General features: G+C 49.0%; 101 protein-coding genes, 4 tRNA genes and 7 pseudogenes (2 of these 112 only partly in view). 61 read left to right on the top strand and 51 right to left on the bottom strand.

Going from position 1 to position 115,343, the window contains the following annotated elements; translation table 11 throughout:
• The 15 genes and pseudogenes from FAH67_RS06435 to FAH67_RS06365 form a co-directional block, all read left to right on the top strand.
• On the top strand, positions 1-73 hold the 3' portion of the coding sequence (locus tag FAH67_RS06435) for an HINT domain-containing protein (RefSeq protein ID WP_003680259.1). 557 nt of this gene lie to the left of the window's left edge; the window shows 73 of its 630 coding nt (coding positions 558-630); its start codon lies off the left edge, out of view; it ends in the stop codon at positions 71-73.
• Positions 54-509 (top strand): hypothetical protein, encoded by a 456-nt coding sequence (locus FAH67_RS06430; protein ID WP_003680258.1) that lies wholly within the window; start codon positions 54-56, stop codon positions 507-509. The genes FAH67_RS06435 and FAH67_RS06430 overlap by 20 nt, the downstream gene beginning before the upstream one ends.
• Before the next feature lie 193 nt (positions 510-702).
• Complete coding sequence (locus tag FAH67_RS06425) at positions 703-1,092, top strand: hypothetical protein (protein ID WP_003680257.1); 390 nt, start codon at positions 703-705, stop codon at positions 1,090-1,092.
• A gap of 101 nt (positions 1,093-1,193) precedes the next feature.
• Positions 1,194-1,583, top strand: coding sequence for a hypothetical protein (locus FAH67_RS06420; protein WP_112890831.1), 390 nt, complete (start codon positions 1,194-1,196; stop codon positions 1,581-1,583).
• A gap of 102 nt (positions 1,584-1,685) precedes the next feature.
• A complete protein-coding gene (locus FAH67_RS06415; protein WP_112890830.1) occupies positions 1,686-2,072 on the top strand; it encodes a hypothetical protein in 387 nt (128 codons plus the stop codon).
• 101 nt (positions 2,073-2,173) lie between these two features.
• Positions 2,174-2,563 carry a hypothetical protein gene (locus FAH67_RS06410; RefSeq protein ID WP_003680255.1) on the top strand — a complete coding sequence of 130 codons (390 nt, stop codon included), beginning with the start codon at positions 2,174-2,176 and terminating at the stop codon, positions 2,561-2,563.
• Positions 2,564-2,589: 26 nt separating this feature from the next.
• A pseudogene (locus tag FAH67_RS12320) lies at positions 2,590-2,649 on the top strand (polymorphic toxin-type HINT domain-containing protein); the annotation flags it as partial.
• 72 nt (positions 2,650-2,721) lie between these two features.
• Positions 2,722-3,354, top strand: a pseudogene (locus FAH67_RS06400) (MafB family polymorphic toxin); the annotation flags it as partial.
• Positions 3,351-3,767, top strand: coding sequence for a DUF6911 family protein (locus tag FAH67_RS06395; protein WP_002218360.1), 417 nt, complete (start codon positions 3,351-3,353; stop codon positions 3,765-3,767). The pseudogene FAH67_RS06400 and the gene FAH67_RS06395, both read left to right, overlap by 4 nt.
• A gap of 133 nt (positions 3,768-3,900) precedes the next feature.
• Entirely contained in the window at positions 3,901-4,569 is a 669-nt protein-coding gene (locus FAH67_RS06390; RefSeq protein WP_003680253.1) for an HINT domain-containing protein, read from the top strand.
• Between the two features lie 3 nt (positions 4,570-4,572).
• On the top strand, positions 4,573-4,845 hold the full coding sequence (locus FAH67_RS06385) for a hypothetical protein (protein WP_002221302.1): 273 nt from the start codon (positions 4,573-4,575) through the stop codon (positions 4,843-4,845).
• Between the two features lie 119 nt (positions 4,846-4,964).
• Positions 4,965-5,510 (top strand): suppressor of fused domain protein, encoded by a 546-nt coding sequence (locus FAH67_RS06380; RefSeq protein ID WP_039863801.1) that lies wholly within the window; start codon positions 4,965-4,967, stop codon positions 5,508-5,510.
• A 40-nt stretch (positions 5,511-5,550) separates the two neighbouring features.
• Positions 5,551-6,087, top strand: coding sequence for a suppressor of fused domain protein (locus FAH67_RS06375; protein WP_039863800.1), 537 nt, complete (start codon positions 5,551-5,553; stop codon positions 6,085-6,087).
• A 309-nt stretch (positions 6,088-6,396) separates the two neighbouring features.
• Positions 6,397-6,750: an immunity protein Imm33 domain-containing protein gene (locus FAH67_RS06370; protein WP_003680246.1), complete on the top strand. Its 354-nt coding sequence runs from the start codon at positions 6,397-6,399 to the stop codon at positions 6,748-6,750.
• Positions 6,740-7,063: a ribonuclease E inhibitor RraB gene (locus FAH67_RS06365; protein ID WP_003680244.1), complete on the top strand. Its 324-nt coding sequence runs from the start codon at positions 6,740-6,742 to the stop codon at positions 7,061-7,063. The genes FAH67_RS06370 and FAH67_RS06365 overlap by 11 nt, the downstream gene beginning before the upstream one ends.
• 83 nt (positions 7,064-7,146) lie before the next feature.
• On the opposite strand, the gene FAH67_RS06360 is transcribed toward FAH67_RS06365, so the two are convergent.
• Positions 7,147-9,360 (bottom strand): RelA/SpoT family protein, encoded by a 2,214-nt coding sequence (locus FAH67_RS06360; protein ID WP_112890829.1) that lies wholly within the window; start codon positions 9,358-9,360, stop codon positions 7,147-7,149.
• 87 nt (positions 9,361-9,447) lie between these two features.
• Here FAH67_RS06360 and FAH67_RS06355 point away from each other — a divergent pair, with 87 nt between their 5' ends.
• Positions 9,448-10,158 carry a GrxB family glutaredoxin gene (locus tag FAH67_RS06355; RefSeq protein ID WP_003680240.1) on the top strand — a complete coding sequence of 237 codons (711 nt, stop codon included), beginning with the start codon at positions 9,448-9,450 and terminating at the stop codon, positions 10,156-10,158.
• A 56-nt stretch (positions 10,159-10,214) separates the two neighbouring features.
• Here the strand turns inward: FAH67_RS06355 and FAH67_RS06350 are convergent, their stop codons facing one another.
• Genes FAH67_RS06350 through FAH67_RS06340 form a run of 3 tightly spaced genes read right to left on the bottom strand, consistent with a single transcriptional unit; the run spans position 10,215 to position 13,701 of the window.
• A complete protein-coding gene (locus FAH67_RS06350) occupies positions 10,215-10,733 on the bottom strand; it encodes a PqiC family protein (RefSeq protein ID WP_003680238.1) in 519 nt (172 codons plus the stop codon).
• Positions 10,733-12,394: an intermembrane transport protein PqiB gene (gene pqiB, locus FAH67_RS06345; protein ID WP_003680236.1), complete on the bottom strand. Its 1,662-nt coding sequence runs from the start codon at positions 12,392-12,394 to the stop codon at positions 10,733-10,735. The genes FAH67_RS06350 and pqiB overlap by 1 nt, the downstream gene beginning before the upstream one ends.
• A complete protein-coding gene (locus FAH67_RS06340) occupies positions 12,391-13,701 on the bottom strand; it encodes a paraquat-inducible protein A (RefSeq protein WP_081451154.1) in 1,311 nt (436 codons plus the stop codon). Before FAH67_RS06340 ends, pqiB begins: the two co-directional genes overlap by 4 nt.
• A 357-nt stretch (positions 13,702-14,058) precedes the next feature.
• Between FAH67_RS06340 and FAH67_RS06335 the strand changes: the two genes are divergently transcribed.
• The gene (locus FAH67_RS06335; protein ID WP_003680234.1) at positions 14,059-14,682 is read left to right on the top strand and encodes a biliverdin-producing heme oxygenase; all 624 of its coding nucleotides are present in this window, start codon (positions 14,059-14,061) and stop codon (positions 14,680-14,682) included.
• A gap of 252 nt (positions 14,683-14,934) precedes the next feature.
• Here FAH67_RS06335 and FAH67_RS11545 read toward each other — a convergent pair whose 3' ends face one another.
• Positions 14,935-15,111: a hypothetical protein gene (locus FAH67_RS11545; RefSeq protein ID WP_157749797.1), complete on the bottom strand. Its 177-nt coding sequence runs from the start codon at positions 15,109-15,111 to the stop codon at positions 14,935-14,937.
• Between FAH67_RS11545 and FAH67_RS11540 the strand changes: the two genes are divergently transcribed.
• Complete coding sequence (locus FAH67_RS11540) at positions 15,112-16,710, top strand: transferrin-binding protein-like solute binding protein (RefSeq protein ID WP_341869328.1); 1,599 nt, start codon at positions 15,112-15,114, stop codon at positions 16,708-16,710.
• A gap of 207 nt (positions 16,711-16,917) precedes the next feature.
• On the opposite strand, the gene FAH67_RS06325 is transcribed toward FAH67_RS11540, so the two are convergent.
• A complete protein-coding gene (locus FAH67_RS06325) occupies positions 16,918-18,459 on the bottom strand; it encodes a surface lipoprotein assembly modifier (RefSeq protein WP_115287613.1) in 1,542 nt (513 codons plus the stop codon).
• Positions 18,460-18,829: 370 nt separating this feature from the next.
• On the opposite strand from FAH67_RS06325, the gene FAH67_RS06320 reads away from it, so the two are divergent.
• Both FAH67_RS06320 and FAH67_RS06315 read left to right on the top strand, forming a co-directional pair.
• On the top strand, positions 18,830-19,825 hold the full coding sequence (locus tag FAH67_RS06320) for a Slam-dependent surface lipoprotein (RefSeq protein ID WP_004464510.1): 996 nt from the start codon (positions 18,830-18,832) through the stop codon (positions 19,823-19,825).
• 53 nt (positions 19,826-19,878) lie between these two features.
• Positions 19,879-22,300 (top strand): annotated as a pseudogene (locus FAH67_RS06315) (TonB-dependent hemoglobin/transferrin/lactoferrin family receptor).
• 209 nt (positions 22,301-22,509) lie between these two features.
• On the opposite strand, the gene mnmC1 reads toward FAH67_RS06315, so the two are convergent.
• Positions 22,510-24,120 (bottom strand): FAD-dependent 5-carboxymethylaminomethyl-2-thiouridine(34) oxidoreductase MnmC1, encoded by a 1,611-nt coding sequence (gene mnmC1 / locus FAH67_RS06310; protein ID WP_039863813.1) that lies wholly within the window; start codon positions 24,118-24,120, stop codon positions 22,510-22,512.
• Positions 24,121-24,245: 125 nt separating this feature from the next.
• On the opposite strand from mnmC1, the gene FAH67_RS06305 reads away from it, so the two are divergent.
• The gene (locus tag FAH67_RS06305; RefSeq protein ID WP_039863815.1) at positions 24,246-24,836 is read left to right on the top strand and encodes a tyrosine-protein phosphatase; all 591 of its coding nucleotides are present in this window, start codon (positions 24,246-24,248) and stop codon (positions 24,834-24,836) included.
• Between the two features lie 73 nt (positions 24,837-24,909).
• Here FAH67_RS06305 and cysE read toward each other — a convergent pair whose 3' ends face one another.
• Positions 24,910-25,728 carry a serine O-acetyltransferase gene (gene cysE / locus FAH67_RS06300; protein ID WP_115287615.1) on the bottom strand — a complete coding sequence of 273 codons (819 nt, stop codon included), beginning with the start codon at positions 25,726-25,728 and terminating at the stop codon, positions 24,910-24,912.
• A gap of 150 nt (positions 25,729-25,878) precedes the next feature.
• Here cysE and grpE point away from each other — a divergent pair, with 150 nt between their 5' ends.
• From grpE to FAH67_RS06285, 3 genes are all read left to right on the top strand, one after another.
• Positions 25,879-26,451: a nucleotide exchange factor GrpE gene (gene grpE / locus FAH67_RS06295; RefSeq protein ID WP_004464518.1), complete on the top strand. Its 573-nt coding sequence runs from the start codon at positions 25,879-25,881 to the stop codon at positions 26,449-26,451.
• A gap of 301 nt (positions 26,452-26,752) precedes the next feature.
• Complete coding sequence (gene dnaK / locus FAH67_RS06290) at positions 26,753-28,681, top strand: molecular chaperone DnaK (RefSeq protein ID WP_004464519.1); 1,929 nt, start codon at positions 26,753-26,755, stop codon at positions 28,679-28,681.
• Positions 28,682-28,895: 214 nt separating this feature from the next.
• Positions 28,896-29,051 carry a hypothetical protein gene (locus FAH67_RS06285; RefSeq protein ID WP_004464520.1) on the top strand — a complete coding sequence of 52 codons (156 nt, stop codon included), beginning with the start codon at positions 28,896-28,898 and terminating at the stop codon, positions 29,049-29,051.
• A gap of 107 nt (positions 29,052-29,158) precedes the next feature.
• Here FAH67_RS06285 and FAH67_RS06280 read toward each other — a convergent pair whose 3' ends face one another.
• The 5 genes from FAH67_RS06280 to FAH67_RS11810 all read right to left on the bottom strand — a co-directional run bounded on the left by FAH67_RS06280 (position 29,159) and on the right by FAH67_RS11810 (position 32,048).
• A complete protein-coding gene (locus tag FAH67_RS06280) occupies positions 29,159-30,499 on the bottom strand; it encodes a DUF2868 domain-containing protein (RefSeq protein ID WP_004464521.1) in 1,341 nt (446 codons plus the stop codon).
• 281 nt (positions 30,500-30,780) lie between these two features.
• Positions 30,781-31,098 (bottom strand): helix-turn-helix domain-containing protein, encoded by a 318-nt coding sequence (locus FAH67_RS06275; RefSeq protein WP_004464523.1) that lies wholly within the window; start codon positions 31,096-31,098, stop codon positions 30,781-30,783.
• Positions 31,095-31,223, bottom strand: coding sequence for a type II toxin-antitoxin system RelE/ParE family toxin (locus tag FAH67_RS06270; protein WP_232500814.1), 129 nt, complete (start codon positions 31,221-31,223; stop codon positions 31,095-31,097). The genes FAH67_RS06275 and FAH67_RS06270 overlap by 4 nt, the downstream gene beginning before the upstream one ends.
• 10 nt (positions 31,224-31,233) lie before the next feature.
• On the bottom strand, positions 31,234-31,767 hold the full coding sequence (locus FAH67_RS11815; RefSeq protein ID WP_115287616.1) for an IS5 family transposase: 534 nt from the start codon (positions 31,765-31,767) through the stop codon (positions 31,234-31,236).
• Positions 31,768-31,784: 17 nt separating this feature from the next.
• Positions 31,785-32,048 carry a transposase gene (locus tag FAH67_RS11810; protein ID WP_112890679.1) on the bottom strand — a complete coding sequence of 88 codons (264 nt, stop codon included), beginning with the start codon at positions 32,046-32,048 and terminating at the stop codon, positions 31,785-31,787.
• A gap of 189 nt (positions 32,049-32,237) precedes the next feature.
• Between FAH67_RS11810 and recG the strand changes: the two genes are divergently transcribed.
• On the top strand, positions 32,238-34,277 hold the full coding sequence (recG, locus tag FAH67_RS06255) for an ATP-dependent DNA helicase RecG (RefSeq protein WP_039864050.1): 2,040 nt from the start codon (positions 32,238-32,240) through the stop codon (positions 34,275-34,277).
• Positions 34,278-34,346: 69 nt separating this feature from the next.
• Here recG and gdhA read toward each other — a convergent pair whose 3' ends face one another.
• Positions 34,347-35,681: an NADP-specific glutamate dehydrogenase gene (gene gdhA, locus FAH67_RS06250; RefSeq protein ID WP_019272649.1), complete on the bottom strand. Its 1,335-nt coding sequence runs from the start codon at positions 35,679-35,681 to the stop codon at positions 34,347-34,349.
• A gap of 383 nt (positions 35,682-36,064) precedes the next feature.
• Between gdhA and FAH67_RS06245 the strand changes: the two genes are divergently transcribed.
• Entirely contained in the window at positions 36,065-36,859 is a 795-nt protein-coding gene (locus tag FAH67_RS06245) for a thymidylate synthase (protein WP_039864049.1), read from the top strand.
• Between the two features lie 59 nt (positions 36,860-36,918).
• Here the strand turns inward: FAH67_RS06245 and FAH67_RS06240 are convergent, their stop codons facing one another.
• From FAH67_RS06240 to FAH67_RS06225, 4 genes are all read right to left on the bottom strand, one after another.
• Positions 36,919-37,443 (bottom strand): transferrin-binding protein-like solute binding protein, encoded by a 525-nt coding sequence (locus tag FAH67_RS06240; protein ID WP_341869324.1) that lies wholly within the window; start codon positions 37,441-37,443, stop codon positions 36,919-36,921.
• 184 nt (positions 37,444-37,627) lie between these two features.
• Positions 37,628-38,110 carry an IS5 family transposase gene (locus tag FAH67_RS11805; RefSeq protein ID WP_112890727.1) on the bottom strand — a complete coding sequence of 161 codons (483 nt, stop codon included), beginning with the start codon at positions 38,108-38,110 and terminating at the stop codon, positions 37,628-37,630.
• Between the two features lie 17 nt (positions 38,111-38,127).
• The gene (locus FAH67_RS11800) at positions 38,128-38,391 is read right to left on the bottom strand and encodes a transposase (protein ID WP_112890770.1); all 264 of its coding nucleotides are present in this window, start codon (positions 38,389-38,391) and stop codon (positions 38,128-38,130) included.
• The gene (locus tag FAH67_RS06225; RefSeq protein WP_244284766.1) at positions 38,388-38,930 is read right to left on the bottom strand and encodes a hypothetical protein; all 543 of its coding nucleotides are present in this window, start codon (positions 38,928-38,930) and stop codon (positions 38,388-38,390) included. Before FAH67_RS06225 ends, FAH67_RS11800 begins: the two co-directional genes overlap by 4 nt.
• Before the next feature lie 340 nt (positions 38,931-39,270).
• Between FAH67_RS06225 and smc the strand changes: the two genes are divergently transcribed.
• Positions 39,271-42,756 carry a chromosome segregation protein SMC gene (smc, locus tag FAH67_RS06220; protein WP_003681300.1) on the top strand — a complete coding sequence of 1,162 codons (3,486 nt, stop codon included), beginning with the start codon at positions 39,271-39,273 and terminating at the stop codon, positions 42,754-42,756.
• 93 nt (positions 42,757-42,849) lie between these two features.
• On the opposite strand, the gene FAH67_RS12085 is transcribed toward smc, so the two are convergent.
• The 4 genes from FAH67_RS12085 to pmbA form a co-directional block, all read right to left on the bottom strand.
• Positions 42,850-43,023: a hypothetical protein gene (locus FAH67_RS12085; RefSeq protein WP_232500827.1), complete on the bottom strand. Its 174-nt coding sequence runs from the start codon at positions 43,021-43,023 to the stop codon at positions 42,850-42,852.
• Entirely contained in the window at positions 43,010-43,336 is a 327-nt protein-coding gene (locus tag FAH67_RS06215) for a cold-shock protein (protein ID WP_003681295.1), read from the bottom strand. The genes FAH67_RS12085 and FAH67_RS06215 overlap by 14 nt, the downstream gene beginning before the upstream one ends.
• 154 nt (positions 43,337-43,490) lie before the next feature.
• Positions 43,491-44,660, bottom strand: a complete 1,170-nt coding sequence (locus FAH67_RS06210) for a glycosyltransferase (RefSeq protein ID WP_003681294.1) — start codon at positions 44,658-44,660, stop codon at positions 43,491-43,493.
• Positions 44,661-44,747: 87 nt separating this feature from the next.
• The gene (gene pmbA, locus FAH67_RS06205) at positions 44,748-46,079 is read right to left on the bottom strand and encodes a metalloprotease PmbA (RefSeq protein ID WP_003681291.1); all 1,332 of its coding nucleotides are present in this window, start codon (positions 46,077-46,079) and stop codon (positions 44,748-44,750) included.
• 124 nt (positions 46,080-46,203) lie between these two features.
• Here pmbA and yjgA point away from each other — a divergent pair, with 124 nt between their 5' ends.
• The 4 genes from yjgA (at position 46,204) to FAH67_RS06185 (ending at position 50,196) form a co-directional block, all read left to right on the top strand.
• Positions 46,204-46,710 (top strand): ribosome biogenesis factor YjgA, encoded by a 507-nt coding sequence (gene yjgA, locus FAH67_RS06200; protein ID WP_003681290.1) that lies wholly within the window; start codon positions 46,204-46,206, stop codon positions 46,708-46,710.
• A gap of 46 nt (positions 46,711-46,756) precedes the next feature.
• Positions 46,757-47,473: a hypothetical protein gene (locus tag FAH67_RS06195; RefSeq protein WP_025457201.1), complete on the top strand. Its 717-nt coding sequence runs from the start codon at positions 46,757-46,759 to the stop codon at positions 47,471-47,473.
• Positions 47,474-47,541: 68 nt separating this feature from the next.
• Positions 47,542-49,242: a single-stranded-DNA-specific exonuclease RecJ gene (gene recJ, locus FAH67_RS06190; protein ID WP_003681286.1), complete on the top strand. Its 1,701-nt coding sequence runs from the start codon at positions 47,542-47,544 to the stop codon at positions 49,240-49,242.
• Positions 49,243-49,260: 18 nt separating this feature from the next.
• Entirely contained in the window at positions 49,261-50,196 is a 936-nt protein-coding gene (locus FAH67_RS06185; protein WP_003681284.1) for a DMT family transporter, read from the top strand.
• 95 nt (positions 50,197-50,291) lie between these two features.
• Here FAH67_RS06185 and FAH67_RS06180 read toward each other — a convergent pair whose 3' ends face one another.
• On the bottom strand, positions 50,292-51,773 hold the full coding sequence (locus tag FAH67_RS06180) for an aldehyde dehydrogenase family protein (protein WP_003681281.1): 1,482 nt from the start codon (positions 51,771-51,773) through the stop codon (positions 50,292-50,294).
• 340 nt (positions 51,774-52,113) lie between these two features.
• Here FAH67_RS06180 and adhP point away from each other — a divergent pair, with 340 nt between their 5' ends.
• The gene (adhP, locus tag FAH67_RS06175; RefSeq protein WP_003681279.1) at positions 52,114-53,157 is read left to right on the top strand and encodes an alcohol dehydrogenase AdhP; all 1,044 of its coding nucleotides are present in this window, start codon (positions 52,114-52,116) and stop codon (positions 53,155-53,157) included.
• 68 nt (positions 53,158-53,225) lie between these two features.
• Here adhP and FAH67_RS06170 read toward each other — a convergent pair whose 3' ends face one another.
• Positions 53,226-54,149, bottom strand: a complete 924-nt coding sequence (locus FAH67_RS06170) for an RluA family pseudouridine synthase (protein WP_003681277.1) — start codon at positions 54,147-54,149, stop codon at positions 53,226-53,228.
• 241 nt (positions 54,150-54,390) lie between these two features.
• On the opposite strand from FAH67_RS06170, the gene FAH67_RS06165 reads away from it, so the two are divergent.
• From FAH67_RS06165 to FAH67_RS12080, 3 genes and pseudogenes are all read left to right on the top strand, one after another.
• Positions 54,391-54,666, top strand: coding sequence for a hypothetical protein (locus FAH67_RS06165; RefSeq protein ID WP_003681274.1), 276 nt, complete (start codon positions 54,391-54,393; stop codon positions 54,664-54,666).
• Between the two features lie 355 nt (positions 54,667-55,021).
• Positions 55,022-60,370: pseudogene (locus tag FAH67_RS06155) on the top strand (ESPR-type extended signal peptide-containing protein); the annotation flags it as partial.
• Between the two features lie 753 nt (positions 60,371-61,123).
• Positions 61,124-61,774, top strand: a pseudogene (locus FAH67_RS12080) (YadA family autotransporter adhesin); the annotation flags it as partial.
• A 113-nt stretch (positions 61,775-61,887) separates the two neighbouring features.
• Here the strand turns inward: FAH67_RS12080 and FAH67_RS11795 are convergent.
• Both FAH67_RS11795 and FAH67_RS11790 read right to left on the bottom strand, forming a co-directional pair.
• On the bottom strand, positions 61,888-62,370 hold the full coding sequence (locus FAH67_RS11795) for a transposase (RefSeq protein ID WP_115287617.1): 483 nt from the start codon (positions 62,368-62,370) through the stop codon (positions 61,888-61,890).
• Between the two features lie 17 nt (positions 62,371-62,387).
• Entirely contained in the window at positions 62,388-62,651 is a 264-nt protein-coding gene (locus FAH67_RS11790; protein ID WP_115287618.1) for a transposase, read from the bottom strand.
• Between the two features lie 20 nt (positions 62,652-62,671).
• Here FAH67_RS11790 and FAH67_RS06140 point away from each other — a divergent pair, with 20 nt between their 5' ends.
• The 5 genes from FAH67_RS06140 (at position 62,672) to FAH67_RS06120 (ending at position 67,567) form a co-directional block, all read left to right on the top strand.
• On the top strand, positions 62,672-62,911 hold the full coding sequence (locus FAH67_RS06140; RefSeq protein ID WP_112890821.1) for a hypothetical protein: 240 nt from the start codon (positions 62,672-62,674) through the stop codon (positions 62,909-62,911).
• A 262-nt stretch (positions 62,912-63,173) separates the two neighbouring features.
• Positions 63,174-63,479 carry a hypothetical protein gene (locus FAH67_RS06135; protein WP_003680597.1) on the top strand — a complete coding sequence of 102 codons (306 nt, stop codon included), beginning with the start codon at positions 63,174-63,176 and terminating at the stop codon, positions 63,477-63,479.
• Between the two features lie 56 nt (positions 63,480-63,535).
• The gene (locus tag FAH67_RS06130; RefSeq protein ID WP_050772629.1) at positions 63,536-66,772 is read left to right on the top strand and encodes a tape measure protein; all 3,237 of its coding nucleotides are present in this window, start codon (positions 63,536-63,538) and stop codon (positions 66,770-66,772) included.
• A gap of 298 nt (positions 66,773-67,070) precedes the next feature.
• Positions 67,071-67,202: a hypothetical protein gene (locus FAH67_RS12260; protein WP_003680594.1), complete on the top strand. Its 132-nt coding sequence runs from the start codon at positions 67,071-67,073 to the stop codon at positions 67,200-67,202.
• On the top strand, positions 67,199-67,567 hold the full coding sequence (locus tag FAH67_RS06120; RefSeq protein ID WP_003680591.1) for a type II toxin-antitoxin system death-on-curing family toxin: 369 nt from the start codon (positions 67,199-67,201) through the stop codon (positions 67,565-67,567). Before FAH67_RS12260 ends, FAH67_RS06120 begins: the two co-directional genes overlap by 4 nt.
• 111 nt (positions 67,568-67,678) lie before the next feature.
• Here the strand turns inward: FAH67_RS06120 and FAH67_RS06115 are convergent, their stop codons facing one another.
• The 5 genes from FAH67_RS06115 to FAH67_RS06100 all read right to left on the bottom strand — a co-directional run bounded on the left by FAH67_RS06115 (position 67,679) and on the right by FAH67_RS06100 (position 70,336).
• Positions 67,679-68,611 carry a KilA-N domain-containing protein gene (locus FAH67_RS06115; RefSeq protein ID WP_003680589.1) on the bottom strand — a complete coding sequence of 311 codons (933 nt, stop codon included), beginning with the start codon at positions 68,609-68,611 and terminating at the stop codon, positions 67,679-67,681.
• Between the two features lie 290 nt (positions 68,612-68,901).
• Complete coding sequence (locus FAH67_RS06110) at positions 68,902-69,084, bottom strand: hypothetical protein (RefSeq protein ID WP_003680587.1); 183 nt, start codon at positions 69,082-69,084, stop codon at positions 68,902-68,904.
• 356 nt (positions 69,085-69,440) lie between these two features.
• Positions 69,441-69,608 (bottom strand): hypothetical protein, encoded by a 168-nt coding sequence (locus FAH67_RS11520; RefSeq protein WP_003680586.1) that lies wholly within the window; start codon positions 69,606-69,608, stop codon positions 69,441-69,443.
• A gap of 413 nt (positions 69,609-70,021) precedes the next feature.
• Positions 70,022-70,171 carry a hypothetical protein gene (locus tag FAH67_RS06105; RefSeq protein ID WP_003680585.1) on the bottom strand — a complete coding sequence of 50 codons (150 nt, stop codon included), beginning with the start codon at positions 70,169-70,171 and terminating at the stop codon, positions 70,022-70,024.
• Between the two features lie 80 nt (positions 70,172-70,251).
• Positions 70,252-70,336 (bottom strand) — tRNA-Leu (locus FAH67_RS06100).
• 162 nt (positions 70,337-70,498) lie between these two features.
• Between FAH67_RS06100 and FAH67_RS06095 the strand changes: the two genes are divergently transcribed.
• The 4 genes from FAH67_RS06095 (at position 70,499) to FAH67_RS06080 (ending at position 72,060) form a co-directional block, all read left to right on the top strand.
• Entirely contained in the window at positions 70,499-71,164 is a 666-nt protein-coding gene (locus FAH67_RS06095) for a hypothetical protein (protein WP_039863927.1), read from the top strand.
• Positions 71,157-71,750: a GTP cyclohydrolase II gene (ribA, locus tag FAH67_RS06090; protein ID WP_003680583.1), complete on the top strand. Its 594-nt coding sequence runs from the start codon at positions 71,157-71,159 to the stop codon at positions 71,748-71,750. The genes FAH67_RS06095 and ribA overlap by 8 nt, the downstream gene beginning before the upstream one ends.
• 125 nt (positions 71,751-71,875) lie before the next feature.
• A tRNA-Val gene (locus FAH67_RS06085) sits at positions 71,876-71,951 on the top strand.
• Between the two features lie 32 nt (positions 71,952-71,983).
• Positions 71,984-72,060: transfer RNA gene (locus tag FAH67_RS06080), tRNA-Asp, on the top strand.
• A gap of 194 nt (positions 72,061-72,254) precedes the next feature.
• On the opposite strand, the gene FAH67_RS06075 is transcribed toward FAH67_RS06080, so the two are convergent.
• From FAH67_RS06075 to FAH67_RS06055, 5 genes are all read right to left on the bottom strand, one after another.
• Positions 72,255-74,240, bottom strand: a complete 1,986-nt coding sequence (locus tag FAH67_RS06075) for a DNA topoisomerase IV subunit B (protein WP_003680582.1) — start codon at positions 74,238-74,240, stop codon at positions 72,255-72,257.
• A gap of 6 nt (positions 74,241-74,246) precedes the next feature.
• Positions 74,247-75,380, bottom strand: a complete 1,134-nt coding sequence (locus tag FAH67_RS06070) for an HpaII family restriction endonuclease (protein ID WP_003680581.1) — start codon at positions 75,378-75,380, stop codon at positions 74,247-74,249.
• Positions 75,377-76,456 carry a DNA cytosine methyltransferase gene (locus FAH67_RS06065; RefSeq protein ID WP_003680580.1) on the bottom strand — a complete coding sequence of 360 codons (1,080 nt, stop codon included), beginning with the start codon at positions 76,454-76,456 and terminating at the stop codon, positions 75,377-75,379. The genes FAH67_RS06070 and FAH67_RS06065 overlap by 4 nt, the downstream gene beginning before the upstream one ends.
• A complete protein-coding gene (locus FAH67_RS06060) occupies positions 76,428-76,859 on the bottom strand; it encodes a very short patch repair endonuclease (protein ID WP_003680579.1) in 432 nt (143 codons plus the stop codon). The genes FAH67_RS06065 and FAH67_RS06060 overlap by 29 nt, the downstream gene beginning before the upstream one ends.
• A 64-nt stretch (positions 76,860-76,923) precedes the next feature.
• Positions 76,924-77,445, bottom strand: coding sequence for an RNA pyrophosphohydrolase (locus FAH67_RS06055; RefSeq protein WP_172459142.1), 522 nt, complete (start codon positions 77,443-77,445; stop codon positions 76,924-76,926).
• Positions 77,446-77,785: 340 nt separating this feature from the next.
• On the opposite strand from FAH67_RS06055, the gene FAH67_RS06045 reads away from it, so the two are divergent.
• From FAH67_RS06045 to FAH67_RS06035, 3 genes are all read left to right on the top strand, one after another.
• Positions 77,786-78,925, top strand: a complete 1,140-nt coding sequence (locus FAH67_RS06045; protein ID WP_039863934.1) for a polyamine ABC transporter substrate-binding protein — start codon at positions 77,786-77,788, stop codon at positions 78,923-78,925.
• Positions 78,926-79,032: 107 nt separating this feature from the next.
• The gene (locus FAH67_RS06040) at positions 79,033-79,305 is read left to right on the top strand and encodes an ACT domain-containing protein (RefSeq protein ID WP_003680574.1); all 273 of its coding nucleotides are present in this window, start codon (positions 79,033-79,035) and stop codon (positions 79,303-79,305) included.
• A 15-nt stretch (positions 79,306-79,320) separates the two neighbouring features.
• Positions 79,321-80,676 carry a PFL family protein gene (locus tag FAH67_RS06035; RefSeq protein ID WP_003680573.1) on the top strand — a complete coding sequence of 452 codons (1,356 nt, stop codon included), beginning with the start codon at positions 79,321-79,323 and terminating at the stop codon, positions 80,674-80,676.
• A gap of 71 nt (positions 80,677-80,747) precedes the next feature.
• Here FAH67_RS06035 and FAH67_RS06030 read toward each other — a convergent pair whose 3' ends face one another.
• Positions 80,748-82,277, bottom strand: coding sequence for a helicase HerA-like domain-containing protein (locus FAH67_RS06030; RefSeq protein ID WP_003680572.1), 1,530 nt, complete (start codon positions 82,275-82,277; stop codon positions 80,748-80,750).
• A 241-nt stretch (positions 82,278-82,518) separates the two neighbouring features.
• Here FAH67_RS06030 and FAH67_RS06025 point away from each other — a divergent pair, with 241 nt between their 5' ends.
• Entirely contained in the window at positions 82,519-83,748 is a 1,230-nt protein-coding gene (locus FAH67_RS06025) for a multidrug effflux MFS transporter (RefSeq protein WP_003680571.1), read from the top strand.
• A 61-nt stretch (positions 83,749-83,809) separates the two neighbouring features.
• Positions 83,810-84,619, top strand: coding sequence for a glutamate racemase (murI, locus tag FAH67_RS06020; protein ID WP_003680569.1), 810 nt, complete (start codon positions 83,810-83,812; stop codon positions 84,617-84,619).
• Positions 84,620-84,689: 70 nt separating this feature from the next.
• Here murI and pgmB read toward each other — a convergent pair whose 3' ends face one another.
• From pgmB to FAH67_RS06005, 3 genes and pseudogenes are all read right to left on the bottom strand, one after another.
• Positions 84,690-85,355: a beta-phosphoglucomutase gene (gene pgmB / locus FAH67_RS06015; RefSeq protein WP_003680568.1), complete on the bottom strand. Its 666-nt coding sequence runs from the start codon at positions 85,353-85,355 to the stop codon at positions 84,690-84,692.
• Positions 85,356-85,367: 12 nt separating this feature from the next.
• A pseudogene (locus tag FAH67_RS06010) lies at positions 85,368-87,633 on the bottom strand (glycoside hydrolase family 65 protein).
• 74 nt (positions 87,634-87,707) lie between these two features.
• Positions 87,708-89,060, bottom strand: coding sequence for an SLC45 family MFS transporter (locus FAH67_RS06005; protein ID WP_003680566.1), 1,353 nt, complete (start codon positions 89,058-89,060; stop codon positions 87,708-87,710).
• A gap of 15 nt (positions 89,061-89,075) precedes the next feature.
• Here FAH67_RS06005 and FAH67_RS11515 point away from each other — a divergent pair, with 15 nt between their 5' ends.
• Both FAH67_RS11515 and ettA read left to right on the top strand, forming a co-directional pair.
• The gene (locus tag FAH67_RS11515) at positions 89,076-89,216 is read left to right on the top strand and encodes a hypothetical protein (protein ID WP_157749798.1); all 141 of its coding nucleotides are present in this window, start codon (positions 89,076-89,078) and stop codon (positions 89,214-89,216) included.
• A 183-nt stretch (positions 89,217-89,399) separates the two neighbouring features.
• Positions 89,400-91,076 (top strand): energy-dependent translational throttle protein EttA, encoded by a 1,677-nt coding sequence (gene ettA, locus FAH67_RS06000; RefSeq protein ID WP_039863922.1) that lies wholly within the window; start codon positions 89,400-89,402, stop codon positions 91,074-91,076.
• Positions 91,077-91,141: 65 nt separating this feature from the next.
• Here ettA and mtrR read toward each other — a convergent pair whose 3' ends face one another.
• A complete protein-coding gene (mtrR, locus tag FAH67_RS05995) occupies positions 91,142-91,777 on the bottom strand; it encodes a multidrug efflux system transcriptional repressor MtrR (protein WP_003680562.1) in 636 nt (211 codons plus the stop codon).
• A gap of 226 nt (positions 91,778-92,003) precedes the next feature.
• Between mtrR and FAH67_RS05990 the strand changes: the two genes are divergently transcribed.
• From FAH67_RS05990 to FAH67_RS05980, 3 genes are read left to right on the top strand one after another with little or no spacing between them, the layout of a single operon-like run.
• Positions 92,004-93,272, top strand: coding sequence for an efflux RND transporter periplasmic adaptor subunit (locus tag FAH67_RS05990; RefSeq protein WP_003680561.1), 1,269 nt, complete (start codon positions 92,004-92,006; stop codon positions 93,270-93,272).
• 11 nt (positions 93,273-93,283) lie between these two features.
• On the top strand, positions 93,284-96,496 hold the full coding sequence (locus FAH67_RS05985; RefSeq protein ID WP_003680560.1) for an efflux RND transporter permease subunit: 3,213 nt from the start codon (positions 93,284-93,286) through the stop codon (positions 96,494-96,496).
• A gap of 56 nt (positions 96,497-96,552) precedes the next feature.
• Positions 96,553-97,959 (top strand): efflux transporter outer membrane subunit, encoded by a 1,407-nt coding sequence (locus FAH67_RS05980; protein ID WP_112890818.1) that lies wholly within the window; start codon positions 96,553-96,555, stop codon positions 97,957-97,959.
• A gap of 74 nt (positions 97,960-98,033) precedes the next feature.
• Here the strand turns inward: FAH67_RS05980 and FAH67_RS05975 are convergent, their stop codons facing one another.
• Both FAH67_RS05975 and FAH67_RS05970 read right to left on the bottom strand, forming a co-directional pair.
• Positions 98,034-99,371 carry a GTPase/DUF3482 domain-containing protein gene (locus tag FAH67_RS05975; RefSeq protein WP_003680558.1) on the bottom strand — a complete coding sequence of 446 codons (1,338 nt, stop codon included), beginning with the start codon at positions 99,369-99,371 and terminating at the stop codon, positions 98,034-98,036.
• Positions 99,372-99,943: 572 nt separating this feature from the next.
• Complete coding sequence (locus tag FAH67_RS05970) at positions 99,944-100,405, bottom strand: winged helix-turn-helix transcriptional regulator (protein ID WP_079453694.1); 462 nt, start codon at positions 100,403-100,405, stop codon at positions 99,944-99,946.
• Between the two features lie 206 nt (positions 100,406-100,611).
• Here FAH67_RS05970 and alr point away from each other — a divergent pair, with 206 nt between their 5' ends.
• Entirely contained in the window at positions 100,612-101,670 is a 1,059-nt protein-coding gene (gene alr, locus FAH67_RS05965) for an alanine racemase (RefSeq protein WP_003680556.1), read from the top strand.
• 59 nt (positions 101,671-101,729) lie between these two features.
• Here the strand turns inward: alr and FAH67_RS05960 are convergent, their stop codons facing one another.
• Positions 101,730-102,473, bottom strand: a complete 744-nt coding sequence (locus FAH67_RS05960; protein ID WP_003680554.1) for a pseudouridine synthase — start codon at positions 102,471-102,473, stop codon at positions 101,730-101,732.
• A gap of 329 nt (positions 102,474-102,802) precedes the next feature.
• On the opposite strand from FAH67_RS05960, the gene FAH67_RS05955 reads away from it, so the two are divergent.
• Together FAH67_RS05955 and FAH67_RS05950 are read left to right on the top strand one after the other, a co-directional pair.
• Positions 102,803-104,884, top strand: coding sequence for a carbon starvation CstA family protein (locus FAH67_RS05955; RefSeq protein ID WP_003680553.1), 2,082 nt, complete (start codon positions 102,803-102,805; stop codon positions 104,882-104,884).
• Complete coding sequence (locus FAH67_RS05950; protein ID WP_039863921.1) at positions 104,874-105,068, top strand: YbdD/YjiX family protein; 195 nt, start codon at positions 104,874-104,876, stop codon at positions 105,066-105,068. Before FAH67_RS05955 ends, FAH67_RS05950 begins: the two co-directional genes overlap by 11 nt.
• A gap of 61 nt (positions 105,069-105,129) precedes the next feature.
• On the opposite strand, the gene FAH67_RS05945 is transcribed toward FAH67_RS05950, so the two are convergent.
• Positions 105,130-105,612, bottom strand: a complete 483-nt coding sequence (locus FAH67_RS05945; RefSeq protein ID WP_003680551.1) for a hypothetical protein — start codon at positions 105,610-105,612, stop codon at positions 105,130-105,132.
• A 172-nt stretch (positions 105,613-105,784) separates the two neighbouring features.
• On the bottom strand, positions 105,785-106,489 hold the full coding sequence (locus tag FAH67_RS05940) for a peptidoglycan DD-metalloendopeptidase family protein (protein ID WP_003680550.1): 705 nt from the start codon (positions 106,487-106,489) through the stop codon (positions 105,785-105,787).
• A gap of 294 nt (positions 106,490-106,783) precedes the next feature.
• Here FAH67_RS05940 and FAH67_RS05935 point away from each other — a divergent pair, with 294 nt between their 5' ends.
• The gene (locus FAH67_RS05935) at positions 106,784-107,245 is read left to right on the top strand and encodes a hypothetical protein (RefSeq protein WP_003680546.1); all 462 of its coding nucleotides are present in this window, start codon (positions 106,784-106,786) and stop codon (positions 107,243-107,245) included.
• A gap of 209 nt (positions 107,246-107,454) precedes the next feature.
• Here the strand turns inward: FAH67_RS05935 and ppsA are convergent, their stop codons facing one another.
• Complete coding sequence (gene ppsA, locus FAH67_RS05930) at positions 107,455-109,839, bottom strand: phosphoenolpyruvate synthase (RefSeq protein ID WP_112890816.1); 2,385 nt, start codon at positions 109,837-109,839, stop codon at positions 107,455-107,457.
• A gap of 427 nt (positions 109,840-110,266) precedes the next feature.
• Between ppsA and ppsR the strand changes: the two genes are divergently transcribed.
• Entirely contained in the window at positions 110,267-111,088 is an 822-nt protein-coding gene (gene ppsR / locus FAH67_RS05925) for a posphoenolpyruvate synthetase regulatory kinase/phosphorylase PpsR (protein WP_112890815.1), read from the top strand.
• Positions 111,089-111,143: 55 nt separating this feature from the next.
• Here the strand turns inward: ppsR and dcd are convergent, their stop codons facing one another.
• From dcd to FAH67_RS05905, 4 genes and pseudogenes are all read right to left on the bottom strand, one after another.
• Positions 111,144-111,710, bottom strand: coding sequence for a dCTP deaminase (gene dcd / locus FAH67_RS05920; RefSeq protein WP_003680541.1), 567 nt, complete (start codon positions 111,708-111,710; stop codon positions 111,144-111,146).
• A gap of 125 nt (positions 111,711-111,835) precedes the next feature.
• On the bottom strand, positions 111,836-112,267 hold the full coding sequence (locus FAH67_RS05915) for an MORN repeat-containing protein (protein WP_003680540.1): 432 nt from the start codon (positions 112,265-112,267) through the stop codon (positions 111,836-111,838).
• Positions 112,268-112,289: 22 nt separating this feature from the next.
• A pseudogene (locus FAH67_RS12315) lies at positions 112,290-113,071 on the bottom strand (ADP-ribosylglycohydrolase family protein).
• A 78-nt stretch (positions 113,072-113,149) separates the two neighbouring features.
• Positions 113,150-114,049: a recombination-associated protein RdgC gene (locus tag FAH67_RS05905; RefSeq protein WP_003680532.1), complete on the bottom strand. Its 900-nt coding sequence runs from the start codon at positions 114,047-114,049 to the stop codon at positions 113,150-113,152.
• Between the two features lie 133 nt (positions 114,050-114,182).
• Between FAH67_RS05905 and FAH67_RS05900 the strand changes: the two genes are divergently transcribed.
• Positions 114,183-114,258 (top strand) — tRNA-Glu (locus FAH67_RS05900).
• Positions 114,259-114,382: 124 nt separating this feature from the next.
• Positions 114,383-115,343: the 5' portion of a serine--tRNA ligase gene (serS, locus tag FAH67_RS05895; protein ID WP_003680530.1), read on the top strand. 335 nt of this gene lie beyond the right edge of the window; 961 of the gene's 1,296 nt are visible here — the first part of the coding sequence; its start codon is at positions 114,383-114,385; its stop codon lies beyond the right edge, outside the window.

Below are 115,343 nucleotides of genomic sequence, written 5' to 3'. Positions count from 1 at the left end.
AAAAATCAGAAATATTACAAAAAATGCCAATCGAAAAGCAAAAGGAGAAGAGCATGGTCGACGCGGTCGTTAAAACTCCCGAATTTGTACCTTTTACTTCTGTAGGAATATTCCGTTTTGGTGCGGATATAACACAGTACAAAAACATACTGGAAACTTTTATGTATGAACCTCCTGATAAGTTTAGAACAGAATATTATGAATCTCCCGACTCAAATTTACTCATTGCCGTCAAAAAAAACAAAATTATTTCGATATTTTGTTATCAGGAGCTATATTTTATGGGCGTTAATTTAATAGGTCTAAATTTTGAAGATTTTAAACAACTTTTCCATCACCCTAAATCATACGGTATTGATGAATATTATTTATCAAATGAATCTTATCCGACATATGTCTATGAGTTTGATGAAATAGGAGTACAAGCATGGGAAGCAAAAGGGAAAGTTGTTACTATCATTGCTGGAGGCAAAGACAATTATTCAACAGAACCTTACTACGATGAATAACATTAATGGCAAGCATAGGTTGGGTTGAAAACTCAACAACAAAAGGTCGTCTGAAACTGTAATCGATTTTTCAGACGACCTTTCTGTCAATCCAAACGTATTGTTGGGTCTTGACCCAATTTACGCTTGCTGAAAAATTGCACCATGATACTGGTCATATTGGTTGGGAAGCAATGAATAAAGGAAGATAATTATGTGGAAAATCATAAAAGAGGATAGTGGTGATTTAGGATTTGCAATTAAATGCTTATTCTCTCAATCTATTGATTTAAATGAATTCAAATTATGGATTGAACAAGTAATACGAGATATGCCCATCGAGGACATCCCTTTTTATATTTTTGACTTGGCGGATTTCGATGGGGGAATTGGAGACATTGACAATATTGTAGGTTTTGTTTCGAGTTCCAGCCTGCCGAAATCGAAGAAAAATGCCTTGACGGGCATTGCCTTCTTAAGGGGTATAGATGTCTATGACCCTCCCGTTTCAAAAGAAAAAGCATTAAAAGCCTTAGAGAAATATCCTGAAATTTATCAGAAATTTCAGCATTTCTTTCCATTTGTAGAACTACCCCCGCTTTAAACAGTCAAAATGCCGTCTGAAACGATATTCGGCTTTCAGACGGCATTTTTTGATACAAAGCAGGTAACCAAAAGAGTGTTTGACGGCAAAGGAAGATAATTATGTGGAAAATCATAAAAGAGGATAGTAATGATTTAGGATTTGCAATTAAATGCTTATTCTCTCAATCTATTGATTTAAATGAATTCAAATTATGGATTGAACAAGTAATACGAGATATGCCCATCGAGGACATCCCTTTTTATATTTTTGACTTGGCGGATTTCGATGGGGGAATTGGAGACATTGACAATATTGTAGGTTTTGTTTCGAGTTCCAGCCTGCCGAAATCGAAGAAAAATGCCTTGACGGGCATTGCCTTCTTAAGGGGTATAGATGTCTATGACCCTCCCGTTTCAAAAGAAAAAGCATTAAAAGCCTTAGAGAAATATCCTGAAATTTATCAGAAGTTTCAGCATTTTTTCCCGTTTGTAGAACTGCCCCCGCTTTAGAGCGGTAATAAGGTCGTCTGAAACGATATTCGGCTTTCAGACGGTATTTTTTGATACAAAGCAGGTAACTAAAAGAAGGTTTGACGGCAAAGGAAGATAATTATGTGGAAAATTACGAAAGAGCAAGGTCAAGATTTAAGTTTTGCAACATATTGCTTATTATCGGCAGCAATTAATTTGCAAGAATTTAAATTATGGTTGGATAAGGTTGTCTTAGATATGCCTATTGATAATATACCTTTTTATATTTTTGATTTAATTGATCTTGAAGGAGTAGGAGATATTTATAATATTTTGGATTTTGTTCCGAATTCAGACTTATCTAAAGATCAAGATGACGCATTAACCGGCATTGCCTTCTTAAGGGGGGTAGATGTCTATGACCCTCCCATTTCAAAAAAAAAAGCATTAAAAACCTTAGAAAAACATCCTGAAATTTATCAGAGGTTTCAGCATTTCTTCCCATTTGTAGAACTGCCTCCGCTTTAAACAGTCAAAATGCCGTCTGAAACGATATTCGGCTTTCAGACGGCATTTTTTGATACAAAGCAGGTAACTAAAAGAAGGTTTGACGGCAAAGGAAGATAATTATGTGGAAAATTAGTAAAGAAAATTGTGAAGATTTAGGATTTGCAATAGTCTGTATATTCTATGATGCTATTAATCTTTCTGAATTTAAATTATGGTTGGATATAGTTATTAGAGACACTCCTATTGATAAAATTCCATTGTATGTTTTTGATTTGATTAATTTTGAGAAGAGTATAGGGAAAATTTATGATGTGATTGGAGTAGTTAATTATGGTTACATTTCAAATGATCAAAAAAATGCCTTGACGGGCATTGCCTTCTTAAGGGGTATAGATGTCTATGATCCTCCCGTTTCAAAAGAAAAAGCATTAAAAGCCTTAGAGAAATATCCTGAAATTTATCAGAAGTTTCAGCATTTCTTTCCATTTGTAAAACTGCCCCCGCTTTAAACAGTCAAAATGCCGTCTGAAGCGGTATTCGGCTTTCAGACGGCATCGGCAACAGCCAAACCCTGATTTCCAACCGCATCCATCCGTTTTATTCGGACGGAAAATGGATTAGCGGAAGATTTGAAAGCGGGAAGCAGGTTGTTTGCCGAAAGCGATGCAGACTGACCGCCATCGGCGGCTTGGGCGGTGTGGCGGGCTTTGAAAAAAATACGCGCGAAGCCGTTGACCGGTGGATACAGGAAAACCCCAATGCCGCCGAAACCGTCGAAGCCGTCTTCAACGTTGCCGCCGCAGCCAAAGTCGCGAAGCTGGCAAAGGCGGAAAAAGCAGGGAAGGCTGCGGTTAGTGGAGATTTTTCGATTGGTTATAAAAACTTTTCTACTGTCAAACCAAAAGTAATTGCCAAAGGAACGATTAATGGAAAGACTTTTAGAGATGTTAATCAAAGTGCAAAAATTGGATCGCCTGATTCACCTACATTAATAGCCCAACGAGTTAATGCAAAAATCCAAGCCGACGGTAAACCTCGTCCGAATGCAACCGTTGCTAATTCACATGCTGAAATTGATGTTATCCAGCAGGCCTATAATGCAGGTAAAACGAAAGGGGGATCTATGACAATGACAGTTTCAGGAAAAGATGTTTGTGGTTATTGTAAAGGAGATATTGCAGCTGCTGCTCAAGCTTCTGGACTGAAATCACTGACCGTTAATGCGACAGATGATGTAACAGGAAAAAATAAAACTTACTATTGGACGCCTGGTATGAAATCAATTAAGGAGAGAAAATGAAAACATCAACAATTGTTTTTGGTGGATTTTTTATTACAGATAATGGAGAACGAATCCAAATCCCTATTTTAGAAAATCCTAACATTAAAGAAATAAATAACTTTTTTTCTGTATCAAATTTTGAAAAAAAAGCCGGAGTCCTTGTTTTCAGAATTATTCCTGAGCCTGAATTTGGCAATACTGAATTAACTATCTATTTTGAAAAAGGATATTATTTACCAATAATTCAAACAATTTTAGAAGATGGAGATATTGAAGTAAAAAATCTTAAAACAGAAAATTATAGTGGAAATACAATGGAAATTTTGGGAGAAGTCTACCCTATTGAGCATATCTCTAAAAATATTTCTATAATTCAAGATATAATTTCTAAATTTATTATAAAAAACAAACCAATCACAATAATGATTTAATTGAAAAGTTCAACAATTAAAAAGTCGTCTGAAACTGCTTTTAATTTTCAGATGGCTTTTCCTTCATTTAAAACAGGATATTGAGATCTAAGTTCTTTAAAAATCCTACACCTGCTCCTTCCACGGCAGCACCTTGGTTAAAACGGCAGACGGTTACAAAGCCATTGCCCATATCCGAGTCGGCGACCGCGTCTTTGCCAAGGACGAGGCAAGCGGGGCGATGGGATACAAACACGTTACCGCCCGATACGGCAATCCGTATCAGGAAACCGTTTACATTAAAGTTTCAGACGGCATCGGCAACAGCCAAACCCTGATTTCCAATAAAATCCACCCGTTTTATTCAGACGGAAAATGGATTAAAGCGGAAGATTTGAAAGCGGGAAGCAGGCTGCATTCCGAAAGCGGCAGAACCCAAACCGTCCGCAACACCGTTGTCAAACCAAAACCGCTCAAAGCCTACAATTTGACCGTTGCCGACTGGCATACCTACTTCGTCAAGGGTAATCAGGCGGAAACGGAAGGGGTTTGGGTTCATAATTCTTGTCCTCCCAAAAGAGCTCCCGAATACCATGCAGGAACTGTATCTGAATCTGCTTTTTTAAATTCGGCTGAGAAATGGCTAGGGAAAAACTATCAGTCATATCCAAATAGTCGATATGTATCACAAGATGGAATGCGGCAGGTACGATATGGTTATCATGAAACAAATTCATCTACGCATCACGGTCATTTTGAATCATATGACAAACCTAATGGGCGTGTAATAGAAAATAGTGCGGTAACAATTATTCGGGATTGAAGAATGATGAGTGTAAAAGAATTATTCAAAGTCATCTTAGATGAAAATAAAGATTTTCCTATTAGAACGATTCATCGTACCCCGATGGGGATACTTCCCAAACCTGTTGCTTTAAGTATTGTTCAATATGAAAATGACCCGGGATTTTATTTGTTTTATTTGGATGAAACCGGTCAAGAACAAACGGATACTTATCATGACACATTAGATTCGGCATTTGAGCAGGCGGAGTTTGAATTTGGAATCAGCAAAGAGGAATGGATGCAAAGTCCTTAGACGGCAAAATCAAGATGCCGCTTTATTTTTCAGACGGCATTTCCGTCAATAAAAAAGTCGGTATTGGAGCCCAAAACAGCCTATGCCTTGCCGGAATAGGGATGAAAGGTTTAAGAAAAGTGATTGTAGTTGAACATTTAGAGCATTATTTGGGTGAAATCGAAAGCGGTATAAAATGCTTGGATCGACGTTATCATCTCAGCGTTTCCGTCTTCCCATCACAACCATATAAAGGGGTAACTACTTTTTCTACTTTAGGCTTGAATCGATATGACTTGAACTATAAGAGTAGGTTTGAATTAATTTTTACCTGTTCTGAAGAATGGAATAAAGAAAATATTGCAGCTTTTCTATCAGGAGTGGCTGAATATTTGATTGACAATAGACAACCTATTTTAAGAGGTGAAATTATTCAATTACCCAGGGTAATTATCGAAGGTAGCAAAATGGATGCACTGTATGTTTCCGCCCCATTTTATTTCGACGATGATTTTCAGGTCTGTTATGGCGAACACTACAATATCGTTTTCCCTTTGCTTGTCCCGTTGTATAAACAGGAAGCCGAATTGGTAGAAAAGAAAGGTTGGAATGCTTTTGAGCAGTTCTTGTTGGATAATGAAGTTGGCAACCTTTCGGATATGAATAGGAAACCGTTTGTTTGGTAAATACCTTCTTCAGGCGACCTTTGAAAACAGGCTAAAAAGCATGGACTATAACCAAACTGTTTTATCTCACTTGCAAAAATTTTGGAAACATCATGATATTAAAGGATTTACTTGGACTTTAGGAAGGGTTGTTGAAGAACTTCCCGATTTCCAAGTTTTCCAAGTGATTCCTAATCATGAAGATGAGCCCTGGGTTTATGTCAGCTCTGGAATAGGTCCATTTTTAGGGCAGGAGTTTTTTATCGTCAGCCCGTTTGAAACGCCCGAACATATTGAGACCTTGGCAATGCTGGCATCGGCAAGTATGCATTATCCCGATCGATTTCAATTAGGGAAAATTGTCAATATCGGCAGACCGCGGGTTGGACAATCATCCTTCTGGCATTTTCTGATTTCTCTGCCTTATCCTTATGGGCAAGAGTTGGAATATATGGATAATGTCCGATTTTTCTGGTTATTGCCGATTACTCATCAAGAGAGGCTTTTTCTAGATACTCATTTGATAGAAGAATTGGAAACGAAATTCGATGAAGCGGGTATTGATTATTTAGATATAAATCGTGCGAGTACTGTCTGACAGGCCGGATGAAAATTCGGCAATCCGATGCCGTCTGAAACAAGTTTGGGCTTTTCAGACGGCATTCTGATGAATGGAACAGGATACTGGGAGCTGAGTTCTTCAAAAATCCTATCTCCGTCCCTTATACGTCGGTGCTTTAGTCAAAACGGCAGACGGATGAAAAATTATTGCCCGTATCCTTGCCAAAGACGAAGCAAGATGAAACCGTGGCAATTGAATCGGTACAAGCGTAATGTCCGACTTGTTCTGTAAAACAAGGAGGGAGATTAAGCCAATATTCAAAAGAACAGAAAAGGAAACTGAGTAATGGGAATAAAAAATGAACAAATAATAATTTGTAAAAAATATAATACAGAAATATATCCTGTTTCCGATGTTTCAAAAATCGGTGTTGCTGAAAATGTCAAACAGGCAAACCTGTATCCGATTAACGGGTTAAGGCACCGTCCCAAAGGTGATACTAACGGTTGGTATATCTGGACCGGTGAAAACTTCTCCCATGATAAAAATTTTTTCCTGCCCCTGCATACGTTCCATTTGCAAATATGGCGACCCGAAATCATCCCCTTTTTGACACTTCCGCCCGGTTACCGTTTTTTAATTGGGGAAAACGGTTATGAAGATGTATGGTTTGATGAGTTGCTATTAAATGATAATTGACGAAAAATCTACTTCAGATGTACTGAAACAATATCAAGAACTAGGATTTGATTTGGCAAAACCTATGATAATAGAGTTTTTTATAGAGGGTTCTCAAAAGAATCTGCAATCAATAGAAAGTCAAATCATTTCTTATCGGCAGGATGTTCAAATCAGTATTGAGCAAAATGAATTCGGAGGGATGTGGACTTGCTATTGTTCCGTCAATATCGTCCCTTCTCTTGAAAACATTTTAGCTATTGAAACTACGTTATTTGATATTGCACAAAAAAATGATTGTAGTTACGAAGGTTTTGGTTCGTATGGGAACTGATGGAAAATGTTGGTCAGGATAAAAAACCGGCAATCAAAATGCCGTCTGAAGCGTTATCCGACCTTCAGACGGCATTTTTGTATTTAAAGCCGGGTAACGCTCAATACGCCTTTGACGTCGCCGAGGCTGGCGAGGACGCGCGGGAGGTCGTTGACTTGTTTGACTTCGAGCGTGAACCTCATACTGGCTTCCAAGTCGCGGGACTGGGTTTGTACGGCGGTAACGTTGAGTTTGTGGCGGGCAAGCGCGTCGGATACGTCGCGTAAAAGTCCTGAGCGGTCTTGGGCGCGGATTTCGACATCGACGGCGAATACTTGTCCTTCCTGCAATGCCGCCCAGCTTGCGTCCAGCACTTTTTCAGGCGCTTGTTCGGCGAGATGGCGGAAAGAGGGGCAGGTTTTGCGGTGGACGGAAATGCCGCGTTCGCGGGTAACGAAGCCAACAATGTCGTCGGGCGGCGCGGGTTTGCAGCATTTGGCAAGCGTAGTCATCAAGCCGTCTTCGCCATCGATGAGCACACCTGTTTTGCCGCCTTTTTTGATTTTGGACTGTTTGACGATGGTGGTTTCGCTGACAGGTACGGGCGGCGGTTCGTTCAGCGTGCCGCAGGCTTTCTGGATGGCACGGTTGGAAATTTCGCCTTGTCCGACGGCGGTGTAGAGGTCGTCGAGTTTTTTGTAGCCGAGGTTTTCGGCAAGCTCTTGCAGGTTGGGTTTGGGCGTGAGTTTGACAAGCTGTTTGTCGAGCTGGACGCGGCCTTCTTCGCGCACGGTGTCGGCGTTTTGCTGACGGATGTAGGCGCGGATTTTGCCGATGGCCTTGCTGGATTTGACCCAGCCTTCGTAGAGCCAGTTGACGGAAGGATGCCCTTCTTTGGCGGTAATGATTTCGATGCGCTGTCCGTTTTCGAGCGGGGTGGACAGCGGCACGATTTGCCCTTCGACTTTCGCACCGCGGCAACGGTCGCCGATGCTGCTGTGCAGGGCGTAGGCGAAGTCGATGGGGGTGGCACCCGTGGGCAGGGAGAGGACTTTGCCGTGCGGGGTCAGGACGTAAATCGTGTCGTTGAACAGCTCGGTTTTGAAGGCGGCGGCGAGGTCTTCCTTGCCGCTTTCCGCCATATTTTCGCGCCAGTCCAAAAGTTGGCGCAACCAGGCGATTTTTTGCTCGTAGGCGGAATCGCCTTTGCCGCCTTCTTTGTAACGCCAGTGGGCGGCGACACCGAATTCGTTGAATTGGTGCATATCGAAGGTGCGGATTTGCACTTCCACGCCTTTGTCTTCCGGACCGACGATGACGGTGTGCAAACTTTTATAGCCGTTGCCTTTGGGGTTGGCGATATAGTCGTCGAACTCGCCGGGGATGGGCTGCCAGAGGCTGTGGACGATGCCCAGCGTGGTGTAACACTCGGGAACGGTATCGACCAGAATCCGCACGGCGCGGATGTCGAACAAGCCGTCGAAGCTGAGTTTTTTCTTCACCATTTTTTTGTAAATGGAGTAGATGTGTTTCGGTCTTCCGGCAACTTCAAAATGAATATTGTATTTTTTCAGTTCCGTACGCAGGATATTGAGGAAGTTTTCGATGTATTCGAGGCGTTCGGTGCGTTTTTCGTCCAAAAGCAGGGCGATTTCGCGGTATTTTTCCGGCTCTTGATGACGGAAGCCCAAATCTTCGAGCTGCCATTTGAGTTGCCACACGCCCAAACGGTTGGCGAGCGGGGCGAAGATGTCGAGGGTTTCCTTGGCGACGGCGCGTTTTTCGGGATTGTCGGGAACGTTGCTTAAGAATTGGAGGGTGCGCGTACGCATCGCCAGTTTGATCAGGACGACGCGGATGTCGGTAACCATCGCCAGCAGCATTTTCCGCATAATTTCGGCTTGCCTGGCGCGTTCTTCCGGCGTGGCAAGGCTGTCCACGCGTGCGAATTGGGTCAGTTTCTGCACTTCGTCCACACCTTTGACCAGCTCGGCGACGGTGCTGTTGCAGCGTTCGGAAACCAATTCGTGCCAAGTGGGAACGTATTTGCCGATGTCGGACAAAATCGTAGCGGCAACGGCATCGGGCAAGAGGTCGAGTTCGCTGACGATTTGCATCGAGCCGAGGAAATGTTCCAGCAATGGCTCGCTGTAAGTCGTTAGGGCATCGGCAGGATAATGTTCTTTAGCTAAGTCAAAGGCCGTCTGAATCAGGTTTTTATCGGAATCGGGCAGCGCGGCAACATAGCCGTCGAACCAAGCGAGGAGGCCTTCCAGCGTTTCACTCGATGTTTGGGGCGTTTGGCGAATAGTGGTCATGGCGTGCGTTTTTTCTTTTTGATAAAAACGTTGCCATTGTAACAGTTTATTGCCGACAGCCCTAGATTTGTATGCGAATGTGGCACTATGTTTCAGGAAACCTTGTTTCAGACGGCCTTGGGTGTTATGGTTAACTGTTTTGAAATTTTAAGGAGCATTTCGATGAAACTGTATATTTACGACCATTGTCCATTTTGCGTCCGTGCACGGATGATTTTCGGCTTGCGCGATGTGGCGGTGGAAGAAGTTGTCTTGGCAAACGATGACGAAGCTACGCCAATTGGCATGATTGGCTCAAAACAAGTGCCGATTTTGCAAAAAGAAGACGGTTCGTTTATGGGCGAGAGTTTGGATATTGTCCGTTACATCGATCAAGGCCGTCTGAAAGAAGAGGTTCGTCCCGAGGTTCAGGCTTGGTTGGACAAAGTGGGCGAATACAATAACAAATTGGTACAGCCGCGCATGGTCAAAATCGACCTGCCCGAATTTGAGACCGATGAAGCGAAAAAATACTTTATCGACAAAAAAGAGAAAAGTATCGGCAATTTCGAGACTAATCTGAACAAAACAGCGCAATATCTGGAGCGGCTGCATCAAGATTTGGCTGAACTGGAAGCACTGGTGTGCGAAGGCGAGGGCTTGGGCGGTGAAATCAGTTTGGAAGATATCCTGACGTTCCCTATTTTGCGCAACCTGACCGTTGTGCGCGGTATTCAATGGCCGCAAAAGTTGATGGATTATTTGTTGGCGATGAGCGAGCGTTCCGGCGTGGCTTTGTATTTTGACCGCGCATTGTAATGAATGTTTGAAACATGAAAAAGGCCGTCTGAAAGTTTTTCAGACGGCCTTTTGGTTTAATAGACAATCGTATCGGCAACTTGTGACAAACCGTTTTCCAACGATTCGAGCATGGCGGTATAGCCGTCGCTTTGTTGCGGTGTGACGGCATTAAACGGTTTGCTGCGTCCGTCCGGCCATTGTGCATAACCGCTGATGGTGGTCTGCCCCTGATAGCTGCCTTGGAAGGCTTCGATATAGACTTTCAGGGTTTGGCTGCTTTGGCTGCGTGAAGCAGGCACAAAGGTGCGATGCGGATTGAGGCGGTTGAGCTTGTTGCTGAGGTTGGCCGCCAATGCGCCATCGAGCGGTGCCGCCCAAAGGTGGTTTTTCGCCAGATTCACATGATAGGCATCGGTTTGGTAAACAAGGCCGCCGTTGGCAAGCGGTTCGGCAAGGTTGACTTTGACCGCGATTTCGTTGCTATGCGCCGCAGGTCGGATGTACTGGCTGTCGGGCAGGACGAAATATTGTGTGCTTTGCGCAGTACCGCAGGCGGCAAGCGTCAGGGCGGCGGCAATCGGGAAGAGGCGCATTATCGGCTTCCTTTCGGGATAGGGTCTTTGCTGCTGCTGTTGAAAATCAGCGCGTTGGGTTTTTCTTTTAAAGTATTAATCACGGGTTGGACGTCTTTTAAGGTTTTGTCCAAACTTTGCAGCGTATTTTGTACGTCGCCGTAGATAGGCGATTGAGGCGATACGCCTTGCAGGGTTTGACGCAATTCTTTCAGGGTTTGGTTCAACTCGTTAGGGATGTTTTGTGTCTGCGGTTTGCCGACCAGTTTGTCGATGGAGCTTAGGGCGGCATTGGCAGATTTAAGTGTGGACTTGAGCTCGGCAAGCGAACCGTTTAAGCCGGCAACGGTTTTATCCAATGGCAGATTGTTGAATTTGTCTAGCAAATCAGCCACTTTGGCTTGCAAATCATCCAAACCGCCGCCTTGGGTCGCGATAACGGTATCGCCTGCATAAACGGTGTGCGGTCGCAGCTTAGGCGAGGCGGAAGGCTGATCGTTCAACTCAATCATTTTGCTGCCGGTCAGCAGATTGTTGCTGGAGATGGTGGCAGTCAGGCCTTTGTTTAAGGCCGTCTGAAATTGTTGTTTCCAATGCTCTTTACTTTGCTCGTCGGCATTGATTTCCAAACGGGAAGGTTCGATGCGGATGCGTACGGGAATCCAACCGTTTTCAAACAAATGCAGGCTGTCGTTGCGGTCGAAATAAGGGACATCGGAAACCACACCGATATTCAGGCCTTTGTATTCGACAGGCGAACCGGCAGACAGGCCGCGTACGGATTGTTTGAAAAACGCGGTGTAGTATAGCGAACGGTCGTCAGGCAGATTTGCCACTTCGCTGCGGCTGTCGTAAAGCGTGAAGCTGTCTTCGCTTTTAACATTTTTGCTGTCACTTGTTTTAGGCGAGTCAAAGGAAATCGCGCCGGATAGTAGGGCAGCTAGAGGGGCGGAATCGAGTTTGACACCGCTGCCTGTGGTTTCGATATTGATGCCGCTTTCCAGCCAGAAACGGCTGGCGGAATGAATCAGTTTGTCGTTGGGGCTTTGGATGAAGATGGTGTAATGCACGCTTTGGTCGGACGGGTCAAAATGCGCGCTTTCTACTTGGCCGACCATAAAGTTTTCATACAAAACCGGGCTGCTGACGTTGAGGATACGGTCGTTTTTGCCGATCAAATTCAGGCGCAGGCCGCTTTGACCGATGGCGGCAATCGGTGGAATGTCTTGGACGACAAATACATCTTTGGTTTCTTGGCTTTTACCCGGTGTGAATGCAATATATGAGCCGGAAAGCAAGGTTCCCAAGCCGGTAACGCCGCTTTGGTCGATACGCGGTTTGACCACCCAAAATTGGGTGTCGCTGCGGATAAGGTCTTTGGCATCGGCGCTGAGCTGTGCAGTGACTTCCACGCCTTTTTGGTCGTCGCGTAATTTGATGCGGGTAACGCGTCCGACATCGACGTTCAACACTTTGATGATGGTGTTGTTGACTTCGATGCCTTCGGCACTGTCCATCAACAGCGTAACGACAGGGCCGCGGTTGCGGATGTCTTTAACCAAAAGCCAGCCGCCGGCAATCAGCGCAATCAGCGGAATCAGCCACACGATAGACGTGAAGACATTGGTTTTCTTGACACGCGCCGGGGCGTGATAATTGGGTGAAGAATCGTGTTTTTTCATTGTGTTAAGGTCTGGTCAGAATCAAGGCCGTCTGAAAGCTGCTGTTGCTTGTCCCAAATCAGACGGGGATCGAAATAATAGGCCGAAAGCATGGTCAAAATAACGACCAGGCAGAAGTAAATCGCCGCACCACCCGGCACGACGCGCGCCATATTGGTGTGGAACGAACTCATTAAAATAATAATCACAAAAATATCAATCATCGACCAGCGGCCGATGGATTCGGTAATCCGATACAAAACCGACATCTTGTCCGCGCTCATCACGGGTTTGAAGTATGCGGAATAAATCAAAACCGCCATCGCAATAATCTTCAAAACCGGCACCATAATACTGGCACTAAAGATAATCACAGCAATCAATCGGTCGCCGTCGTCCCACATATAAACAATGCCGTTGAAAATCGTATTGATCTCCAAAGCCGTCGGGTTGGACGAAATCATAATCGGCAGGATGTTGGCAGGGAAATACAGGATAAACGCCGCAACTAAAAACGCCAGCGAAATGCTCAGGCTTTTCGGGCGGCGACGGTATAAGTCCGCACCGCATACGCCGCAAGGTTGCTCGTCTTTATCGCGGAAATACAGGCAGCGGCTGCAACAGATTTTGTCTTCGGTGGCCGTCTGAACCGCATGGCCGCCGGTTAAACGGTGAATCTTATAATAAACCCAATGCTGCGGAATCGATACCGAAGTCCGAATCAGCATGACCGACAGCGGAAACATCAGATAAAACGCCGATCCGAATTCCACTGTAGCAACGGATGAGAGCTTGATATACGCCACCAAAGTGGAAATAAAAAACACATCCACCATAATCCAATGGCGCAGCCGCACCAATACACGCGTTGCAAAGCGCAGCGCAGGGTAGGCCTTTTCGCGTATCAAAGCCGTATAAACATAAAGACAGAGCAGCAAAAACAGTAAAGGCGCGCCGAAGGTGAGGATAAACATCACTTCCGCCAGAAAACCGTAATCCAGCGAAATTAGAAGGCGCATCATTTGCGGCAGCGACAAAATCGATGTCACGCCGAACAAATCGACGCGGATATATACCATATTGTACGCGAACGCCATCAGAATCAAGGTTGTCAGCGCATAGGCAATCGGCGCGATATACGGATTGTTTTCCACCTCCACGATTTCGTGGTTGCACACCGGACAATGCGCTTCCTGCCCCTGACGCAAGTGCGGAATATCCATACGGCAGCCGCAATCGGGGCATTCCACCGTATGTGCAGGCAGCGTCGCATCAGGAAGATAAGACTTGTAGCGCCACCAGCGATGGTAGGCAGGAATCCGTTTCATGGTTCGGCAGGGGGTAAAGAAGGAGCAAAGAGTGTCGCATTATAAGGGAAAACAGCAGGATAGCCCAAATTTAGGTCGATATTGGATTGCATGGCGGCTGCTTAATAGGGTTTGGGCCGTCTGAAAAGTTTGAAAAGGGTTCAGAAGATTATTGCTATTAGGATAAAAATAAGATATATTCTCATTTTTTGAAAACACGATGAGCCTTGTAGATTTGTGGAAGGTGCGCGGTCAATAAACCTGAAGCAGGTTAAAAGTTATCTTCTTTGTTTTTAAAACGATTCTTTTCAAATCAGACGGTATTTTTAACCATAAAGGCCGTCTGAAACCATTTGTCCCTTATTCGAAGGAAATATCATGAGTGAGACCCAAGAGCTGACTTTCGCCAAACGCTTGAAAGAGCAAACCACGACAACACACGACAGTGTTGATAACTTGGTTATGTCCGTTCAACCTTTTTCCAGCAAAGAAAACTACATCAAATTCTTGAAACTTCAATCTGTTTTCCACAAGGCTGTCGACCACATCTATAAAGATGCCGAATTAAACAAAGCCATCCCAGAGCTTGAATACATGGCGCGTTACGATGCCGTGACTCAAGACTTGAAAGATTTGGGCGAAGAACCTTACAAATTTGACAAAGAATTGCCATACGAAACCGGCAATAAAGCCATCGGCTGGCTGTATTGTGCCGAAGGTTCTAATTTGGGCGCGGCATTTTTGTTCAAACACGCTCAAAAACTCGAATACACCGGTGAATTCGGCGCACGCCACCTGGCTCCGCATCCGGACGGTCGCGGCAAACACTGGCGTGCCTTTGTCGAGCATCTAAACGCATTGGGCTTAAGCCCCGAAGCCGAAGCGGAAGCCATCCAAGGTGCACGCGAAGCATTTGCCTTCTACAAAGTCGTGTTGCGCGAAACTTTCGGCTTGGCAGCAGATGCCGAAGCGCCGGAAGGAATGATGCCGCACAGGCACTAATGTATTTTACGACCCTGCCCCGGTTTGTGAAGCAGAGCCGTATTTCCTGCCGCGTATGGCGGCATTTTTCAAACCATCAAATGTAAATAATTATCATATTTTTCATTAAAAATATGCCATAGGAGATAATTATGACGATTCCTTTCAAACCGAGCCTGCTTGCAATGGCATCCATCCTCGCCCTTTCCGCCTGTATTTCAGGGGGAGGGGGTACACCTGTAGTCAAATCCTCAGAAACGCCGTCAAATAAAGTTACCCCCCCCCGCTGATACGGTAAGCCCTGCCACGGGTGCTGATACGGCAGGCACTGCTTCGGGCGGGGATGGAAGAGAATCCAAAACAGAAATACCGCCTAAAGATACGCAGGGAGAAGGGGAAACCGCGCAGGCAGGCGCTGATGGCGGAGTGCAAAATGATGCGCCCCAACATGTGGAAACTTCAACAGAATCAACACCACCTTCTTCAACTTCAGAAGGGACTTCAAGTTTTAGAAGAGCAGGAGAATATCGAGCAACAGCTAGAAGAGTAGCACGTTCTGTAAATGAACCTGAAGGAACAATAAACATAAGTTATAATTATGATGGAATGCCAGATATTCATGGATTTTTCGCTGATCCCGGAGAGAATAATACAGTAACTGTCACAAATTCAACAACTGAAGATAAAGTAAAAGAATTAGTTAAAGCAAAAATTCAAGCTAAAGCAAATGAATTAGCTAAACATGGATATAAGGTAAAAGAAGAAATAGTATTTGAGCAAGATACTGATGTGAAAAACTTTAACTACGTAGTAACTTTCACTAAGGAAACTACAGGTTTCAGAAATGATAATGCTCCGGCAACCGGCACATCCGGCAAGCAGCCTGAAAAAGAACGTATGCCCGACAGTGATGCCGGAGGGACGGATGGCAGCAATCAAGATACCGATGCGCCGAAAAATGCGGAATCTCAAGATGGTACGGAAGAAAACGCTGTAAGCGAAGATGCGGAGATGAAGGCAGCTCCTTCTTCTGAAGAAACCGGACATGAACATAATGATAATGCGCCGGCAACCGGCACACCCGAGACGCAGCCTGAACACAACCGTATGCCCGGCAGTGATGCCGTAGGGGCGGATGGCGGCAATCAAGATACCGATGCGCCGAAAGATGCGAAATCTCAAGATGGTACGGAAGAAAACGCTGTAAGCGAAAATCCGGAGATGAAGGCAGCTCCTTCTTCTGAAGAAACCGGACATGAACATAATGATAATGCGCCGGCAGCCGGCACACCCGAGACGCAGCCTGAAAACAACCGTATGCCCGGCAGTGATGCCAGACGGGCGGATGGCGACAACCCGGCCACCCATCCTCCCCAAGACCAACCAGCCCAAAGTGCTGCCGATACTCAACCTAAAACAGGCGTGTTTGGCGAGAAATATTTTGACAGTACGGGAGAAATCACGGCGTTGGTGATTGGTGGGGAAACTATTGATTTGACAAAAGCTGATGAGCCAGTATCACGTAAAAATCACCCCGGTTTGATGAGTGATAGTGATTTTGAGAAGGTAATGGTTTCTCAAGGGCAATATCAGCATCTGATTTATGGGGCGGCTAAATTACAAGACGGTACATACACCCTTTTTGTACAAGGTAAGCCGACAGAAAATTTGCCGACAGGAATGATGGCTAAATATCAAGGTAAGGTGCTGCATTTTGTTGGAAAATATAAGGATAATTGGTTTAATAATAGTGCGTATAGAGCCGCAGGAACATTTACGGCAGATGTTGATTTCTCACGGAAAACCTTAACAGGAAAAATTGATACCAAAGATCCTTCAGGTATGGGGATGCAAGAATTTACTGCAAGTATCGATGGAAGTGGATTTCAAGGTAAGTGGAAATCGGATAATGATCAAGGCGATATTTCCGGGAAATTTTATGGTCAAGATGGCGCGGAAATGGCAGGCAGATACGACTATAAAAATCAAGATAATAGAAAAGACGGCTTCGGCGTATTTGCAGGCAAAAAAGAAGCAGATGCCCGTTGATATTTATCCTATGTTTCACAGTCGGGAACAGTTCGGGTTTCCTTCGGACAGGGTATCGGTCAACACTTTGATGTGTTGACCTGCCTGCAGAAGCAATCCTAATTGAACCATCATCTGTATTACTGATTTGATTTATGGACTATGCCGTCTGAAAAATGTTTCAGACGGCATTTTTTGGTTGCCGATATGTCAACGTTTGATTCTCCTTTAAAAATTCCATTCACCACCTAATGACCATTGATGAGTATTACGCATTGCATAGGGTGCATTGCTACGGATGTGACTATAACTATAATTCAAAGTAGGGGTAATGCCTTTATAAGATAATTTGTTGTGACTAAGGCTGATAGAGAGGGAGCGCTCCCGGTTGCGTTGCGACTCCGTACCGAATGCCATAATGCCTTTATAGCGACGGTTGGCAAATGAAGCGGTAAGTCTGCTGTTAAGCCCGCCTAAAACCTGCCATTGCTGTATCCAACCTATATTGAAACCGTTGCGGTGGTAGGCCGCATTGTTGACGGCATTGCGTATGTTTTTGTTTTCAGGAACAAAGCGGTTGTATTGCCAACCGCCGAACAGGGTCGTACTGCCGAAACGGCGCGCTAGGGAAAGATAAGCACTGTCGTGCCACCCATCGTTGCGCAGTGCACGATCAGTTTCCCGATAGTTTTGGCGATATCGTTCCAGCGAGTAATAAAGTTGTGTCGCGTTGCCGAGATGGACCATATGCGAAAGCTGTACGCCAACCCCGTGTGCCAGCATATACGGCGCGGCGCGACGGTTATTTTCTTTTTTGCTGTCAAACTCGCTGCTGCCTGCCAACTGTGCCTGATAAAACGGTAAAACGCTGATGGTTTGTTTGCCATCCTTGCGCTGCCATCCCAAATAAGCCCTGCCGAACGCATCGTCGTAAGCCGATTGACGGTCGAAAAAATAGCTCGTTCCGCTAAGGTTGGCGCGGAATTTGACGGCGTGATGCCCGTACAGTGGGGTGAGTTTTTCGGTGTTCAATTCGTAATTCAAGCCGTTGGCACTGACGGGCAAAGTAACGCTGCATGCGGTTTGCCCCCTTGTTTCGATGCAATAACGCGGAGCAGCGTTGTTGGCATTATTGTTATGCACGGGGCTGATTCCGCCAGACCATTTCCATTCTGTCTGCCGTTTGACGGCTTCTTGAAAACGTTTGACATTCTCCAAAACGGGGGCAGGTATATCGCGTTGCGCGGCATGGCGGAAATGCGCCGCCGCCTCGCCCAAACGATAATCCTGAAACTCTGTTGCCGCCAAATCCAACAATATGCGGTCGTCTGAAACGTCGGATTCATAAAGGGTACGATAACGTTCGACCGCTTCGGAAGTCCGTCCTTTCAACTTTGCCAGCAAAGCATCGGCACGCGCAATCAGTTTGGGATTGTGGTTGGGCTGTTTGCGGTAAAGGGCGACAAGCGAGGAAACCAGATCTGCGCTATTGCCGTTGAGTGCTTGAATCAGCGCGTCCTCAAGAATACGCGGGTTTGCCGCTAAAAAATCATCGCCGACCACAGTCGGTTCGCCGACATTCTCATTCTTTTCAGACGACCTTTCTTCTTCGGACAAAATATCCAGCCATTGTTTTTGCTGCACTTGTACGGCAGCATCCTGAGAAGGCGCATCCAGCCGGACAACACCTTCGGGAAATTCAGCAAAGGCTGCTGACGGCAATAGGCAGCATAAAGAAGCCGAGACAAGTTTTTGTTTTATTTTTAGCATTTAAAGTCATCCGAAATATATGTATATATTGCAGGGCAAACAGTTCCTAATAAGGGATTTGCGTTTGCCATAAAACTGCCTGAAGTATCTTAAGGTAATCTTATTGTTGTATAAAAAATACAGATTCTTATTTAGATTTATCATTATAACGGCAAATTTACGAAATGAATATAACTTATTTATTTTTATAGGATTATAAATTACGTAAATATATTTAACAGAGTGAGGTTTGCATAAATACTCACTTTAACTACTGATAGAAAAAATATTGGTATTGCTAAAATAAAATATTTGTTACACAATATTTCATATTATTGGTAATACTTATCATTATTGCATCTGAGAAGCTTGTATTTTAGAGAGATTGGTTATGAAAATTAATGTATTTATAGTGCCTATTGCAACTGCCTTTATTTTGACTGCATGTGCAGGTGGAGGTGCATCTGAACCCAAAGTCCCCGTTGCTATTCCGACAGCTCAACCTATCGCCAATGTTAAGCTGAGCGATGAAAACAGTGCGGTACAGACCATCAATACCCTTTCCGGAAAAGGCGGCAGCCTGCGTGAAGCGGAAGTCGAAGTGACAACATCATGGGGCTACAGCTATCCCGAGAAGCAATATGTCTATCAAACCCCTTCAGGCAACTATTACAACATCAGCTCATATTCCGATCCGATTGTCCCCGACTCTTTCAGCCCGTCTTATGCCCTGCGTACCCGCCACGAAGGCCAGCCTTTATCTGAAGGCGGCAAGCTGTTTGTCTGTTGCAGTAGTTCTGGGCAGTTCACCTATGCCCCGGCAACCAAACAGGACCACCTCAAATTCGGCGCATGGATAAATGCAGACGGCACAGCATACCTGTTTGTCGGCGGCAAACCCGTCGGAACGGCGAAACCGTCTTATTACACTCCGTCAGACAGTAAAGAGGCAAAAGGCAAGACCACATACGAAGTTTGGGCGGTTCGCGTCCGCAACGGCAATATCGTTACCTCTACCTACGAGCCCAAAAAATCCTCTGTGTTGTCTGAAAAAACTGCTCCCAAGCTTTCACTGCTGACAGCCAATTTCAACACCCACAAACTCGGCGGCACGATCTTGGGTAATGCGGATTACGGTCCGGATGTTGTGATGAAAGATGTTGGCATCAGCGGCGTTAATTTCTCGGGCACTGCCACCTCCAATGGCAAAACCGGCACAGTTGAAGGAAAATTCTTCGGTCAGTTTAACGCTGATCAATCTGAAGTCAGCATAGGCGGCAAAGTAACCTTCGATGCCGATAAATCGTTGGATACCGTATTCGGCGGCGTGAAAAATTCATCAAACCGCGATACGCAAGATACAAGCTTGGAACCTGTCAGCCAGTAACTGCACATCAAGCATTCCAATAATAGATAATCAATATATTCAAGAGGCAAAACATGTCCTTCCATTTTAAACCCGTACTGCTGGCAGCCATTGTCAGCCAAACTTTCCCTGCCTTCGCTGCCGACCCCGTACCACAAGCCTATCAGGACTTGAATGAAGTCAAAGTCATCGGCGGCCGCAAAGTCCAAAAACTCGGCGAAGAAAAAATCCGCCGCAAAACCTTAGACAAGCTCTTGGTCAACGACGAACACGACCTGGTGCGCTACGACCCCGGCATTTCCGTCGTCGAAGGCGGACGTTCCGGTTCCAATGGTTTTGCCATACGCGGCGTCGATAAAGACCGCGTCGCCATCAATGTGGACGGACTGGCACAAGCAGAAAGCCGCTCTTCCGAAGCCTTCCAAGAATTGTTCGGCGCATACGGCAACTTCAATGCCAACCGCAATACTTCCGAACCCGAAAACTTCTCGGAAGTAACCATCAACAAAGGCGCAGACTCGCTCAAATCCGGTAGCGGCGCATTGGGCGGTGCCGTCAACTACAAAACCAAATCCGCAAGCGACTATGTTTCCGAAGACAAGCCCTACCATTTGGGGATAAAGGGCGGCAGCGTCGGCAAAAACAGCCAAAAATTCAGCAGCATTACCGCCGCAGGAACTTGGTTGGGTCTGGACGCATTGATGGTCTACACCCGCCGCTTCGGTAAAGAAACCAAAAACAACAGCGACGCTGCCGATACCAAAATTACCGACAGAGATAAACAAAGCTGGAGCCCGAATGCCGGCAGTACCAACTACGGCAGCCTCGGCATAGCGCGCAGCAAACCTGACCCTCAAAATTGGGAAAACATAAGCACCCTGTTCAAGCTAGGCTATAACTTCAATGATCAAAACCGTATAGGCTGGATTTACGAAGACTCGCGCACCGACCGCACGACGACCGAATTATCCAATATGTGGGCAGCAAACTGGAAAGGCGAGCCATTGGGCGATACCCGTTCCCGTCAAGATATTTCCTACCGCAAACGCATCGGTTTTGAATATAAAAACCAACTTGAAAAAGGACCATGGGACAGCCTCAACCTGCGTTACGACCGTCAAACCATTGACATGAGCACTTGGACCTGGGACTTGCCGACGGATTACGCCAAAAATGGTATCAATAGCGACGTATATCATATGTTCCGCAATATCCGTCAAAAAAATATCCAATATTGGTGCCGATGCCGAAAAACAAATCGACTTCTCCAAATCGGTATGGGCAATGCAATACGGATTGGGTGGTTCCAAAAACGACAACGACAATAGCGATCATAGCTATTGGGTACGCCTATACGACCCGAAATATCAAACGTCCAACAACCAAGAATTGACTATGCTGGTCGAAAGCTCCTCCAAAAACCGTTTTGCCTACTGGAACAACACCTTCCAATTTGGCGGCAACAGTCAATACCGCTTCAATGCAGGGGTTCGTTACGATAAGAGCAGCAGCAAAGCCAAGGACAACCCCAACTATACCCCTGCCATTCGCGGTCAAATCCCCTATCTTGGCAGCGAGCGTAAACACAGCGGTTTCAGCTACGGCTTAGGACTAGACTGGAAATTCACTCCACATTTGAATCTTCTGGCGAAATACAGTACAGGCTTCCGCGCGCCGACCTCGGATGAAACCTGGCTCTTGTTCCCGCATCCTGACTTCTACCTTAAAGCCAACCCCAACCTGAAGGCAGAAACCGCCAAAAACTTCGAGCTGGGACTTGCCGGCAGCGGCAAAGCAGGAAACTTTAAATTCTCCGGCTTCCAAACCCGCTACCGCAACTTTATCGAGCTGACCTACATGGGCGTATCCTCAGACAAGCCCAACAGCCCTAATTATGCGCCGATTTCCGACGGTACTGCATTGGTCAGCTCGCCCGTTTGGCAAAACCAAAACCGCTCCTCCGCATGGGTGAAAGGTTTGGAATTTAACGGCACATGGAACCTTGACAGCATCGGTTTGCCGCAAGGCACGCACGCCGGTGTCAATGTCAGCTATATCAAAGGCAAAGCCAAACAGACCAACGGACAAGAAACCCCGATTAACGCCCTTTCCCCGTGGTCTGCCGTTTACAATTTGGGCTACGACGCTCCTTCCAAACGCTGGGGCATCAATGCGTACCTGACACACACTGCAGCTAAAAAACCGTCCGACACCGTTCACAGCAGTGATGATTTGAACAACCCGTGGCCGTTTGCCAAACACAGCAAAGCCTATACGCTTTTCGATCTGACTGGTTACGTCAACTTGGGCAAATACTTCACCCTGCGCGCCGGTGCCTATAACATCGGTAACAAAAAATATTACACTTGGGAATCTCTACGTAGTATCCGTGAATTTGGTACAGTTAATCGTGTTGATAATAAGACACATGCAGGTATAGAGCGATTCTCTTCACCAGGAAGAAGTTACAACTTTACACTTGAAGCCAAGTTCTAAGGTAATGAGAACAGAAAGGAAGGTCTGTACAGCTACAGCACCACCAACGGCGTTGACCGCAATGGTAAAGGTTTAGACCGCTACCGCGCCCCAAGCCGCAATTACGCTGTATCGCTGGAATGGAAATTCTAAGCAGTTAACGGATAGCTAAAGGCCGTCTGAAAGTTTTGATGACTTTCAGACGGCCTTTTTTATTTAAAACGAAATTTTTAAACGGATAACAACGGCTGCTGTCGAACAATTGCGCGGATGATGGCGCGGTTGGGGTGTAGCGCGGTTCTCAGCCTTTGTGATAGCGGATGCGGCAAGCCGAGTATTTCGGCCGCAACGGCGGCGGCGCAGATGGGGGCTGTCGCCAGTCCGCGCGTGCCGTGTGCCGTATTGATGTAGGCATTGGGCAGGTAAGGGCAGGGGATATTGTCGAGGCGGTAGTTCTTGTCCAATGCCAGCTTGGCGTAGGCGGACTGCATGGTGGCGATGTCGCCGAGTGCGCCGACAACGGGCAAGTGGTCGAGGCTGTCGCAACGTAGGGCGGCATGGCCTTGTGTGTCTTGAAGGCCGTCTGAAAACGAATCTTGCTCAAACAGGGATTGTGCCAATGGCGGATTGAGCTGTTGCAGGGCGGCGCGGTTTTCGGTTTCTTCGTGCGGATACCAAGTTTCATCGTTGCTGTTGAGGATAAATGTCGCGCCGTAGCAGTGGCGGCCTTGCCAGCTCGGGCTGATGTAGCTTTCGCCGGAAATGGCGCAACGCAGTTTTTGTGAAAACGGGCTGGTGGATACAACGCCGGTTTGTCCGCGGATTTGGCGGAAAGGCAGGGCGGAGACGTTGGTGTCGGCGGCAGTCGGGCTGTGTGCACCCATACAGTAAACAATATGGCTGGCGTTGAAATGCGCGTCCGGCGTGTGTGCCGTCCATTGTGTGCCGTCATGCGATACGGCGGTCAGCGGCGAGTGTTCGTGCAACTCAATCAGCGGATGGTTCAATAAGGTATGCACGACGGCGGGCGGATTCAGCCATACGCCTTGCGGCCAGTAAAGGCCGTCTGAAAATACGTCTATGCCTGCTATGGACGCAGCCTCTTCGGCAGATACGCTGCGGTAAAGGTGTTTATGCTGGTGTTGCAAACCCAAGGCCTGATTGCGTTTGCGTTCGCTGTCGTCAAAATTCAAATGCAATACGCCGTCGCCGCCCCATGCGTCGGAGTCGGGCAGCAAGTCTTCCAACAATCGACGCGTGTAGCCGTAGCCTGTCAACAGCAGCTCGGTTTGTTCGGTATCGTGTGGCGAGATTTTGGCGTAGAGCAAGCCTTGGCGGTTGCCGCTGCCTGCCTGCGCCGCTTTGCCTGCTTCCAAAACCGTAACGCGTACGCCGTGTTCAGCCAGTTTACGCGCGGTTGCCGCGCCGGCAATGCCTGCGCCGATAATCAGGACGTGTTCGGGCGCGGCTTGATGTTCAGGCCGTCTGAACCAAGGTTTCAGAGGAACAGGGGAGGATTGGGGTATGGCTTCGGTTTGCCATTCGATATGATGGAAATGTTCGTGTAAGCGGTCGGCGCGGTGTGGCGGAACCAGCCAGAGATGCACATCAGGCAATAGGTTTTCTAAAACATTGACGCTGTTGAACTGAAGACATTTCATGGCTTGAGCAAGACGGTTGTTCAGACGGCCTTCAAGCTCGGAGGGATGATTGGACAGCGGAAAATCGGGAATACGGTTTTCAGGCAGGCAGACAATCAAATAAAGCGGCGCGGTATGTTGTTCGATTGCGCGGCAAAGGGTAGCAAGGGAAGGCGTGGTGTTCCAAGCAAGGCAGGTCATGATGAAAGGCCGTCTGAAAAAAGAGGCTTTATTGTAACGCGGTTTGCGCGGATAGAATATCCGAACGGGTTTTGATAGAATCGCATGATATTTTGATTTCCAATTGATTTTTATACAGGAATTTTATGCGCCGTCTTTTGTTGTGTCTTCTCGCTTCCGGCTTGCCCATCGCTTGCTCGTCCGCGCCGCAGGATAACGGCAACAAAGCCGTTCGGTCCGAACGCTGGGCACCCCCCGTCAAACACGATGCCAACCTTTATCGCATCGACGACAAGCTTTATCGCAGCGAGCAGCCTGTTGCCGAAGATGGTGAAGCCATCGTCAAGCTGGGCATTCAAAGCGTGATCAACTTGCGCTTTTTCGACCGCAACGATGACGACCATTTGAAAGCATATGGTTTGACCTTGCTAAACCGTCCGTTGCTGTCATGGAGCATTAAGCCGAAAGAGATTACGGAAATCCTATACCTGATTGAAAAACAACAGCAAAACGGCGCAGTGCTTATCCATTGTTATCACGGCGCAGACCGTACCGGTTTGATTGCCGGAATGTACCGCATTATTTATCAAGGCTGGCCGGTGGAAGAAGCAAAAGCCGAAATGCAACATGGGCCTTATGGTTATCACAGCATTTGGAAAAACATTGCCAACCTGTTTACCGAAGAGAAAGTCAAGCAGGTTAAAACGCACTTGGAAGCCTTGCGCAAACGCGGTTAACACTAAGATTTAAATCATAAAAGGCCGTCTGAAAGAACAAATCTTTCAGACGGCCTTTTGAATGGCAGATTGCTTAAATCACAAAATCCGTAGTCGATAATTGAATGTTTTGATCCATATCGGCAGACGGGGTTTTGGACGAGCGGCCAACCGGTTTGGCCGGTACGCCGACAACGGTAATCGAAGACGGTACATCGGCAACCACCACGCTGCCTGCGCCGATTTTAGCATTTTCGCCGATGCGGATATTGCCCAAAATTGAGGCATTCGCACCAATCATCACGCCATCGCCGATTTTCGGGTGGCGGTCGCCGCTTTCTTTGCCCGAACCGCCCAGCGTTACGCCGTGGAGGATGGAAATATTGTTGCCCAAGACGGCCGTTTCGCCGGCCACAAAACCGGTGGCATGGTCGAGCATCAGGCCGTGACCGAAACGGGCGGCCGGGTGGATATCGACACCGAAGACTTCCGACATGCGGTTTTGCAGGAAATACGCCAGCGTTTTACGGCCGTTTTGATAGAGCCAGTGGTTGATGCGGTGTGCCTGTACGGCGTGGAAGCCTTTGAAATACAACAGCGGCAGCGAATATTCATCACAAGCCGGGTCGCGCTCGTAAATGGCTTTCAAGTCGGCCTCGACGCATTTGCTGATACGGGTGTCCACGCTCAAAGCCTGCTGATAAATTTCAAACAGCGCGCGCACGTTCATAATCGGACTGCCAAGCTTGCTGGAAAGATGGTAGGCAAGTACCGAATCGAGCGAATCGTGGTGTAACACAGTTTGATGCAGGAAGCTCGCCAGCATAGGTTCGGCCGCGACTGCTGCTTCGGTTTCTTCGCGGATGGTGTGCCACAGATTAAAATCGCTTGAATTCAAATGGTCTTTTTTCATATTCGAGGCCGTCTGAAGAATAAAATCAGATGGCTATCTTACCGTTTTCCAACGTCTTTTAACAAGGCATTTGATAATCGACGTTCAAATGCTTGAAGTTTTTTCAGACGGCCTTATATATGGGTCATTGAATGCCAACACTCTAAAAGGATGTCAGAAATGACGGATCGTAACGAACAACACCAAAACGAAGCCGAAGAAGCGGCAGCCGTAGAAACTGCTGAAGCAGTTGAAACCGAACAAGCCGAAGTACAAGCCGAGCCGACTTACGAAGATCTGCAGGCGCGTATTGTCGAGTTGGAAGGCCAGCTCAAAGACAGCGAGCTGCGCGGGCTGGCAAACGAGCAAAACCTGCGCCGCCGCCATCAGCAAGAAATTGCCGATACCCATAAATTCGCCGGACAAAAATTTGCGGCAGAAATGCTGCCTGTTAAAGACTACCTTGAAATGGCGCTGCTCGACCAAAGCGGTAATTTCGATGCCCTGAAAATGGGTGTGCAAATGACTTTGAACGAGTTGCAAAAAGCGTTTGATGCCACCCATATTAAAGAAGTCAATCCTCAGGCAGGCGAGAAACTTGATCCGCATTACCACCAAGCCATGCAGACGGTAGTCAGCGAGCAAGAGCCAAACACCATCGTCAGCGTGATGAAAAAAGGCTACACATTATCCGACCGCGTGCTGCGTCCTGCGATGGTTGTCGTGGCGAAAAAAGAAGATTGAAAGCACCGCTTGATAAAGTTTATCAAGCATAAAATCTTCAGACGGCCTTATCCGGTTTCAAAGCCCGATGTTCCGCTATTGGAAAATCATTCCGATAAACCGGAATCGGAAAATTAAAACCGGCCGTCTGAAAAAAAGAATAAACGGCTTGTGGATAAATAAATCAAGTACTTGAATTTAATTTGAAAAAAAATTCAAATTAAGCCTTGAAAAAAAATGAAGCAACCTTATTTACAAGCCATCGGAACGAAATGTTCCACAGGATTATTAATTTAGAAAAGTTTATTAGGAGCAACATAATATGGCAAAAGTAATCGGTATTGACTTAGGTACAACCAACTCTTGTTTGGCCATTTCTGAAAACGGTCAAACCAAAGTGATCGAAAATGCAGAAGGTGCACGCACCACTCCTTCCGTTATCGCTTATTTGGACGGCGGCGAAATCCTTGTCGGCGCGCCTGCAAAACGCCAAGCGGTAACCAACGCTAAAAACACTATTTACGCCGCCAAACGTTTGATTGGCCATAAATTTGAAGACAAAGAAGTTCAACGCGACATCGAATCTATGCCTTTCGAAATCATTAAAGCCAACAACGGCGACGCATGGGTGAAAGCGCAAGGCAAAGAGCTGTCTCCTCCTCAAATTTCCGCAGAAGTCCTGCGCAAAATGAAAGAAGCCGCTGAAGCTTACTTGGGCGAGAAAGTAACCGAAGCCGTGATTACCGTTCCTGCCTACTTCAACGACAGCCAACGTCAAGCGACTAAAGATGCAGGCCGCATCGCAGGTTTGGAAGTAAAACGTATCATCAACGAACCGACCGCAGCCGCTTTGGCATTCGGTATGGACAAAGGCGACAACAAAGACCGCAAAGTAGCCGTATATGACTTGGGCGGCGGTACCTTCGATATTTCCATCATCGAAATCGCCAACCTCGACGGCGACAAACAATTCGAAGTATTGGCAACCAACGGAGATACCTTCTTGGGCGGCGAAGACTTCGACCAACGCTTGATCGACTACATCATTGACGAGTTCAAAAAAGAACAAGGCATTGATTTGAAACAAGACGTAATGGCTTTGCAACGTCTGAAAGAAGCCGCTGAAAAAGCCAAAATCGAATTGTCCAGCGGTCAGCAAACCGAAATCAACCTGCCGTACATCACTATGGATGCAACCGGCCCGAAACACCTGGCAATGAAAATTACCCGTGCCAAATTCGAAAGCTTGGTTGAAGATTTGATCCAACGTTCTATCGAGCCTTGCCGCACCGCATTGAAAGATGCCGGCTTGAGCACCGGCGACATCGACGACGTGATTTTGGTCGGCGGTCAGTCCCGTATGCCGAAAGTACAAGAAGCCGTTAGAGACTTCTTCGGCAAAGAACCGCGCAAAGACGTGAACCCTGATGAAGCCGTTGCCGTAGGTGCAGCGATTCAAGGCGAAGTATTGGGCGGCGGCCGCAGCGACGTATTGCTGCTGGACGTAACCCCTCTGTCTTTGGGTATCGAAACCATGGGCGGCGTGATGACCAAGCTGATTCAAAAGAACACTACTATTCCGACTAAAGCGTCTCAAGTGTTCTCAACTGCCGAAGACAACCAAAGCGCAGTGACCATCCACGTACTGCAAGGCGAACGCGAACGCGCTTCTGCCAACAAATCTTTGGGTCAGTTCAACTTGGGCGACATCGCACCCGCACCGCGCGGTATGCCGCAAATCGAAGTTACTTTCGACATCGACGCCAACGGTATCCTGCACGTTTCCGCCAAAGACAAAGGCACAGGCAAAGCCGCCAACATCACCATCCAAGGTTCTTCAGGTTTGAGCGAAGAAGAAATCGAACGCATGGTGAAAGATGCCGAAGCCAATGCCGAGGAAGATAAAAAACTGACTGAATTGGTCGCTTCCCGCAACCAAGCCGAAGCCCTGATCCACTCCGTGAAAAAATCTTTGGCAGACTACGGCGACAAACTCGACGCAGCCGAGAAAGAAAAAATCGAAGCCGCGCTGAAAGAAGCCGAAGAAGCGGTTAAAGGCGACGACAAAGCAGCTATCGATGCCAAAGCCGAAGCTTTGGGTGCAGCCAGCCAAAAATTGGGCGAAATGGTTTACGCTCAAGCGCAAGCCGAAGCACAAGCAGGCGAGGGCGCACAAACCGAGTCTTCTGCTAAGAAAGACGACGACATCGTAGATGCCGACTTTGAAGAAGTAAAAGACGACAAAAAATAATTGATGCCGTCTGAAAAAAGCGCGAATCGAAAGGTTCGCGCTTTTTGTCGTTTGGAAAATGTCTAAAGACGCTTTGTCAAAATTGATGGTAAACTTTCAAAACCTTGCTACATTATCGTGTTGCCATACTTCTATTGCCGAATTTTGAACAGATTTCGCCGAATGCTGACAGTAGCTGACAGTCAAAGCCATTAATATTTGTCCATCGCTTTTGATGGTTGCAGCTGCCGGTTTGGTATTGGCTCCAGTTGCTTCTGCACACGGCAAACACGAAAAGTATCCGAAACAAGAGCTTATGCACAAAAAAGCCAAACCGCAAAAAATGAAAAAAACTGCACCTAAAGCCAAACACCACGCAAGCCAAGCCTAAACATCATCAAGAGCATCGCCACGACCATCATTAAGATGAATCCTCAACAATAAATAAGGCCGTCTGAAACTCAAACATTAGGTTTCAGACGGCCTTTGGTTTATCTGTCAAATAGAGCTTTGCCGTTTTTCTTGTGCCAAACGGGTCGGCTCCAGCCAGGCAATGTTTCTTTCTGCCAGTGCATCGCGCCAATAATCCAGTTTGGTATCCAAATCTTCAGAGAAACTGTCTTGATTCAAAAGTTGAATGATAACGCCGCCGTCCGTAGCTTCGGCCAAACGGCTGATTTGACGCAAAATGCCGCGGTCGGGAACAGTTTGCGTGCGTACGCCGATGAGAAGTTGTGCCGGAGTTTGTTTCAATTCGGCTTCTAATTGTTCCAAATCTTTTCTGCCGGCGGCAACGCCTTTGTCTATCCATTCTTGCGCCAAAACGCCGGAAAACCAAAGCGGCTCAGGCCATTCCGTTTCCAGTGTAACGGCCCATTTGGGCGCATTATTCAGCGTAATTTTAGATGAAACGGGAACGATGTTTTCCTGAAAATCATCGGCATCAACAATTTTCGTTTGCCATGCGCGGAGGATGTTTTGATAGTAGGGCTGATTCAAATCCAAACGTTTGCGAAGGGTTTTTAAAGTAATCTTGCAAGCAAGCCAAGCAAGCAAGCGCGGCAGAATGCCATAGCAGATGATGCTGCCGATGAGTAAGCCTGCCCAAGCGCGTGCATCTTCGATATGATTGTTCAGACGGCCTGCAATTACGGCCTGACTGTCGGGAACAGGAAAGCCCAAACGTTCCGGCAGCCATGACAAAGCCTCAACCGTTTTCACCAATGCCGTATTGCTTAAAAGCGTACTTTCCCAGTTGAACGTATATTGACGCACCAAGAGCAACAGCAAGACAGAAACCAACATTCCCGACAGCGTGCAAAGCCATAGGCTGTGCGAAGTTGCACCAATCAGCCAACGCGTTTGCGGTTTGCGCCATTCATCCACATAAAGCCGCAAAATTGCCTGATTTACAGGATCTTTTCCTCGGAACCAAGTTGCCGGACTGCTGATAAAGTGCACATTTTTCAAACGCAAGAATAAAGTCGCCAGCCACACCAGCAGCATGACCGTATTCATGCCCAAAATCCCGGCCAAGACCAGAAAAAAGTTCAGCCCCTGATTGTCCATCAAAAGATAAGTGCTGGAAAAACCGAATGTAAACAACAACGTCGCCGCAACAATCCAAAGCCAAAACGAGCCTGTCTCCACCTGTTGCAACACATATTTCAAATGCTGGTCGCGGTCAATAATTTGGGCGCGGCGTATCAGTTTTTCCTCGTTGCCACCATCAATATGCCGCAACGCTTCCGTCGCCTGCACAGGATCTCCCGGAAAAATATAGGCACGTTCTTCAAGGATACGGACCAATTCGACAAGTTTTTGCGATGGATTCAACATAAATGATAGGCCGTCTGAAAGATACAATGGAAACGTCTGTAAAAGCAGTTTCGATTTCGAATGGGGTGTATAGTGGAATAGATGTAAAAAAAGCAGCCCGAAAGCTGCTCATTTTGAGTGTGGTGCGGACGGAGAGACTTGAATTAAATAATTAATATATTGATATTTATACATATAATTTCATGAATTTGGAAAAATACCCCCAAATACACCCCCATTTTGTCAAAGTCAAAATTTTTCAGGGGGTAAGCATTACTCCACTTTAGCTATTCGCCATCAGATTAGCGGATGATATTCAGTTCCGCCGTTTTGCCGGTCTTAGCAAGCATGGTTAATAACGCATCTATCGTGAACTTGCTGATTTTGCCGTTTATCAAATCGGAAACACGAGGGCGGCTGGTGTTAAAGATTTCTGCCGCCTGTTCCTGTTTCAAGCTCTGCTCTTTTATCCATGCGCTGACGCTTTCGGCAAGCTGTAACTTGGTTCTGATAATCATATCGCTATGGGCCTTGAGTTTGGCGGCTTCGTCAGGCTGAAAACCCAAATCGGCAAAAACATTACCGCCTACCGGTGTAATATGCGTGGTTTTTGATGTCATTTTTCTATCTCCTGTACCAATGCCCTATATCGGCCCTTGATGATTGCTATGTCTTTCGGAGCGGTTTTTTGGCTCTTCTTTTGGAAGCTGTGCAATACATAGACGGCTTTTTCAAACTTAGCCACATAAACTACTCTAAACGCCCCGTCGGGCAAACGTTTTCTTAGAACCTGTATTCACAAACAACGATTTGATAAATTTTAATATTTGTGAAATATACCCTAGTTTGACAAAATTTTCAGCAGATAAATTCGTCTGCTCAAAATCTTTTGCCAAACGTCGAGACCAACCTAACCATGCAAACGTTCGTTCTACAATCCAACGTTTGGGCAGAATATGCCAAGAAATATCTTGAATTTTCTTTGAAATCTCAACAGTTAAACCCAATTGCTCCGATACTTCGCGCTCAAATGTATTCCGATAACCTGCGTCTGCACAGAAACCTTTTAAACCAGGATAGGTCTCAAACGCTTTTTTTGCTGCAAAAATACCTGCTTTTGTGTCATGAATATTGGCTGCATGAACCACAACAGACAATAGGTTACCCAACGTATCAACAGCTATATGTCGCTTACGGCCTTTGATTTTTTTACCTCCGTCAAAACCTTTATCATGTGCGCCGGAAGCTGTTTTGACACTTTGTGAATCAATAATGGCATAAGTCGGCATTGCTTGTTTTTGATGGATTAAACGTTTTTTTGAACCAATGCCGAAAGAATCCTATCCCATAAGCCTGATTGGTTGGCTCTGCGATAGAAACTCCATACGGTTGGATAAGGTGGAAAATCATTGGGCAGCATACGCCATTGGCAACCTGTTTTGGTAATGTACAAAACGGCATTCACTAATTCACGTTTATCCCATTTGTAGTGGCGTAGCCGGTTAAAATGTGGCTCAATCGCTTGCCATTGGGCATCTGTTAAGTCTGTCGGGTAGGATTTTCCAGTCATAAAGATATTTTATCATTTTTGTGAATACAGGTTCTAACAATGGCTGAAGTTGATTCGATAGCCGGCGTATTTTCAAATATTAATTTGTTTCAAGTATTCAGCTTTGAAGGCCGTCTGAAACATTGCGTTCAGACGGCCTTTTTGTTTTCGGATAAAATACAGCAAACTTTAAATCAGCTGCCTTTTAAGATGACGCCCGAAACCCAAAAACAGCTCAAAATTACCGATGTTTCCGCCAAGAAACTCGAAAAACTCAACCTCCATACCGCATGGGATTTGGTGTTGCACCTGCCGTTGCGTTACGAGGACGAGACGCACATCATGCCGATTAAGGATGCGCCAATCGGCGTGCCGTGTCAGGTCGAGGGCGAAGTCATCCATCAGGAAGTAACGTTCAAACCGCGCAAGCAGCTGATTGTCCAAATCGCCGACGGTTCCGGTAGCGTCCTTTTTCTGCGCTTCATCCACTTTTACGCCAGCAACCAGAAACAGATGGCGATCGGCAAACGCATCCGCGCCGTGGGCGAAATCAAACACGGGTTTCACGGCGACGAGATGATTCACCCTAAAATCCGCGATGCAGAGAGCAGCGGTTTGGCAGAAAGCCTCACACCGATTTATCCAACCGTAAACGGTTTGAACCAGCCCACTTTGCGCCGCATCATTCAGACGGCCTTGGACGTTACGCCGTTGCACGATACTTTACCCGATGCTTTATTAGGCCGTCTGAAATTGCCGCACCTTGCCGAAAGCCTGCGCCTTTTGCATTCGCCGCCGCCGAGTTTCACTATTCATCAACTTTCAGACGGCACGCTGCCCGCATGGCAACGGCTCAAATTTGACGAACTTTTGGCGCAACAGCTTTCCATGCGCTTGGCGCGGCAGAAGCGCGTCAGCGGCTCGGCCACGGCATTGGGCGGCGACGGCACATTGACTCAAGCCCTGCGCCACGCTTTGCCGTTTGCCCTGACCGATGCGCAAGAAAGGGTCGTGTCTGAAATCTGCCGAGATATGGCGCAAACCCACCCCATGCACCGCCTGCTGCAAGGCGATGTCGGCAGCGGCAAAACCATTGTGGCTGCTTTGTCTGCGTTGACGGCTATCGAATCCGGCGCGCAGGTGGCTGTAATGGCGCCGACCGAAATCCTTGCCGAACAGCACTTCATTAAGTTCAAACAATGGCTGGAGCCTTTAGGCCTTGAAGTTGTTTGGCTTTCCGGCAGCCAGCGCAAAAAAGCCAAAGACGAAGCCAAAACCAAACTCGCCGACGGTACCGTCAAAATCGCCGTCGGCACGCACGCTCTGTTTTCAGACGACGTCGAGTTTCAAAATCTGGGTTTGGTAATTGTGGACGAGCAACACCGTTTCGGCGTTGCCCAACGCCTTGCCCTTAAAAACAAAGGGCGCGACGTCCACCAGCTGATGATGTCCGCCACGCCCATCCCGCGCACGCTCGCCATGAGTTTCTTCGCCGACTTGGACGTGTCCGTCATCGACGAATTGCCGCCCGGACGTACGCCGATTAAAACCCGTCTCGTCAACAACGTCCGCCGCGCCGAAGTCGAAGGCTTTGTCCTTAATATTTGTCGCAAAGGGCAGCAGGCATACTGGGTCTGCCCGCTGATTGAAGAGAGCGAAACCCTGCAACTGCAAACTGCTACCGAAACCCTAGAGCAGCTTCAGGCGGCATTGCCCGAACTCAACATCGGCTTGGTACACGGGCGCATGAAGGCCGCCGAAAAAGCCGAAGTTATGGCGGAATTTGCGGCAGGCTGTCTGAACGTCTTGGTCGCCACCACCGTCATTGAAGTCGGCGTAGATGTGCCCAATGCCGCCCTGATGGTCATCGAACACGCCGAGCGCATGGGCTTGGCGCAGCTGCACCAATTACGCGGTCGGGTAGGGCGCGGAGCGGCAGAAAGCGTGTGCGTCCTCCTGTTTGCCGAGCCCTTGAGCGAACTCGCCAAAGCGCGGTTGAAAGTCATCTACGAACACACCGACGGCTTTGAAATCGCCCGTCAAGACCTCAACATACGCGGTCCCGGTGAATTTCTTGGCGCACGTCAAAGCGGCGTTCCCATGCTGCGCTTTGCCAACCTTGAAGAAGACTTACACCTTTTGGAACAAGCGCGCGAAATCGCCCCTTTGCTGATTGAACAAAACCCTGAAATCGTCGAAGCGCATTTGGCAAGATGGCTTTCCAGCAGGGAAGGTTATTTGGGCGTATAAGGTTTGCTTTAAAAGAAAAAGGCCGTCTGAAATCTTTCAGACGGCCTTTTGATTTGGCTGGATAGGGGTTTAGAAACCTTGCGCCAACATTGCATCGGCAACTTTGACGAAACCGGCAATGTTCGCACCATTAACATAGTTTACTTTGTCGCCGACTTTGCCGTATTTCAGGCAGGATTCGTGGATGCTTTGCATAATCTCAAATAAGCGGCTGTCCACTTCTTCGCGCGTCCAAGACAGGCGGATGGCGTTTTGACTCATTTCCAAACCTGAAGTCGCTACGCCGCCGGCGTTGGAGGCTTTGCCCGGGGCGTAGAGGATGCCGGCTTTGATAAATTGCTCGACCGCGCCCAAAGTCGACGGCATATTCGCACCTTCCGCAACAACGTAGCAGCCGTTTGCCAACAGGGTTTTGGCGGCTTCTTCGTCCAATTCGTTTTGGGTCGCGCAGGGCAGGGCGATTTCGGCGGCAACGTTCCACGGTTTTTGGTTTTCAAAGTATTGCAAACCTTGCTCTTTGGCATAAGTGGCAACCCGTTCGCGGCGGACTTCTTTCAGTTCGATAAGCGCGGCGAGTTGCGCTTCGGTCATGCCGCTGTCGGGGAAGAGGACGAAGCCGTTGGAGTCGGAAACGGTCAGCACTTTCGCGCCCAGTTGGATGGCTTTTTCGGCAGCGTATTGCGCCACGTTGCCGGAGCCGGAAATCAGGACGCGTTTGCCTTCAAAACTATCGTTGCGGGTTTGCAGCATGGCTTGGGCGAAATAGACGCAGCCGTAGCCGGTTGCTTCGGGGCGGATGAGGCTGCCGCCCCATTCCAAACCTTTGCCGGTCAGGACGGAAGAAAACTCGTTGCGGATTTTTTTGTATTGTCCGAACAGATAGCCGATTTCGCGCCCGCCTACGCCGATGTCGCCGGCCGGAACATCGGTGTCCGCGCCGATGTGGCGGTAGAGTTCGGTCATAAAGGCTTGGCAGAAGCGCATCACTTCGGCATCGGATTTGCCTTTGGGGTCGAAGTCCGAACCGCCTTTGCCGCCGCCCATAGGCAGGGTGGTCAGCGCGTTTTTGAAGACTTGTTCAAAAGCGAGGAATTTCAACACGCCCAAATCGACGGTCGGATGGAAGCGCAGGCCGCCTTTGTAAGGGCCGATGGCGGAGCTCATTTGCACGCGGTAGCCGCGGTTGACTTGAACCTGACCTTTATCGTCCTGCCAGGTTACGCGGAACATCACGACGCGTTCGGGTTCGACGATGCGTTCCAACAGGCTTTGCTGGGTGTATTTCGGATTTTGTGCCAAAAACGGATCGAGGCTCATGAAGACTTCTTCAACCGCCTGATGGAACGGCTCTTGATTGGGGTTGCGTTGTTTGAGGTTGGCAAACAGGGTGTTCAAGTCAGTCATTCGGATACTCCTTTTGATTGATGTTGTACTAATGGGAAAACGAATTTGTAGTTGGCAATATAAACCTATTTTTTTCTGATGCCAAGTCCGATTTTGCACAAATTGTTGACATTATTTTTTCCATATTTTTGATATTTGATGTTTATTGCCAATAATTAATCAATAATCATAAATTAATTTTGAAAATAAAAATATTATTGGAATTTTATTTCAAGTAATTAAACTGGATTTTTTGATTCCAATCAAGGTAATTTTGTTTTCACGCCTGCTTTTACTGTGGAAAAGGATTGAGATTGTCAACAATCCTGCCTGCCTGAATCTGTGTTTTGGGCATTATCCGGAAATGTTATAATATGCGCCGTTTAATTTGATGAAAGATGATGATGAAGGCCTATTTGGACTTGATGCGCCACGTCCTCGACAACGGTACGGACAAATCAGACCGCACCGGTACGGGTACGCGCTCCGTATTCGGTTATCAGATGCGTTTTGACTTGGGCAGGGGCTTTCCGCTGCTGACGACCAAAAAGCTGCATTTGCGCTCGATTATCCACGAGCTGCTTTGGTTTCTCAAAGGCGATACCAATATCAAATACCTGAAAGACAATAATGTTTCCATTTGGGACGAGTGGGCGGACGAAAACGGCGACTTGGGCCCGGTTTACGGCTACCAATGGCGCAGCTGGCCTGCACCCGACGGCCGCCATATCGACCAAATTGCCAATGTGGTGGAACAAATCAAAAAAAATCCCGACTCGCGCCGTCTGATTGTATCGGCATGGAATCCGGCTTTGGTCGACGAAATGGCCTTGCCGCCTTGCCACGCGCTGTTTCAGTTTTACGTTGCCAACGGCAAACTGTCCTGCCAGCTTTACCAGCGTAGTGCGGATATTTTCCTCGGCGTTCCCTTTAATATCGCCAGCTACGCATTGTTGACCATGATGATGGCGCAAGTATGCGGCCTGGAAGCCGGTGAGTTTATCCATACGTTTGGCGATGCGCATTTGTACAGCAACCATATCGAGCAGGCCCAGCTGCAATTAAGCCGCGATTTCAGAAGCCTGCCGACCATGAAAATCAATCCTGAAGTCAAAGATTTGTTTGCCTTCAAATTTGAAGATTTTGAGTTGGAAGGTTACGACCCTCATCCGCATATCAAAGCAGCCGTATCGGTATAATCCAAATTAAAAATAAAAAGGCCGTCTGAAACTTCAGACGGCCTTTTGTTTAGACAGGGTTATTTACGTTTCGCGCCATAGCCACCGATTAAGTGTTCGGTTGCATCATTGTTTTTCAAGCCATAAGTACCGCCAATTTCTTCAGCTTTTGGGCCGTAGAATTTGCCGTTCAGGTTGCCGCTTAATTTGCCATCGGCCGTGATGACTTTACCGGAGAAGAGGTTGCCGTCTTTCCAGCTTGCCGTACCTTTGAAATTGTAGTTTTCATCTGCTGTGGATACGCGCTTACCACTTTCCAAAGTATGGAAGTATGAGTTTGATGTTTCAAAACGGACACCTTTGAGGCCGAAATCAACGATAGCCATGACATTGGAAGTCAACTGACGATTGTTATTATTGCTAACCACATAGGCAGTGGAAATACCTGTGTAGGTGGCTGTACCTTGAGCAGGCAGGGTAGCGAAGGTAGTTTCATCGCCCAGGCTTTGGTAGCCTTGGTAGCCTTTGTGTGGTGTTTTGTCAGGGACGGTGTAATGCGCGAAGGTTTGATATGTCCAGCCGGCCGCAGAAGGATCATGCAGCACAATCTGGGTGTTGTCATCAAAACTGATGACATAGACACCGTCGAATTGTGTGTCAAAAACTAAGCCTTTTTGGTCTTGACGGAAATAGGCTAGCTTCTCGCTGGCTGTTTTATTCTTTTCTGCTAGTTGACCTTCCCCAGTTTGAGTATTGCCTTTTGAATTTAGAACCTGTATTCACAAACAACTATTTGATAAATTTTAATATTTGTGAAATATACCCTAGTTTGACAAAATTTTCAGCAGATAAATTCGTCTGCTCAAAATCTTTTGCCAAACGTCGAGACCAACCTAACCATGCAAACGTTCGTTCTACAATCCAACGCTTGGGCAGAATATGCCAAGAAATATCTTGAATTTTCTTTGAAATCTCAACAGTTAAACCCAATTGCTCCGATACTTCGCGCTCAAATGTATTCCGATAACCTGCGTCTGCACAGAAACCTTTTAAACCCGGATAGGTCTCAAACGCTTTTTTTGCTACAAAAATACCTGCTTTTGTGTCATGGATATTGGCTGCATGAACCACAACAGACAATAGGTTACCCAACGTATCAACAGCTATATGTCGCTTACGGCCTTTGATTTTTTTACCTCCGTCAAAACCTTTATCATGTGCGCCGGAAGCTGTTTTGACACTTTGCGAATCAATAATGGCATAAGTCGGCATCGCTTGTTTTTGATGGATTAAACGTTTTTTTGAACCAATGCCAAAAGAATCCTATCCCATAAGCCTGATTGGTTGGCTCTGCGATAGAAACTCCATACGGTCGGATAAGGTGGAAAATCATTGGGCAGCATACGCCATTGGCAACCTGTTTTGGTAATGTACAAAACGGCATTCACTAATTCACGTTTATCCCATTTGTAGTGGCGTAGCCGGTTAAAATGCGGCTCAATCGCTTGCCATTGGGCATCTGTTAAGTCTGTTGGGTAGGATTTTTTAGTCATAAAGATATTTTATCATTTTTGTGAATACAGGTTCTTACTTTGGTGGTAAGGGAGCTAGGGCTTGACCATGTAGGTTGGCTTGCGTTGCCATCAGGGGTCTTGTTAAATAACATACCGCCGTCTATTTTGACTTCATCATTTTTCTTAAAGTCAATAGAACCGATCAGGCCATTTTGGTTGTCGTCTTGATTGTCCGTTTGGAACATTTTGCCTGCGTCATCTTTGCGGAGTTGTACGTTAGGGTTGGATTGCTGCGCACTTTCGGAGGAGATGAAATGTGTGGGCAAAGGCTGGGGAACGTTGGCCGGATCGATTGGGGCTTCATCGGTCAGTCCGGCAAGGTTGTTGGCACGGTTGGTAAGCTTAGTAGACGGCGCTTTCTTGCCATTATTGCCGGCAGAGTTGCCGGTATTATTGGTAGGAGTCGAGCCGGTTCTTAAAGCAGCAGAACCGCCGCCCCCGCCACCGCATGCGGACAAGATGGCCGCGCTGACGGCTGTAAAAACGATGGTTTTAAGTTTGGTTTGGATGTTTGACATGAGATTCCCTGTATAGTTATTCGCTTGATGAAAAGGTTGGAGAGATCGTTTATCTGATTTTTAAACCTTCAAATCCCGATAATAACCGTAAATCATAAAAAAATAAACAGTTTGAAGGTGGTCGGGTAGATATATTTTTTTTTTTTTTTAGTTAATTGTTTTATATGAATTTATTTTAAATATTTTAGTGAGTTCGATAGCCGGTCTGTTTCTTTTTAACAAACTTTTCAGACGGCCTTTTGAGGATAAAAAAGCAGTCGGACTTTATGGATGCTTTTCTCTCAACGGATAAGCGTATTTCCGTTAAAATACGCCTTCTTTTCCGATTCGAAACATTGCCATGCGCCTGACCCACATCAAACTCTCCGGCTTCAAATCTTTTACCGCCCCGACCACGATTCATGTGCCGGGGCAGCTTGTCGCGGTTATCGGGCCCAACGGCTGCGGCAAGTCGAATGTGATTGACGCGGTGCGCTGGGTGTTGGGCGAGGCTTCGGCGAAGCAGCTTCGCGGCGAGAGTATGCAGGACGTGATTTTTAATGGTGCGGCGACGCGCCGTCCTGCGCCGAGGGCTTCGGTGGAGCTGGTGTTTGACAACAGCGACCACAGTTTGCAGGGCGCGTGGGGGCAGTATGCCGAGGTGAGCATCAAGCGGCAGCTGACGCGGCAGGGCGAATCGACTTATTTCATCAACAATCAGACCGTGCGCCGCCGCGATATTACTGATTTGTTTCTGGGTACGGGCGTGGGCGCGCGCGGTTATGCCGTTATCGAGCAGGGGATGATTTCGCGCATCATCGAAGCGCGGCCGGAGGAGTTGCGCGCCTATATCGAGGAGGCTGCGGGCGTGTCCAAATATAAGGAACGCCGCAAGGAGACGGAAGGCCGTCTGAAAGACACGCGCGAGCATTTGCAGCGTTTGGGTGATTTGCAGAACGAGTTGGCGCGTCAGGTGGAAAAGCTGGAAAAACAAGCCGAAACTGCCGAACGCTACAAATCCCTGACCGCGCAGTTGAACCAACAACAGGATTTGCTCGATTACGCCCAATGGCAGCAATCGCTTGCCGCCGCCGACAAGGCGACCGCGCAGCATCAGTCTTTGCAGGCGCAGCAGGACGAAACCGCCGCGCAGGTTCAGGCGTTAAACGACGAAGTACATGCCTTGCAGACCGCCGAACAGTCGCAGCAGCAGGCGGTACACGAACTGGGCAACAAACGCGGCGTGTTGCGCGAGCAGATTGCCCGTTTGGAAGAACAAATCCGCCATCAGCAAAACCTGCATCAACGCATCGAACGCGACAAGCAGGCGGCGCAGGCGCAGATGCAGCGCATCCATCAGGAGCAGCAGCAAATCCGCGTGCAGCTTGAAGAAAACGAGTTGCAGGCGGAAGAAAAGCAAACCGAATTGGCGGAATGGGCGATGCAGGTTGCCGAACACGAAGAGCGTCTGCCCGAATTGGAAGAAGCCCAAGCCACGCTCAACGCCGCCTTCCAAACCCGGCAGGACGAGGCAAACCGCATCCGCCGCGAACTGGCGTTGAAGCAGCAGCAGCTTGCCCATGCCGAACAAACCGTTGCCAAGCACGAAGAGCGCAAAGGCCGTCTGAAACAGGAAAACCAAGCCCTGAACCTGCCCGACGAAGCGGAAACCGCCGCCGCGCAGGAAGCCGCCGCCCTGTTGCAAAACCGGCAAGAGCATTACGAAGAACAAATCATTGCCGCCGAAGAAGCCTTACACGCCGCCCGCGAGGCGTTTCAGACGGCCTCAAGCCGTTTTCAAAGCCTGAAGCAGCAACACATCACCTTGCAGGCGCAGCAGCAGGCGTTGTCGCAAATCCTGTCGCAACAGCAGGAAGCCGCCGACTTCTGGCAGGCAACCGACCACGCCGCCGCGCCGCAGCTGTGGCAACACATCACCGCCCCTGCCGAGTGGCAACACGCCTTGTCCGTCATCCTTGCCGAACGCCTGCACGCCCGCGCCGTGCCGCAAGGTTTCGTACCGCCCGAGCCTTTGCCGCAAGGGCAGGCGGCGTGGCTTTCAGACGGCCTCTCCGGCGGCATCAAAAAATCCCTGCCCGTACAGGCATTGTTGAACCAAATCCAAGCGCAGCCGCCGTTTCAGACGGCATTGCACCACTGGCTCGACGGCGTATTGTGTGCGCCTGATTTGAGCTACGCCCTCGCGCATCAAAGCGATTTGGGCGCACACCAAATCTGGCTCACGCCCGAAGGCCATCAGGTCGATAAAGTCAGCGTCCTGCTCTATGCCAAACCCGCGCAGGAAAGCCTGATTGCCCAAAAAGCGCACCTCGACGGCATCGCGTCCGAACTGGAAAACCTCGCCCCCGAACTCTCCGCCGCCGAAGCCGCGTTCAAACAGGCGGATGCCGCCGCGCGCTCGTCCGAAGTGCAACATAAAAATCTGATGCAGCAGCAACAGCAGCACACGCGCCAATACAGCCAAGCGCAGCAACGCGCCGCCGAACTTCTGGCGCGCACCAACCAAGGGCAAATCCGCCGCGAACACATCGAGCGCGAACTGGCGCAGTTGGCGGAAGAACAGACCGTGTTGCAACACACGTCCGACGGCCTTTTAGACGACATCTCTACTTTGCAGGAAGCCGCCGCCGAACTCGAACACCAACAGCAAACCACCGCGCACAGCCGCCAAGAGCAGCAAGGCCGTCTGAAACAGGCGCAGCTTGCCCTGCTGGAAGCCAACCGCCAATACGGGCTGGCCGAAGTCGCCGTCCACAAGCTCAACCAGCAAAAACAAAACTACCAACAGCAAATTGCCCAGCTTGAACAGCAAACCCTGGACTGGCAGGAACGCCAGCAAGAGCTTGCCCTCGCCTATGAAACCGAGTTCCAAAACGACGAGCAGCACATCAAGCTTGAAGAATTAAGCGAAGCCGTACAGACCTTGGACGAAGAATATATTGTTGTGCAAGAGAAACTCGCGCAGATTCAGGAACAGGGCAGGGAGCAATACGCTAAAGTGCAAACCCTGCAAACCAAGCTGCCGCAGCTTCAGGCCGCTACCCAAACCGCCTTGTTGCAGCAGCAGGAAGCCCTGATCAACGCCAAACGCTACCATCAAAACCTGACCGAACGCGCCGCCGATTTGGACGCGCTCGAAGCGTTGGCGAAAGAATCGCCGAAAGTATTGAACACCAGCATCGGCAGCCTTTCGCAACAAATCGAAGCACTCGGCGCGGTCAACCTCGCCGCCCTGCAAGAACTCGAAGAAGCGCGTGAACGCGACGGCTACTACCGCAGCCAAAGCGAAGACGTGCAGGCCGCCATCACCCTTTTGGAAGAAGCCATCGCCCAAATCGACGACAAAACCAAAGCGCGTTTCAAAGAAACCTTCGATGCCGTCAACGGCAAAGTCCAAACCTTCTTCCCGACCCTGTTCGGCGGCGGCGAAGCTACCCTCAAAATGATAGGCGACGACCTCCTGACCGCCGGCGTGTCCATTATGGCGCGTCCGCCCGGCAAGAAAAACAGCACCATCCACCTCCTCTCCGGCGGCGAAAAAGCCCTCACCGCGATGAGCCTCGTGTTCGCCCTGTTCAGCCTCAACCCCGCTCCGTTCTGCCTTTTGGACGAGGTCGACGCCCCGCTGGACGACGCCAACACCTCGCGTTTCTGCAAGCTGGTCAAAGAAATGTCGGCGCAAACCCAGTTTCTCTACATCTCCCACAACCGCCTGACCATGGAAATGGCGGAACAGCTCGTCGGCGTAACCATGCAGGAAAAAGGCGTATCGCGCGTCGTCGCCGTGGACATCAAACAAGCGTTGGAAATGGCTGAGCCGAATTGAGGTAAGAACAAAGGCCGTCTGAAAGAATGAGGAAGAAATCTATAATTTCATCTTCCCATTTTTTCAGACGGCCTTTTTGTATTGGATACAGCGTTATTCTTTCGACGCATCATCTTTGGCGCGTTGAGGCTGCCCCGGGCGTCGGTTGCTGCGGTTGACGGCATCGCGCCATGCTTTGCGTTCGGCTTCGATTTTGGCAGCTACTTCATGAACCATGGTTTCTTGTTTTTTGACGGCCGGCTCTTCCGGTGTGTCACAAGACAGCAAAAATGCTGCAGACGAAGATAACGGCAATCAGGCCGACGATGGCCTGTTTGCCGGCGAGGGGTTTTTCGGGGGGAGGGACGAGGACATCGAAGCAGTCGGCGCAATCGAGGGCGAAGCAGACGTTTTCGGCTTCTTTGCGGCCCCGTCGGCCTTCTGTGATGTTGAAGGAGATGTGTTGCCCTTCGGCCGGAAGGCGGGTAAGGGTGGTGAAGGCGGCAAGGGCAAGAAAGATTTCTTGGCCTGTGTCTTCTATGGTAGCGGCGCCGAAGCCGCGCTTGCTGTTCCAGCGAGTAATCGTTCCGTAATAGCGCATAATGTATGTGGGGATATTATTATGGGTAACAGTTTTTCCTTGGACTGATTTTAAATCAAAAAGTTTAGTTATTGTCTTAATTTTAAACTAGATTTATCTTGTTGGAAGCAGGCAGGCCGTCTGAAGGATTTCAGACGGCCTGTATGGTTTATGCCTACTTATTAAGCACTTTTTGGAAGGTTTCGATCAGGTGTTGCGCAATGGCACGGCTGCCGAATTGTTGCAGGCAATCTTGGCGCAAGCGGACGGGATCGTATTGTGCATGGTTTTCGTAGAGGGTGAACAATGCTTTGGTCAGTTCCGGTATGTTTTCGATTGGTACCAGCAGGCCGTTGTCGGATGTGACGATGGACTCGGGGCCGCCGCAACGTGTGGCGATAACGGGCAAACCTTGCGACAGTGCTTCGATATAGACGACGCCGAAGGTCTCGGTACGGCTGGCGAGGACGAAGGCGTTGCTGTGGCGCATGAGGTCTAGGGTTTGGTCGGTGGTTAATGCGCCGGTAAAGGTAACGGCGTGGTTGATGCCCAAGTCGCTTGCCAGCTGTTTCAGACGGCCTTCTTCTGCGCCGCCGCCGCCGATTTTGAGTTTGAGCTGCGGATAGGTTTTGAGTGCTTCGGCAAAGGCAGGCAGGAGCAGGTCGTGGCCTTTGAGGTGACGCAGATGGGAGACGCTGCAGAAGGTGAAGTCTTGATTGTCTTTTTCGGGGAACTCGAAATCCTGTTCAAAATTGCCGCCCAGCATATTGGGCAGGTATTGCCAGTCTGTACCGGCGTAGGTTTTTTCGAGAATGCGGCAGAAATCACGGCTGACGGCGAACCGTGCCGCGCTGTGGCGCACGGCTTCGTGCATGGACGGCCATTGGTTTTTGCGGACAAGGCCGCGTGAAATGGCGCTGCTGTGTTCGGTAATCACATAGGGAATGCCGTATTTTTTGAAGATGGCACAGGCCAAAATGGCGGCGTAGTTGACGCAATGGGCGTGAATTACGTCGGGTTTGCCGTTGTCGGCGATATAGGCTTCAAAAGCTTTCATGCCTGCGTTGACCCAGCGGATGCGGTCGATATCGACAACCGGACAGCGCGGGAAGAAATACATGCTGTCGTAGGCGTAAGTGTTGAGTCCGCCTTGCTGATGGCGGCGCAGGCCGTAGAAGCGCGAGAAGATGGTTTTCGGATGGCTTCTCAAGTAGCGGAACATGGGCACGACCATGCCGATTTTCATGCCTTCGCGTTGCAGGGCTTGGGCTTGTAGGCGGAAAAAGATTCCGTCTACATCGGTTTCGGAAGAAGGATACCAAGAGGGGATAACGACAATATGCATGATGTGTTTTTTATGGAAGTAGATAACGGCGAGGCCGTCTGAAAAGAAAAGATATCTTTCAGACGGCCTTTTGTATATTTAGTTCAATCAGTTGCCGGCAACCGTCATTTTGGAAACCAAGATGGAGCCGATTTGGTTGGACGAACGGCGTAATGCGTCGTCTGCCACGCCGATGATGTCGCGGTACATGTCCTGCAAACGTCCGGCAATGGTGATTTCCTGAACCGGATAGGCAATGACGCCGTTTTCCACCCAAAAACCGGCCGCGCCGCGCGAGTAGTCGCCGGTAATGCCGTTGACGCCTTGTCCCATCAATTCTGTAACCAGCAAACCTGTTCCCATTTCTTTCAACAGGTCGGCCTGCGTGGCGTGGGTGTGGTTCAGATACAGATTGTGCGCGCCACCGGCATTGCCCGTTGTCTGCATGCCGAGCTTTTTCGCGCTGTAACTGCTGAGGAAATAGCCTTCGACTATGCCGTCTTTCACCACAAAACGCGGCTGCGTGGCGACGCCTTCGGCATCGAAATAAGTGCTGCGGAACGAGCGCAGGATATGCGGTTCTTCACGAAGGCTGAGAAACTCGGGCAGCACCTGTTTGCCGATGCTGTCAATCAGGAAGCTGCTTTGACGGTAGAGTGCGCCGCCGCTGAGTGCGCCGATAAGGTGGCCGATTAAGCCGACGGCGACGGTGGTGTCAAACAGTATGGGATAGCTGCCGGTCGGAACGCTGCGGCTGTTCAGACGGCGTAAAGTCCGTTCGGCTGCGGTTTTGCCGATGAGTTCGGGCGCATCCATGTCTTCGTGACGGCAGGAAGAATCGTACCAATAGTCGCGCTGCATGCCGTGTTCGTCGCTGGCGACGACGCTGCAGGAAATGCTGTGGTGCGTGCTTTGCTGGTGTGCGGCAAAGCCGTGGGTGTTGCCGTAAACATATTGGTAATGGCCGGTATGAACCGATGCGCCTTCGGAATTTTCAATGCGTTCGTCCGTTGACAGCGCGGCCTGTTCGCATTGCTCGGCCAAATCAATGGCGGATTCGGTACTCAAATCCCATTCGTGGTAACGGTCGAGGTCGCCGATATGGGTTGCCATCAAGGCAGCGTCGGCAAGGCCGGCGCAATCGTCTTCGGCGGTATAGCGTGCAATATCGATGGCGGCTTTGACCGTATCTTGTAGGGCGCGTTCGGAGAAGTCGGCAGTGCTGGCGCGGCCTTTGCATTGGCCGACATAGACCGTAATGTCTAAAGATTTGTCTTGTTGGAACTCGATTTGTTCGATTTCGCCCAAGCGCACGCTGACGCTTTGACCGAGCGACTCGCTGAAATCGGCTTCGGCCGAGGTGGCGCCGGATTGTTTGGCAAAATCCAGCGTGTGTCCGCACAAGCGCAACAGCTCGTCCGGTGTGTGGTTAAACAGCATAAAAAGGTTTCCTGACAGGGTTTTGCGGCATTTTAACCGTTTCAGACGGCCTCTGCAAAAATCGCACGGAAAGGCCGTCTGAAAACTGATAAAATAGGCGGATTCAGAAAATCAGGGAAACACAATGTTTGAACAAGAAGACGAATGGGTCAGCAAAACCCAAATGAAAAAGCAGATGAACGATTTGCAGGCTTTGGGTATGGAATTGACCAAGCTCTCCAGCGATACGCTGAAAAAAATCGGCTTGGACGAAGAGCTGTTCGAGGCCATCGCCACCTATAAAAAAATCACGTCCAACAGCGCACTCAAACGCCAAGCCCAGTTTATCGGCCGCCTGATGCGCGATACCGACCCTGCGCCCATCGAAGCTTATTTGGCCAAACTGCGCGGCGACAATACGGCGCACAATGCCTTTTTGCAACGTGTCGAGCAGGCGCGTAGCCGACTGTTGGCAGACGATGGTGCGATTACACAATTTATGGCCGATTTTCCGCAAGCCGACGCCGGAAAATTGCGCACCTTGATCCGCAACACCAAAAAAGAGCAGGAACAAAACAAACCGCCGAAAAACTTCCGCGCGCTGTTTCAGGAATTGAAAACCGTTATGGAAAATGGGGGCGGGGAAATTTAGGCATATTTTCAGACGGCATCCGCCGTTATTTAGATTGGAGGATAAAATGTTGTTCCGTAAAACGACCGCCGCCGTTTTGGCGGCAGCCTTGATGTTGAACGGCTGTACGGTAATGATGTGGGGTGTGAACAGCCCGTTCAGCGAAACGACCGCCCGCAAACACGTTGACAAAGACCAAATCCGCGCCTTCGGTGTGGTTGCCGAAGACAATGCCCAATTAGAAAAGGGCAGCCTGGTGATGATGGGCGGGAAATACTGGTTCGTCGTCAATCCTGAAGATTCGGCGAAGCTGACGGGCATTTTGAAGGCCGGGCTGGACAAGCCCTTCCAAATAGTTGAGGATACCCCGAGCTATGCCCGCCACCAAGCCCTGCCGGTCAAACTCGAAGCACCCGGCAGCCAGAATTTCAGTACCGGAGGTCTTTGCCTGCGCTACGATACTGACAGACCTGCCGACATCGCCAAGCTGAAACAGCTTGAGTTTAAAGCGGTCAAACTCGACAATCGGACCATTTACACGCGCTGCGTATCCGCCAAAGGCAAATACTACGCCACACCGCAAAAATTGAACGCCGATTATCATTTTGAGCAAAGTGTGCCTGTCGATATTTATTACACGGTTACGGAAAAATATACCGACAAATCCAAGTTGTTTGAAAATATTGCATATACGCCCACCACGTTGATACTGGATGCGGTGGGCGCGGTGCTGGCCTTGCCTATCGCAGCGTTGATTGCAGTCTCGAATTCCTCAGACAAATGAACGGCAATGCCGTCTGAAAAGCTTTCAGACGGCATTTCAGCCTCATCATATCTTGAAAAAACTTCGTCATGTCAGCCAAAATCCAAACCCGATCCGTCAATACCGACGTTTTTAATCATTTGCTCACCGCCGGCGCCGATCCTTTAATCGCCCGGCTTTGTGCCTCGCGCGGTGTGCAAAGTCCTGCCGAATTGGACGACAAACTCGCTTCCCTCCTGCCTTATCAATCGCTGACAAACTGCGAAGCCGCCGCCGGCCGTTTGGCGGATGCGGTTGAGCGTCAGGAAAAAATCCTGATTGTCGCCGACTACGATGCCGACGGTGCGACGGCGTGTTCCGTCGGTATGAGCGGTTTGGCGGCGATGGGGGCTAAAGTGGATTTTCTCGTGCCCAACCGCTTTGAACACGGTTACGGCTTAACGCCCGAGCTGGCTGAAATCGCGGCAGAGCAAGGTGTGGATTTGCTGATTACGGTCGATAACGGTATCGCCAGTATCGCAGGCGTGGCGCGTGCGCAGGAATTGGGTTTGGATGTGATTGTGACCGACCACCATCTGCCTGCCGAGACCGTTCCTGACTGCATCATCGTCAATCCGAACCAAAAAGGCTGTGGTTTTCAAAGCAAAAGCTTGGCGGGTGTGGGCGTGATTTTTTATGTACTAATGGCTTTGCGTGCCGAACTGCGCCGCCGCAATTATTTTTCAGACGGCATGAAAGAGCCGAATCTGGGCGACCTTTTGGATTTGGTCGCACTCGGTACCGTTGCCGACGTCGTCTCCCTCGATCACAACAACCGTATCCTCGTGTCGCAAGGTTTGAAACGGATGCGTTCGGGCAAAATGCGCCCCGGTATCCGCGCCTTGTTTGAAGTGGCACGGCGCGACTGGCGCAAGGCGCAGCCGTTTGATATGGGCTTTGCGTTGGGCCCGCGCATTAACGCGGCCGGACGGCTGGACGATATGTCGGTCGGTATTGCCTGCCTGTTGGCGCGAGATGATGTGGAAGCGCAGGAACTGGCGGCTCAGTTAAACAACCTCAACATCGAACGTCGCGAAATCGAGCAGTCTATGCTGCAAGACGCGCTGAATGCTTTTCCTGAAACCCTGCCTCCAGGTCAGACGACTTTGGTGGCGTATCGCGACGACTTCCATCAAGGCGTGGTCGGCATCGTCGCCAGCCGCCTCAAAGACCGTTTTTATCGTCCGACCATCGTGTTTGCGCCTGCCGACAACGGCGAAGTGCGCGGTTCGGGACGCTCCATTCCCAATCTGCACCTGCGCGATGCTTTGGACTTGGTGTCCAAACGCCATCCCGATTTGATTTTGAAATTCGGCGGACACGCGATGGCGGCAGGTTTGAGCATACTCGAACACAATATCCCCGCGTTTCAGACGGCATTTGAAGAAGCCGTGCGCGAGATGGTGTGCGAAGACGATTTGTCGCAAACATTCATCACCGACGGCAGCCTGCCTGCCCGCGACATTACGCTGGAACAGGCGCAGAACCTTGCCCGACACGTTTGGGGGCAGGGCTTCGCGCCGCCGAGTTTTACCGACGAATTTCATGTTGTCCGCCAGCAGCCTTTGGGCGCGGAAGGCAAACACAAAAAAGTCTGGCTGCAAAAAGACGGTTGCGAATTTGAAGCCATGTTTTGGCGTTGCAGCGAAGACATCCCCGAATACATCCGCACGGTGTACCGCCCCGTTGCCAACGAATGGCGGAATAATCTCGAATTGCAGCTTTATATCGACTACTGGGAAGCCGCGTAAACAAAGGCCGTCTGAAAAATGAAGAAACAAAAACCTTGGCTCGGCTTTTCATTGGCGCTGCTTGCCACCATGACTTGGGGCTCGCTGCCGGTCATCGCCCAACAGGCATTAAAAGCCGTTGATGCACCCACGCTGGTGTGGATACGCTTTTTAGTGGCTTCGCTGGTGTTGTTTGCGTTGTTGGGGCTGACCGGCAAGCTGCCGAGGCCGTCTGAATTTTCCAAGCAAACCTTATTTTTATTGTTGTTGGGCATTATCGGCATTTCTGCCAACTTCGTTCTCGTTGCTATGGGGTTGCATTATATTTCGCCGACAACCACGCAGGTGTTGTGGCAACTCTCGCCCTTTACCATGATTTTGGTCGGCGTAGGCGTGTTTAAAGAAGCCTTTACGCACTGGCAAAAAATTGGCTTGATGCTTTTGCTGACGGGTTTGGTCATGTTTTTCAACGATAAATTCGGCGAACTTTTCAGCTTGGGCAGCTACGCGGTTGGCGTGATGATGGCGGCTTCGGGCAGCATGATTTGGGTGTGCTACGGTGTGGCGCAAAAACTTTTGTCCAAACATTTCAATTCGCAACAAATCCTGCTCATGATTTATTTTTGTAGCAGCTTTGTTTTCCTGCCGTTTGCCGAACCGTCGCAAATCGCCCATATCGGCAATCCGTTTTTATGGGGCTGCTTTATCTATTGCTGCCTGAACACGCTGATCGGCTATGGTTCATTCGGCGAAGCGCTCAACCATTGGGACGCTTCAAAAGTCAGTATCGTCACCACGCTGATTCCTGTGTTTACCATGATATTTTCCACCATCGGCCATCATCTCGCCCCCGATTATTTTGCCGCTTCGGATATGAATATCGTCAGCTATGTAGGCGCTATGGTAGTTGTGACCGGAGCCTTGCTGGCAGTGGCCGGAGAGAAAGTGATGGGGCTTTTTTTGAGGAAGATATAAAGCATTTATTGCGAAACAGAATAAAGCAAGGCCGTCTGCAACAGGTTTCAGACGGCCTTTATATTTTCTAAATCAGATTAATGTGAATCACCGAATCAATAGAAGCCTTCGCGTTCTTCACGGGTGCTGATGTAGATGTTCTTCACTTGGGTGTAGGCGGCGAGCATCATTTTGTGGGTTTCGCGGCCGATACCTGAAGTTTTGTAGCCGCCAAACGGCGCGCCGGCAGGCAGGCGGTTGTAGCAGTTTACCCAAACGCGGCCGGTTTCCAGTGCATTGGAAACGCGCAGGCAGCGGTTGATGTCGGTACTCCACACTGCGCCGCCCAAGCCGTATTCGCTGTCGTTGGCCATTTTGATGACTTCTTCTTCGGTTTTGAATTTAATCACGGTGGCAACCGGGCCGAAGATTTCTTCTTGGGCAACACGGGCTTCGTTGCTGCTGGCTTCAATCAAAGTAGGTTCGACAAATTCGCCTTTGCCCAATTCGCCTTCGATTTTTTTACCGCCGGTAATGATGCGACAGCCTTCTTGTTCGCCGATTTTGACGTATTTCAAAATGGTCTCGAGTTGTCCGGCATTGACTTGCGAACCCATTTGGGTGTCATCTTCCCAAGGCAGGCCGACTTTGATTTTTTTGAATTCTTCAGCCAAAGCATTGACGAATTTGTCGTAAATGCCTTCTTGTACAAAAATGCGCGAACCGGCGCAGCACACTTGGCCTTGGTTGAACAAAATACCTTTTTGCGCGCCTTCGAGGGCTTTGTCGAAAGGCATATCGTCGAAGAAGATGTTGGCAGATTTGCCGCCCAATTCCAAAGTGGACGGAATCAGCAATTCGGCGGCAGCGATGCCGACGCGGCGGCCGACTTCGGTTGAGCCGGTAAAGGCCAGTTTGTTGAAGCCTTTGTGGTGCAGCATGTATTCGCCGGATTTGGAACCGCGTCCGGTAATCACGTTCAACACGCCTTTAGGCAGCAAGTGGTTGATTTTTTGAGCGAGGGACAACAGGCTCAATGAAGTGCTGGAAGAAGGGTGGATGACGATGGTACAACCTGCGGCCAATGCCGGAGCGATTTTCCATGCAGCCATCAAGAATGGGAAGTTCCAAGGAATGATTTGGCCGACAACGCCGATCGGTTCGCGCAAGACGATAGACAGGTCTTCGGCATCAAGCTGGGTCGCAGTGCCTTCTTCGCCGCGGATAACGCTGGCGAAATAGCGGAAATGGTCGGAAGCCAAAGGCACGTCGGCTGCGCGGGTTTCGCGGATCGGTTTGCCGTTGTCCAAGGTTTCCTGCAGGGCGAACAATTCGGCGTTTTCGTCAATCACGTTGGCGATTTTGTTTAAAATGGCCGCACGTTCGGCAGTCGTGGTTTTGCGCCATGTTTTGAACGCTTCTTGCGCAGCGGCTACGGCAGCATCGACATCGGCGTCGGTTGCGTCTGTGAACTTGGCCAATTCATCGCCATTGGCAGGGTTGTAAGAGGATAAAAGTTTGCCTTCGCTGCCTTTTGTCCATTCGCCGTTGATCAAAAGGCCGTATTCTTTATCAAACACATTTAAATCTTTTGCCATAATGCTGTCTCCTTAATGAATGGGAATAGGTGTTTCACACCATGAAAAACAGCTTATGCTTTTTTCTTTTTAAGTTCAAGTACTAAAAATGAGAATATTCTCAAAATTTACATTTGCAATGTTGTTTCATGTAGCAGGCCGTCTGAAAAATAAAGGATTTGATTGAAATGAAATTGCATTTGTTAATGTATTTAAAAATTTATACGGGCTAAATAGATTTTGTTATGGTATAACATCATAACTTATTGTTTTAAAAAAGATTATGGGTTGACGGCTTCGGATATGGGGAGTATTCTCATTCATAGCTAAACAGTTTTTCAACACCCTAGGAGACTCTCTCATGAAAATGCATGCTGTGGTAGTAAATAAAGATGTAGCAGGTGATGTAGAAGTTGTTGAACGTGAACTGCGTCCGCTGGAATACGGCGAGGCGTTGGTGGAAGTCGAGTATTGCGGCGTGTGCCACACCGACTTGCACGTTGCGGCAGGCGATTACGGCGACAAACCGGGTCGCGTGTTGGGACACGAAGGCATCGGTTTGGTTAAAGAAGTTGCCGACGGTGTGAAAAATCTGAAAGTCGGCGACCGCGTCAGCATCGCATGGCTGTTCCAAAGCTGCGGTTCTTGCGAATACTGTAATACCGGCCGCGAAACCTTGTGCCGCTCCGTATTGAACGCAGGCTATACTGCCGACGGCGGCATGGCGACACACTGTATTGTGAGTGCCGATTATGCGGTCAAAGTCCCTGAAGGCTTGGATCCTGCGCAAGCTTCGAGCATTACTTGTGCCGGTGTGACCACTTATAAAGCGATTAAAGTTTCCGGCGTTCGTCCGGGCCAATGGATTGCGATTTACGGCGCAGGCGGTTTGGGCAACTTGGCGGTTCAATACGCGAAAAAAGTATTTGGCGCGCACGTTGTTGCCATTGACGTCAACGATGACAAACTGGCCTTTGCCAAAGAAACCGGCGCTGATTTGGTAATCAATGCCGCCAAAGAAGATGCGGCTCAAGTCATCCAAGAGAAAACCGGCGGCGCACACGCAGCCGTGGTAACAGCCGTATCCGCTGCTGCCTTCAATTCAGGCGTTAACTGCGTCCGCGCCGGCGGCCGTGTCGTTGCAGTTGGCTTGCCACCTGAGTCTATGGACTTGTCTATCCCACGCTTGGTATTGGACGGCATCGAAGTGGTCGGCTCTCTGGTCGGTACCCGCAAAGATTTGGAAGAAGCATTCCAATTCGGCGCAGAAGGCTTGGTTGTACCTAAAGTCGAATTGCGTGCTTTGGATGAAGCGCCTGCCATCTTCCAAGAAATGCGCGAAGGTAAAATTACCGGCCGCATGGTGATTGATATGAATAAAGAGTGCAGCTGCATTCATCACTAATCAAATAATTTGGTGACAAAAAGGCCGTCTGAACAATTTCAGACGGCCTTTTTATTGGATTAGATAACTTAAAGCGCAAAACCGCTTTCAAATACGCGGATTTCTCCGCTGACAGGATCAGTAAACTCTATTCTTTTGGCCAGAAGTTTTAAAGGTTTATCATAGTCTTCATCACCGGCAGCCAATGGAGTAGGGTAAAGCGCATCGTTCATCAGCGGCATATTCAAACTCATCATATGCACGCGGAGCTGGTGTTTCTTTCCGGTATGCGGCGTGAGGCGGTAGAGGCTGAATGCACCGCGGTTTTCGATAAGTTCGATGGTTGTGTGGGCGTTGGGTTCGCCTTCTGTTTCACGCGTGAGAAAGAATTTTTCGCCGCGTTCCATTCGTGACGAAATATCCAGCGGATAGTTCAAATCCGTCCGCGTCGGCGCCACCGCTTCATAGGTTTTTTGGACGGTTTTTTCTTGGAACATGGTCTGATAATCGCGACGCGTAGCAGGGTTGAGCGAAAGCAGCATAACGCCTGCCGTATCCTTGTCCAAGCGATGAATCGGCGTAATGTCTTCAACATTCAAATGCTGCAATTCAGGCCGCAAACGCAGGCGCGTGAGCAGGGTTTCCCGCAAAAACCTGCCGCTGGGGATGACGGGTAGAAAATGCGGTTTGTCCACCACAATCAAATGCTCATCAATATGCAAAATCTTTTCTTTAAACGGAATACGCGGCTCGCTCTCACGGCTGGTTTCACGGTAATAAAACATCGTCTTGCCGGGTTCGAACAAGGTATTCTCATCAAACGGCATGCCATCCGCGCCCACCACAAAACCGCTGTTCAGCCGCCGCCGCCAGTTTTCTTCGCCGACAAAGGGAAAATGAGCGCATAAAAAATGCAGCAGCGGTAAGCCGTAAAACTGCTTTTCATGCGGCAAAACCAAGTAGCTGGGTTTGACACCGTCTAAAAGGGGGAGGGGATTGGTACGTTTTTTCATGCGGCGGATTGTACTCGGTTTTTAGGATTTTTTCAGACGGCCTTGTTTATGTTTATATGGAAAATAAACTTCTAATAACGGATATGTTGATGCAGGTTTTGTGCTTAAATAGATTCTTCAAACGACCAAAGAAACTGGTTTCTTTGGAACTTGCTTTTGTGGCATAAATTAAATAAATGATAAAGAAGCAATATTTTGAGAAAAGGAGAATATTATACATATAAAAATCAGCATAATCATCATGTTGTCCGCGTTTTCCGTATCCGCTATGGCGGGAGGGGAAGTTCGGCTTGGCAAGAGTAAGGCATATAATAATGAGTATGAACTTGTGGCAGAGCATGGAATCAATGAAGAAGTTTCACAATTAAATCAAGACGAGTATGCCGCACATCCAATACGCAACGATAGCGGCGTCATGCAATCAGGAAAAGCGGCTTCAGGCAGGCAAGCCGTTTCCCAATACGGTAAACCTAATTTGCCGCCTGTCCGCTTAAATCCGCATCCTTCACGACCTTGATTTCAAAATCAAAGGGCTACTCCATTTGTTTGGACAGCCATTTTGTTTTGTCGGCTCACTCACATTTTGTTTGTGAATACAGGTTCTAACAGTCCCCCACAATAACCTCTCCCTCAAACCCATCCAATAATGTAAAATCCCCCCCCCCCGCAAAAAATGATATATTCCAAGCGAAGCCCCTTAAAGCCCACGTCATACGCGCCCAACCGCGTCATTCCCGCAAAAGCGGGAATCCAGAAACACAACGCAACAGGAATCCATCGGAAAAACCGAACCCCCAAAAAACCGGGCGGATACCGCACCATCCGCCCAAACCCCGATTTAACCATTCAAACAAACCGAAAGAGAAAACAAAATGAACAAAATATACCGCATCATTTGGAATAGCGCCCTCAACGCCTGGGTCGTCGTATCCGAGCTCACACGCAACCACACCAAACGCGCCTCCGCAACCGTGGCAACCGCTGTATTGGCAACCCTGTTGTCCGCAACGGTTCAGGCGAGTACGACTGGATCGGAGCCTGGTGAGGTACCTACAGAGTTTGACCCTAACAATCCGACTTTTAATGATGACTTTCAAACAGAAGATAGCTCTTCTGAAGAGACTTATAAGTTTGGATTGGCTGTTGTTGATAAAAATGGGGGGCTAAAAGATGAAAAGTTAAAAAATGGTACTGATGATGAGAAAGGGCAACGTACCATTTCGGTAGAGAAGTCTCAAGGATCGAATGCTGCCCCTGAGAAGAAAAGCAGCTACCTCTACCTCCGCGAAAACGGCGGGATTGAAATCGACCAAGAAGGGCGTTCCGCCAAATTCAAAGTAAAAGCAGGCGACGGCTTGAAGATTGACGATGCCACCGACAAACTCGTTGCCGATACCGTTAACCTTACCGTTACCAACGGCAAAGTAAGCACCCCTACTAACGACGACAAAAAACTCGTCAACTCCGGCAATTTGGCAACCACATTAAACGGCTTAGGCTGGCAGCTTAAAACCACCAACGGTACTGCCACAGCCGGCACTAACACGACCTCGACCGTCAAAAGCGGCGACGAAGTCGAGTTCAAAGGCGAAGGCGTTGAAGTAACCACGACAAGCGCGGGAACAAAACACACCGTTACCATCAAAGCCGCCCCAAGCACAAGCAAAGGCGGCTCTTGGAAAATCACCGCCGGTCAAGAAGACGGTGGCGAGCTTGAAAATACAGCAACCGAAGAGACTGTAAAAGCAGGCGATAAAGTAACCTTTAATGCTGGTAACAACTTAAAAGTGAAACAGTCTGGAAAAGACTTTACTTATTCACTGAAAGATGCTTTAACAGGCTTAACGAGCATTACTTTAGGTAATACTGCAAATGGCGGAACTACTGTAATCAACAAAGACGGCTTAACCATCACGCCAGCAGTGGGTGCGGGTACGACCGTTAAAGATGAAGACAAAATCAGCGTAACCAAAGATGGCATTAAAGCGGGTAATAAAGAAATTACCAATGTTAAGAGTGGTTTATCTAAATACACTAATGGTAATGATGCTAAGAACCAGTTAGTTGATTTAAGTAGTGTTACAACACCTACAGTAGGTGGTGCTACAACAACAGATAATGGTTTGAAAAACAAAGCTGCCACTGTAGGCGATTTAGCGGGCTTGGGCTGGGTGCTTTCATCTGATAAAACCACGAAAGAGAATAATGGTGGTGTTGATAAGGATAAAGCATTCCACGCAGCGGTTAAGAACGCCAATGAAGTTGAGTTTGTTGGAACAGGCTCTGCAACCGTGTCTGCGAAAACTGAAGGCAATAAGCACGTAGTAACCGTAGATGTAGCAGAAACAAAGGTTGATAGTGGTCTTAAAAAGGATGCTGATGGCACAATCAAGCTAAATACAAAAACAGGCGATGATAACTTATTAAAAGTTAATACCGACGGTACCGTTGAAGTTACTAAAGGTGGTTTTGCTGATGTAGATACCGCTGTAACTGCTGCAGGTCAAGGTGCTAACAACAACCGCGGTAAAGTAGTTGTTAAGGCTTCTGATACTACTGCGAATGGCGGGCAACCAAGCGAGGACGATAAGAAGAAAGCGGCAACTGTTGGCGATGTAGCTAAGGCAATTAACGACGCGGCAACTTTCGTGAAAGCGGAAGACACGAACGATGAAATTAGTGATACTGATGCAGTAGATAATGGTCAAGATGACGCCCTCAAAGCAGGCAACACCTTAACCTTAAAAGCGGGTAAAAACTTAAAAGTTAAACGTGATGGTAAAAATATTACTTTTGCCCTTGCGAACGACCTTAATGTTAAAACTGCAACCGTTAGCGATAAGTTGTCTATTGGTAAAGATGCGAATAAAGTTGATGTTACCAGTACAGCTGATGGTTTAACTTTTGCAAAAGAAAAAGGAACGTCTGTAGCGGGAGGTACAACTGATACTAAAGTTCATTTAAATAATATCGCTTCGACTTTAGATGACCATCGTGTAGGTGGGAATACAACGCATCTAGATAAAGAGGTTGAAAATACGCATCGTAATCGTGCAGCAACTGTTGGCGATGTATTAAACAGTGGTTGGAATATTCAAGGTAATGGTAATAATGTTGATTATGTAGCAACGTATGACACAGTAAACTTTACTGATGATAACAAAGGTACAACGACGGTAACTGTAACCCGAAAAGACAATGGCAAAGGTGCTGACGTTAAAATCGGTGCGAAGACTTCTGTTATTGCTGAAAAAGACGGTAAGCTAGTTACTGGTAAAGGTAATAAAGAGGCAGGTGGTACAAATGCCAATGAGGCTGATAATGCAGATGAAGGCAAAGGCTTAGTGACTGCAAACACTGTGATTGATGCAGTGAACAAGGCTGGTTGGAGAGTTAAAACAACAGGTGCTAATGGTCAAGGTGGCGACTTCGCAACTGTCGCATCAGGCACAAATGTAACCTTTGATAATGGTAGCGGTACAACTGCTGAAGTGACTAAAAATAATACTGATGGCAGTATCACTGTTAAGTACAACGCAAATGTTGGCGATGGCTTGAAGCTTAGTGATGACAACAAAAAAATCGTTGCAGATACAGTCACGCTTACTGTGAATAATGGTGCTGACACTAATAAACCGAAAGGTAAAGTGGCTGATCTTACAGAAGATAACAAAAATAAACTTGTTAATGCAGGTGGTTTAGTTGAAGCGTTAAATAAACTAAGCTGGACTGCAACGGCTGCTGCGGGCGATAACGGTACGCTTGATGGAGCTGCAGAGGAAAAAGAAGTCAAAGCGGGCGACAAGGTAACCTTTAAAGCAGGCGATAACTTGAAAGTGAAACAAGATGGTGCGAACTTTACTTATTCACTGAAAGATAGCTTAACTGGCTTGAAAGATATTACGTTGAATAAAGCGTCAGATGGTGCAACAAACGGTGCAACTACTAAGATTACCAATGACGGCTTAACCATCACGCCAGCGGCTGGTGCGGGTGCAACAGGTACGAATGATGTAAACACCATCAGCGTAACCAAAGATGGCATTAAAGCGGGTAATAAAGCGATTACTAATGTTGCAAGCGGTTTGAATGCTTATGGTGGTACAAATGCTAATTTCGATGCTACAGCTAATTCTGCAGCCGATTTAAACAGACAGTTTGATGCTAATAGTGCTTATAACGGTTTATTAAATCTGAATGAAAAAACAGGTGCGAATAAACAGTTGTTGGTGGCTGACGGTACGGCGGCGACCGTAGGCGATTTGCGTAAATTGGGTTGGGTAGTATCAACCAAAAACGGAAATAACGAGAAAAGCTATCAAGTCAAACAGGCGGATGAAGTTCTCTTTACCGGAGCCGGTGCTGCAACGGTTAGTTCCAGCTCTAAAGACGGTAAACATACGATTACCGTTAGTGTGGCTGAAACCAAAGCGAATAGCGGTCTTGAAAAAGATAGCGATACTATTAAGCTAAAAGTGGATAAAAACACTAATAATGTTTTAACTGTTAGTGACAGTGGCACTGCAGTAACTAAAGGCGAGTTTAATACAGTGGATACTTCAGTTCCTGCTGAAAATGCAACTACTGAAACTAAAGCTAATCGCGGTAAGGTTACTGTAAATGGTGTGACAGACCTTACAAAAGCGACTGAAACTGACAAGAAAAAAGTCGCCACGGTGATTGATGTTGCAACCGCAATTAACAGTGCGGCGACTTTTGTGAAAACAGAGAATTTAACTACCGCACTTGATGAAGATAATCCTACAGATGACGGTTCAGATGATGCTCTTAAAGCCGGCGATACTTTGACCTTTAAAGCGGGTAAAAATCTGAAAGTTAAACGTAGTGGTAAAGAAATTACCTTTGACTTGGCGAAAAACCTTGAAGCAAAAACCGCGACCTTTAGTGATAAGTTGTCGATTGGTTCGGGTGCGAATGCAGTTGATATTACGAATGAAAATGGCGGATTGAAGTTGGCGAAAGGTGCTGCTGATATTCAATTACGAGGGATTGGTTCAACTTTAACCGACACTATCACGGGGACAACGACAAAGGCTGAAAATGGTGTGGCTGTTGCAAATCATAACCTTGCAGCAAGCGTGAAAGATGTGTTGAGTGCGGGTTGGAATATCAGGGGTGCTACTACTGCGGGCGGCAATACCGAAGACGTCGATTTCGTCCGTACTTACGACACCGTGGAGTTCGTTAGCGGCAATACGGCGACGACGGATGTTACCGTTGAAGCAAAAGACGGTGGCAAACGCACAGTCGTTACCATTACTGCCAAAAACGACGTAGGCAGCATTACGACGACGGAGGGAGGCAAGGTTGTTGTCGGCACAAACGGGCAGGCAAGCACCGACCCTGGAGCAAAGGATAAAGTGGCAAAAACCGGTGATGTGGTAGAAGCCATTAACAAGTCGGGCTTTACGCTGAAAACTTCCGCCACTGCCGCCGACGACAATCTGACTGCTGATGCACTGAAGAACAAGGGGGAACTCATCAACCCGGGTAAAACCGTTGAAATGGTTGCGGGTAAAAATCTGACCGTGAAACAGGACGAGGGCGGTAAAGTAACTTATGCAATTAAAGACGATGTTGAGTTTGCAACTGTGAAAATCGGGAAAGATGAAGGCGGCAAAAAACCGGTTAACTTCACAACAGAGAAAGCAAAAAATGCCTCTAACAACGATGAGGCAGATAAACTGACGACCGCGTTGAATATCTCTTCTTCAGACGGCAAACCGACCCAACTTGTCGGCGTGGCATCGGTGTTGAATACAAGCAAAGTCATCACCAAACCGGATGGCGATAAAAAGGCGGACGGTACGCCGGCAGAGTCGAAAACGGAAAAATTGATCGACTTGGCAGGTACGGACAAGGCGCCGGTCAAGAAAAACGCCGCCGCAACCGTAGGCGATTTGCAAAATATGGGCTGGGTGGTATCGACCAAAGACGGCAACGGTTATACCGATGTTGTGAAGAACGCGAACAAAGTGGACTTCCAAGGCGGCAACGGTATCGAGGTGCGCGGAAGCACCGCCGCCGACGGCACGCGCGTGATTACCGTGTCTGCCAAAGGAGGCAAGGTTACCAACAAAGTCGAGATAACCAAAACCGACGGCTCGAAAGTTGATGCGGTCATTGTTGACGGCAAATACTATGAGCGCGATGAAAACGGGAAACCGAAGATGAATACGGAAATTTCCGCTAATGATATTAAAGCGGCGGACAATAGCGGCTCGGGTTTTGTCACCGGCAACACGGTCGCCAATGCAATCAACGATTCGGGATGGAACGTGGGTTTGGCAGACGGGGAAAAGGCAAAAGCCGCATTCGCAGACAAGGACAAAGCCTTGTCCGACAGTAATCTTGAAAAAGTCAATCCGGACGATAACCTCCGCTTCGCCAACGGTAAAAACACCAAGGTCAAGGCGGCGACTGTGGATGAAATCAATAAAGATGGCAGGAAAATCACCAATACTTATGTGAAATTCGATGTCGAACTGCCCATCGGTCAGATTGAAAACGTTTCCCGCGATGCGGAAGGTAACGCAGTGAAAAAAGTCGGCGATAAATGGTATCCCGCCGATCAGGTTAATGAGGACGGCACGTTGAAAAATCCGGCGACTGCGCTTTCCGACGAAGAGGTGGAAAAGGTTGTAACGGGTAATGTGGCGGCAATAGATCCTGAAAAGGGCGGCAAGTATAAATCTGCCAATCAGGTCGAAAAAGGTCTGACAACGGTACAAATGGGCGAACTTGCCGGCAAACAGGCCGCCGCCACCGAAGCAGCGAAGCTCAAAATCGAAAACCTGCTGAAAAATCAGCCGAAAGATGTCATTGATGCCGCCTCCGATGCCGCTGTAAAAGCAGCGCAGGACGAGGCGAAGGCGCAATATCTGAAAGAGAAGGGTTTGGATAAGGGTATGGGCGGCACGGTCATTTCCAATTTGGGGCGTGGTACTGCGCCGGGCGATGCCGTAAACGTCGATCAGCTGCAAAACAGCGGTTGGTATTTGGACGCTAAGGTGGTCGCCGGTTCTTCCGGAAAAGTCATCAGCGGCAATGTTTCGCCGAGCAAGGTAAAGATGGATGAAACCGTCAACATTGATGCCGGCAACAACATCGAGATTACCCGCAACGGTAAAAATATCGGCATCGCTACTTCAATGACCCCGCAGTTTTCCAGCGTTTCGCTCGGATCCGGGGCGGATGCGCCCACTTTGAGCGTGGATAATGAGGGTGCGTTGAAGGTCGGCAGCAAGGATGCCAACAAACCCGTCCGCATCACCAATGTCGCCCCGGGCGTTAAAGACGGTGACGTTGCCAACGTTGCACAGCTTAAAGGTTCGCTGCAAAACTTGAACAACCGCATCGACAATGTGGACGGCAACGCGCGCGCGGGTATCGCCCAAGCGATTGCAACCGCAGGTTTGGCTCAGGCGTATCTGCCCGGCAAGAGTATGATGGCGATCGGCGGCGGTACTTATCGCGGCGAAGCCGGTTACGCCATCGGCTATTCGAGCATTTCTGACACTGGGAATTGGGTTGTCAAGGGCACGGCTTCCGGCAATTCGCGCGGTCATTTCGGTGCCTCCACATCTGTCGGTTACCAATGGTAAGGGGTTTTTCCCTATCGGCTGTTTGGGATAGGCGGAAAATCTGAAAGGAAGGGCGGCAATGATGCCGCCCTTTTGCGATTAGCCGGGAAATAAGAACCTGTATTCACAAACAACTATTTGATAAATTTTAATATTTGTGAAATATACCCTAGTTTGACAAAATTTTCAGCAGATAAATTCATCTGCTCAAAATCTTTTGCCAAACGTTGAGACCAACCTAACCATGCAAGCGTTCGTTCTACAATCCAACGTTTGGGCAGAATATGCCAAGAAATATCTTGAATTTTCTTTGAAATCTCAACAGTTAAACCCAATTGCTCCGATACTTCGCGCTCAAATGTATTCCGATAACCTGCGTCTGCACAGAAACCTTTTAAACCCGGATAGGTCTCAAACGCTTTTTTTGCTACAAAAATACCTGCTTTTGTGTCATGAATATTGGCTGCATGAACCACAACAGACAATAGGTTACCCAACGTATCAACAGCTATATGTCGCTTACGGCCTTTGATTTTTTTACCTCCGTCAAAACCTTTATCATGTGCGCCGGAAGCTGTTTTGACACTTTGTGAATCAATAATGGCATAAGTCGGCATTGCTTGTTTTTGATGGATTAAACGTTTTTTTGAACCAATGCCAAAAGAATCCTATCCCATAAGCCTGATTGGTTGGCTCTGCAATAGAAACTCCATACGGTTGGATAAGGTGGAAAATCATTGGGCAGCATACGCCATTGGCAACCTGTTTTGGTAATGTACAAAACGGCATTCACTAATTTACGTTTATCCCATTTGTAGTGGCGTAGCCGGTTAAAATGTGGCTCAATCGCTTGCCATTGGGCATCTGTTAAGTCTGTTGGGTAGGATTTTCCAGTCATAAAGATATTTTATCATTTTTGTGAATACGGGTTCTAAAAACCCTGTTTCGGAAACGAATTACTATGACGGGGAAATCCGCAATGCCGAGCGGCGTGCAATGCAGACCCGGTTGCAGGCTGAAGCCAGGCTGGAGCATGAAGCGGCAATGTGGGAAACCCAAATGGAGGCAGACAGGTGGGATGCCGAAATCAATGAGCTTAAAGCCAAAATGGGAATGCTGGAGCAGTTGTCAAAAATCGTCAATGAAAACACGTCCTAAAGCTGGAAAGATCCATTTTGGGGGGCGTGGGCTTATAGGCATAGCGATAAATTGGAGTTGTACTGCGCTGCAAGAGAGGCATTGCCTGAAACAACAACCTCGCTCCCTGAGAACTGGCTTTGTTGTGTCAAGCCGAATGTTTGAAACGCTTCCATGCCTGAGTCCCACAAGGCCGGAGGCCTTGAAGTTGATGCCGTCTGAAAAGACGGCTTTTTCATATCCGCGAAAGCGGGTTTTTTAATGCCTATTGAAAGGAAGAATCATGGCAAAACAAGCAATTGCAATCAAACATGAAATCGAAGACGAAAGCACCGGCGCAGTGGCGGCCTATCATGTGATCGAATATGTCAGTATTGATTACAAATACGGCAGCGCGACGGCAACCTTGAACGGTTATGTGTCTAAAAAGACGTACGAAGCAGGCCGCAATCCGCTTTGTTCCCATTCCGTTACCGTAAACGCCTTGCCGGAAGATGGCGAAGTATCACGCGCTTGGCTGTACGGTAAAGCTGTTGAACAGGAAAATGGGCAAAGCGTATTTTCCGGTGCTGAACTGGTTGAAGCCTGATTTAAATTTGAAACAACGCCCGTGATGATTCACGGGCTTTTTTTATGGGTGGCCGTATGAGCGATTTAGAAGCAAAAATCAAAATAACCGTCGAAAACGGCACGGCGGCAGGGTTCAACCAGGCGGCAAATTCTGCCGAATCGGCTTCAAAGACCATTGAAAACGCCATCAATAACGTCAAAGCGAGATTGAAAACCCATTTTGACGATATGCAAAAGTCGATGGAACAGGCATTTCACGTCAATCCGTCGACTTTTAAAAACCTTGGCGATGCGCAAGAGGGGATGTTCAATAAAATCTCTTCTTCAGCGCGGAAAGTGTACGAAGAAACGCGTACGCCGATGGAGCAGTTTAAGGCGAAACTGGCAGAAGTCAACCAACTGCTGAATCTTGGCGCGATTGACGTAGAAACCTACGGGCGCAAGGTTGAGCAACTGAACAGCGAGCTTGAACAGACAGACGGCAAGGCTTCGGCTGCTGCTGGTGGGCTGGGCAAAATCGGGACGCTTTTGGCAGGATTGGCAAGCGTAGGCTTCGCAAAATCGATACTCGATACTGCCGATGCAATGCAGTTGATAAACAGCCAAGTCCGAATGGTCACGTCGTCTGAAACGGAGTATTTGTCCGTGCAGCGTCAGCTTTTGGATGTGGCAAACAATACCGGTGCTTCTTTGGAATCAACTGCCAGCCTGTACGTTTCCACGAGCCGCGCCTTAAAAGACTACGGCTACACGCAGCAGGAAATTTTGCAGTTTACCGAGGCAACCAACAACGCGATGACCATCGGCAACGTTGGTGCGCAACAACAGGCCGCCGCGTTAATGCAGTTATCGCAGGCGTTGGGTAGCGGTGTGTTGCAGGGCGACGAGTTTAAATCCATTGCGGATGCCGCACCGATTCTGCTTGATACGATTGCGGAATATATGGGCAAATCCCGCACTGAGATTAAAAAGCTGGGCAGTGAAGGGCAATTGACGGCGGATGTGATTTTTAAAGCCATATCGGGCGCATCGGAAAAATTAGGGAAGCAGGCGGCGAAGATTCCCATGACGATGGGTAAGGCGTTGACGGTGTTCTCGAACAACTGGCAAAGCATGGTTTCAAAGCTGATGAACGACAGCGGCACGATGTCAGGCATCGCGTCAATCATCAAGCTTATTGCGGATAACTTGACCTTGGTTGTGCCGATTGTGGCAGGCTTTGCGGTTGCTGTTGCCGCTGCGACGGCGCAGGTCATCGGCTTAAATGTTGCCATGCTGGCAAACCCATTCGGAATTATTGCCGTCTCAATCGGTACGGTGATCGGGCTGATTGCGAGATTCGGTGATGAAATCGATGTTTTCGGCGGCGGCTGGTCAAATCTTTCTGACGTGGTTCAGGCCGTCTGGCAAGTCATCACGGAGACCATCGGCGATGCTGTCGATACCGTCAAATCATGGTTTGGCGATTTGACGGCATGGGTTGATGAGGAGGTCGGCGGCTGGTCGTCGTTGTTCGAGCGCGTGATGGGGGTCATCTCAAGCACCATCGGGGCGTATATCAACGTCTATATCAACACCTTTGCAACCGGCTGGATGTTGATTAAAGAAGCCGCCAACAATATGCCACAATTCTTTGCCAATCTTGGCAAGGCTATCGTCAACGTGTTTATTTCTGCGATTGAGTGGATGGTAAACAAGGCCATCGGCATGATTAACAGCATGATTGACTTTGCCAACAAAGCCGCGTCAATGGTCGGCATTTCGGGCATTGAAAAGCTGAACAATGTCAAGATTGGACGGATGGACGACGGCGGGATGGGCAAGCGTATTGGCGACAGCATGACGCAAGACCGCGTCGGGGCGATGGTGAATAACATCAAGGAACGCGCGGCCAATATCCACGAAGACAAGGCAATGAAAGGCGCAGGAGGTGGCGGCGGTTCTACCAAAACTCACGCGCCTACCGGCGGCGGTGGCGGCACAGGTCGTAAAGGCGGCGGACGTAAAGGCGGTGGTAAGGGTCATGCAGGTGGCTCAGGAGCGGCTCAAGACCCAATGCAAGACTGGGAAGAGGAAATCAAAGCCCAAAAACTTGCACACCGTGAAATGCAGCGCGAAACGCTCACGCATCAAGAATGGGATTTGGCGCGTGAGGCCGCCTACTGGCGCGAGAAACTGGCAACGGTTGACGCAGGCAGTAAAACAGGCTTGAAGCTGCGTGAAAAAATCCTGACTCTTGAAGACCAGTTATCGAAGCAGTCAACTGAAGCGAAAATGAATCAGGTGGCCGAATGGGAGAAATTGGACAAACACAAGCTGGAGATGGAAAAGGACGCGGCAGACCAAGCCCTTGCAGACGGACGAATTTCACAACTCGAACGCCTGGACTTGGAAATCGAGTTTGAAAACCGCCGTTATCAGATTGCCTATGACGCATTGCAAGAACGGATCGCCCTTGCCGAACAAGACCCGACATACAGTCAGACGGCCATTGATAAGCTTAAAGCACAAATGGCGGAACTTGGGCAAGGCCATGAACGCACACAGGCGAAGAACGAAGGCAAACGCGAAAACCAACGCCGCAAAGATGCGCCCAACATCATGGAAATGCTTCAGGACGGCGGCAAGAACGTTTGGCAGGAAGCGCAGCAGCAGATGGGGCAGGCGTTCACTGCCATGCTGACAAGGGCGAAGAGCTTCAGGCAGGCGATGAACGGCGTGTTCTCCTTCATGCGTCAAACCTTCGTTCAAGAGATGGTCAGTAAGCCGCTGGCCGCGCTGATGGGGCGTTTCGCCAAGGAAGGCGCGATGTGGCTGGCTAACGGCGCACGCCAAATTGCCACGCAATCTGCTACATCGGCTACCGTAACCGGTATTAAACAGACTGAAACGACGACAAACGTCGGCATGAACGCCATTCAAGCGGCGGCCGAGGCATTTAAGGCGATGGCGGGTATTCCATACGTCGGTCCTGTTCTTGCCGTTGGCGCGGCGGCAGCAGCGATGGCGGCAGTCTATGGATTGATGAGCGGAATGGGCGGCGGCGGTTCTTCAACCTCAACGACCACAACACGGATTCCGTCGGCGGCAGGCGGTTGGGATATTCCGGCAGGCATCAACCCTCTCACCCAGTTGCATGAAAACGAGATGGTTTTGCCTGCTGAACACGCTCAAACCATCCGCGAAATGGCAGGCCAGTCAGGAGGAGACGACAGCACCATTATCATCAATTCGACAGGCGGCGACTTTATCCACAAAAAGGATTTGGCGAAGCTTTTGAAACAGATGAAACGTGATTTCAAATTTACTTAACGGTCAGGCCGTCTGAAATCAGACGGCCTTTTTACTTCTCCACTAAAAAGGCAAATCACTGAACATTTTAGTTTAAAAGAGTTGACACGCAGCGAATCTGTACGCCGTGCCGGTATTGAAAACAAGCCATCATCTGCCGAAATGGACAACATCTATTACACGGCGCAACAGCTTGATACAAAATTATTAAGCGCATCAATAATCGGGTGGGAATGAAAATGCCGCCTGAAGGTTCAGACGGCATTCCCCCCAATACAAAAAAAAGATAGAATATTCCAATCCGAAACAAGGAGCAGGTATGCAAAACAAAAACACCCGTCCCGTAAAAATGGAACTCAAAGGCGAGGCAGGCAAACGCGTCCTGCTGGCCGCCGCCCGCCGCATTGCCAAAACCCACCAAAAAGCCATTAAGGCACTGGCCGACAAATGATAGACAGCGGACTGGTCGCACTCATTCACCAAACCGTACTGGCGGATGAAGCAGGACTGAAAGGATATGCGGATATGGCGCGGCCGGAAGGCGCACTGTCGCGTATCGCCAACTGGCAGCAATATGAAGACCTGCAAAACATCTACGAAATTGCCGCCCTCTATGCCCAAGCCATCGCCAAAGCCCATGCCTTTCCCGACGGCAACAAGCGCACCGCCCTACTGACTATGCTGACCTACCTCGATTTGCAGGGTATCGGCATTGTTCCCGATCAGGGGCTGGATGATTTGATGGTCGATTTGGCGGCGGGCAAAATCGACTTTAGGCAGCTTGCCGAAATGTTGCAGGCAATGGACAACGAATAGGCGCCAACCGAAACAGTAAAAGGCCGTCTGAAGGGCAGGCTTCGAGCTCTGAATCTTCAGACGGCATTATTGTTACCCCCGCGTCAAACCGCCGACAGGTTGCGGACGTAGTCAGATGAAGCGGGCGTTGAGCCTTTTCAGTCTGTCGAGCGTGCCGCGGACGTGGGCGGCGTGGTCGGGTTCCAATGCCGGTAGGACGCGCTGCAGGGCTTGGATGTTGTAGCGCAGGAAGCTGCGGCTTTCATTCCACAGGGTGTACATAGTGGCGGCTTTGGGGTGGCCGAGTTGTCTGAGGGGTAGGGCGACTTCTTTGAGCATTTCGAGTGCCCACGTGCCGTAGTAGACGGTTACAGCGAAGCGTTCGATGTCGAGGCCGTCGAGCAGGGCGGGTTGCGGTGCGGGCAGTGGTTCGCGGTCGAGGACTTCGCCGTACAGCACGCCGTTTTCAACTGCTACGCGGCTCATCACGCTTAACACTTCGGGGAACTGTTCGGCAGGCACTTCTTTGTAGCTGCATCCGAACTTGCTTTTAACGGCAGACCAAAGGGTAATGGCGATACGTGCCTGCGCTTCTTTGGGTGCGGATTTGGTCAGGGCGTTGTGCAGTTTTTTGACGGCTTCGATTTGTTCGCCGGTCAAACCGTTAGGTAGGGCGCGGGGGGGCTTTGGGGTAACTGTTTTTATGCCGTCTGAAACTTTATTTAATAAAGCTTCAATTTGCTCATCGCACCAAACTGCAAATTTCGGATTAAGCCAACGGGCGAAATCTACGGCAAGTTTCGGATGCAGCCACGTGCCTTGTGATTTTTTGTCGTTCCCGCCTTTTCTAATAATAACTAATTGATTTTCTGCCGTTACGCGATTTCGCGTTTCGGGATTAAACAGTCTTTCGTTTAAAGCGGCAATATATTCCTGTGTGCGTTCGTTGCGAAGATAGTTGCCGACACGTTTGTCATATTGTTCGGCAATCGCAGTGGCGTTCAAATAGCCGTTTTCTTGGAAAGAAACAGAAAATTGGTTGAAAGAGATAGTTTGGATAGACATAATTTACTCCTGTTTGAGAGCTTTAAAACCGCGATTTCAAGCGCGGGCGCGGGGGTGTTGAAAACACGCAAACAGACGTGCCGCCAGCCTTACGGGTAGGCGCACCCCCACATAGGAGTAAATCAATTTGATACGTATAGACGTAAAAAAATCCACTCTTTCGTGTTGGATATACGCTGTTTGTCAGGTGTTTTCAAGCACCATGAGAAAGATTATAAAACAAAACCCCCTGCATATGCAAGGGGTTTTCCAAAAAAAGCCGCCAAGTTTGCGGCTTGGCAGCGGATGGGCTATTTTTGCATCTCTTCGCGGATTTTCTCTTTAACCCAATTTGAGAAGTCTTCTGCTTCGTTTTGAACAAACTCTACAAGCTCTTTCTCTTTTTCCAGATTGAATGAAACGTGCTTGACAAGCCTTTTTTGCTCGTATTTTTTCCGATACTCGGCTGCCTTTTTGGCTTTTTCGTCATCCATAGGCAAACTCCTTGATTTTTTAAACGGCTGGCGGTATATTGTTCGAAAGTTTGGAGGAAGGGGCAGCGGTGTTCTGCCGCCCCTTTTGCTAGTTAGGTTTTATTACCAAGCGTTGCGAGCGATTAGTAACAAAATCAACAGGATTAAGAACTTAATCATTTTTCATCACCTCCTTTCTTTTTCGATTCCCGCCGCCTCCAACGGCGGGTTTCTTATTTCCTAATCCATGAGATGAATTATATCGTAACACGATAAAAAGTCAACCCTTTCCCCCAACAAAATCAAAGAAAAATGCCGTCTAAACCTTTCAGACGGCATAAAGAAGCCGCCAAGTTTGCGGCTTGGCGGCGGTCGGGCTATTTTTGCATCTCTTCGCGGATTTTCTCTTTAACCCATTGGGAAAAATCAACTTTATTTGCAAACTCAAGTAAATCTTTCTCGGCTTCGTTGTTAAAAGAGACATTTTTTATCGTCCGCTTGGCTGCCGCCCGTTTGCGGTATTCGACCAGTTTTTCGTCAACCATAGGGAATCCTTGATTTTTAAAACCGTTGTAGTAAAATGACTCGCAGAAAGGTTGGCGAAAGGGGCGCGGTGTCCTGCTACCCCTTGTGTTTAATCAACTTGCTTAGTAAGCCGGGCTACAGCTTAAAAGCAGAATGATGAAAAAAACGACTTTCGCCAGTTTTATCATTTCCACAAGCCTCCTTTCTATCCGATAAGCCCCCGAAGTTGCAGCTTCGGGGCTTTGCTTTATCGAATGAATGCATTATATTATGTATAGACATAATTATCAAGCGTTTTATACAAAAAAACCGCCTTTGTGTAAAGCGGTTGAAGAAAAGCCTTCCAATAAAAATGCCGTCTAGATTCAGACGGCCTCTTCTCATTTATTCTTCAAATATTCCAACAAATGCTCTGATTTCTAACAGAATAAACTTAAAGCGAATCTATAAAATCAGCCCAATCTTGAAGCATTTGTCGGCGTTGCGTGATGTATTTGGCGTGGAAATATGCCGCGTCTGTCTGATTGTCTTTGGCATGGGCAAGCTGTGCCTTGATATGCTCATGCTCAATAAAAAAAGCCATCTACTCAAAGCAGATAGCCTGTATTTTGTGTCCCTGAATTGTCCCAGTGTGTTTTAAATTGTTGATTTATTTATTGTTAATGGTGCGGACGGAGAGACTCGAACTCTCACACCTCTCGGCGCCAGAACCTAAATCTGGTGCGTCTACCAATTTCGCCACGTCCGCACTAATTTGAATCGTGGATTATACACAAGATTAATGGGGGCGCAAAGTCTTGTTTGCTTGAATTTTTCGGTTTATCCCTTAATATAATGGTTTATTCCAGCCGTCTGAAAGCAGGGTTTGTTTTCAGGCGGCCTCAACTTTACTATTGGTGAGGAAGGGCAGATGCCTGCTTTATTGATTAAAGATTTTTTGCAGACGCAAGGTTTGAAGTTGCCTGCGGATGAGATACATGTTGCTTATTTGACTGCCCAGACTGTGATTAAAATGGGCAATGCTTCGGTTGAGCGTTCGATTTTGTGGCCGTCTGAAGACGGTTGGCAGTTGGCGGATTATGTTGATGCCGAACATGAATTGTTGTTGAAACAGATTTTTATGGCTTTGGATTCGGTTGCTGAGCGCACCGAGCATTTGAAAAGCGCAGCGGTTTATACAGCATTTCCGAAAGATGGCGTGTTGTCGCTGGTCCGTCTGAGCCGTTGGGGCGTGCCGTTGGAAAATGTGATTCCAATCGACGAGCAGGCCGGGCAGGCTTTTTTGGCTGTGCGTACGGCGCAAAGCGGTTGGATGAATGTTTGTCAGAATGTGGCGTATTGGCAGGAAATTGGTGAATTGTCAGCCGAACGCAATCATCCCGGTTTGAGCCAGATTTCAGTTCCTGTCTGTATGCCCAGCGGTGCGGTTTTGGGTGTAGTACATGCTGAGTTTGATGTCAAAGACGGCGCACCTGATGAAGTATTGGTGGCTTGGATTGCCCTTGCCTTGGCCCTGTCGGATTCTTTGAAAAATCTGTTGGGCGTGGCTGAAAACGAGGAAGCGGAAAATGAGTAACGCCTTGAAGTTTGTTGCGTCATGCCGTTTGCCTACGGAATGGGGCGAGTTTACCATGCACGGCTTTGAAGAAGAGGGTGGTCAGGAGCATGTCGCATTGACGATGGGCGATGTTTCAGACGGCCTGCCTGTGTTGTCGCGTATTCATTCCGAGTGCTTGACCGGTGATGCTTTATTTTCGGTGAAATGTGATTGCGGCCCTCAGTTGCAAGCGGCGATGCAGGCCGTTCAAAAAGAAGGGCGTGGCGTTATCGTATATTTGCGCCAAGAAGGCAGGGGCATTGGTTTGATAAACAAAATCCGTGCTTATCGTCTGCAAGATCAGGGCTTGGATACGGTTGAGGCCAATGTAGCGCTCGGACTTCCTGTTGATGCACGCGATTTCACTTTGGCCAAGCAGATTTATGATTATCTGCATATTCGTGAAGTCAGGTTGTTGACCAATAACCCTGAAAAAATCCAAACGTTGAAAAATTCCGGTATTAATGTGGTCGAACGGATTGCATTACATGTCGGCGAAAATGTGGAAAATGAACGTTATCTGCATACTAAAGCGGATAAATTGGGGCATTTGATTTTCGATTGATAGATAGGCATAACAGTAATTTTTGCGGTTAAATAAAATATTCTATATTCTTTCAATGGGATATATTTTTATTTAAATAAAAACCTTGCGCATGGCCTGATTTTTTGATTTAATGTCGGCTTATCGGGTGATTAGCTCAGTTGGTAGAGCGTCTGCCTTACAAGCAGAATGTCGGCGGTTCGACTCCGTCATCACCCACCAAGTTTCCTTTCATTGTCTTTGACAGTGGATGCGCGGTGGTAGCTCAGTTGGTTAGAGTACCGGCCTGTCACGCCGGGGGTCGCGGGTTCGAGCCCCGTCCGCCGCGCCATTATTTAAAAAGCACTGATTATATCAGTGCTTTTTTATTTGTCTTAACAACTCAATTAAGCTACAAAAATAGGAATAGGTAAGTACAGAGTATTGAAAATTAAATACTGTTTAACCTTAGTTTCTTATGATTTAGAAAAGGCCGTCTGAAACTTTTAAAGTTTCAGACGGCCTTTAGGCTATTGAAACAATGGATTAAATATCCAATTCTGCCGTATCGCCTTCTTTTTCCATCCATGCGCGGCGGGCGGCGGCTTCGCCTTTGCCCATCAGTTTGACGAAGATGTCGCGTGTTTCGTCATCAGCACCTTCTGGGATTTGTACCTGCAACAGGCGGCGGGTGTCGGGGTGCATGGTGGTGTCTTTGAGCTGGTCGGGGTTCATCTCGCCCAAGCCTTTGAAACGGCTGATGGAATAGGCGGTTTCTTTCACGCCTTCTTTTTGCAGCCGCTCCAAAATGCTGTCGAGTTCGTTTTGGTCGAGGGCGTAGAATTTGCGGGCGGGTTTGCTTTTGCCTTGTGCGTTGACATCGACGCGGAACAGCGGCGGCTGGGCGACGTATATGTGTCCGTTGGCGACCAGTTTCGGGAAGTGGCGGTAGAACAGGGTCAGCAGCAAAACTTGAATATGCGAGCCGTCCACGTCGGCATCGGACAGTATGGCGATTTTGCCGTAGCGCAGACCGCTTAAATCGGGATTGTCGTTGATGCCGTGCGGATCAACGCCGATGGCGACGGAAATGTCGTGGATTTCGGCATTGCCGAAAAGTTGGTCGGGGTGGACTTCAAAGCTGTTGAGCACTTTGCCGCGCAGGGGCAGGATGGCTTGGGTGGCTTTGTCGCGGGCGAGTTTGGCGGAACCGCCGGCGGAATCGCCTTCGACGAGGAAGAGTTCGTTTTCGCGGATGTCTTCGCTTTCGCAGTCGGTCAGCTTACCGGGCAGGACGGCGACGCCGCTGCCTTTTTTCTTTTCGATTTTCTTAACCGAACGCATCCGCGCTTGTGCCTGACGGATGGCGAGTTCGGCGATTTTTTTGCCGAAGTCCACGTTTTGGTTCAGCCACAATTCCAAAGGGTCGCCCGATACGGCGGCGACGAGTTTCAACGCGTCGCGGTTGGTCAGTTTGTCTTTGGTCTGACCTTGAAATTGCGGGTCGAGGACACGGGCAGAGAGGACGAAGGCGGTTTTGCCGAACACGTCGTCGCTTTGTACTTTCACGCCGCGCGGTAGGAGGTTGTGCAGATTGATGAAATTGTTGACGGCGTTGAACACGGCTTGTTTCAAGCCTGCTTCGTGCGTGCCGCCCAATGGTGTGGGGATGAGGTTGACGTAGCTTTCGTTGGCGCACGAGCCTTCTTCCAGCCAGGTCAGGGCAAACGCGGCGCCTTCGCCGATGCTGAAATCGCCGTTGTGGCCGTCTGAAATGTAGTTTTCGCAAGAGAAGATAGGCACGGCTTCCTGAGCGTCGGCAATGAGGTCGGTCAGATAGCTTTTCAGGCCGTCTGGATAGTGCCAAGTTTGGGTGTGTGCTTCGTCTTCGCCTTTGACCGGACGGGTCAGGGAAACGCGTACGCCCGGCAGTAAAACAGCTTTGGCGCGCAGCAGGCGTTCGAGTTCGGGAATGCTGTAATTCGGGCTTTCAAAATATTTGCCGTCCGGCCAGACGCGCACTTCGGTGCCGCTGTCTTTGACGGCGCATTTGCCTACTTCCGCCAACGGTTCGACCACGTCGCCGCCGGCAAACACGATGCGGTGGACTTTGCCTTCGCGTTTGACGGTTACTTCGAGGCGGGTGGAGAGAGCGTTGGTAACAGACACGCCCACGCCGTGCAGGCCGCCTGAAAAGGCATACGCGCTGCCGCCGTCTTTTTTGTTGAACTTGCCGCCCGCGTGCAGACGGGTAAACACAAGTTCGACCACGGGCACGCCTTCGACAGGGTGCAGCCCGACGGGAATGCCACGCCCATTGTCGTGTACGGAAAGCGAACCGTCGTCGTGGATGCGCACGTCGATTTCAGTGGCGAAACCGCCCAACGCCTCGTCCGCCGCGTTGTCGATGACTTCTTGGCAGATGTGGGTCGGGCTGTCGGTGCGGGTGTACATGCCTGGACGTTCTTTGACCGGCTCCAAGCCTTTGAGGACGGTAATGCTGGATTCGCTGTATTGGTTGTTTTTAGTCATGTGAAATTATTTGATAAAACGGATTTGTAAATTTAATTTTATGAAATAACCACCATTATTTTCATAAATTTTTCCAAATCCATGTTTTTCTGAGCTTGGTGTTTCCATCTTATTATTGATCAGTAGATATTCTTCGAAATCATTTCTATTATAAATGTGGTAACAAACTAGATTTCCATCTTCTTTTACAACAATATAGCCGCCTGTTGCATCATATGTACCATGCCAAACTTCTGCAGGTCTCATTCCCAATGCCGATTCACATAATAATTTTTTGATTTTGTAATTGTAAAACTGATGATTAAAATCCATTACAAAGTTGCAGGGATTCTCAGTTGAAACAGTTTCAATCAAATCAATTAAAGCAACTCTGTTTTCTGAATCGGAATAATAAGTTTTGATCAAACAGGCTAATATTTCTGGAAGTTTGCTATCTATTAAAACCAAATTTCCAAGAAATATCCTGTTATCGGTTTTCACAAACTCCAAATCTCCACCAAGCCTAAGAATCTCTCTTACCCTTCCTTTTACGTCTGCCGCAAAAGTACCGTCTTTTTTCTTTCTTTTGGAAAAAATATTGTTTACTTTTTCGGTGTTGGAAGAATCCCAATTTTCAATTTTAAAAGTAAAGTTGGTTGCACCTGAGGCATTAAATAGTGTCGGCGCACCAGCCAATTCTGATTTGACGCTAAATCCGAGCAAAGGGGAGAAGCCGCTTCGTGAATCATGGACTTTAACATAAATATCACTTTTTGATTTTGAATCTTCTCTTACCCTGGTACAGCCGATTTTTCTAAGGAAAATTTCCAAATCATTATCTACAGTAAACGTTCCTTTTACTTTGCCATCAAGAATATTCTTTAACAGCTTTTTGGCATTTCCTGTAAATTCTACGATAGGAACAATAAAACTTTTATTTTTTCCTGCAATTGAGATTTGTATATTGTTTCTATTATTAGGATCGTAACAATATTGATTTTTTCCGTTTTGCTCATTACGGATTACCTCAATAATCGGAAGCAGGATGCTGGCAATATTTGCCTTGCCGTTTCCTCCTAAAGCGAGCGCTCTGTCCGAAAGCAGTTTCAAGAGCACATAAAGCTCACTCCATTCGCCTTTGTTTCCTGAGAAATGAGTCATTTCAATTTCTCCAAAATTTTTTCTGCTATCGCTTGAATAGCAGGTACAGCAACTGAATTTCCAAATTGCTTATATGCGGAAGCGTCTGCAACAGGAATGACAAAATTTTCCGGAAAACCCTGAAGACGCGCCCATTCTCTTGGGGTCATCTTACGGATTCCCTCTCTGTTTACCTCACCTTTAATATTGGTTGTGGGAGTAAAATCTGTAATCCTGTTATCGATAACAAGATTTCTTTCCCTTCCCATTCCTCCGACAACGATGGCATTGGCAATGCCATCGTCAGGAATAATTTCATACCCGAATCCATTTCCCTTGGCTTCGTGTCTTTCCTTGTGCTTTCTCAAAGTATCGATATACACAGTAGAAAGATAATATTTTGTAGGGACAGTTTCTTTCTCACGAATATCTGAAAACGACGTTTTCAAACCTATCGGTTTGGGATATTCAAAATCATTTACTTTAGTATCCGGATGAAAACCGACTATAAAAATACGTTCCCTGTTTTGAGGTACTCCAAAATCTTTTGCATTGATGATTTCTGGATCTGGAACAAAATACCCCAAATCCTCACGCAAGGTATTTAAAATGGTTTGCAGTGTTTTACCTTTATCATGGCTTATCAGACCCTTTACATTTTCCAAAAGAAATGCTTTCGGTTGATGTCTCTTGATAATTTCGGCAACATCGAAAAACAATGTCCCACGCGTATCTTCAAACCCCCCCCGTTTACCGGCAATAGAAAATGCCTGACATGGGAACCCTGCACATAAAATATCGAATTCTTTAGGAATATGGCTTTTGGTTTCTTCTGTCGTAATATCGCCAAATGGGATTTCTCCAAAATTTGCCGCATAGGTCTGTTGTGCTTTGTCATCCCATTCACTGGAAAAAAGACATTTTCCACCTAAACTTTGCATAGCAATACGGAATCCACCTATACCCGCAAACAAATCGATAAAAGTAAATTTTTCAGACTCTGCCATATCAGAATGCGAAAACAGATTATCGTTAAAAAGCCTATATTGTTTTGCTTTTTCTTTTAATTTACCGCTTTCCGATTTTTTTTCTTTCATATATTGCATTTTCTATCCTTGCTGCACAATCATCAGGATTTTTCAATATATCCTTACCCCAAAAACGCAGTACAATCCAGCCTTCCTGCTCAAGAAGAATATTGACCGAAGTATCGCGTTTGATATTGCGCTCGATTTTGTTTATCCAAAACTTCCTATTGCTTTTGATATCAGTTTTCCGCTTTTCCCAATCTTTACCATGCCAAAATTCCCCATCCACAAAAATTGCTATTTTATATTTTTTAAAAATAAAATCAGGTTTTCCAAAAACAGTTTTATCGTTTTTTCTATATCTTAACCCTCTATGCCACAACGTCTTTGCTAACAAAAGCTCAGGTTTCGTGCCTTTACTTTTATTCGCTTGCATGACTTTTTTGCGTTGTTCGGGCGTCAGTCTGTCCATAAACTGCCTATGTCGTCTGAAAGGATGAAAAACAACGCTTTCAGACGGCCTGAAAGCGTTTGGGTTATAGGTTTTCTATTGGATTGCGCCGGATAAAGTCTTCATAGCTTTCTATGCCGCGCAGGAAACGGGAGAGTTCGGTCAATGCGTCCAAATACACGCCGCGCTTGAAGTCGATGACTTCGTCAATCGGCGCCCAATATTGGTGCCAACGCCAGCCGTCAAATTCGGGGTGGCGGGTGGCGCGCAGGTTGACATCGCAATCCCGGCCGGTCAGGCGCAGGAGATACCAAATCTGCTTCTGCCCGCGATAGGATCCGCGCCATTCGCGGCGCACCCAGTTGTTCGGCACGTCATAACGCAACCAGTCGCGCGTCCGCCCGATGATTTTGATGTGTTGCGGCAACAGGCCGACTTCTTCGTACAATTCACGGTACATGGCAGTCTCAGGACTTTCGCCCGGCTTGATGCCGCCTTGCGGAAACTGCCAGGAATGTTCGCGTACGCGTTTGCCCCAAAAGACTTCGTTACTCTCGTTAATCAGGATAATACCGACATTGGGGCGATAGCCTTCTCTGTCTAACACGGTGTCGCCCTTCATTAAATTCAATCGTGCAATTTTCCCACAAATTGGGCGGTTTTGACAAATCTTGAGGACGTCTGAATAAGCCCACAGTTTTTTCCAGACGGCATGAAACCGTTTCTGAAAAAATGTTGTTTATGAATAAAACCATAGCTTCAGGCCGTCTGAAAAATGAACATTTTTTCTGATTTAAGGTCTTGCATTCAAAAGCTTTTTGCCGTTTAATGCAAACCTTGCTGCACCAAGGGCCAAGAAAGCCGACCGGCCGCCCCCACAGCTTCCGATGCAGGCGGTCCTGCCGTCCCTGCAATGTTTTTTATTTTTGAACGAAAGGTCGAAAACCATGAAAAAAACACTGGTGGCGGCGGCAATCCTGAGCCTCGCCTTGACTGCGTGCGGCGGCGGAAACGATACCGCCGCCCACCCCCCCTCCGCCAAGCCCGAAGCCGAACAATCGGGCAAACTCAATATCTACAACTGGTCGGATTATGTCGATCCCGAAACCGTTGCCGCCTTTGAACAAGAAACCGGCATCAAGACGCGTTCCGATTATTACGACAGCAACGAAACACTGGAGGCAAAAGTCCTGACCGGCAAATCCGGCTACGACCTGACCGCGCCGTCCATCGCCAACGTCGGCCGGCAAATCAAAGCGGGCGCGTATCAGAAAATCGACAAGGCGCAAATCCCCCATTACGGCAACATCGATAAAGATTTGCTGAAAATGATGGAAGCCGTCGATCCGGGCAACGAATATGCCGTCCCTTATTTCTGGGGCATTAATACCTTGGCAATCAATACGCAGCAGGTGAAAAAGGCATTGGGTACGGACAAGCTGCCCGAAAACGAATGGGATTTGGTGTTCAACCCCGAATACACCGCCAAACTCAAATCCTGCGGCATCAGCTATTTCGACAGCGCAATCGAACAGATTCCCTTGGCGTTGCACTATTTGGGCAAAGACCCCAACAGTGAGAATCCCGAAGACATCAAAGCCGCCGTCGATATGATGAAAGCCGTCCGGGGCGACGTGAAACGCTTCAGCTCTTCCGGCTATATCGACGATATGGCGGCGGGCAACCTGTGTGCCGCCATTGGTTACGGCGGCGATTTGAATATTGCCAAAACCCGTGCCGAAGAAGCCGCAAACGGCGTGGAAATCAAAGTATTGACCCCGAAAACCGGCGTGGGCGTGTGGGTGGATTCCTTTATGATTCCGCGCGACGCGCAAAACGTTGCCAACGCCCACCGCTATATCGACTACACGCTCCGGCCCGAGGTGGCGGCGAAAAACGGCAGCTTCGTCACCTACGCGCCCGCCAGCCGCCCCGCGCGTGATTTGATGGAAGCCAAATACACAAACGACCCATCGATTTTCCCGACCAAAGAACTGATGGAAAAAAGTTTCATCGTTTCCCCTAAGTCAACCGATGCGAGCAAACTCAGCGTTCGCCTGTGGCAGGCTTTGAAAGCAGGGCAATAATCAAAATTGAAATTTGAATACTCAGGCCGTCTGAAACAGTTTTTCAGACGGCCTGAGTGTTATAATTGTCAACACTTTTCAAATATCCTATCAGGAGAAACAGCGTTATGAACAATTCAGTCATCACCGTCATCGGAAAAGACCGTGTAGGCATTGTGTACGACGTTTCCAAAATTTTGGCGGAAAACCAAATCAACATCCTTAATATCAGCCAGCAGCTGATGGACGATTTTTTTACCATGATTATTTTGGTGGATACTTCAAAATGCACCAAATCGCGTCAAGAGGTTTTGGATTTGTTTGCGGAAGAGAGTAAGAAACTCGCGCTTGATATCCGTATGCAAAACGAAGAAATTTTCCAAGCCATGCACCGTATTTAAGTCGGAGGGAGAGTCATGAGTATTCAATCCGGCGAGATTTTAGAAACCGTCAAAATGGTGGCCGACCAGAACTTTGACGTGCGCACCATTACCATCGGCATTGATTTGCACGACTGTATCAGCACCGACATCGATGTACTGAACCAAAACATTTACAACAAAATCACCACCGTCGGTAAAGATTTGGTCGCTACGGCGAAACACCTCTCCGCCAAATACGGCGTACCGATTGTGAATCAGCGCATTTCCGTTACGCCGATTGCCCAAATTGCCGCGGCCACCCATGCCGATTCCTATGTCAGCGTGGCGCAAACCTTGGATAAGGCTGCCAAAGCCATCGGCGTGTCCTTTATCGGCGGCTTTTCTGCGCTGGTACAAAAAGGCATGTCGCCTTCGGATGAGGTGCTGATTCGTTCCATTCCCGAAGCGATGAAGACTACTGATATCGTGTGCAGTTCCATCAATATCGGCAGCACGCGCGCCGGTATTAATATGGATGCGGTCAAGCTGGCAGGCGAAACCATCAAACGCACGGCTGAAATCACGCCCGAAGGTTTCGGCTGCGCTAAAATCGTCGTGTTCTGTAACGCGGTGGAAGACAATCCGTTTATGGCGGGCGCGTTTCACGGTTCGGGTGAAGCGGACGCCGTTATCAACGTCGGCGTATCAGGGCCGGGCGTGGTCAAAGCCGCGTTGGAAAATTCGGACGCGGTCAGCTTGACCGAAGTTGCCGAAGTCGTGAAGAAAACCGCCTTCAAAATCACCCGCGTGGGCGAACTCATCGGTCGTGAAGCCTCAAAAATGCTGGGTATTCCGTTCGGCATTCTCGATTTGTCGCTGGCGCCGACCCCTGCCGTCGGCGACTCGGTGGCACGCATCCTTGAAGAAATGGGCTTGAGCGTCTGCGGTACGCACGGCACGACGGCTGCCTTGGCATTGCTGAACGATGCCGTGAAAAAAGGCGGCATGATGGCTTCCAGCGCGGTCGGCGGTTTGAGCGGCGCGTTTATCCCTGTTTCCGAAGACGAAGGCATGATTGCCGCTGCCGAAGCAGGTGTGCTGACACTGGACAAACTCGAAGCGATGACAGCCGTCTGTTCGGTCGGACTGGACATGATTGCCGTTCCCGGAGACACGCCCGCGCACACGATTTCCGGCATCATCGCCGACGAAGCCGCCATCGGCATGATCAACAGCAAAACGACTGCCGTGCGCATTATTCCGGTAACCGGTAAAACCGTCGGCGACAGCGTTGAGTTTGGCGGCCTGTTGGGCTACGCGCCTGTAATGCCGGTTAAAGAAGGCTCATGCGAAGTGTTCGTCAACCGGGGCGGCAGAATCCCAGCTCCGGTTCAGTCAATGAAAAACTGATTGGATTGATGAATAAAAAAAAAGGCCGTCTGAAATTGATTTTCAGACGGCCTTTTATTTTCGCAGGCTGATTATTTAAACATATTTTTAATAATGCCCATTATACTGCGGGAAATGGCGTTGGTCACTTGGCGGTTGATTTGGCTGCCGATGGCGTCGGCAACGTTGTAGCCCAAACCTTGGCCGGATTTTTTACGTCCACCGCTCAAACCACCGATTAGTCCGCCGAGGATGCCGGGATCGGCATTGGCAGCTTCTTTTTCTGCAGCTTTTTGCGCTTTTTCCTGCTCTTTGGCGGCATTTGCGGCTTCTTTTTCAGCGGCAGCTTGGCTGTCTGCTTCGGCCAATGCTTCAAAAGCGGAGTAGTTGTCCACCATGTCTTTATAAGTTGGATACAAATTATCGTTTTGGAACAAGTGGTTGCGTTCTTCTGCGGCAAGCGGGGTCAGGGCGGATTGAGGCGGTAGGATGAGGGCGCGTTCTACCGGCTCAGGCATACCTTTTTCATCAAGGAAGGAAACAAGGGCTTCGCCGACGCCGAGTTCGGCAATCGCTTCGGCAACTTTGATGTTTGGGTTGCTGCGGAAGGTTTCGGCAGCGGCTTTGACTGCTTTTTGGTCGCGCGGTGTGAAGGCGCGCAGGGCGTGTTGTACGCGGTTACCCAATTGTCCGAGGATGGTATCGGGCAAGTCGAGCGGGTTTTGGGTGACGAAATATACGCCCACGCCTTTGGAACGGATCAGGCGCACGACTTGTTCGATTTGTTCGACCAGCGCATTGGCGGCATTGTCGAACATCAAATGCGCTTCGTCGAAGAACATCACGAATTTTGGTTTGTCCAAATCGCCGACTTCGGGCAGGGTTTCAAACAATTCTGCCAGCATCCACAGCAAAAACGCGCTGTACATACGCGGCGAGCGCATCAGTTTTTCGGAGTTAAGGATGTTTATGATGCCTTTGCCGTTGTCGGTTTGCATCCAGTCTTGCAGGTTGAGGGAAGGTTCGCCGAAGAATTTTTCTGCGCCTTCGTTTTCCAAAGTCAGCAGTTGGCGTTGAATCGCGCCGATACTGGCGGCAGAAACGTTGCCGTATTGCGTGCGGTATTCTGAAGCGTGGTCGGAAACGTGTTTCAACATGCTGCGCAGGTCTTTCAAGTCCAAAATGTGCCAGCCTCTGTCGTCTGCAACTTTGAACACGAGGTTGAGCAGGCCTTCTTGCGTGTCGTTCAGATTCATTAGGCGGGCCAAAAGCATAGGGCCCATTTCTGAAACGGTGACGCGTACGGGAATACCGGTTTCGCCGTAAACATCCCAAAAGCGCACGGGGAAATTTTGCAGCCATTGTTCGCCCAAATCAAACTCGGCGATGCGTTCGCCCACTTTTCCGCTGTTGGCACCGGCTTGCGCGATGCCCGACAAATCGCCTTTGACATCGACCAAGAATACAGGGACACCTTCGCTGCTGAAGGCTTCCGCTATGCGGCGCAGGGTAACGGTTTTACCTGTACCGGTCGCACCGGCGATCAAGCCGTGGCGGTTGGCCATTTTGCCTTGGATTTCGAGCGTTTTCCCGTCGGCACGCGCAATTTGAAATGTAGTCATGATTATTCCTTAGAATCCGTGATGTGAAATAATTTGCTGTCTTAAAAAACAAGCATTTTAACGTTTGCGGCGAGGGGATTCCACCAAGCAAAGTTTCAGACGGCCTTAAGTTTTGCAAAGGTTTTTTTGCAGTGATTGGACAAGGTTGAAATCTGCTATAATTTCATCCAATCCGCAACCGTCTGACAAGGCGGTTGTTTTCTTTGTTTTTTGAATATTTTTTACGAAAGCGAAAGTCGGAATGACTGCACAACAAGCCCCTTTGGGCGAAAAAACCATGGCCGTGCTGATGGCGATGTTGGTCGCGCTGATGCCGTTTTCTGTCGATGCCTATCTGCCTGCGATTCCCGAAATGGCGAAGTCGCTGGGTTCGGACATCCACCGCATTGAGCAAAGCCTGAGCTTTTTTATGTTTGGCGTGGCGTTTGGTCAGGTGGTCGGTGGTTCGATTTCGGATATTAAAGGCCGCAAACTGGTGGCCTTAGTGGGCTTGAGCATTTACTTTGCCGCCGTCATCGGTTTGACGATGGTGAATAATGTCGAGCAGCTGCTGAACTTGCGTGCCGTGCAGGCGTTTGGCGCAGGGATGACCGTGGTGATTTCCGGCGCGATGGTGCGCGATTATTATTCCGGACGCAAAGCCGCTCAGATGTTTGCCTTAATCGGCATTATTCTGATGATTGTGCCGCTGATGGCGCCGATGATTGGTGCAGGCTTGCAGAACTTGGGCGGCTGGCGCATGATTTTCGGCTTTCTGGCCTGCTATTCGCTGCTGCTTTGGGGTTTGATGTGGTATTTCCTGCCCAAGCCGCACCAAAAAGGCAAAATCAGCATGGACGTGTTTGGCGTGGTGGCAGGCAGGTTTAAACGTGTTTTGAGAACGCGCGCCGCGATGGGCTATCTGTTTTTCCAAGCTTTCAGTTTTGGTTCGATGTTTGCCTTTTTGACTGAATCATCGTTCGTGTACCAACACCTGTATCATGTTTCCCCAAACCAATATGCTTGGATATTTGCGCTCAATATCATTACCATGATGTCGTTTAACCGCGTTACTGCATGGCGTTTAAAAACCGGTACGCATCCGCAAAACATCCTCAAATGGGGCATTATCGTCCAATTTGCCGCCAATCTGCTGATGACGGTTTTGGTGTTGTCGCTGTCTTTGCCGCCTTTGTGGGCTTTAGTGCCATGCGTGATGTTTTCAGTCGGTACACAAGGCTTGGTCGGTGCTAACACTCAGGCCTGCTTTATGAGCTATTTCAGCGCAGAGGGTGGCAGCGCAAATGCCGTATTGGGCGTGTTCCAATCCCTTATCGGTGCATCGGTCGGCATGGCAACGACTTGGCTGCATAATGGTTCTGCCTTGGTAATGGCCGGTATGATGTTGAGTTCGACCGTGTGCGGTATCGTGCTGTTGTGGATTTGCTCGCATCAGGCTTGGATGGAAAACGATAAAAAAGAATATGTTTAACCTTCAGGCCGTCTGAAAAACGGTTTCAGACGGCCTCAACACTATATTGAAGAAATTAACCATGAGTACCAGCAAACAACGCCCCATCGGCGTATTCGATTCCGGCGTCGGCGGCTTGACCAACGTCCGCGCCCTGATGGAACGACTACCGATGGAAAACATCATCTATTTCGGCGATACCGCACGCGTTCCCTACGGCACCAAATCCCGCGCCACCATCGAAACCTTCGCCATGCAGATTGTCGATTTTCTGCTGGAAAACGATGTCAAAGCACTCGTCATTGCGTGCAACACCATCGCCGCCGTTGCCGGACAGAGAATCCGCCAAAAAGCAGGCAATATGCCCGTATTGGACGTCATCTCCGCCGGTGCGGAAGCCGCTTTGCAAACCACCAAAAACAACCGAATCGGCATTATCGCAACCAATACCACCGTCAACAGCAATGCCTACGCGCGCGCCATCCATTCGAAAAACAACGACACGCTGGTGCGCACGCAAGCCGCGCCACTGCTTGTGCCATTGGTGGAAGAAGGCTGGCTCGATCACGAAGTCACCCGCCTGACCGTACGCGAATACCTGAAGCCACTCTTGGCCGACGACATAGACACGCTAGTGTTGGGTTGTACCCACTTCCCACTTCTCAAGCCGCTTATCGGCCGTGAAGCGCAAAACGTCACCTTGGTCGATTCTGCCATCACTACCGCCGAAGCCACCGCCAAAGCCTTAGCACAAGCAGGTTTGTTGAATACAGAAAACGACAACCCGGATTACCGCTTCTACGTCAGCGACATCCCACTGCGTTTCCGCACCATCGGCGAACGCTTCTTGGGTAGGAGTATGGAACAGATTGAGATGGTAACGTTGGGTTGATTGGAAATATTAAAGGCCGTCTGAAAACCTGATTCAGGTTTTCAGACGGCCTGTTTACTTCCTGAGTATTTTATCTGCCCGACTGTGCCCACACGTTTTGCAGGTAGGCGTAGGTCAGCCCGGCGGTGCCGGACACCAGCGCGATGTCGCTGCCCAAGTCTTCGGCTTTGCCCACGCCGATGGGCAAGGCGCCGGCGGCTTTGATGGCGGCAACGCCTGCCGCTGCGTCTTCGATGCCGATGCATTGGCGGATGTCCGCGCCCGCGCCCTCGGCGGCGGCGAGGAAGATGTCGGGGGCGGGTTTGGAATGCGCGACGGCGGCAGGGTCGGCGACGGTGTCGAAGAAGTGGGTCAGCCCCATGCGTTCGAGCAGGAACGGGCCGTTTTTACTGGCGGATGCGAGGGCGATTTTTTTGCCGTTTGCTTTTAATGCTTCCAGCAGCGGCAAAATGCCGGGATACACGTCTTCGGGTTTGACTGCCTGAATCATCTCGACGTAGTTGTCGTTTTTGCGGCGGGTCAGTTCGGCGAACTCGGCTTCGCCGACGGTTTTGCCGCCGTGCGCGAGGATGCGTTTGAGCGAATCGTCGCGCGACACGCCTTTGAGCTGCTCGTTAAACTTGCGGTCTATGCCGATGCCCAGTTCTTCGGCGAGCTTTTTCCATGCGCGGTAATGGTATTCGGCGGTATCGGTGATGACACCGTCGAGATCGAAGAGCACAGCGGTAAACGTCATTTTGCGCCCTCCTTATTTTTCCAACGCGACAGTGTGGCTGCCGTTGAGCGTGATGTCTTTGCCGTACACCTGCAAATCGAGCGGCTCGCCTTTGAGCAGGGTGAAGACGACGTTTTCTTTGCCGACGGCGACTTTAATCAGACGGCCTCGGTAGTTGATATGGAAGGCGTAGCCTGTCCACGCGCCCGGCAGGAACGGTGCGAAGCTGAGTTTGCCGCCCCAAGTTTTCATTTGGGCGAAACCTTGGACGATGGCGAGCCACGAGCCGGTCATAGAAGTAATGTGCAGGCCGTCTTCGGTGTCGTTGTTGTAGTTGTCCAAGTCCAGACGGGCGGTGCGCCGGTACATTTCCACGGCTTTTTCTTCCTTGCCCAGTTCGGCGGCAAGGATGGCATGAATACACGGCGACAACGAGCTTTCGTGCACGGTCATCGGTTCGTAGAAGTCGAAATTGCGGCGTTTTTCGTCGATATTGAAACGGTCGCCGAAGAAGTAGATGCCTTGCAAGACGTCCGCCTGTTTGATGAAGGGCGAACGCAGGATTTTGTCCCACGACCATTTCTGGTTGAGCGGCAAATCGTCGGGCGAAAGCGCGGACACGGGGCGGATGTCTTTGTCGAGGAAGCCGTCGTGCTGCACGAATACGCCGAGTTCTTCGTCATGCGGACGGTACATATTCGCGCTGATGTCCGCCCATTTTTCCAACTCGGCGGCACGCACGTTTAAATCCGGACGCGGGTATTTCGCTAGGGCTTCGCGGGTGTAGTCCAATACCCATGCGGCGAGGGTGTTGGTGTACCAGTTGTTGTTGATGTTGTTTTCGTATTCGTTCGGGCCGGTTACGCCGTGAATCATGTATTTGCCGTTGCGTTTGGAGAAGTGGACGCGGTCCGCCCAGAAGCGGGACACTTCGACCAAGACTTCCAAGCCTTCTTTGGCAAGATAGCTTTCATTGCCGGTGTAGTTGGTGTAGTTGTAGATGGCGTAGGGAATCGCGCCGTTGCGGTGGATTTCCTCGAAGGTGATTTCCCATTCGTTGTGGCACTCGATGCCCGTAAACGTTACCATCGGATAGAGTGCGCCCGCCAAGCCCTGTTCGTGCGCGTTGTGCTGCGCCTGCGGCAGTTGGTTGCGGCGGTATTGCAGCAGGTTGCGGGTAACTTCGGGTTCTGCCAGTGCGAGGTAGAGCGGTACGGCGTAGGCTTCAGTATCCCAATAGGTTGCGCCGCCGTATTTTTCTCCGGTAAAGCCTTTGGGGCCGATGTTCAGGCGCGCGTCTTCGCCGTAGGCCGTAGTAGGTGGAGAACAGTTGGAACAGGTTGAAGCGGATGCCCTGCTGTGCTTCGTCGCTGCCTTCGATGACCACGTCGGCGATTTCCCAACGGTGCAGCCAGCCTGCTTTGTGCGCGTCCAGCAAGGTTTCAAACGCAACGCCTGCGATTTTTTCCGACAAGGCGCAGCCTGCGGCTTTCACTGCTTCCAAGCCCTGATAATCGCGGCTGGTGGTAACAATAACCCGTTTTTCAAAGGTTTCGGGTGTGCTGCCGACTTCGGATTCAAAAGAATTGGAGACCTGCCAGTCGGTTTGGCTGCCGCCGAGGGCTTTGAAGCTGCCGGCGAAGGTTTGCTCGGCGTTGACGATGAATTGTTCCACGCCGAAAGGATTGGCGACGGTTTGGGCGGCAATGTAGGAGAGGCCGTCTGAAACGCCTTTGTCCAATACCTGCCAGAATTTTTCTTCGTAGTTGGAATCTTCGTTTTTCACGTCGGCATCGATGATGGAATCGATGCGGACTTGGTGGGTTTTGCCGTCAACGGATACGGCTTCCCAGCGGATAACCGCCAGCTCTTTTTGCGCGACGGACAGGAATTTGCACACATCGAAACGCACGCCAAATACGGTGAACGAGCGGCGCAACACGCCGTGCTGCATATCGAGTTCGACGGAGAAGCCGGCAACACCGTTTTTCGCCAAGTCCACTTCCTGCCCGTCGACAAAGATTTTGACTTTGCTGAAATTGAGCGCGTTGATGGCTTTGCCGAAATATTTGGGATAGCCGTTTTTCCACCAGCCGACGCGGGTTTTGTCGGGGAACCACACGCCGGCGATGTAGGTGCCCAAGTGGCTGTCGGCGGAGTAGGTTTCCTCAAAGCTGCCGCGCATACCCATATAGCCGTTGCCCAAGCTGGTCAGGCTCTCTTGCAGCCGTTTGTGTTCTTTTTCCAGCTTTGCCGAACGCAGCGTCCAAGGGCTGATTTCCATAATTCTTGTATACATTTATGAAGCTCCTGTTATTAAAATTGTAAGTTCGGCAAAGGTTTCAGACGGCCTTTGCCGATGGTATTGATGGATTATTCGCCGTGGGTCTCTTTAATCAGACATACTGAGAAGGCTCCCAGCAGCAAGACCGCGCCTGCAACCAAGAACATGGTTGCCTGATGGCTGCCCAGCATCGGGAAAAGCACGAAGCTCAATAGTGAAGCGACGATTTGGGGCATACAGATAGAGCCGTTAAACAATCCCAAGTAAGTGCCCATATGTTTGCCCGACAAGGCGTTGGTTACAATCGTCAGCGGATAAGTGATGATGCCCGCCCAAGCGATGCCGATTAAGGTATAAGACAGAATCAGTGCGTATTGATTGTGAATGAAGAAGATAGAGAAGAAACCGAGCGCACCCAAAGCCAAACAGCCGAAATAACCCGCCTTATGGTATTGATTCGGCACTTTCGCCAATACAAACGAACAAATCACCGCCGCAACCGACTGCACCGCCGCCAAAACGCCGTACCAGTTGCCCGCCTCCTGATAACCTACGGAAGACGCATCAGTGGTGTGCCAGACGTTTTCCGCAATCGCGCCTGCCGAGTAAGTCCACATATATTGGAAGGCGAACCAGCAGAAAAACTGTACCAGAGTAACCGTCCAAAACGCTTTAGGTGCCGTTTTTAAGAGTTCGAACCAGTTGGCTTTTTCCTGATTCGCGGCGACATCGATGCCGTGGTAACGGGCGTAGGTTTCCGGATCGTATTCTTTGACTTTGAAGATTGTGAACGCACTGGTAATAATCAATAACGCCGCGCCCACATAGAATGCTACGACCACGGTTTGTGGCACAACGCCTTTCTCGGCGGTATTCGCCAAACCGATATACGCGAACACAAACGGCAGAATCGCCGCCACAACCGCGCCCGTATTCGCCAAAAAGCTCTGAATCCCGTAGGCGTAGCTTTTCTGCTCCTCGTTGACCATGTCGCCGACCATCATCTTAAACGGCTGCATCGCCATATTCGACGACACGTCCAACAGCGCAATCATCAGCGCGCCGAACGACAAGGCCGCCAACGACGCATAGCCGAAACCGAAGCTGCCCGAGTTCGGCATCAAAATCATCACGATAACCGCAATCAGCGTGCCGTAAAGCAGATACGGCAGGCGGCGGCCGCCCAAGCGCGGCTTCCAAGTGCGGTCTGAGTAGTAGCCCACTATCGGCTGCACCAGCATCCCCGCCAGCGGCGGCAGGATAAAGAACCAGCCCAAATTGTGCGGGTCTGCGCCTAGCGTTTGAAAAATGCGGCTCATCTGCGAGCTTTGCAGGGTAAAGGCCGTCTGAACGCCGAGATAGCCGAAGCTCAACATCCAAATCGTGCTTTTTGCCAGTGACGGCAAACCTTGTTTTGCTGTTTTTTGCGTATTTTCCGACATAAGGTAAATCCTTTTTTGAAAAGTATTTTTATTGAAAAACCAGAAATGGTTCTTGGTGTGGTGTTTTCTATCGTTATTGTTTGTGTGCGTACTTTTAAGGATATAGGTGCATTTTATGAAGCGCGCCGGATATTGGCAATGCCAGTTCAAGGATAAACTGGCTTAAATCAAATTTTCTGCGGTTTGGCATTGATACCGTCGGGCAGTGAGGGTATCGGTTCGGCTTGGTGTATATTTTGATGCTTATTTCTATTTTCAGACGGCATTTGAACAAGCAAGTATTGGGGCAATAGGTTAAAATGGGTCGTCTGAAATTTGTTTGACGGAAACGAGAAAACTATGTCCCAACAATACGTCTATTCTATGCTGCGCGTGAGCAAGGTTGTGCCGCCGCAAAAAACCATCATTAAAGACATTTCCCTTTCATTTTTCCCCGGCGCGAAAATCGGCCTGCTCGGTTTGAACGGCGCGGGCAAGTCCACCGTGCTGCGGATTATGGCGGGTGTGGATAAGGAATTTGAGGGCGAAGCCGTGCCGATGGGCGGCATCAAAATCGGCTATCTGCCGCAAGAGCCGGAGCTTGATCCTGAGAAAACCGTGCGCGAGGAAGTGGAAAGCGGTTTGGGCGAAGTGGCGGCGGCGCAGAAACGTTTGGAAGAAGTGTATGCCGAGTACGCCAATCCCGATGCGGATTTTGACGCGCTGGCGGAAGAACAGGGCCGCTTGGAAGCGATTATCGCGGCGGGTTCGTCCACGGGCGGCGGTGCGGAACACGAATTGGAAATCGCCGCCGATGCGCTGCGCCTGCCGGAATGGGATGCCAAAATCGGCAATCTGTCCGGCGGTGAAAAACGCCGCGTCGCTTTGTGCAAACTCTTGTTGAGCAAACCCGATATGCTGCTGCTGGACGAACCGACCAACCATTTGGATGCGGAATCGGTGGAATGGTTGGAGCAATTCCTGGTGCGCTTCCCCGGCACAGTCGTTGCGGTAACGCACGATCGCTATTTCCTCGACAACGCCGCCGAATGGATTTTGGAACTCGACCGAGGACACGGTATTCCGTGGAAAGGCAATTACTCGTCTTGGCTGGAGCAGAAAGAAAAACGCTTGGAAAACGAGGCGAAATCCGAAGCCGCGCGCGTGAAGGCGATGAAGCAGGAATTGGAATGGGTACGCCAAAATGCCAAAGGCCGCCAAGCCAAGTCCAAAGCGCGTTTGGCGCGTTTCGAGGAAATGAGCAACTACGAATACCAAAAACGCAATGAAACGCAAGAAATCTTTATCCCTGTTGCCGAGCGTTTGGGCAACGAAGTAATTGAATTTGTGAACGTTTCCAAATCGTTTGGCGATAAAGTGCTGATTGACGATTTGAGCTTCAAAGTGCCTGCGGGCGCGATTGTCGGCATCATCGGCCCGAACGGCGCGGGTAAATCGACGCTGTTCAAAATGATTTCGGGCAAAGAGCAGCCCGATTCCGGCGAAGTGAAAATCGGGCAAACCGTGAAAATGAGCCTGATTGACCAAAGCCGTGAAGGTTTGCAAAACGATAAAACCGTATTCGACAACATTGCCGAAGGCCGCGACATTTTGCAGGTCGGACAGTTTGAAATCCCCGCCCGCCAGTATTTGGGGCGTTTCAATTTCAAAGGTAGCGACCAAAGCAAAATCGCCGGCAACCTTTCCGGCGGCGAACGCGGTCGTTTGCACTTGGCGAAAACCTTGTTGGGCGGCGGCAATGTGTTGCTGCTGGACGAACCGTCCAACGACCTCGACGTGGAAACCCTGCGCGCGCTGGAAGACGCATTGCTGGAATTTGCCGGCAGCGTGATGGTGATTTCGCATGACCGCTGGTTCCTCGACCGCATCGCTACGCATATCTTGGCGTGTGAAGGCGACTCCAAATGGGTGTTCTTCGACGGCAACTATCAGGAATACGAAGCCGACAAGAAACGCCGACTCGGCGAAGAGGGCGCGAAACCGAAACGTATCCGTTACAAACCGGTAACACGTTAAGCAGGTTTGAATCAAAAGGCCGTCTGAAACTTTTAATGTTTCAGACGGCCTTTTATTTTTGATGTTTATGATTGTTTTCTTAATTGCGGATGGTTTTCCAATGTATCAATGATGATTTCAATCATGCGGGGGGCGGTTTGCTCTAAATCGAAGCCTTGACCTGAAGAAAGCCAGCGCCAAATCAAGCCGTCTAATGAAGACTTGATGAAGATGACCGCCATATCGATATCCAAATTATCCGCCAACGCTTTTTGTTGTACCGCATCAGTCAGGACGGCAACAATTTTTTCACGCCATAGCGCTTGGTGTTTTTTAGCGATGGCAATGACCGCCTCGTTTTGCTCGGTGTGTTCGCATTTTAAAAACAAAATGCTGTGGAATTTGTAGTGAAGCTCGTTGTGTTGCAGGCGCTCGAAAAAACGGGTCAGGGTCAGGCGGAAGCTTGGCCAAGCCTGTTCGTTATTGTTGTTCGAGTCTTCTTTCATGCAGCTTTCGATGTCGTCGCAAATCCGTTGGAACAAGGCGTCAAACAAATCTTCTTTATTTTTGAAATGCCAATACAGCGCGCCGCGCGTTACGCCTGCAGCTTGGGCGATTTCGTTGAGCGAGGTGCGGGCAATGCCTTTCCGATAAAACGTATCTAATGCGGCAAGCATGAGATATTCTTTGGTTTTTAAGGCTTCGGTTTTGGTTCTTCTCATGGTTTTTTTGTAGGAAATGTAAATTTATGGTTCGGATTATAAAAAATTACTTCTGAACATGCAAGAATGTATGTATAATTTAATTTAGTACTTGATAGTGCTTCTCAACACTATATAATCGGCCTGTTTTTCATAAAAACAGGCAATTTCTGTTTGTGAAATATGAGATTAAAGTAATCAATTTTTAATTAGTCAAACCCTTATTTATCATAGAGATAGGAAAATTATGGCTCTTTATGCTTCTAAAATGATGCGTGTCGCGGCAATTGCAGCAGCTACTGCGCTGGCACTTTCCGCTTGCGGCAAAGGCGATGAAAAAGCAGCCGGCCAACAGGCGCAAGGCAGTCAGCAACAGCAAAAACAACCTGCGCCTGAAGTCCGCGTGGTTACTGTGCATCCGGAAACTGTTGCATTGACAACCGAGTTGCCGGGCCGTCTGGAATCATTGCGTACTGCCGAAGTTCGCGCCCAAGTCGGCGGTATTCTGCAAAAACGCCTGTTCCAAGAGGGAAGCTATGTGCAAGCCGGTCAGCCTTTGTACCAAATCGACAGCTCAACTTATGAAGCAAATTTAGAAAGCGCACGCGCCCAGTTGGCAAGTGCGCAAGCTACTTTGGCTAAAGCGAATGCCGACTTAGCCCGCTATAAACCGCTGGTTGCCGCCGATGCCATCAGCCAACAAGAATATGATGCAGCCGTAACGGCCAAGCGTTCAGCAGAGGCAGGCGTCAAATCCGCTCAAGCAGCTATCAAATCTGCCGGTATCAGCCTGAACCGCTCCCGCATTACTGCGCCGATTTCCGGCTTTATCGGTCAATCTAAAGTTTCTGAAGGTACGCTGTTGAATTCCGGCGATACCACTGTTTTAGCCACCATTCAACAAACCAATCCGATGTATGTCAACGTTACCCAGTCTGCGAGTGAGGTCATGAAGCTGCGTCAACAGGTTGCCGAAGGCAAATTGTTGGCGGCAAACGGCGCGATTGCAGTGGATATCAAATTTGACGACGGTACGGTTTACCCTGAAAAAGGCCGTCTGCTGTTTGCAGATCCGACTGTCAACGAAACAACCGGTCAAATTACCTTGCGCGCCGCCATTCCTAACGACAGAAATATCTTGATGCCGGGCTTGTATGTGCGAGTGTTGATGGAACAAGTGGCAGTAGATAATGCATTTGTAGTGCCACAACAAGCAGTTACCCGCGGTTCGCAAGATACGGTAATGGTGGTGAATGACAAGAATGAAATGGAAGCGCGTGTCGTGACCGTTGCCCAACAGCAAGGTACCAACTGGGTTATTACAGACGGCCTGAAAGATGGCGACAAAGTGATTGTTGAAGGCATCAGCATTGCCGCTATGTCGGGTGCTAAACAGGTAACGCCGAAAGAATGGACACCGCCTGCAAACGCTGCGGCGGCAACACCGGCAGTTTCAGACGGCCAGGCTGCATCCGAGGCCAAGCCTGAAGCTAAAGCTGCATCTGAAGCCAAATAAGGAATGCGTGAATGTCTAAGTTTTTTATTGACCGCCCCATCTTTGCATGGGTTATTGCGATTTTTATCATCGCAGCGGGTATTTTCGGTATTCAAAAACTGCCGATTTCCCAATATCCGTCCGTTGCAGCGCCGACCATTACTTTGACTGCTACTTATCCGGGTGCTTCTGCTCAGGTAATGGAAGACAGCGTGCTTGCCGTTATCGAACGTAATATGTACGGTGTGGAAGGTTTGGACTATATGACGACTTCTGCCAATTCCAGCGGCAGCGGCAGCGTGAGTCTGACGTTTACACCGGAAACCAATGAAGATTTGGCACAAGTAGACGTACAGAACAAACTGTCGGAAGTATTGTCTACATTGCCCTCTACCGTACAACAATATGGTGTAATCGTATCTAAGGCGCGTTCCAACTTCTTGCAAATAGTGATGCTTTCTTCCGAAAGGCAATCCATTGAGGAGATGAATGACTACGCGCAACGCAATATCGTGCCTGAGTTGCAACGTATCGACGGCGTGGGTCAGGTTCGATTGTTCGGTGCGCAACGCGCTATGCGTATTTGGGTTGACCCGAAAAAACTGCAAAACTACAACCTGTCTTTTGCAACGGTAACCAATGCACTGGCTACTCAAAATATCCAAATTTCTGCAGGCTCTATCGGTTCTTTGCCGGCGGCTGCAGGTCAGACCATTTCGGCAACTGTGACGGCGCAAGGTCAGCTGAGCACTGCTGAAGAGTTTGGCAATATCATTTTGGTATCCAATACCGACGGCTCGAATGTCTATCTGAAAGACGTTGCCAAAGTCAGCTTGGGTATGCAGGACTATTCTTCTTCCACCCGCTTGAACGGCGTGAATACCACCGGTATGGCAGTGATGCTGTCTAACAGCGGTAACGCTTTGGCAACGGCGACTGCCGTGAAAGAAAAAATGGCGGTTTTGCAGAAGTATTTTCCAGACGGCATGAGCTGGAAAGTTCCTTACGATACTTCCAAATTTGTGGAAATTTCGATTGAGAAAGTGATCCATACACTTTTGGAAGCCATCGTATTGGTATTCTTGGTGATGTATCTCTTCCTGCAAAACATCCGCTATACGCTGATTCCGACCATTGTCGTACCGATTTCCCTGTTGGGCGGTTTTGCCTTCATCTCATACATGGGTATGTCGATTAACGTATTGACCATGTTTGCGATGGTATTGGTGATCGGTATTGTGGTCGATGACGCGATTGTGGTCGTTGAAAACGTTGAGCGTATTATGGCGAGCGAAGGTTTATCGCCTAAGGCTGCAACCAAAAAAGCAATGGGTCAGATTTCCGGCGCGGTTATCGGTATTACTGCCGTGTTGATGTCCGTATTTGTTCCACTGGCAATGTTTAGCGGTGCAACCGGTAATATTTACAAACAGTTCGCTTTAACCATGGCGGCGTCGATTGCATTCTCCGCATTCCTTGCCTTGACGCTGACTCCGGCATTGTGTGCCACCATGCTCAAACCGATTCAGAAGGGGCATCACGAAGAGAAAAAAGGTTTCTTCGGTTGGTTTAACAAGAAATTCGACAACTGGACACACGGCTACGAAGGCTGGGTTGCCAAAGTCTTGCGCAAGACTTTGCGCATGATGGTTGTCTATATTGGTTTGACTGTTGTGGGCGTATTCCTGTTTATGCGTCTGCCGACTTCCTTCTTGCCGACTGAAGACCAAGGTAACTTGATGTTAAGCGTACAGCTGCCTGCCGGTGCGACCAAAGAGCGTACCGATGCAACTTTGGCTCAAATCACTCAACTGGCAAAATCTGTACCTGAGATCGAGAACATCATTACCGTTTCCGGCTTCAGTTTTAGCGGTTCAGGTCAAAACATGGCTTTGGGCTTTGTCATTCTGAAAGACTGGAGCGAACGTACTGCTCCGGGCAGCGATGCGACTTCTATTTCCGGTAAGTTGACCGGCATGATGATGGCTACGCTGAAAGACGGTTTCGGTTTGGCAATTGTGCCTCCTGCCATTATGGAATTGGGTACAGGTTCCGGCTTGACGATTTATCTGCAAGACCGTAACAACAGCGGCCATGCTGCATTATTGGCCAAGCGCAATGAGCTGATTGACAAAATGCGCAAAAGCGGTTTGTTTAACCCAAGGACTGTTCGTGCGAGCGGTTTGGAAGATGCGCCGCAGTTAAAAATCGACATCAACCGCTCTGCCGCAGCCGCACAAGGTATTTCGTTCTCTGATATCCGTACTGCTTTGGCTTCTGCTTTGGGTTCGTCTTATGTAAACGACTTCCCGAATCAAGGCCGTCTGCAACGCGTGATGGTACAAGCTGATGCGAGTGCCCGTATGCAGCCTGCCGATATTCTGAACCTGACCGTGCCGAACAAATCCGGCGTTGCCGTACCGCTTTCTACCATTGCTACTGTTTCTTGGGAAAACGGTATGGAACAAAGCGTCCGCTTCAATGGTTATCCGGCAATGGAGCTTTCCGGCTCGCCTGTTAATGGCGTATCTTCCGGTCAGGCCATGGCTGCGGTACAGCAAATGGTTGATGAAATGGGCGGCGGTTACAGTCTGGAATGGGGCGGTCAGTCTCGTGAAGAGGCCAAGGGTAGCTCGCAAACTGTCGTGTTGTACGCATTGGCCGCTGCCGCTGTATTCTTGGTATTGGCTGCTTTGTACGAAAGCTGGTCTATCCCGTTGGCGGTTATCCTTGTGATTCCGTTGGGCTTGATTGGCGCGGCATTGGGCGTGACCGGCCGTAACATGTTTGAAGCCTTGCTGGGCAGTATTCCGGCATACGCCAACGATATCTACTTCCAAGTCGGTTTCGTTACGGTGATGGGTTTGAGTGCGAAAAACGCGATTTTGATTATCGAGTTTGCCAAAGACCTGCAAGCGCAAGGCAAGAGCGCGCTTGAAGCTGCGCTTGCCGCCGCACACTTGCGTTTCCGTCCGATTATCATGACTTCGTTCGCCTTCATCTTGGGCGTGGTACCGCTCTATGTTGCCAGCGGTGCAAGCTCCGCCAGTCAACGTGCGATTGGTACGACCGTGTTCTGGGGTATGTTGATCGGTACGATTCTGTCTGTGTTCCTTGTGCCTTTGTTCTATGTGGTTGTGCGCAAATTCTTCAAGGAAACTGCACACGAGCATGAGATGGCCGCCAAACACGCCGCTGAAGCCGGCATGATTGAAGACGGTAAACACGATTCAGACAAGCACTAAAGCAAAGGCCGTCTGAAAACTTTTCAGACGGCCTCAAAATGCTAAAGGATTCTAAAATGAAGAAGATTACATTCAAACCTGTACTGACCGCTGTTGCCGCCGCCGTGGCTTTGTCGGCCTGTACCATGATGCCGAAATATGAGCAGCCCCAAGTTGCCGTGGCCGATACGTTTAAATACGACACCGTTGACGACGGTATCCGTGCCGCCGAATTGGGTTGGCAAGATTACTTTGCCGATCCGCGCCTTCACCGCCTGATCGACATCGCATTGGAACGCAATACCGATTTGCGTACAGCCGCGCTGAATGCGGAAATCTACCGCAAGCAATATATGATTGCGCGTAATAACTTGTTGCCAACCGTCAATGCCAGCGGTACAGGTTCGCGTCAAGGCAGCTTGAGCGGCGGCAGCGTCAGCAGCCAATACAGCGTGGGTTTGGGCGCAGCCTCTTATGAACTCGACCTCTTCGGCCGTGTCCGCAGCACCAGCGAAGCCGCGTTGCAAGGTTATTTCAATGTGGCCGCTAACCGCGATGCCGCCCATCTGACCTTGATTTCTACCGTTGCCAAAGCCTACTTTAACGAACGCTATGCCGAAGAAACCATGGCATTGGCACAACGCGTGTTGCAAACCCGTGAAGCGACTTACAAGCTCTCGCAATTACGCCATAAGGCCGGCGTGATTTCTGCCGTTGATTTGCGCCAACAGGAAGCGCTGATTGAATCGGCCAAAGCCGATTACGCATCCGCGGTGAAAAATCGCGAGCAAGCACGCAATTCCTTGGCTATGCTGATTAATCAACCTTTGCCTGAAGACTTGCCTGCCGGTTTACCTTTGAGCAAGCAGTTCAAAATGACCAAACTGCCTGCCGGTTTGAGTTCGGACGTGTTGCTCAACCGTCCGGATATCCGTGCGGCCGAACACGCGCTCAAACAAGCCAATGCCAATATCGGCGCGGCTCGTGCGGCGTTTTTCCCACGCATCAGCCTGACCGGTTCGGTCGGTACCGCTTCCGGCGAGTTGAGCGGCCTGTTTAAGAGCGGCACGGGTATTTGGGCTTTTGCACCGTCAATCACTCTGCCTATCTTTGACTGGGGCACAAACAAAGCCAATCTTGACGTAGCCAAACTGCGCCAACAGGCACAAATCGTTGCTTATGAAGCCGCTGTTCAATCCGCATTCAAAGACGTTTCCAATGCGTTGGTTGCACGTGAACAGCTGGATAAAAGCTATGCCGCTTTGAGCAAACAAAGCCGTGCCTACAACGACAGCCTACGCCTCATCAGCCTGCGCTACAAACATGGCGTATCCAGCGCATTGGATTTGCTGGATGCAGAGCGCAGCAGTTACAGCGCAGAAACTGCTCTTTTGGCCAATCAGCTGACCCGGTTGGAAAATCTTGCCGACTTGTATAAAGCACTTGGCGGTGGTTTGAAACGCGAAACCAAAGCTGCCGAATAAGTATTTGCCTGCTAAGATTAAAAGGCCGTCTGAAACATTTGGATTTCAGACGGCCTTTTTGTTAGGCGGCAATTCTAAGCTTTTAATTTCTCGCTTAAAGTGGCGACATAGGCTGCGCGTTCGTTACGGCTGGCTTCGGGCTGGTGTGTGTTGAGCGAAGACCATTTGCGGTTGCTGCGTGCTTTGTTGAGTTCGCTTGGCAATTTGGCCGCATTCCATGGCGCTTTGCGTTCTTTTAGCTCGATATGAGATTGAGCCGCATGGCCGCGCGTTTGCAAGACGTGCAACAAATCCAGTGCGCGTGCGGTGAGCAGGGTAAGGGTTTCCGGATCGGTATGCAGGGTTTGTCGGCCGTTGATTTTGTCGGTGATGTCTTGGGCATTGGGCAAAATGCCGCCCAACAGTCCGCCGATGGCTGTACCCAAACCAAGCGAGCCGCCAAGCGTGGCAATGTCCAAGCCTAGACCGATGAGTGCGCCTGCGGTTGCGCCGGTACCGGTACGGATGCCGTAATGTTTGAGCAATTCGCTGTCAAACGGATCTTGTTTGAAGGCTTTGGGCATCCATGTGCTGTCACTGCCAACTTCGTCGTGATAGAAGCGGTAAAGTGTGAACAGGCGTTGTTGCATTTGCCGCTCAAGTTGGCGGATTTCCGATTGCATGACTTCCAAAGTCGGGGCAGGGTCGTCGTTTTCGGCAATTTCTTGGGTAAATGCAGCGGCATCCAGCAGAAAATCGGCAATTTCACGACGCGCTTCCGTATCCAACCGTTGCCACTCGCGACGGCGCATATTGATGAGGCGGTCGAGGATGTCGCGCTTAGGTAACATGGTGGCAAGGTTGTCCCACAATCGGATTTCGCCTTCAAAGTCGAAGGCAACGGTATCGAAACCGGCGTAAACATGCAGGGTTCGACGGGCGAGCATATTGATCCAAGCGGTCAGGTCTTGATTTTGGGTGAAGTTGAACACGGGCATGATGGGCTTGGCGCACCAAGACAAAATGGTCAGCTCGTCTTTGTATTTGTCGAGAACGGGTTCCCGCGCGTCGATGACGTACATGGCCATATCGCTTTGCATGACTTGGCGCAGCACTTTTGCCTCTTGGTTAAACTCGTGATGCGCTTCATGATTGCTAAGGAATTGTTGGATGCGTTCAATGCCGTCATCGCGTGCGGATGTATGGGTTTCCAGCCAGTCTAACACGCCGCCTGCATCTTCAAGGCCGGGTGTGTCGTAGAGGTAAACCAAGCTGTCGTCGCCGTCGTTGATAAGGGCTTCTTCGACATGGCGCGTGGTGGATGGCGCGTTTTTCACTTCGCCGAAGGTACTGTCGCGCAAAAGCGTACGTAAGAGCGAGGTTTTGCCTGTGTTGGTATGGCCGACAACGGCAAGGGAAAGTGGGGTGGTCATGGTCTTTGGGTCGGGTTGATATGGACTATGAATGTGTGAGTATGGAGCCGTTTATCTTTAGTGGCAATATATGTTTCAGACGGCCCTAAATTTTTTATATATGGGCGAAAATAGCAAGAAAAAGAGGAGGATAGTGGATTTGTTGTTTTTTAGCAAAATACTTGAAAATAGATAGGAAAACAGTTGACAGACGGGTAGAAGGCTAGGATAATTCGCGCCGTTGAGTTGCTTGATGCAGCTTGATTTTTCTCCTCTATTTCTCCTTTGTAGACTTGGCGCATATCGAAACGGTATGCGCATTTTTTTATCTGTATTGAAATATGATTACATTTAAAATTTGTAAATCGAATAATTAAGAAACTTTACAAGAAAAATACTTGCACGGTTGAGCCTCTTATTGCATAATTCGTTTCGTTAGCTGGTTCGAGTAGTCAGTTAATAGTTTCTCCTCTATTTCTCCTTTGTAGACTTGGCACGCATTCTGTCGAATGTGTGCATTTTTTTTGCCTATTTAAAATAAAGGCCGTCTGAATGTTGTAATCTTTCAGACGGCCTTTGTTGGTTGAATAGAATTAGATGTCTAATACTACTTCTTCTTTGACTTCTTCCATGACAACATAGCTGCGGCTTTCGGACGCAGCCGGCAGTTGCAGCAGGATATTGCCGAGCATATCGCGATAGGCGGACATATTGGGCAGGCGGACTTTGATGAGGTAATCGTATTCGCCGGAGACCAAGTGGCATTCTAGAATTTGCGGAATCTTCAGCACTTCGCGTTTGAAGTCTTCAAAAATATTGCCGGATTTAGAGCGCAGTTTCAGTTCGACAAAGACCAAAAGGCTTTGACCTAAAGCATGAGGATTCAAATGGGCGTGATAGCCGGTAATAAGGTTGTCGCGTTCCAAGCGGCGGACGCGTTCGGTTACCGGCGTGGTGGAGAGGCCGACTTTTTCAGCCAATTCGGTCATGGGGATACGTGCGTTTTGTTGTAGGAGCTTGAGAATTTTTAAGTCGGTTTTGTCGAGTTCTTTCATGGCCTTGATGTCTGTCGTTTTCATTTGGATTGAATCATAACCTTAAAACAGGCTGAGAAGAAGCATAAATGCCTAAAGTAGTGTATGAGGTCTAAATTATGAATAGATTATTTCATAGAATCCTGTGTAGTTTTTGACCTATAATATTTACTTCAAAGTAATGGAGCAGGCCGTCTGAAACGGAATGCCGATAAGAGGAATACATTATGCGTCCGCTCAATGCGCAAATCCGTTTGGATAATTTACGTCAAAATTATCGTTTTCTCAAAGAGTTGCACGGCAATAAATTGTTGGCTGTGATTAAGGCCGATGCGTACGGGCATGGTGCGGTCAGATGCGCACACGCGTTGGCGGATATTGCCGACGGCTTTGCGGTGGCAACGGTAGATGAAGGCGTGGAATTGCGTCAAAACGGCATTAAAAATCCGATTGTTTTGTTGGAAGGCGTGTTTGATGCTGCCGAGTATGCGGATGTTGACCGTTATGATTTGTGGCCGGCAATCGGCAGCCAATGGCAGTTGGAGGCGTTTGTGCATCATGAGTGGCAACGTCCGACAACCGTATGGCTGAAAATGGACTCAGGTATGCACCGTGCCGGTTTCTTTCCGCATAACTACGCCGCCGCCTATACTGCATTGAAACAATCCGAATCGGTTGAAAACATTGTGAAATTCAGCCATTTTGCTTGCGCGGACGAGCCGGAAAACGGTATGACCGAAATGCAGCTTGAAGCGTTTGATTTGGCGTGTGAGGGTTTGGAAGGCGAAGAGAGCTTGGCCAATTCCGCCGCGATTTTGAACGTACCTGAAGCACGCCGCAATTGGGGACGTGCCGGTCTGGCCTTATATGGTATTTCGCCTTTCGGCGGCGTAGATGAGCGTTTGAAACCTGTTATGCGCCTGACTTCCCGCGTTTTCGGCGAGCGCGTGTTGCAACCGCATTCTCCGATTGGTTACGGCGCAACGTTCTACACCAGCAAATCTACCCGTGTCGGTTTGATTGCCTGCGGCTATGCCGACGGTTATCCGCGTCGCGCTTCCACTAATTCTCCTGTAGCGGTGGATGGCAAACGCAGCCGTATTATCGGCAGGGTATCTATGGATATGATTACGGTTGAGTTGGAAGCCTCGAAAGAGGGCTTGGGCGCGGAAGTCGAGCTTTGGGGCGATGTGATTAATATTAATGAAGTTTCCGAAGTTGCCAGTATGATTCCGTACGAAATCCTCTGCAATATCAAACGTGCGAAGTTTACTTATATCGAGTAATCAATAAAAGAACAGGCCGTCTGAAATGTGTTTTCAGACGGCCTTTTTGTTATTTGCAATTAAAACGATTCGTCAGCACGTAAATAACGCCATTTGCCCGGCGGCAGTCTGCCGAGTTTGACTTTGCCCATACGGATGCGTTTCAAACCGACGACACGCAGACCGACCAGTTCGCACATGCGGCGGATTTGGCGTTTTTTGCCTTGTCGCAAAATAAAGCGCAACTGGTCTTCGTTTTGCCATTCGACTTTGGCGGGACGCAATTTTTCTCCGTCCAAACTCAAGCCGTGGTTGAGCAGGGCGAGGCCTTTGTCGTCCAGTTTGCCGCGGACGCGGACGAGGTATTCTTTTTCGCTGTTGCTGTTTTCGCCAATCAGTTGTTTGGCAATGCGGCCGTCCTGAGTGAGTACCAACAATCCGACGGAGTCGATATCCAGGCGGCCGGCGGGGGCCAAACCGAATTTGTGCTTTTCGCTGAAAGGGATACGGCTGTCATCGTCTTCCCAATGGTTGTTGGCGGTAATGAGTTCGGCGGCGGATTTATAGCCTTTTTCTGCCTGCGCGCTGACGTAGCCGACGGGTTTGTTCAGAATGATGGTGACGCGCGCAGCTTGTTTTTCATGGGCTTGTTTGTTGAGGTCGATGCGGTCGAGCTCGGTGACTTTTTGACCGAGTACGGCGGTTTGTCCGTTGACTTTGACCCAGCCTTGCTCGATGTAGCTGTCTGCCTCGCGGCGCGAGCATAAGCCCAATTGCGCCATGCGTTTGGAGAGGCGCATGGTTTCGAAATCGTTGTTTTGCATGGTATGGCAATATAGAGAAATGGGAATGTCGGATTATAGCATTGACCGTTTGTCAGGCCGTCTGAAAACTGAAGATTTGGATTTTCAGACGGCCTTTCACTTGCGATATGTTAAGAAATTTTTAGTTTTAAAGTAAAAACTAAAGGGTGTATTGTCTGTTTGTGTTAATCTTACGGACGAACTAATCATTTTGTTTTCAGTCGAATTTGGGTTGAAATGACATTTCACTCTGAAATCATGAAGACTATAATGATTGGTCTTTCTGAAGCGCATTAAGGCAGTTTGTCGCTAAAGCAAGCCTTTGTGCATCACGTTTTAAGGATAAATCAATGAAATCGCTCAAATCATTTTTGATCTGGGGCATAGTGGTACTGGTCGGCGTAGCATCCTTTACCACTTTAGCTCTCAGCCGCGGCGAACAGGTCAGCGCGGTATGGATGGTTACCGCCGCCATATCCGTTTACTGCATCGCCTACCGTTTTTACAGCCTCTACATCGCCAACCGCGTGATGCGGCTCGATCCTGACCGCCTGACTCCGGCAGAACGCCACAACGACGGTTTGGACTACGTTCCGACGCACAAAGGCGTATTGTTCGGACACCACTTTGCCGCGATTGCCGGCGCGGGCCCTTTGGTCGGTCCGGTTTTGGCGGCGCAAATGGGTTATCTGCCCGGTACTTTGTGGATTATCTTCGGCGTGGTATTTGCCGGCGCGGTACAGGATATGATGGTCTTGTTCGTCTCTATGCGCCGCGACGGTAAGTCTTTGGGCGATATTGTGAAACAGGAACTCGGCACTGTTCCCGGCGTGATTGCGTCCATCGGTATTTTGATGATTATGGTCATCATTATGGCGGTGTTGGCGTTGATTGTCGTAAAAGCGCTGGTTCACAGCCCTTGGGGTACGTTTACCATTGCCGCAACGATGCCGATTGCGCTGTTTATGGGTATCTACACGCGTTATATCCGTCCGGGCAAAATCGGCGAAATTTCCATCGTCGGCTTTATTTTGCTGATGTTGGCGGTGGTTTACGGCGAAGATGTGGCGAAAAGTTCCTTTGGGCATTGGTTCGACCTTGACGGCATCCAATTGACTTGGGCGATTATGATTTACGGTTTCGTGGCTTCAGTATTGCCGGTCTGGCTCTTGCTGACCCCGCGCGACTATCTCTCTACCTTCCTGAAAATCGGTACGATCGCGGCCTTGGCTTTGGGCATCGTCATTGTCAATCCCGCTTTGCAAATGCCTGCGGTTACCCACTTTATCGACGGTTCCGGCCCGGTATTCTCAGGCGCATTGTTCCCGTTCTTGTTCATCACCATCGCCTGCGGTGCGGTTTCGGGCTTCCACGCGCTGATTTCTTCCGGCACTACGCCGAAAATGCTGGAAAACGAAACCCACGTCCGTATGATCGGTTACGGCGGTATGTTGATGGAAAGTTTCGTAGCCATTATGGCGCTTGCTGCCGCCGCTTCGCTTGATCCCGGCGTGTACTTCGCGATGAACAGCCCTGCCGCCCTGATCGGTACGGATGCCAATACCGCCGCCGAAGTGATTACCACCAAGCTGAACTTCCCTGTCGATGCCGCAACCCTGTTGCACACCGCTAAGGAAGTCGGCGAAAACACCATCCTGTCCCGTGCGGGCGGTGCACCCACTCTCGCAGTCGGTATGGCGCACATTATGAGCCGCCTGATTCCGGGCGAAGCCATGATGGCGTTCTGGTATCACTTCGCCCTGCTGTTTGAGGCCTTGTTCATTTTGACCGCCGTCGATGCCGGTACGCGCGTCGCACGCTTCATGATTCAAGACTTGGGCAGTATTTTCTACAAACCTTTCGGTAACACCGACTCCATTCCTGCCAACCTGATTGCGACCTTCTTCGCCGTGGCATTGTGGGGCTACTTCCTCTACACCGGCGTAACCGACCCGTTGGGCGGCATCAACTCGCTCTGGCCTTTGTTCGGCATCGCCAACCAAATGCTGGCAGGCGTAGCCTTGATTATGTGTGCCGTTGTGTTGATTAAGATGAAGCGCGACCGTTATGTCTGGGTGGCACTCGTCCCCGCCGTCGGCGTACTGTTTGTAACCTGCTATGCCGGCCTGCAAAAACTGTTCCACAGCGACCCGCGCGTCAGCTTCCTTGCCCACGCCGGCAAATACAGCGACGCATTGGCTAAAAACGAAGTCCTCGCACCGGCTAAAGACATCGGCGAAATGGCGCAAATCATCTTCAACGACAAAATCAATGCCGGTCTGACCGCATTGTTCCTCTTAGTCGTCGTCATCGTTGCCATCTACGGCGTACGTACCGCCCTCAAAGCACGCAAAGTCGGCTGGCCGACCGCCAAAGAAATCCCGGCGGTGTACCGCGACGGCAAACAACCGGAGGCACAAAGTGAGGCATAAGCTCGCGTCTTGGTGGAAAACCATCAAACTGACGGCAAACTTGATGGCAGGCGTGCCAGATTATGAAAACTACGTTGCACAACAACGCAAACATAATCCCAACGCCCCCGTGATGACCAAGCTGCAATTTCAAGACTATTGCCGCAAACGCCGCTGCGGAGCAAACGGCGGACGCTGTTGTTGATTAAGGCATGAAGAAAAGGCCGTCTGAAAATACTTTCAGACGGCCTTTTTAGTTCGATAAATTATTTATCTTGAGCGTTTTTTTGTTCGCGGATAACCCATTGGGCAATATCTGAACCCAAGACTTTAGAAGTACGGTTCAAGACCGCACAAGAGCTTTTATAGGCGCCAAACATACCGCCGGAAGAATTGCGGGTGAAGGTTTTTTTATTAACTTGTTTGCCGTCAACATACAAAGTGGCTGAAACCGCCATACCTTTGGCGTGACCGATAAAGGCATTGCCTGCACTCATGGCGGAAGTAATGGAGATATCTGCGTATGTGCCTTGTTTTTTACCGTCACGGACAACAGTTACATCACTTTTGGCTGCAGTTTCTTGCAAGGATTTGGACATAATGCTGCCCACTTCTAAACATTCGGAAACGATACGGGTATCGATTTCTTCTTTGTCGCGGTAAGGAATACTTTCATCAATATGGACATCTGCGCTGGCAAATGCAGACGCAAACAAGAGTGCGGTTGCAAGGATGCGGTTAGGAGACATAGTAGGGCACCTAAAATAGAATGTTAAAAAGAGTTGTCATTGTATAACGGCGTTTTCACTCAATCAACATAAGTTAAGTTGGTAAATACTTTATTGAAATGAGTGTTATGGTAAGACAAATCAAAAGGCCGTCTGAAATAACTTTATTTCAGACGGCCTTTTGATTAAGGTATTAATTTGTTCTGGTCAAATAAGGCAGGGGATCGACTGCTTTGCCGTTTAGACGAACTTCAAAATGCAGCTTGACGCTGTCTGAATCGCTTCTGCCCATGGTAGCGATAACTTGGCCTGCTTGGACTTTTTGATCTTTTTGTACCAAAAGCGTGTCGTTGTGGGCGTAGGCGGTAATGGTGTAGTCATTGTGGCTGATCAAAATCAGCTTGCCGTAGCCGCGGACTTCTTCGCCAACGTAGATAACTGTACCGGCTGCGGCAGAACGGATTTGTTGGCCTTGTGTGCCTGCAATATCTATGCCTTTGCTGGTTGTGCCGTTGTAGCGTTGGATAATGGAGGATGAAGCGTTATCGGTTGGCCATTGCAGGTTCAATCGGTTGATTGGGGTAACGGCAGTGGTTTGGCGTTGCTGTGTTGCAGTGCTGCGTGGGGTGACATGACGGCGGACGCGCAATACTTGGCCGACTTCGATTTGTGAGGCATTGGGAAGGTTATTCCATGCAACCAGTGTGTTGACATTTTGTCCGTAGCGTTTGGCGATTTGGGTCAGGGTATCGCCAGGGCGGACTTTGTGGTAGCCGTCAGGTACGGCGCGGTTGGAAGAGGTATTGTTGCCGGCGCAGGCTGCTAAGACGGCAATGGTGCTGATGAGTGCCAGATGTTTCAAGGCCGTCTGAAGGGTGGAAATAAAGTTTGTATTCATGGGTTGTTTCTAAAGGTATCGTTATGCTGTGTATGATAGATAGGAAGAGTGAAAAAAGGTTCACTCAAAAGGCATGGGGTAAAATGCAGAAAGGCAGTATATTAACATTGAAAAATTGTGGGTATGGTGGCATATTTTTTATCATAGGGCTGAAAAAATAGAACGTTTTTTAACCGAACGCAATCCGGGTCCAGAGAATAAAGAACCATGGGCAGGCAAGCGCAAAGTTGGGCATCCCAACTATGACCCAAACTATATTCCTAAACATATGCGAAACAAGAAAGGCAAATAACCATGAATTTAATTGAATTTAGCGCACAAATCGGTTACAAGACAGATAAGCGATTTCAACAGTATCACTCGCTGCTCAATAGCATCTTTTACACAAAAAGACCACGCGAAACCAAAGAGCCCAGTGAATATTTCCACACCCTGCTTTTTTTATCTATTGTGTTCAGGGTGGCAGGTGGTTGGGTGGATTTTGACGGTGGGGAAGGACCCGAGTTCTTAAAAAAATCGCGTGGCAAACCCATTTATACTATAGATTTAGTTATCCCCGAAAGAAACTGGCAGGAAAAAACAGATGCCCAATTACGTGAATATGTGGCAAAAGGTGTACGTGATTGTTTTTCTCTACTGCGCGAAAAAGCCATTAAGGCAAAAGAAGTGATTGACTTGGAAAAATTAGACGCTGATTTTGAATATGGCATGGGGCAGTTTTTAACTTTGCCGTTGCCTGAGTTGCCTAAGTATTAGCAACAAATGGTTTAGCTTGAAAAGCTAAATAACATAAGGCAGCCTGAAAACACTAAATTCCATTTTCAGGCTGTCTATGATAATTTTTTGATGATAAAGGATTTTTTTATAAGGTAAAAGAAAGTGAAAGTTTTTTCAGACGGCATTGAATAGGGCAATAAAAATCCCCTGCCGGGATAAACGGGCAGGGGATTTTTGTCTCATCGAACTTATTTGTTCAATTCGTTAGCCAGATACAGCCAGGTTTCAATGACGGTATCAGGGTTGAGCGATACGCTCTCGATACCTTCTTCAACCAGCCATTTGGCAAAATCCGGATGGTCTGATGGACCTTGACCGCAAATACCGACGTATTTGTTTTGTTTGCGGCAAGCAGAGATTGCCAAGTGCAACATTACTTTAACGGCAGGGTTGCGCTCGTCGAAGGAGTCGGATACCAAACCGCTGTCACGGTCGAGACCGAGGGTCAGCTGGGTCATGTCGTTAGAGCCGATGGAGAAGCCGTCGAAGTATTGCAGGAATTGTTCCGCCAATACGGCGTTGCTCGGCAGTTCGCACATCATGATCAGGCGCAGGCCGTTTTTGCCGCGTTCCAAACCGTTTTCTTTCAGGGCTTTAACAACGGCTTCGGCTTCGCCCAAAGTGCGGACGAACGGAATCATGATTTCGACGTTGGTCAGACCCATTTCGTCACGGACGCGTTTCAAGGCTTTGCACTCGAGGGCGAAGCAGTCTTTGAAGTTATCGGCTACATAACGTGCTGCACCACGGAAGCCCAACATTGGGTTTTCTTCGTGCGGTTCGTAGATGCTGCCACCCACCAAGTTAGCGTACTCGTTGGATTTGAAGTCGGACATACGGACGATGGTTTTGCGTGGATAAACCGAAGCAGCCAAAGTTGCCACACCTTCTGCGATTTTATCGACATAGAAGTCGACAGGGGACGCGTAACCGGCGATGCGGCGGGTAATTTCAGCTTTCAACTCGTCGTCTTGTTTGTCAAATTCCAACAAGGCTTTGGGGTGGATACCGATTTGGCGGTTGATGATGAATTCCATACGCGCCAAGCCGATGCCTTCGCTCGGCAGGTTGGCGAAGCTGAATGCGAGTTCGGGATTGCCGACGTTCATCATTACTTTTACAGGTGCTTTGGGCATATTGTCCAAGGCGACATCGGTAATCTGTACGTTCAACAGGCCGGCATAGATGAAGCCGGTATCGCCTTCGGCGCAGGATACGGTAACTTCCTGACCGTTTTTCAGCAATTCGGTCGCATCGCCGCAGCCGACGACGGCAGGAATACCCAATTCACGCGCGATAATCGCTGCGTGGCAGGTACGGCCGCCACGGTTGGTCACGATGGCAGAAGCACGTTTCATTACCGGTTCCCAATCCGGATCGGTCATGTCGGTAACGAGTACGTCGCCTGCTTCAACGGAATCCATCTCGGAAGCATCTTTCACCAAGCGAACTTTACCTTGACCAACTTTTTGACCGATGGCGCGGCCTTCGCACAAGACAACTTTTTCGCCGTTGATAGAGAAGCGGCGCAGGTTGCGGCTGCCTTCTTCTTGAGATTTCACGGTTTCAGGACGTGCTTGCAGGATGTAGAGTTTGCCGTCCAAGCCGTCGCGGCCCCATTCGATGTCCATTGGGCGGCCGTAGTGTTTTTCGATGGTCAGCGCGTAATGAGCCAACTCGGTTACTTCGGCGTCGGTAATGGAGAAGCGTTGACGGTCTTCTGCAGGTACATCAACGTTGGTTACAGATTTACCGGCTTCGGCTTTGTCGGTAAAGATCATTTTGATTTGTTTCGAACCCATGGTTTTGCGCAGGATAGCCGGTTTGCCTGCTTTCAAAGTAGGTTTGAATACATAGAATTCGTCGGGGTTGACCGCACCTTGTACGACGTTTTCGCCCAGGCCGTAAGAGGAGGTAACAAAGACGACTTGGTCGTAACCAGATTCGGTATCGAGGGTGAACATCACGCCGGACGCGCCGCTGTCGGAACGCACCATACGCTGCACGCCGGCGGAAAGGGCGACGATGTCGTGTTCGAAGCCTTTGTGGACGCGGTAAGAAATGGCGCGGTCGTTGTACAGGGAGGCGAATACATGGCGCATCGCTTCTTTAACGTTCTCCAAGCCGTTGATGTTCAAGAAAGTTTCTTGTTGGCCGGCAAATGAAGCGTCCGGCAGGTCTTCGGCGGTTGCGGAAGAACGTACGGCAACGGAGATGTCCGCACCGCCGGCATCGGCAACCATTTTATTCCAAGCTGTTTCGATTTCAGCATCCAGCTGTTCAGGGAACGGGGTATCCAAAATCCATTGACGGATTTCTTTACCCACGCGTGCCAATTCGGCAACGTCTTCAACATCCAGTTGTTTCAGGGCTTCGGAAATACGCTCGCTCAGACCATTGTGAGCCAGGAAAGCACGATAAGCCTCGGCTGTGGTTGCAAAACCGCCGGGAACGCGCACGCCTTTTTCAGTCAGTTGGCTGATCATTTCGCCCAAAGAGGCATTTTTACCGCCCACTCGCTCAACGTCAGTCATACGCAGGTTTTCAAACCAAATAACGTAGTTTTCGGCCATTTGTGTGTCCAATCCAATCCAAAAAATGTTAAAAAAGAAACAAATCCGCCTGCTTATTGTAGCCATTCGTTTGATGGCTGTCATGTGTTTTATCTTTTTAAAAATCACAAATTCGTCTGTGATATTGTGCTTTTCAGGCGTGTAGCCTTCTGAAGTGTGAATACCAGATTCATGTTTTAACGTGTTATCTTCTTGTTAAATATGGAAAACAAAATAAGTTAATAAATTTAAGAATCGAAATTTACTTTGCAAACTTGGAATAAAATTCCAGTAAAACTATAAAAATAAAATTTTATTCCAATTTAAAATTTGTTCAAATTTGTTCAAATTTGTTGTAATCCTGTGTAATCTGCCGGGAATCGCTTTATTGCAAAGGCTGTAACTGCTATGATTGCCGTCTGAAACGTTACCCTCTGAAGGATTCATTATGACTGCTCCACGCCAAGTCTTCTATATTTCCGACCGTACCGGTCTGACCGCCGAAAATATCGGTGAAGCCCTGTTGAACCAATTCGGCAATGTCGAGTTCGAGCGCCATGTTTATCCATTTATCGATACGACTGAAAAAGCGTTGGCCGTAGTGGATAAAGTCAATAAGACAGCCGAACAGTTTGGCGATCGTCCGATTGCTTTTTTCAGCGTGGTAAACGATGAAATCCGTGAAATCATCAAAAAATCCAATGCGTTTCACATTAATTTCTTTGAAACGTTCTTGGGTTTGCTGGAAAAAGAATTGAATGTTGAAGCGACGTTTGCTGAACGAGGCCATCATGGTATTGGCAATACCAAGCGTTACGATGCGCGTATGGAAGCGGTGAACTTCTCGCTCAGCCATGATGACGGCGTCAGCGATAAAAACCTGCAGGAAGCAGATGTGATTTTGATGGGCGTGTCCCGTTCGGGTAAAACGCCGACCTGTCTCTATCTGGCTCTGCAATACGGTATCCGTGCCGCAAACTATCCATTGATTCCCGATGATTTGGAATCAACCGATTTGCCGCGTATGGTCAAACCTTATAAAGACAAGCTGTTTGGCTTGACCATTCAGCCTGAGCGTCTGCAGGCCATCCGTCATGAACGCCGTCCTAATTCGACCTATGCAAAAATCGATACTTGCCGCAGCGAGATTGCCGATGCGCAAAATATGTTCAAACGCCACGGAGTGCCGTTTACCAATACAACGGATAAATCAGTGGAAGAGCTCGCCGTTCATATCTTGCAGGCTTGCAAGCTGAAACGTCGTTTCTAAATGAAATGATAAAAGGCCGTCTGAAACTTCAGACGGCCTTTTTTTATTTTGTATATTAAGTCTTAGGCAGGGTAACACCGGTTTGCCCCATGTATTTGCCGTTGCGGTCTTTGTATGAAGTTTCGCAGACTTCATCGCTTTCAAAGAATAAAACTTGAGCCACGCCTTCGCCGGCATAGATTTTGGCAGGAAGGGGGGTGGTGTTGGAAAACTCAAGCGTAACGTAGCCTTCCCACTCAGGCTCGAACGGGGTAACGTTGACGATGATACCGCAGCGAGCGTAAGTGGATTTACCTAGGCAGACGGTTAGGACGTTGCGCGGGATGCGGAAATATTCGACTGTGCGCGCCAGTGCAAAGGAGTTGGGCGGAATGATGCAGCAGTCGTCTTCGACTGTAACGAAGTTTTTCGGGTCGAAGTTTTTTGGATCGACGATGGTGCTGTTAATATTGGTAAAGATTTTAAATTCATTGGCGCAACGGATGTCGTAGCCGTAGCTGGATGTGCCGTAGGAAATGATGCGTTGGCCGTTGGCCTCTTTGATTTGGTTGGGCTCGAACGGCTCAATCATGCCGTGTTCTTCGGCCATGCGGCGTATCCATTTGTCGGATTTAATGCTCATGGTGGTTGTCCTGGGGTAAGGGTTGTTTGGAAATTCTTTAGAATCAATACAACAGCCTTTAGGCAGGCTTGTTCATTGATGTTTCAGACGGCCTGAAATATGGATAAGGCCGTCTGAAAGGCTGTTTATTTGGTTTTGGAAGCAGATTTCTTAGGCAGTTTGACTTCTTTAATCATACCGTCTTCGCATTTCATGATGAAGACGGGTGTGCCGTTTTGAGAAGCGGTAAAATTTCCGTGTGCTCTGCCTTTTTTGAACATGCCTTCCAGCGTCATATTGCGTAATTTGGCGCTGTTGGAGGAGAAAGGTTCGATAAAGGTTTCGCCGTTGCCGGAAACGGTATATGCGCCTTTGCCGTCAAATTTGCCGTTTTTAAATGAGCCGACATAGCTGCGGCCGTCTTGGCATTTCCATGTACCTTTGCCGGACGGTTTGCCGTCTTTGCCGACATTGCCATTATAAGCGCAACCTTTTTCCTGATAAGGATTGATGGTTTCGGCAATGGCAGGCGTACCCAGTATTAAGGCGATAGGGAGTAGGGCGAGGTATTTCATCATTCATTCCTTTTTGCAGGCGGTTTCAGACGGCCTGATATTGGGATTCAAAAGTCAGCAGGGTTTCAGCAATACGGCGTGGCAATATGGCTAAAGCGTGTTCGCGCATAGTGGTAGGGATACCGTAGTAGGCTTCGGCAATACTGCCGGTAATGGCTGCCAAGGTGTCGCTGTCTCCACCCAGGGAAACTGCCAGTCGGATGGCGTGTTCAAAATCATCGCTTTCAAGAAAGGCGGTAATCGCTTGAGGTACGGTTTCCTGACAGCTTTCGTTGAAATGATAATGAGGGCGGATTTGGTCGCAACTTTGGCTCAAGTCGTAGCCGAATTGCCGTGTAATGTTTTTTTGATTTGCGCTTTGACGATGCCGGTACGCGCCCAAAAGATGGCGGCAGCTACGGCTTGCGCACCTTTAATGCCTTCCGGGTGGTTGTGCGTCACGATGGCGGATTGTTCGGCAAAATGCAGGGTTTCTTCCAATGTGGCAAATGCCCAACCAACGGCAGAAACACGCATGGCCGAGCCGTTGCCCCAGCTATTATAAGGTTCCGGTTCTTTCCATTCTATCCATTGTGAGAAACGGCCGCCATATGCGCCTTTCGGACAGGGATATGTCCTACACCAGCCTTGCAAAATAGAGGCCAAATTATCGTTGCAGCCTTGTAAAACCCAATCGGCAATGGCAACAGTGCAAATCGTATCATCGGTAAAGTCGCTGTCGGGGCTGAAAATATCAAAATCGATATGACGGTAGTTGTCAAACTCGAATCGTGATCCGGCAATATCGCCAATGACTGCGCCCAACATCATGACATCCTTTCTGATACTTCTCTTTATATTTCAGACGGCCTTTGATATTTCCCAATCAAAAGGCCGTCTGAAAAATTATTCTTGCCAGCCGCCCAAATAAGAAACCAGTTCTTCCAACATAGTGCTGATGGCTTCGGTCATCAGGATTTGCGAGGCAAAGGCGAGGCTGGCGGCATCGTCGCCATTGCTTTCGGCTTCTTCTTGCAAAACGTCCAGATACTGGATGCGTTTGAGGGTAAAGTCTTGGGTGAGGATGAACGCAATTTGTTCGCGCCATACCAAGCCCAGCTGGGTAACGGTTTTGCCGTTTTTGACGTGTTGTACCACTTCATCGGCAGTCAGGTCTTGTTTGGAAACTTTGACGACCGGAACAACATCGCCTACGCCTTTGAGTTCGCAATCGCTGTCCAATTCAAAACCGCCTTCGCAGTGACCTTGCAGCAGCCAGTTGGTCATCAGGGAAGAGGGAGATTGTTTGGTGTTGGGCAGGGCTGCTTCAAGACCGCCTAAGGCTTCGCGCAGTTTGGTCAGGATATTTTCCGCTTTGGCAGATGCGGCATTGTTGACCAAAAGATAACCATGGCGCGTGTCGAAAATCGCCTGTGTGCGGCTGCTGCGCGTAAAGGCACGGGGCAGTAGGTCGTCAGTAATCTGTTCTTTCAGCTCTTGTTTTTCCTTACGGCCGACATTGCGCGCTTCGTTGTTTTGGATTTCCAAAACCTTTTCATCCAAAATATCGCGGATCACGCCGGCAGGCAGGACTTTTTCTTCTTTTTTCAAAGCAACGCGCCAAGTGTAATCGGCAGGGAAAACCAGCTCGGGCGAAAAGGAAACCGGCGTGGCAAAGCCTTCGCTAAACCAGTCCAAACCCTGACAATGGGCAAATTCGGATTGCACCAATTTGTCGGCAAGGACTTCCAATTCGGGCAACTTGTCTTTGTTGAGCGGATAAAAACTGATTTGCTTAAACCACATGGCGAGTTTTCCTTTTTATTAAAACCGGCATTATACAGGGAAAATAACATACGGAAATCGGCAGCATCTTTAAAAATGCAGTAAAGGCGTTGACAGAAGAAAAGGCTTTCTGTATAGTTCGCGCTTCGGTTACGCGCCCATCGTCTAGAGGCCTAGGACACTGCCCTTTCACGGCGGCAACCGGGGTTCGAATCCCCGTGGGCGTGCCAAAATTCTTAAAAAACGCTCTTGCTTTTGCAGGGGCGTTTTTTGTTTTCAGACGGCCTGTCGCTGTGAAAATATCTTTAAATTAGTTTACAATAATGCCATTCTGAATCTTAACGAGAGAAAACAATGTTAGACATCCAATTGCTCCGCAGCAATACCGCCGCAGTTGCCGAACGTTTGGCCGCCCGCGGTTACGAGTTTGATACCGCGCGTTTCAACGCTTTGGAAGAGCAACGCAAAGCCGTTCAAGTGAAAACAGAAGAGTTGCAGGCTTCGCGCAACAGTATTTCCAAACAAATCGGCGCGTTGAAAGGACAGGGCAAACACGAAGAGGCTCAAGCTGCAATGGATCAGGTTGCTCAAATCAAAGTGGATTTGGAGCAGGCTGCCGCTGACTTGGATGCCGTTCAGAAAGAGTTGGACGCATGGTTGTTGACCATTCCGAACCTGCCGCACGAAAGCGTACCTGCCGGTAAAGATGAAACTGAAAACGTCGAAGTCCGCAAAGTCGGCACACCGCGCGAATTTGACTTTGAAATCAAAGACCATGTTGATTTGGGCGAGCCTTTGGGCTTGGATTTTGAAGGCGGTGCGAAACTGTCTGGCGCGCGCTTTACCGTGATGAAAGGCCAAATCGCCCGTCTGCATCGCGCTTTGGCTCAGTTCATGCTGGACACGCATACGCTGAAACACGGCTATACCGAACATTACACGCCTTACATTGTGGACGATCTGACCCTGCAAGGTACGGGCCAACTGCCTAAATTTGCAGAAGATTTGTTCCACGTTACTCGCGGCGGCGACGAGAGCAAGAAAACGCAATATCTGATTCCGACCGCAGAAGTGACGCTGACCAATACTGTTGCCGACAGCATCGTGGCAGGCAGTGATTTGCCATTGAAATTGACTGCGCATTCCCCATGTTTCCGCTCCGAAGCGGGTGCATACGGCAAAGACGTGCGCGGTTTGATTCGCCAACACCAATTCGACAAAGTGGAAATGGTGCAAATCGTTCATCCGGAAAAATCATACGAAGCGCTGGAAGAAATGGTCGGCCATGCTGAAAATATTTTGAAAGCGTTGGAAC

The organism is Neisseria flavescens, from assembly GCF_005221285.1.
Taxonomy (GTDB): Bacteria; Pseudomonadota; Gammaproteobacteria; order Burkholderiales; family Neisseriaceae; genus Neisseria; species Neisseria flavescens.
Note: the sequence above shows the minus strand (reverse complement) of the source record. Positions and strands in the feature narration are given on the sequence as shown.

What these genes read in the sequence shown, in the direction of transcription:
- FAH67_RS06430 (WP_003680258.1), top strand. Translation starts at nt 54, where the DNA reads ATGGTCGACGCGGTCGTTAAAACTCCCGAATTTGTACCTTTTACTTCT.
- FAH67_RS06425 (WP_003680257.1), top strand. Translation starts at nt 703, where the DNA reads ATGTGGAAAATCATAAAAGAGGATAGTGGTGATTTAGGATTTGCAATT.
- FAH67_RS06420 (WP_112890831.1), top strand. Translation starts at nt 1,194, where the DNA reads ATGTGGAAAATCATAAAAGAGGATAGTAATGATTTAGGATTTGCAATT.
- FAH67_RS06415 (WP_112890830.1), top strand. Translation starts at nt 1,686, where the DNA reads ATGTGGAAAATTACGAAAGAGCAAGGTCAAGATTTAAGTTTTGCAACA.
- FAH67_RS06410 (WP_003680255.1), top strand. Translation starts at nt 2,174, where the DNA reads ATGTGGAAAATTAGTAAAGAAAATTGTGAAGATTTAGGATTTGCAATA.
- FAH67_RS06395 (WP_002218360.1), top strand. Translation starts at nt 3,351, where the DNA reads ATGAAAACATCAACAATTGTTTTTGGTGGATTTTTTATTACAGATAAT.
- FAH67_RS06385 (WP_002221302.1), top strand. Translation starts at nt 4,573, where the DNA reads ATGATGAGTGTAAAAGAATTATTCAAAGTCATCTTAGATGAAAATAAA.
- FAH67_RS06375 (WP_039863800.1), top strand. Translation starts at nt 5,551, where the DNA reads ATGGACTATAACCAAACTGTTTTATCTCACTTGCAAAAATTTTGGAAA.
- FAH67_RS06370 (WP_003680246.1), top strand. Translation starts at nt 6,397, where the DNA reads ATGGGAATAAAAAATGAACAAATAATAATTTGTAAAAAATATAATACA.
- FAH67_RS06365 (WP_003680244.1), top strand. Translation starts at nt 6,740, where the DNA reads ATGATAATTGACGAAAAATCTACTTCAGATGTACTGAAACAATATCAA.
- FAH67_RS06360 (WP_112890829.1), bottom strand. Translation starts at nt 9,360, where the DNA reads ATGACCACTATTCGCCAAACGCCCCAAACATCGAGTGAAACGCTGGAA.
- FAH67_RS06355 (WP_003680240.1), top strand. Translation starts at nt 9,448, where the DNA reads ATGTTTCAGGAAACCTTGTTTCAGACGGCCTTGGGTGTTATGGTTAAC.
- FAH67_RS06350 (WP_003680238.1), bottom strand. Translation starts at nt 10,733, where the DNA reads ATGCGCCTCTTCCCGATTGCCGCCGCCCTGACGCTTGCCGCCTGCGGT.
- pqiB (WP_003680236.1), bottom strand. Translation starts at nt 12,394, where the DNA reads ATGAAAAAACACGATTCTTCACCCAATTATCACGCCCCGGCGCGTGTC.
- FAH67_RS06340 (WP_081451154.1), bottom strand. Translation starts at nt 13,701, where the DNA reads ATGAAACGGATTCCTGCCTACCATCGCTGGTGGCGCTACAAGTCTTAT.
- FAH67_RS06335 (WP_003680234.1), top strand. Translation starts at nt 14,059, where the DNA reads ATGAGTGAGACCCAAGAGCTGACTTTCGCCAAACGCTTGAAAGAGCAA.
- FAH67_RS11545 (WP_157749797.1), bottom strand. Translation starts at nt 15,111, where the DNA reads ATGTTGGGGCGCATCATTTTGCACTCCGCCATCAGCGCCTGCCTGCGC.
- FAH67_RS06325 (WP_115287613.1), bottom strand. Translation starts at nt 18,459, where the DNA reads ATGCTAAAAATAAAACAAAAACTTGTCTCGGCTTCTTTATGCTGCCTA.
- FAH67_RS06320 (WP_004464510.1), top strand. Translation starts at nt 18,830, where the DNA reads ATGAAAATTAATGTATTTATAGTGCCTATTGCAACTGCCTTTATTTTG.
- mnmC1 (WP_039863813.1), bottom strand. Translation starts at nt 24,120, where the DNA reads ATGACCTGCCTTGCTTGGAACACCACGCCTTCCCTTGCTACCCTTTGC.
- FAH67_RS06305 (WP_039863815.1), top strand. Translation starts at nt 24,246, where the DNA reads ATGCGCCGTCTTTTGTTGTGTCTTCTCGCTTCCGGCTTGCCCATCGCT.
- cysE (WP_115287615.1), bottom strand. Translation starts at nt 25,728, where the DNA reads ATGAAAAAAGACCATTTGAATTCAAGCGATTTTAATCTGTGGCACACC.
- grpE (WP_004464518.1), top strand. Translation starts at nt 25,879, where the DNA reads ATGTCAGAAATGACGGATCGTAACGAACAACACCAAAACGAAGCCGAA.
- dnaK (WP_004464519.1), top strand. Translation starts at nt 26,753, where the DNA reads ATGGCAAAAGTAATCGGTATTGACTTAGGTACAACCAACTCTTGTTTG.
- FAH67_RS06285 (WP_004464520.1), top strand. Translation starts at nt 28,896, where the DNA reads ATGGTTGCAGCTGCCGGTTTGGTATTGGCTCCAGTTGCTTCTGCACAC.
- FAH67_RS06280 (WP_004464521.1), bottom strand. Translation starts at nt 30,499, where the DNA reads ATGTTGAATCCATCGCAAAAACTTGTCGAATTGGTCCGTATCCTTGAA.
- FAH67_RS06275 (WP_004464523.1), bottom strand. Translation starts at nt 31,098, where the DNA reads ATGACATCAAAAACCACGCATATTACACCGGTAGGCGGTAATGTTTTT.
- FAH67_RS11815 (WP_115287616.1), bottom strand. Translation starts at nt 31,767, where the DNA reads ATGCCGACTTATGCCATTATTGATTCACAAAGTGTCAAAACAGCTTCC.
- FAH67_RS11810 (WP_112890679.1), bottom strand. Translation starts at nt 32,048, where the DNA reads ATGACTGGAAAATCCTACCCGACAGACTTAACAGATGCCCAATGGCAA.
- recG (WP_039864050.1), top strand. Translation starts at nt 32,238, where the DNA reads ATGACGCCCGAAACCCAAAAACAGCTCAAAATTACCGATGTTTCCGCC.
- gdhA (WP_019272649.1), bottom strand. Translation starts at nt 35,681, where the DNA reads ATGACTGACTTGAACACCCTGTTTGCCAACCTCAAACAACGCAACCCC.
- FAH67_RS06245 (WP_039864049.1), top strand. Translation starts at nt 36,065, where the DNA reads ATGAAGGCCTATTTGGACTTGATGCGCCACGTCCTCGACAACGGTACG.
- FAH67_RS11805 (WP_112890727.1), bottom strand. Translation starts at nt 38,110, where the DNA reads ATGCCGACTTATGCCATTATTGATTCGCAAAGTGTCAAAACAGCTTCC.
- FAH67_RS11800 (WP_112890770.1), bottom strand. Translation starts at nt 38,391, where the DNA reads ATGACTAAAAAATCCTACCCAACAGACTTAACAGATGCCCAATGGCAA.
- FAH67_RS06225 (WP_244284766.1), bottom strand. Translation starts at nt 38,930, where the DNA reads ATGTCAAACATCCAAACCAAACTTAAAACCATCGTTTTTACAGCCGTC.
- smc (WP_003681300.1), top strand. Translation starts at nt 39,271, where the DNA reads ATGCGCCTGACCCACATCAAACTCTCCGGCTTCAAATCTTTTACCGCC.
- FAH67_RS06215 (WP_003681295.1), bottom strand. Translation starts at nt 43,336, where the DNA reads ATGCGCTATTACGGAACGATTACTCGCTGGAACAGCAAGCGCGGCTTC.
- FAH67_RS06210 (WP_003681294.1), bottom strand. Translation starts at nt 44,660, where the DNA reads ATGCATATTGTCGTTATCCCCTCTTGGTATCCTTCTTCCGAAACCGAT.
- pmbA (WP_003681291.1), bottom strand. Translation starts at nt 46,079, where the DNA reads ATGCTGTTTAACCACACACCGGACGAGCTGTTGCGCTTGTGCGGACAC.
- yjgA (WP_003681290.1), top strand. Translation starts at nt 46,204, where the DNA reads ATGTTTGAACAAGAAGACGAATGGGTCAGCAAAACCCAAATGAAAAAG.
- FAH67_RS06195 (WP_025457201.1), top strand. Translation starts at nt 46,757, where the DNA reads ATGTTGTTCCGTAAAACGACCGCCGCCGTTTTGGCGGCAGCCTTGATG.
- recJ (WP_003681286.1), top strand. Translation starts at nt 47,542, where the DNA reads ATGTCAGCCAAAATCCAAACCCGATCCGTCAATACCGACGTTTTTAAT.
- FAH67_RS06185 (WP_003681284.1), top strand. Translation starts at nt 49,261, where the DNA reads ATGAAGAAACAAAAACCTTGGCTCGGCTTTTCATTGGCGCTGCTTGCC.
- FAH67_RS06180 (WP_003681281.1), bottom strand. Translation starts at nt 51,773, where the DNA reads ATGGCAAAAGATTTAAATGTGTTTGATAAAGAATACGGCCTTTTGATC.
- adhP (WP_003681279.1), top strand. Translation starts at nt 52,114, where the DNA reads ATGAAAATGCATGCTGTGGTAGTAAATAAAGATGTAGCAGGTGATGTA.
- FAH67_RS06170 (WP_003681277.1), bottom strand. Translation starts at nt 54,149, where the DNA reads ATGAAAAAACGTACCAATCCCCTCCCCCTTTTAGACGGTGTCAAACCC.
- FAH67_RS06165 (WP_003681274.1), top strand. Translation starts at nt 54,391, where the DNA reads ATGTTGTCCGCGTTTTCCGTATCCGCTATGGCGGGAGGGGAAGTTCGG.
- FAH67_RS11795 (WP_115287617.1), bottom strand. Translation starts at nt 62,370, where the DNA reads ATGCCGACTTATGCCATTATTGATTCACAAAGTGTCAAAACAGCTTCC.
- FAH67_RS11790 (WP_115287618.1), bottom strand. Translation starts at nt 62,651, where the DNA reads ATGACTGGAAAATCCTACCCAACAGACTTAACAGATGCCCAATGGCAA.
- FAH67_RS06135 (WP_003680597.1), top strand. Translation starts at nt 63,174, where the DNA reads ATGGCAAAACAAGCAATTGCAATCAAACATGAAATCGAAGACGAAAGC.
- FAH67_RS06130 (WP_050772629.1), top strand. Translation starts at nt 63,536, where the DNA reads ATGAGCGATTTAGAAGCAAAAATCAAAATAACCGTCGAAAACGGCACG.
- FAH67_RS12260 (WP_003680594.1), top strand. Translation starts at nt 67,071, where the DNA reads ATGCAAAACAAAAACACCCGTCCCGTAAAAATGGAACTCAAAGGCGAG.
- FAH67_RS06120 (WP_003680591.1), top strand. Translation starts at nt 67,199, where the DNA reads ATGATAGACAGCGGACTGGTCGCACTCATTCACCAAACCGTACTGGCG.
- FAH67_RS06115 (WP_003680589.1), bottom strand. Translation starts at nt 68,611, where the DNA reads ATGTCTATCCAAACTATCTCTTTCAACCAATTTTCTGTTTCTTTCCAA.
- FAH67_RS06110 (WP_003680587.1), bottom strand. Translation starts at nt 69,084, where the DNA reads ATGGATGACGAAAAAGCCAAAAAGGCAGCCGAGTATCGGAAAAAATAC.
- FAH67_RS11520 (WP_003680586.1), bottom strand. Translation starts at nt 69,608, where the DNA reads ATGGTTGACGAAAAACTGGTCGAATACCGCAAACGGGCGGCAGCCAAG.
- FAH67_RS06105 (WP_003680585.1), bottom strand. Translation starts at nt 70,171, where the DNA reads ATGGCTTTTTTTATTGAGCATGAGCATATCAAGGCACAGCTTGCCCAT.
- FAH67_RS06095 (WP_039863927.1), top strand. Translation starts at nt 70,499, where the DNA reads ATGCCTGCTTTATTGATTAAAGATTTTTTGCAGACGCAAGGTTTGAAG.
- ribA (WP_003680583.1), top strand. Translation starts at nt 71,157, where the DNA reads ATGAGTAACGCCTTGAAGTTTGTTGCGTCATGCCGTTTGCCTACGGAA.
- FAH67_RS06075 (WP_003680582.1), bottom strand. Translation starts at nt 74,240, where the DNA reads ATGACTAAAAACAACCAATACAGCGAATCCAGCATTACCGTCCTCAAA.
- FAH67_RS06070 (WP_003680581.1), bottom strand. Translation starts at nt 75,380, where the DNA reads ATGACTCATTTCTCAGGAAACAAAGGCGAATGGAGTGAGCTTTATGTG.
- FAH67_RS06065 (WP_003680580.1), bottom strand. Translation starts at nt 76,456, where the DNA reads ATGAAAGAAAAAAAATCGGAAAGCGGTAAATTAAAAGAAAAAGCAAAA.
- FAH67_RS06060 (WP_003680579.1), bottom strand. Translation starts at nt 76,859, where the DNA reads ATGGACAGACTGACGCCCGAACAACGCAAAAAAGTCATGCAAGCGAAT.
- FAH67_RS06045 (WP_039863934.1), top strand. Translation starts at nt 77,786, where the DNA reads ATGAAAAAAACACTGGTGGCGGCGGCAATCCTGAGCCTCGCCTTGACT.
- FAH67_RS06040 (WP_003680574.1), top strand. Translation starts at nt 79,033, where the DNA reads ATGAACAATTCAGTCATCACCGTCATCGGAAAAGACCGTGTAGGCATT.
- FAH67_RS06035 (WP_003680573.1), top strand. Translation starts at nt 79,321, where the DNA reads ATGAGTATTCAATCCGGCGAGATTTTAGAAACCGTCAAAATGGTGGCC.
- FAH67_RS06030 (WP_003680572.1), bottom strand. Translation starts at nt 82,277, where the DNA reads ATGACTACATTTCAAATTGCGCGTGCCGACGGGAAAACGCTCGAAATC.
- FAH67_RS06025 (WP_003680571.1), top strand. Translation starts at nt 82,519, where the DNA reads ATGACTGCACAACAAGCCCCTTTGGGCGAAAAAACCATGGCCGTGCTG.
- murI (WP_003680569.1), top strand. Translation starts at nt 83,810, where the DNA reads ATGAGTACCAGCAAACAACGCCCCATCGGCGTATTCGATTCCGGCGTC.
- pgmB (WP_003680568.1), bottom strand. Translation starts at nt 85,355, where the DNA reads ATGACGTTTACCGCTGTGCTCTTCGATCTCGACGGTGTCATCACCGAT.
- FAH67_RS06005 (WP_003680566.1), bottom strand. Translation starts at nt 89,060, where the DNA reads ATGTCGGAAAATACGCAAAAAACAGCAAAACAAGGTTTGCCGTCACTG.
- ettA (WP_039863922.1), top strand. Translation starts at nt 89,400, where the DNA reads ATGTCCCAACAATACGTCTATTCTATGCTGCGCGTGAGCAAGGTTGTG.
- mtrR (WP_003680562.1), bottom strand. Translation starts at nt 91,777, where the DNA reads ATGAGAAGAACCAAAACCGAAGCCTTAAAAACCAAAGAATATCTCATG.
- FAH67_RS05990 (WP_003680561.1), top strand. Translation starts at nt 92,004, where the DNA reads ATGGCTCTTTATGCTTCTAAAATGATGCGTGTCGCGGCAATTGCAGCA.
- FAH67_RS05985 (WP_003680560.1), top strand. Translation starts at nt 93,284, where the DNA reads ATGTCTAAGTTTTTTATTGACCGCCCCATCTTTGCATGGGTTATTGCG.
- FAH67_RS05980 (WP_112890818.1), top strand. Translation starts at nt 96,553, where the DNA reads ATGAAGAAGATTACATTCAAACCTGTACTGACCGCTGTTGCCGCCGCC.
- FAH67_RS05975 (WP_003680558.1), bottom strand. Translation starts at nt 99,371, where the DNA reads ATGACCACCCCACTTTCCCTTGCCGTTGTCGGCCATACCAACACAGGC.
- FAH67_RS05970 (WP_079453694.1), bottom strand. Translation starts at nt 100,405, where the DNA reads ATGAAAGAACTCGACAAAACCGACTTAAAAATTCTCAAGCTCCTACAA.
- alr (WP_003680556.1), top strand. Translation starts at nt 100,612, where the DNA reads ATGCGTCCGCTCAATGCGCAAATCCGTTTGGATAATTTACGTCAAAAT.
- FAH67_RS05960 (WP_003680554.1), bottom strand. Translation starts at nt 102,473, where the DNA reads ATGCAAAACAACGATTTCGAAACCATGCGCCTCTCCAAACGCATGGCG.
- FAH67_RS05955 (WP_003680553.1), top strand. Translation starts at nt 102,803, where the DNA reads ATGAAATCGCTCAAATCATTTTTGATCTGGGGCATAGTGGTACTGGTC.
- FAH67_RS05945 (WP_003680551.1), bottom strand. Translation starts at nt 105,612, where the DNA reads ATGTCTCCTAACCGCATCCTTGCAACCGCACTCTTGTTTGCGTCTGCA.
- FAH67_RS05940 (WP_003680550.1), bottom strand. Translation starts at nt 106,489, where the DNA reads ATGAATACAAACTTTATTTCCACCCTTCAGACGGCCTTGAAACATCTG.
- FAH67_RS05935 (WP_003680546.1), top strand. Translation starts at nt 106,784, where the DNA reads ATGAATTTAATTGAATTTAGCGCACAAATCGGTTACAAGACAGATAAG.
- ppsA (WP_112890816.1), bottom strand. Translation starts at nt 109,839, where the DNA reads ATGGCCGAAAACTACGTTATTTGGTTTGAAAACCTGCGTATGACTGAC.
- ppsR (WP_112890815.1), top strand. Translation starts at nt 110,267, where the DNA reads ATGACTGCTCCACGCCAAGTCTTCTATATTTCCGACCGTACCGGTCTG.
- dcd (WP_003680541.1), bottom strand. Translation starts at nt 111,710, where the DNA reads ATGAGCATTAAATCCGACAAATGGATACGCCGCATGGCCGAAGAACAC.
- FAH67_RS05915 (WP_003680540.1), bottom strand. Translation starts at nt 112,267, where the DNA reads ATGATGAAATACCTCGCCCTACTCCCTATCGCCTTAATACTGGGTACG.
- FAH67_RS05905 (WP_003680532.1), bottom strand. Translation starts at nt 114,049, where the DNA reads ATGTGGTTTAAGCAAATCAGTTTTTATCCGCTCAACAAAGACAAGTTG.